Genomic DNA, 114449 nt, shown 5'->3' on the forward strand with positions numbered 1-114449 from the left:
GTAGCTGGCGGAGTTATACCCTGCTCTGGTGGCTTAACAGCATCTTTTGCTTTAGGTTTTGGACCTGGTTTTTTACGTTCTGTTTGTGTAGATGTTTTAGTCTCATCAATAACTTGGGTTTGATCTTGTTCTTGAGTCATTTTGTTCACCAGTATGAATAGAAGAAATAACGAAATGATTAAGGCGCATGAGAGCGCCTTAATCATTGTTGGATTAGTTTTTAAGTTTTGGCATATTGATAGCGTTGATCACTGCAAACTGGTCTGCGTAGCGATCAAGTGGATTCAATTCAGCAGCCTGTGAACCTATCAATGCAATTAAGGTTTCGCGTGGCTCTGGGGTCGCTTCTTTTACTGTCAGAGGCATTTCAATGAAACCTACCAATGGATTACGCACTGGTTCATTACCACGGCCAACAAGTAACATTTCAAAGGTCTGGTCAGCTTCAGTCAGAACACCAGATGAACTTGGGACATGATAGACATTGGTTCCGTCTGACAAAGTGCCGATACGGACAATTTGACCATGACCAGCAGTAGCGCCTGTTTTCACTGGCATCTTGTCAGAAGATAACTGGGCAAAGAAGATTTTGGCAGTGTCCCCGACATACAGGTCAAAACCAACCGTAGCACCGCCCGTATCCTGAACGATACCTAGTTTAGCGGCTTCAATATACTTCATTAATTCGCCAAACAAGTCGCCTGACGTGTTATATGCAGCAGCTAAATTACCAGTAACACCACGGCTTGCATCGAATGTAAATTCACGCCCATTATATAGGGCACGTTCTTTACCCTCGCCCAACAAACGTACTGTCTGTTCAAGGAAAATCTTACCTTGCATTAGAGATAAAGCTGTACCTACAAATCCAAGGTTCAATTCATTGGTCAATTGGTTTACCACCAAGCTGGAAGCTCGAATCTGGGTCACGATTGGTGAGCTAACCATATTTTCGTATTCAGGAATCAGGCTTACACCAACTGGATTTAATTTAAATGCATTTGAGTTATCCCGCGCCTCAAAGTCAGCAATCAGAAACACTTCAAGTTTTGCACCATTTGGTAATGCCTGGTTCAACGTGACAGAAATCGCACTGGTATCAATATTGATACTACTTGCAGTAACTGAATATTCAACACCATTCAGTTTTGCTTTCTTTTCAGCAATTGCAGAAATCACACCTGTTAATTTCGATTTGCTACGGTTACGGGTATGGGCCACCTCTTTACCGTTGATGCGGATAGAGATATTACCACCAATGAAAGGTAACAACGGCGCAGTTGCATCAGGCGTTTTTGCATCAAAGTCAGCATATGCAGTACGTGCAGTGACCGTATATGTTGCACCAGCCCCACCATTACTTAGAGCAAAACGGAAGCGTCCCTCGGAATAAGGCTTAGATGCATTAGTACCATCTAAATAATCACCTTTTACCATCGCACCAAAAGTAACGTCAGTTGTAAATCGTACAGCCACAATCGGCACTTCATTTGAACCATTACTGTTTGGAATATATGCAATGATTGGAGTTGCATAACCAATGACTGTAGCAATGGTTGCAACCGTCATTGCTGGCACAATACTGACTGATTCCTGATGTGTATTGCTCACATCATCAAAACCAGGTTCAAGTTTTGCATATGCATTCAACGCATTTGTACTTAATTTTTTTACTGCATTGGCAATCGCACGACCAGCATCCAATGCAGTTGCAATAACAGATGGATGTGGTAGATCACCGCCATGGCAGTATTGATATTGTTGAATACCCACCTTGATTGCATTATCGACACTTGAGGCACTATCAAGCCCAATTACATCAAGGATTCCGTTCAAGGCTGCTGGTCGAATCTCTGCCATGCCATTCGCCGAATCAAAACCAGATTCTTCACCATTCTTATAAAAATAGTTTTGGCATTCTTGAATGGCCGTCAATTGAGCTTGGTATGGTGTTCGTAGTTGTTCAGGTAATGTTAAGGACATCTCTGCACCCATGTTCAGGTTAAAAAATTTGATAACCAAGATTCGCATGGGTGCAAAATCGCTAAGGTGCCCTGTTCCAATAGTGCATTAACTCGAAATACGATTTTCTACAAGTTGAAATGTCAGAAAAAATGTCGCCACATTTCATTTTAATGTCAGAAACATATAAGAAAAATAAGTCGAATTATGTCGATAAATATGTCAAAAAAAATGCGCTCAAACTTGAGCGCATCTCATTAGATTTTCTTTGTCTAATTGAATCTAAGTTAAGGGAAACGTATTTGCCTTAACTTAGTGCTTATCTAAGTTAAACTTAGCCAACCCTGCTTTACCCACTCACACCGCTTGACACATAAATCTCAACAGCTGAGCCTGCTGTAACCACATACCTAAGTTTATCCCAAGCGTGTTGTCGATATGGTTCAGTGTCTGGTGTGCCCGCCGTAATTGTCACAATTGGCGACCAGTGATCCTCATTATCAATATCAGGATTGGGGTGATTGCTTCCAAAGAAATCAACCACTGCACCAGCGCCGATCACCTGATAATTGAAAATTGCAGACGTGCACTGGGCAATCTTGCCTTTATCACCTGTGGCCTTGTCAACTTCATTAAAAACTAAAAAAGTCATTTCGCTTACTTCTCAAAAATCTTTAGAACATTATTGAAAATTTATTACTGAAATGTAGTATCAGTTCCAATGTTAATACACCAAAAAGTTTTACAAGTTAGTTTAATTTACGATTAATCCCAAGATTAAACTTGATTATTTTTAATGTAAATGCACTAAATTTTGCTTGCTTCTTGCCACATTGCTTTCAACTGCTCAACATTAGAATCCATATTTCAACTATGTTTTCGCCTTACCGATACATACTTCGGGTATATGCCATACGGTTCCAGATGCAACAACAATACCGCTAGACTTAATAAGATGTGTACCGATATTATCTGAGCTAATGGTCGTTGCGTTGTTCAGTGTACTACCACTACAAATATTAAAAATTGCCATCGTGTAGCCAATGTTAATTGCATAGCTTGTATCAAGCGCATAATCCTGACTTGTGTATCTGAGATACTCAATACCTGATCCACTGGCCTGCTGTGCCAGGCGAATATATCCCCTCATATAGATATTGCCGTTTCTCTTTTGTAATTCAATTTTAGACTCAGATTGATTTACATAACTAGAAAACACGACACCCAATGTTGTGACATTCACCCAGATTGGCACACTAAAGTCATCAAGTTGACCTTGTATTTTCCCTATTGCTGTTTCAATTGAATCTGCTGCCGTAGCCTTATTTTTATTGGTAAAAACAATCCCAGTCAAAACAGTAGCACGAACAAGATTCTCTTTAAAAAACCGAACATTGTTAGTTTCTGTGATTTCACTTGTTGTGACATTGTGCGGATTACCTTGAGACAAGGCATGGTCATGTGCAGCTTTAACATAATCGCCACGTCCTGCTGTGCTGGCTGTCTCTCCCAGTGCAAGTGAGTCGCTGATAACAACATATTTGATCCCACTCCAGCGATAAGATTTATTTGTGTCTACATCAATATAAATCTTGCCTGACTCAGGGCTGTAAATATTTTCGTTTTCATCCTCAAAGATCACATCACAGATAAGTTTGCCATTCAAAACATCGTCTACAAAAGCAGGAAGCTGGGATGCTGGGACCACACCATTTACAAGATCAGCCTTGGTACTTAAAGCCTGTATTACCGAAGCAGCACTGGCCTTGGAACCAATTTCATCAGACAGATTTTCAAGTGAATCCAGAATATTATCCAAGGCTTGATTCAATTCATCAATATCATCATTACTTGCCTTTGATGAAAGCAACTGAACTAGATCAACCTGGTCCTGAATATTGCCAGATAGATAACCCCATCTGTTGGGACGGTCCCCTGACAAACTGATATGTGCTGCGGTTTTCATCGTTCCACCACCTTAAATGCCAGTATATGTTCACCAATAACAATATCGTTCTGCTTCAGTGTTATTTCCAACTGTGCGTAGCCAAGTTGCCAGAGGCTTGTGTCAGAGCCTGATTCCACCCATACCCGTCCCACCTGATCAATATCCCGCTGTACATCAAGACTTGCAATCAGTTGATTGGAATTACTTTTAACAACCGCCACAATTTCCATATCATCCGTCAGTTCAAGACTTTGATTAGTATCTTTATCGGTAAAGCTAACAGATGTGTTAAAAACCTCACCGCGGTTAAAATCAATTAAATCTCTTAGCACCTTGATTGCCACCCTTAGTTCAACTTCCGATTTCACTGGATCAATACCCAATTCATCACGGCGGTTTAATACATACTTTTTACCAAAGTCTGACATCATGGTTTGCCCAGTGATTCCAACGATTTCAAACCAGACAATAAACCCGTCATAGATCATTAAGCCCAGCAAATCCCCCTCTTGAAACTGTGTGTCAGGAATCTGAAAAATTTGCTCTGATAATGTGGGTAAATCTGCGTCATAGGCTTCAATTTGAGCAATGATCACAAGATCACTTGGGTTGTTCATGCTGTTATTTTTATGAATCACACCACCATTAAATTTATCTGGCAGTACGAAAGCAAAGCCTAGAGGGTCATATTTATAGTTTGGTTCATCCTGAATTGAGAGCGCATTTGCCTCAAATGACAACGGATCAACTGGTTTAGTCTCATCCGCTGGATTGCTATAGACAATTTGCTTACGCCACACCTGGGCAGGAATTGTGCCTAACGTGTTCATCACAATACGGCGGGCTGCAAGGTGTCGGCCATTTGCCACTCGATTGACTGCATTATTTAACATTGAGCCCTCGCATAAATATGTCAAAACTAAAATCAGACATTTTGCCTTTCACCCATGAATCAACAGTCTTATTGATTTCACGCTGCTGGTCCTTGTTGAATGTGTGTAATACAGCATTCAACTGTGCCTGTATTGATGCCTTTCTTAAATCAAGTTCAGCCTGTTTCATCTGCTTAAGCTGATCGGCAAAGTATTTCTTGGCGACTTTATTGGCACGGCGTATCATTTCCTGCTCTGCCTTTTGAATATTCGGTGTGATGGGCTTTGCCTTTCCGCTTTCAAGGTCTGCCATCTGCTGATTCAACTGGTCCTTGACCTTGGCATCCGACTGTTTGTACCGCGCTCCCACCTGTTTAGTGCGCTCGACTTCAACCTGTTTTTTTAAGTATTGAATGCCTGCTGGCGATAAAATCCAGTGGACCACACGTAAAACATGCTTACAGGCCACACCAGATAAATGCGGGTTTCTGACTTTGGGAAAACCACCCTCTTGACGACCCAGACCATATCCGCCAATTGTCGCCATATACCTAAACCAGAATGTGTGGCGTTCGCAATCACACTCAAACTTGATCTTTCCGTTTGCTATACGATTCTTTACTGTAGCAATGGCTTCTTTTTTAATATCAAAAACGACTGAATTGAAGTTTGAAAATTCAACCTCAACATGATGGTTCTGGGCCTTACTGTTAGGTCCAGCATTAGTAAGAAAATGGACTAAACCACTTTTACGACTCAATGGTACGGCCAAATAAATTTGTTCATTCGCTCGGTCAATATCATCTTGCAAACTCAGGTTTACAATATTCTGAATCGTAATCCCTTTTTTATATTGATCTTTAAGCAGTAAGATATTGTCTTGAAATGCTAAAATGTCATCACGGGTAATACGCCGTGGCCTGTCCCCTTTTTGCTGCCCCAGAGTGGTAAAAAGAACCTTTTCAACATCGTAGTCTTTACCCTTGGCAATATCTTCAGGACGTAAAAACATGGGACGTGGAATTTTACGCCCCTGATCATCATATTCAATTTCACGCTCTGCAAACTTACGCTGTTGATTATCAGCACCTCTACGGCCCTGCAAATCCCGACGCAAACTGCCCTTTTTTAGGGATTCCTGCATCTGCTGGTAGGCCTGTTGGAAAGAATCATTACTCGACATAATTCCCCCTTATACCTGGTATTCAGTGCGTAACCGCATAACATCAGCAATTTTTGGTACCGCAATGCGCTTTTCTGGCAACATCTCCCAGATACCACTGACACCACAAGCCACTTGAATAACATCCGTATGCTTGCGTGAACCATAGATTCGCAAACTTAATAAAGTTGGGTCCTGCGCCTCATCTGAGCGCACATCCCATACAATAAGATTATTCAAAGTCCCCTGCTGAATGTTCTTATTGATCAGGTCGCGTATGGCATTGCGGTACTCATTGATCATAAGCGCATACCGTATTCCCAGAGTTCATTCACCCTGGTTTCTTCAAGCCCAACCAAATTGCACATGAACAGAACAGAATCACTGAATCGTTCAAAAGTTTGCGAATTGTTAAATTCAATATTGATAATCTTGCGCTGTTTCTCATCCTCAATCGTATTGATCGCAGCCGCAATATCATCATCTAGCCCATATTCAACCAGTGTGAGCATGAACTGACGGCGTGTAAGAGGTCTTAGTGTTTTTAAATAGTCAGAATACTTTACTTCTTCCGTACGCGGATCAATCCAACCCTCATTTACTTTGTCAAAAATGTGAAATCGGGAGGGTTTCTTCTGTTCGGAATGTGTGAGATCACTAAATAGGTAATATCCAGCATTAATTACCTCCAATAATTCAGTGTGCTTTGAATCTTCAACATCAACTAAATCGCTGGGTAAATTTGGATATGTTAAAAGCGAATTGTAGAAAGCTTGATTTTCCTGACTAAACTTGATCATCTTAACGCCCTATTGCAAAATAAGTAAAACCACGAGAGTCTCCACTTGCCCCACCATAAAAAGTAGATAAATGGACAGATAGTTGTGTTGGTGTATAGCCATAGATGGACAGGCCTGCATCACTGTTATCGCCACTTGGAGATGCTGTTAAACGGGTCGCCACAGCGCCAAAACAGTAGTTGGGAAAGGTAATCGGAAAGGTTATTTCGACATTATCTTCTCCGCCATTATCCAATCTGTCATGTCGTCCCCATTGCAGGATGTAACCATTTGGCAAAACGGTATATCCGTTTTCAGACATGACAAAACCACCAAAATAAATCGGCTTACTGAACCAGAAATTGTCCCTATCGGTTAGAAATATGAGCTGGTTTAACAGGTGATAGATTTCTGTGCTACCGTCATTATTTAAAGTAAGCTTTCCATCAATTTGAACAGGTCCACTAATTTGACCACCTGTTTTGTCATATTTTCCACTTAAATCCAGTGGAGGCGCATTTTCCAATATCGTTATGCGGTCACTTAAAACGCCATCGTCATATTCTCTGGATGTTCTTTCATTATCAATATTAAATTGCAATGCATCATCCGCCGCCTCCCTTTGGTTGATCTCATAATCAATCTTGTTGTTAAGTAAATTATCAGCACTAATCCGATTTTCTTCTTCTGTATTAATATTTTGCTGTAAAACACTATCAGCATGCTGGAGCGCATTTACTCCAATATTAAAATCAGTTTTTAATAAATACTGTGTATGCGGATCAGGATGGTCAAGATGCTGATTCATCAATGCAACACAAATAGGCGTATTTGGATCAACAGTTATAATTAAATTGGTCAAATTGATCGTGGACAGGATCATGCCAAAAGATGAAATTGCAACAATATTTGCAACAAGGCGAATCAAGGGATCATTGTCCGTGGTTGATGCAATCGCAAAAAGTGCCCCTGTATCGGTGAAAATACCGATTTCAAAGCCATCAACAGTTATTGTCGGCTCAATACTTGTGACAAATCGTAGCGTGTGTGAATTCGGTTCCACTCCGCCACCGTTTAGTGGATAACGTTCAACTTCCGCCACTAACGCCGTTCTGTCCAATTCAGTCAAAGGGTCATATTTCGCTGTACCAACGCCAATATGAGACAGTGATACATCCAATCCCAGACTTGTTGCATTCAGGGCTATATCTCGCCCGACATCTGTTAAATAATATTGAATAGCCATAGTTCACCCTTAGTTCTATGGCTAATTTAGAGGGTTACATGAACCTAAAAAGTGATGTGTTCCAAATCATTCAATAAAATAGGCTGCAAGGGCACTACATAAAGTCAAGGGTTGCAATTTCAAAGTACGCATTTCTTCAAGAGTTGGAGTTTTATATTTCCAGGCACCATCAAAAGCATGTGGAATATGCACCACTTCCTTGAGAAACCGCTTATTCTTTTTCTTGGTGTTTATCGTCAATTTACCTTTTGAAATCGCGCCCTGTAACTTACCAAATGCCATGGAGCGTTTGTTATTGTACTGGTCTCGATGCGATTCTTTAAAACATGGCCCGCCCCAAAGCATATATTCAAACTCAATTTCGTTTCTTTCCAGAAGTTTTTTAAGCAACATGCCTTGTCCTGAACAATTTAAAAGAATTCTAAGTTTAGGGAAAGAATCTTTAAAACTGGTGATTAAAAAGAACATCTCATTTAAACCAAAGTCTTTAAAATAAGGTATGGCAAACACTTCTACACGGCCTTTTGAATCAACCCGTGACAGCAACATAACAGCCTTTTCATAGTCATCTGCCAGTATTGAAAGTACCACTTGATCCCCACTTTCAAACGAAAGTTTATGAGACTTCAATGAGGCTAAAGCCTTTGCATAGCTGGTTGAATATGAAAAGGCAAAACATGGTTGATGAAAATTACCATCAATAATGCAAGACTTTAACCCAACATCAACAGTGAGCTGATCGACACTACTCAATTCATACTGTGGATTTTCAGCAGCACTAAAAGTTAATGATTTCCACCTGTTATCATGATGGGTTTGATAGAAAAAGCAATCAGTAGAAATATCTGTATCCATTTTCTGAGATAGCACACAGCGATTATCTTTATGCGCCATGTTTGCATAGCCCACTTCCAGCCATTCTTTTTTAATTCGGGCTGCATCAAAAGCAATAAACAGATGGTTTTCATTGAGTATTCCAGCAATACTTGCTGGTCCTACACTCGAATGATCTTTAACAATTTTTAAGGTTGTAAAATGCTCATAACCCTTGATATGGAATGAGTAATATTTCTGTATAATATTTTTTGACAAATAAGATAATTTATTGCCATCTAAAAGTTTAATAAAGTGGCATATGCGACCATACAAAATAGCATGTGAGTTATTCTGTCCAGAAGTCAATATAACCGTATATGAATCAGGCTTATAAAGTAAATTATGGAGAGCTATTATTGCATAGGCATCAATCAGGCTTTCATTACATCCCCAGCCATATTTAACAGAAACACGACTTCCAGCAATTTCTACATTTTCAAATAGAAGTTCATGTTGCCATGTCGATTGAAATCCAAAGGCATCCACGGCGAATTTTAAAATATCATTTTGATAAATCTGTGAATCTTTTGTCCATTGAGGATGATCGTATAAATTCATAACTCAGGCCTTAAAACGATTGAGCTTGAATATTAAGATCAGCAAGTGTTTACTGCGCCCTTGAGTTCCAGTCACTTATCCAATGCCTGCGCTGCTTTCCGCAACCGATCAAAACGTGCTTTCTTCTCTGCCCGTTCCTGAGCCTCTGGACTATCATCTGCCACAACAACACTTTCAAATGCTTCTGTGTAGAACACATTTTCAAGGAAAATAAAGGCAAAAACGTCCCCTAGATCGGGAGACTTAATCCCTTGACGTTTCATCTCATCTTTGCTCAAAATCTTGTATCGGCTGTGCTCATCAAATGTGTAAGGAATTTTGATAATCTGGTCCTGAATCTTGACCTTATACTTGCGGGTTTTAACCTTGAACCGTCCTGATTCAATGGCACGTTTTAAACAAACATATGCCAGAGCACGCTTATTTACATACTCTTTTCGGTTGTCATTATTAAAGCAGGCACCACCCCAATAAACAGGCATATACCAAATGCCGTGTTTTTTAAGCAACTGCCCCAAGCCTTTACCAGCGCCATTGTCATCAACAACCAAAGTTGCATTAGGATATTTCAAAATGCATTCATTGATCTTTCCTAGCAGCTCAGTAATATCATCCTTGTTCTTACAAAGCGGTATATCAACGACTTCGACTCGCCTTGCCCGATCACCCCACTGTGCCTCACCCCAGACCTTTGACACGGCGATAACTGAGTCATCTCGACCTACACCACCGCCGACATCGACGGTAATCACATAACCGAAAACATGATCTTCAAATATGGATGCACCGACATACATATCGTCAGCTTGCCGTTTGGTGATCAGGAATTCATCCGCACGGTCAGGGAATTGTCCCAACACACGAATCTGGTATTGTGGATCGTCACGGCTACCGTATTTTTGTCGTTGTTCTTCTAATGATTGCTTACTGACAAGTGGTGATTCCTCACCATTAAACGTTAGCGCAATCCAAACGCCGCCCGCCCTATGACTCAGCTTGTGATGGGTCTCATAAAACATACCTGCGTTACGGGTCGGCTGGGATGTCATAATGGCGCGGTTATCTTCGTGCGTTAATGCCCCGAAAGCCACATCAAGGATTGCATCATCTACACCGCTGGCTTCATCCACCCAAACTGCATAGTTATCGCCATGGTTCCCTGCAATTGTTGTAGGCTGATGCTTGGCTGCGGTTTTGGCAAAGACGTACCATTTTTCTTTATAGCCCTTGATATAGACTAGTTCAGATTGATAACCGACATAATCCGCAAGCCACCCCAACGGTCCAGCTTTAAGACGTGACAGGTTGATACTGATTTCTTTCCAGACCTGTTTCTTTAACTGCCCAATTTGCGGAGCAGTAAACATCATGAGGGATTCTTCAAAGAACAACAGGTGCCAGAGTGCAACGATACCAGCCGATGCAGTCTTACCTGTATTGTGATGGACCATATTGTCAGCAGTCAGGAACGTTGAGTCCCCGTCCAGCACAAAGCCGTAGTAGTCACCCTCACCCAAAGCTGTGACATTATTGATCTTTACTGGCTGGAATTTTCTGTGCTTGAGTTCGTATGCTGCAAATTGGCGCTTAGTTTCTTCAGGCCATTCAAGATATTTCGATACCAAAACTTCCATGGTATCGCCAACTTTCCACCCGTTTTTTGTCTCCAATGAAACCAGACAAAGGATATGTGACTTGTTATAGACGTGCTTTGAGCCGTTGGCGTACTCAAATTGATAAAGTTCCTGGTATCCCTTTACAACCTGAATGACTTCCCGTGGTGAGAAACCATCAGTGCCCATTACCGCGTCATTTATTGTTATTTTTTCGACACGTTTCCACTTGCCGTTTGCCAAGCGAATTTTGGTCCCTTTGCCAAAACAACCATGGCCCGATGCAACAGATGTACGGCTACCGTCAAACTGGATTGACTCGAACAATAGTTCTTGTTGCCATGTGGGTGTAACACCTAATGCCTCTACTGCAAAGGCATAAATGTCATAGCGATAGCGTGCGCAGAGCTCCCACCATTCTGGGATGTCTTTAAGTGGTTTTAGGGCCATACATCACCGTTAGATACTAAACGGCAGCATGGTTTTATCTATATATTCCTCTTTTACGGTCTCCCTTGATGTAACTGCATGAGCCACTGAAATTTTATGCGTTGCCCAAATTGAAATGAGCGCAGCAATATGCCCATTGCTTAATGAACTACTGTCAAACTCTTGCTGTAATCCATTTTTATCAATCTTACGAACCTGCAAGATATTCATCGGATTGTAGCGTTCAAGAGATGTTTCAAACTCAACAAGGCCAGCGCGGTAACTTGCCTGGTAAACCCGAATCACTTCTTCAAGATGCTCTTTGGCATCAAATTTCAACTGCCAGTTCTGGATCAGATTAGGTGAATCAGTCACAACTATTGTGTCGGCTTGTTGATCACCCCTTACAGGTAAGGTGGTAAAAATTTCAAGTTTCTGTACCAATATTTCCCCTGTGTCAGGAAAGCAAAGACTGATCAAACGGGTTTGGTCATTTGAAAAACCAGTCACCCGCGCATCAATTTTTATAATCGTTTCGGTTTTTTCGGCATTCTCAGTCATCTATTTGCTCCACAGTTATATCACCAGTGTCGCGGTCAGCCAGCACACGGGTATGTCCATCTTCAGAGAACTGATCCGCCTGAACGACCACAAGATCATTTAATGGTTTGTCTACTGCTGAACCATCAGGGTTATAACCATTGCCTGTGGTTGTATCGTGTGAACCACCAAAGCCAATAATCTGAGGTAAATACCCTACGAGCTGTGCATCAATAGTGAATATGGATAGGTTGATGGCTTCACTTGGTACTGGGGCTGGGAACAACTGGTTCTCAACGATTGTGAATGTGCTGTTTTGAATGTTGTTGTTGCCCATATCAAACGGCACAGCAAAACGGCGTTTGCTTTCATCCATGACATAGGCACAGAACTGGTCACATACCGAACGAGCATCATGCGCATTGGTTGCGTAAAATGCGATTTGAGCCCTGACCGTCTTTGCAATCAAGCGTATCTGGACCTGTTCATCACCAATAACAACAGGCACGAAATAAGGCATCGGAATTAATTGCATAACATCTGGTGGCTGGTCCACCAATGCAGTGGCTGTCAGCATGATCGGCATAAACGCCGTTGCACCTCCAGTTACATCGGCATTTTGGCTTTTTCGGTATTCTGAAAGCATTGATTCCGAGTCATCCATCATTCGTGATGGGCATGACTTGATCGCTATTCGAATATCCCGTTTTTTCCACTCATCCGTCTGACTGGTTTCGGGCATATACCATGCGCGAAAATCTACTAAAAGCTTGTACCAGGCATCCTGAATGCATTTCAGTGAATCCTTGGGCAATGTCATTGTCATTCCCCTTAGAAACTAAAAATGCTTTTAAAAATACGTGGTTTTGGCTTCTTGTCTTTTGGTGTTTCTCCGTTGATTCGCATACGTGCCAAGTCACTTTCGGTAAGCAATGCATCCGCTTCCTCACATACCGAGTCAAACGAACGCACTTCACCAACCATTCCAGAATATAGATCATGCTGGCGCTGCGCCTGAAGTGCTTCCCTTTTCTCTTTACGTGCTACCTGAGTTGACAAAACATCAATCTGGTCCAGTGCCTGACCGTGCATATTCAGCAGCTCTGTTTGAGTGTGAATATTGTCATAGTCACGTACAATTTGCTGCTCAAGTAAATGGGCAATCATGGCTTCAGATGCGGATAGCTGGGTAAGGTCAGTTGCACTGTCAAAACAGGCAACCAATCCGTCCTGTTCTACAGGAATAGCCAAGCCATCAAATAGCTGTCCATCACCAACGTTGGTTGTGTAATTTGGCTGTGTGACATAATCAAAGCCATAAAAGCCTACGGGAATAAGCCCCAAGCCAGCTCGCTTATAGTTCTGTGCCGAACTAAATCCACCCACCCGTGCCTGATACTGTTTACGTGCATATTCGCCAGATGGGTTATCAAGAAACTCCGTTACATGAGAGACATTACCCTCTTTATCGGCATAAACCTCAAGTGTTCTAAATGCACGTTCCAGGTAAACAACCTTGCCATCGACAATCACGGAATCAGGCGGATTCATGCCGTAACGCTTGCGGATTTCATGCCCGTTATAGCCATACAGCGTGCCCGTCTTTACCATTTCCTGAACCTGCGGGCTGTTGATCTGTTTGATCATTTCACTCATATCAACATTGCTGCGGTCCTTACCCAGAAACTGGCGACCACGTTCATGTAAATTGAATGTAATTCTTTTCGTTTTTCGACCTTTATCAGACATTTAAAAAGCCCCAATATTGACTATTAGGGCTATTTTTTCACTTCACCAGCTATTTAATTTTGGGCTGTTCCAATTTGAATTTCAGATTGATCACCCGTTCCACATCCCACCTTGTCACCAGTCCGTTTCGCCGAATCATAAATTGCAGTATTTGGCCTATCACCACTAAATACCTTGATTGCTTCATTGAGTTGCCGTTTTAGTTCCTCAACCTCATCAACCACTGTGATGTGTTTATTTGTTGCCACGCCATGCAAAATATTTAGATAATTTGCAAATTCAGCTTTTCGCATGTGATCTGCGAACTGGATCTGCTCAACCTTTTTCTGTTGAAGAATTAAACCAATAAAAATTGCCATGACAAACCCAAGAATGATGCCCAGCAATAATGAATTTACATCAAACATCTTAAACTCCAAAAAAATAAACCTGCGCATATGCACAGGTTGATTCTTGCAATCCGAATATGGTCAACTTTTATCTTGTTCCAATCCTGCAAGTTCAGGAATACTTGAATTTTTAATGGTCAGATGAAGTGTATGTCCACTTTTTAGACCCACTGAAACATTGGAATACTCACTTTTTCCATAAGTATAGCCCCCGCGGCCATACTCCGAATCTGAAACTTCGATGGAGTCAACCTGTGATAAATCTAAATACTGCGATTGCTGATGTTGATAACAATAGATTTTAGTCAGCATTTCTTGAACTCCTTAATTTCGTAAAGCCAGAATGATGCAATGATGGCAATAAGCCAGACTGCACAATTAATTAGGCCCACAATAATCAGGAAAAATAGTGCGAGTAACTTCATAGGTATACTCCACATGATTAGTGACCTAAACGGCGTGCCTTAAGGCGGCGTTTCTTTTGGCTGACCTTATTCGGTTTTTTATCGACCTTGGATGGTGTAAATCCAGCAAAAGGAAATGCTTCCGTGGGATCAGCCCAGCCATTAGGTTCAACCCATTCCACATGCCCATCTGGTTTGGATTTTCTCGTTATAGCAACACCCATTGCACAAATCGCATGTAATAAGGCAACTTTACTCATTCGCATTTTATAATTCCTCAGAAAAAAGAACCCTATGCAACTGTGCATAGGGTGAATTGAAACGATTACTCGACCTGCTGGCCCTCAACACCACGGGCTTGGCGTTCAGCCGTACGCGCATCAAAAGCGGCTAAGGCCGTTTCCAGTGCAGCAATGGCCTCTTTGTTCTTGTCTGATGGGAACTTACTATCAAGGTACTTGGTATGATGAATCAGGATTTTTAACAGTGATTCATTGGTGGCCCCATTTACGCCATCAATGACCGTTGGCCCATCCTGAAAATGGATATGAATATCGAATGGATTGGTATAGTCAATTGATTCAGGATTCGCCGAAATCTGGTAAAACGTGGCGGGCTTATAGGCTGTAACACCCTCTACAGCCTGACCAGCAAGCAACTGGTCAAAAGCTTCATCACTTAAATCATGGTTATTGGTAAAACCTAAAAATTGCTCTACCAACAGATCGCCATCACTACCTACATCGGTTGTGAGTGCAATCTGGTTTTCATTTTGATCATTGTTTTCTGACATAAAAAAGTCCTGGTAAATGGTTAATTTTTTCTCTGCATAAAGCAGTTAAATAAAACCATTCCCAGAACCAACGGGATTTAATCAGTTCCAATTAAACCAGAACCAAACTACCCACATTGGTCAGACTGTTATAACTCAATGTTGCAACATCTTCCCCATCAACATCAGAATTGACATTTAGTTGGACGTTTGTATTGAGTGTAATGTTTTGAACCAGTGTTCCACCCACATTAATAAAGTCAAAACCGCTTGCCTGCATGGTACCACCCTTGTACGACTCAAACTGAATCTGAAAGTTGCCTGAAACCTTGGTTGCAAACCAATATGACCGCAGGAAAAGCTCAAAGTTATATTGACCAGCATAGTCCTCAGTCAATTTTTTCAGGTTCAGCAAAACAGATTCAACACCACTTCCTGTATTGTCCCCGTTCCAATGCAAATAGTCTCCATCCGTAGCACCACGACTCCAACCTACATCATCGTTACGCGCTGGATTGGTAATTCTTGTTCTGGTATCAAGGTCGGTACCGCCGTTACTGTCCCAGATATAGCGAATTACCGCATAGTCAAAATCCTGTAACGGCGTTTCATTTGGGTTCCCAGGTTCGTCAGGTGGCCTATTGTCTGTAATGCCAACACTAAAATCCTGAACGATATAGGATTGACTGACAATGCCAACCCCTATGGGTAAATCCCCATCTACATCCAGCTCCTTTGCATTGACCTTAACCACAATGTTTGCAGGTACAAGACGGCGGATAATTGGCGAAAGCTCTACAATTTCAGCCAGATCAACCGATTCATCAATCGTGATCCGAATGCGGCTTGTCAGGAAATGGTCAGGGCGTTCCTCATCAATCAAATATTGAGGATAACTGGTATAGCTGCTGATCGGGTGCCACATCCGCTTAATCTGCCACTGGTCAGTCCACAGCATACGCAAAACAAACTCAAGAAAGCCCAGACCGCGCTCACTTGCAATGCTGGACCAGTTGGCATAGATCACCCGCATCAGGGTGTCAGAAGTCACAGGTCGGCGTAGCACCACCAAACCATCCTGTTTTGAGAAACGCTCAACGACAGTTGGACTACCAATATGCGGAGCACCATAATCCAGTAGGTCCTGTACCTGTTCCTGAAACACATCTGCAAAAACCTGTTTAAAGGCCTTTGCCATGGCTGTTTCAAGCCCAGAACTCCGACGATTATTTCGCTGTTCATCAATCGGACGGGTAAAGTTTATATCCATGCCGCCCCCGATGTTTCCGCTGTACGCTCAATATTCAGGGTAATGCTTGGCTCTGAGATATACACCCATTCATGCGGTTTATTGAGCACGACAGGTACATTTAAGGAGAAGTCACTAATATTGTCCTGAAACGCGACAATATTTGTTCTAAGCTGTGTTGAGATGCCTTGAGTATTAAACCCATTCACCAGCCAACGGCTTGCGCTTAACTTGGTTCGCCCATAGCGGTCCACCAATAACCCTTTAATCTGGGCTTTCACGCCGTCAAGATCATGTACAGCAGCCAAACGCCCAGTTAATGTGATATTGAATGGCTTTTCTACTACTGCATGGACCCGCACCCGATCTTTATACAGACTATCCAGCAGACCAATGTATTGAATAATTTCAGCTTCAAGGTTTGCCTGTTCTGCATTGTTTTTGGCGACCACAGCAATGTGCAAGTGGTTAATGTCCTGGTACGTCACGCCGTAGTACCTGTCCTGCTCATTCTCATTCCATACCGCGATATAGTGACAACGGGCCATAAACTTTTGGCGAACTGAATAATCAAAATTCCCAAGGAACACGGCGTTTTCATCATAGAGTGCTGGATATGTGGCAAGCACCCGTAACTGGGAAATATTCAAGGGATCAGCACCCTGCCGAACAATCCCGCCTTGCTTGAATCTGACAGATACCTTGGTTTCATCGGTTGTGAGCACATCGAGCAAGGATGCATCTTTCAACCGTGATACATCAACATCCCCATAGGTTTCCAGAATACCGAACGTGAATACCTGGTTTGCCTGTGCTGTACGGCCTGCACGCTCATCATCACCAAACTCAATGAAAATACGGCGTAGGCTGTCCGTTGTGAGGTTAAAGGCATATTCCAGAGGCTCGACATTCATCCAGCGTTTTTTTAATTGATATGCCTGATTTGAGTTATCCCGAACTGTAATTCCCGCCAGTGATAAATCATCTCTCAACTGCAACTCAACACGGTGAAAGTTTTCAGTGTTTTGAACTGTATATTGGACTTCACGGTATTCGCTCTGTTCCCCCAGCACTTCGCCCGTTTCACCTGGATTAACAGTCACTGACTGAAGCAAGCGCCATGGCCTGCTGCCACTGTTATCTTCAATCATTCTTCCCTGACTTAAAGTAATGCTGTTTGATGAACGGTTCAGCACTTCCAGAACATGCTGTGTCGGCATCCCAATGGGCAAAATACCCTTGTTGGTGGCATCCGCAATAATCGAACGGTCACGGGTCTTTATAAATGGCTCAACCTCTGATACATCCACTTCCTGACTAAATAAAGCCAAAAACGCTGCAATTGAGCGTAGAAACCTAAGTACAATCGGGTCCTGTGCGTTATATTGTTCCAGAATCTCGTAGTCATCCAGTGCCGCAACAATACGTGCCTCAAAATCAGCTTGCGTCAACATCGTATGTCTCCCCGTTACGTGATAGTTGCATGTCCCGTACCTGGTTCAAATTAATTGCGATTTGATTGCCAACACGTAGATAAATGACCTTTCTTTCGAATCCCTCATCCTGTGACCACAATTGGAGTTGATCTGCGCCTAGCTGTTTCAGGATTGGGATGTCAGATTTCATTTTTTCAATGAAGTTGTTGGCAACTGGGGCACTCAACGGCGCAAGCAAAAGACTGTTAAAGTCTGGTCCATAGTCAGAACCGAAATAGCCATTGATTTCTGATTCAAGCCAATGTCCTATCATTGCCATGATCTTGTTGTAATCGATCATATGCCCGCCCTTTGCGCTGCAACGAGCATCAACCTACAAAGGATAAATGCCCCAAGGAATGTGAATGAATACAGGGCAAAGGCAATCAAAAGGATATACAAGCCATATCCTGAAACATCGAGAAATGTGAGCAATGCATAGAAGCGCCAGGTAATAATGCAAGTAATGAACAGGACCAGCATCAGCACCAAACAGAGCGTCCATTTTATTTTCTTGAAAATGAGCTCTGTAACCCCCTTGTTTAAAAGGGCATTCATTGGCATTGCCAATCGCCTTGTACTATTAAACGCAAGCGCAACGTGCAGGATATAACTCACGATCAAAAACACATCAACAATCACTGATTGATACGTCAGGTACATAGGTCCACTCCATAACTATTTTGAATAGGTTATGGCTTTGGGGATGTTGAAAATTCCTGTTGTTCCAATGAAAAAGGCTACCTGAGTAGCCCATTTCTGGTATTGGCAATCATGCCGCCGATGTCTGCGACTGCTTTAGTTGCTCAAGCAATTGGTCCCGTTGTGAAGTCAATCCATCGATTTCCTGATCGAGTTGACTTTCTTCTTCCCGCTTGTCATTCAGCTGCTGGTTGATACTACGATTATTTCGTGGTGGCAATTTAACCTTGTCTTTTTGGTTCTGTTGTTCGATTTTCGGTTGTGTTTCCCGAATCAATTTTGCAAGACCAGAAACGGCGTTATCAAATGTCGGCTGATAGTCATCGCTGAAATCACCTGATAACACTATTTCCTTGCCATTCAGTTCTGCCTTGATGACATCGGCACTCGCCCGTGCATAGAGCGTGAGCTCTTGCCCACCCGCAAACACGAAAAAGGCTGGTACCACACTAACACCCGCTTTACGCTGTACCTTTTTTACTTCAACAACAGGAATGCTTTGTCCTGCTGCCTTTTCCAGTGCTGCCTTGATTTTTTTGATATACGGCGTATCTGGTGTAACCGCCGTGAGGTTTAAACTGCCCATAATAAAATAGCCCTATTGGTGTATAGAGCTATTTTGGCAATTCCTGAAGCTATGAATTATGCCTGTTCCATTCAATAGGATTGTTTAAGAATCAAATCCATTTTTACTTTTGACTAGTTGAAACAAATTATCGCAAGCTTCACTAAAAGGGTAATTTGTCTCAATCCAACAGTAGTATTTATTTTTACTACCACTCTGCATGATTAGCTGCTTATAGTATTCAGATGTAAAATCAGGATTTATTTCACTCGCCTTGAGTGTCATACCCTCTTTTTTAATCACTTGTCCATCCAGATCACCGCCATAACAAATATACATTACATTTCCACTTTTCAATTATGGATTGATCTTACCACGGCCAGCCATCCACAAACCTGAAAATACAAAAAAAGCCCACAATGTGAGCTTTCTTTTTTAACTGATTATCTGAAATTAGATAACAGTAATGGTCATTGCCTGTGGTCCTTTTTTACCTTGGCCCAAAACGAATTTCACGCGTTGGCCCTCTTGTAAAACCTTGAAACCATTGCTTTGAATTTCACTAAAGTGAGCAAAAACATCTTGACCAGAATCAGCTTGGATAAAACCAAAACCTTTAGTCTCGTTAAACCACTTTACTGTTCCGTTTACTGTTTCAGACATAAAATCTAAACCTTTTAAATCTTTGTTAATTAAGAGAGTTGAAAATAAATGATTTACTTTTAACTCTATCTACTCATGTTCGAATAGATACTACAAGTGTATTTCATTATGAAGTCAAACGATACAGCTGATTTACTGCTGTATAGAAGCTCTTACCGTCCAGGTTGAATTCAACTTCCTGTCCAGACTGTAAAAGTACCTTTTTACCGACTTCAACCCATTTAAAGCCATTCAAGGTGCTTTGCTGACGTTTAACGGGAATAATCTTTACACTAATTTCGTTGCCATTACAGGCTTTGGCTAAATGCCATTCATTAATAATATTCAATTCAATATCACTCATTTCTGAGCTCAAGTGATGGTTTGGATTTACTACAATTCTAGGACTGACGAGAGGAGGAACAGCATTTATAGAATCTAATAATTGTTAGCTTTTTTAGGGTTATTTAAGCTAATTTAATTGCTGCCTATATATTTGAAACAGCAATTTAAAATATCACAGAGCGTATTAATTGGTAGCGGGAGCTGGATTTGAACCAACGACCTTTGGGTTATGAGCCCAACGAGCTACCAGACTGCTCCATCCCGCAACGGATTGAAGCTTTATACGCCCTTAAATGTGAATAAGCAAGTAAATTAAAAATAAATACTAAATTAAGTACATTTAATATCCAATTTCTTTAAATATGAGTCAAACACTATTTTAAAATCCTTTTGCAGCCCCTCTTTGGTGTAATTGCCTGGTTCAAGCTTTAGCAATGCAGGTACATAGTCTTTTTCATAGGTGCTTGGGTATTCTTCACACAACACTTCTTTCTGTTCATCCTTACTGGCATTAGGATTATCCAGTAGGTCCAGATACTCACCTATCTTTTTGTCAGCAGCTTCAAACTGCGCCGTGGCTTTAGGATCGGGTACGTGTGATTGTTTTTGGCATCCGATTGTTAGTAGAGAAAGAGTTATTAAGGCTAGAGTTTTGGTTTTCATGAATTTAATTATGCAAAATAAGTAGTTATATATGAATTGCCTATGGTACTACGAATAAGAGCAATTTATAATCGAAAAATTATAAAATTGTTAATGGATTACAATGTGACACACCCACCTAGCTTTTCTCAATTATTTACTATCGCATTAACAAAGTCCCTCAACACAGATAGTCAGCACTACTATCTTACGGAAATTGCAGAGGTTCTAGGTGATCGTAAGTTAATAGAAGTTAAAAAAGGAAAGCTACCTAAGTACAGTAAAAAAACCTATCATGTATTAACTGCTATTGATGAAATATTTAGTCAATGGATGCATTATTTAGATTTAGTCACCCATTCAAAAGGGGATTCCCGTACCGTAAATAGAGAGTGGATTAATTTTTTAATTAAAGAGGGTGTCTCTTTTAACAATATTAAAAAACTACCCAATTATAATATTTTTATCAATTTCTTTAGTTTTCACTATGCACTTAATCAATTCAGCCATGATAGAAATTCATTCAATAATGGTGAATACATTGAGTTAGAACAAGGCCTAAACAAAGCATTATATGGTGAAGTTGGGGATGCAACTTTAAATGAATATATTAATGAACTCCAAGCTAGATTTGACTTTAATCTAAACCACTATAATCGTTTTTCCTATATCCCAGAACTTGTCAAAAATAATCTATCGCCTCTAAATAAAGTGAAAGTTTCAATGGAGGTTAGAAGATTAGTTGAATTGCTTGAAGAACCAAAGACAACAATCCTTGAAGAATTGGACTATGACTTTCAACTAACTAGACAAGATGCACCTTATCATCTAAACAGCGTCAAGCTTAATAACAACCCCATCTCTGATGAACCAATCCACGTATCAGTACCTACAGTTGAGACTTTAGAAGATCGTATTTTATCGAGATTGAAATCATTAACACCAACTCAATTTGAGCATCTATCGCTTCATATTATTGCCCATATGGAAAAAGAAAAATATGATGATATAAAAGATATGATTACACACAGTGGAAAGGTCGCTGATGGCGGAATAGATGGAATTATTAAAACCAAGAATAAAAGAGGTAAAGTTAAAGAGGTTTATATACAATGTAAAAGGTATGCTAATACATCTATTAGCAGTACTGAGCTACAGAGTTTTGCTGGTGCTATGGATTCATATAATCCAATTTACGGTATATTTATTACCACATCGACATTTTCAAAACCAGCGATAGATTATATTGAAACAACAAGAACAAAAAAGATTGACTTAATAGATGGTCATGAATTAGTTGACTATATTATTGAACACAAAATAGGAATTAAAGAACTCCCCCAAACTCCTATTTATGAAATTGATGAAGATTATTTTAATAATTTTCCTAAGAAATAAAAATCTAGCCTTATAAGCTCATAAGACTAGATTTAGCTCATCATATCTTCTATTGAGTGTAGTAAAAATACGGATTTAATTGGAATTTTTACCAACAATCATTTGTTTTGCAGATTGCGTAATATTCTTCATTAATTCCTTAGCTTGATCAGAATTTTGAAAACTATCCCAATCAGCATCTTTTTTCGCTAAAATCCCTCCAAGCTCTCTAAAAAGAGGTTCACATTTCTCATTTTTTGGCACTAAGTATGAAACTGTAAACTTATAAATTTCATTTCGACTTCCGTTACTAATATATTTTAGCGAGTCTTGCTTTATTTTTTGCTGGTGAACTTTATAACTACTTAAAGCATATTCAGGTGATGTCAAGTAACCAGCATACAGCGCCATCCCCGCTCCTCCATAAATAAGAGCTTGAGATTCACGATCACTTTGCTGATTAAAAGCTGTCTTAATAAACCCAGTTGTTAATGCACTAGAAGCGCACTTTGTGTACTGGTTTGCTTTATCCTCATTTCCTGTTGTTTTTATATCTGCTGCATAAACACTATGCACCACCCCTAGACCAATAATAAAACCAACTTTCTTTAAAATTTTACTCATTACCTTACCCCTTTAAAATATAAAAAGCCCCTAGTCCACGTTTATTTAAATTCTTTTTTTAAATCAACATAAGGCTGCATATTTTCTTCACAAAAGGTATGTTTACTATAGGCATCTATTCTCTTTTTAGTATCCATTACAACGTCTTTAGCAAGTTTATCTACCGTTTTCTGAGGAATTATTTTTCGGCATTGGCCTTGATCATACATAGCCATTAAATTTGCTTTAACATTTCCCTCAAAACCACAAACATCTTCCAAGAGACCGTTAAACATACCCGCAGCTAAGGTTTGTTCACATGCTTTTACTTTCTCTTGATTTGAGGCAGCAAAAGTTGAATTTAGGGCAATACCCAAACCTAGAAATAAAATAATTTTTCTCATCTTAACCATTCCACTTAATCCCCATCCCCAATCCACCTGTTATTGCGTGAGCTAATATACGATTGCTCACATTTTGGCTAATATTACCACTACTTGAGTTCACTACATGAACTTTTTGCGGATCGGGCGATGTAAGGTACTCTTTTGCTGGCTCAATTTTAGTTTCAAGTTTTGGCGGAGTATAACTTGCTGCAATAGATTGGGATCGAGTTGCCATTGGTGTCACGGCGGGTATAGAGCTCAAAGTTGAAGTTTGCTGCTTAACTTTTTGCATTATAGTTTCAGCATCTTTAGCTATAGGTGATTTAGTATTACTTAGGGTTTGGCTACTTTGTGTGGCTGGCTGGATATTAGGTTTTGTTTTAGCAGAATCAAGTGCCGTACCAACTCGATTAACAGATTGTGGTGACGCTTTATTTATTCCGTCCTGATGACTCGTTTTCCCTGTATTTGGGTTTGCTACAGATGACCAAACACTTGATATATCAGAAATAGCTCGATTTTTATTATCACTTTTCCCCTCTACATAATTCTTTGCAGATTGTGGTAATAAATGCATGAACATTTTATCTTGTAATTCGGGAGTAAATTTTTCTTTACCTGTAAGCCCCATATCTTTCTTAACATTCTTCAAAGTTGAAGCAATAATCTGATATTTACCAGCAGCATTAATTCTATTTGAATCGCCAAATGGCTTTTCATTCGCCTTTAGAATTTCATCTATGGACATATTTGTTAGCTGAGGAATATCTTTAGACTGGAAATCCCCTTTAACACGCTTATTTGGATTTCCACCAGTATTAACTGAAGTATATGTACCCTCACCTTTAGCAATGGCATCTGCCAATGGTTGGTATTTTCCTAACTTTCCAGAATTAGCAGCATCCCCAAACTGAGCAACTTTTTTCTCACCGCTAACCGTATCATTCCAAGCCTGAGAGATTGTATCGCCAACTGTCTTGGCTGCACCTTTCCCCCAGTCAACAAACGTCTTGGTACCTTTTACCGCAGCGCCAGCAGGGGTTAAATTAAATGCATTTGATACCAGGTCAATAAACCCATCCCAGCCTTTTTTTATTACTGATGGAATATCTGCATTAATAAGCGAATCGGTCCATTCTTTGACATACGGCGCAACAACACCGCCAAGCTTGTCACCAATCCAAGAACCTATAGCAGCACCAGCCAACGTACCTACAGGACCTAATAAGCTACCAACGGCACCACCTAGCACCCCACCAGCAAGCGAACCAACCGTACCGCCTTTTTCTTTTGTTGACTGACTCCCCCAATCCGAAAAAGACATAGCAGTGAGCAAAGCACCAATAACAGGCAAACCTTTACCAAACTTTAAAATCTTGCCTAGGCCTTTGGCACCTTTGCCCAATAGCCCGCCAAGCAATCCACCAAGTAGACCACCACCCGCACCGATCAGCTTACCAATACCGCCTAATAACCCGCCTTTAGATTGCAGATTGTCAGCGATACGCTGGAGCAGCTTTACTTGCTTTCTATTGTGGTCGGCTTGCTCTTTTGGCAATGGTTCATTGCGCTTACGGTTTTTCATTAATCCTGTAAGTGGACGGAGCATAAACCCAGCAGCACGCTTTACTGGAGACAGTACCGTAGCAACTTCATTAATTGCATCAACTGTTGGATCAACACCTTGCGGAGTGCCTGTAATAGTTCCCTTAATCGCCGTGCCAATCGTTTGAGCGATTTTACCCAGTGTCGATTTAGATTCACTCTCCCCACCAATAAAACGCCCTCTTGAATCACGTTCGCGCTGTACTGGAATCGGATCAATTTGTTCAGCAGATACACCTGGTTTAGGTCCTGATTGCCCCACGGCGCGTGTGGTCTCTGTCTGTTGATTTACAGCAGTTGAATTGTCTCTACTTGGCTCATTCCCCCTATTGGAAAATTCACGTAGTACACTCTCAGGCGAATCCAACTCAACGGCATGACGTTGTAATAGATTTTGTGAACGGTTCCTTTTTAATTCAGGGATGGATTCCTCAATTAAATCCTCAATGGACTGTGCAACCTTATCTAATGCTAATGCTGCCTGCACCATAGGATTCGCCGTCTCTCTGATAAGATCGGTAAAATCAACTGGTTTAATTTGTGCATCAATTAAGGCCTGCTCTAATGCACTCAGCTTAGGCTTTGGCGCTGAATATTTTGATAGTAATGATTGTTCCAGGTTCTTCTGAAAACCCAGCAAAATGTCTCGGATTTCTTCTGTTGTTTTATCAATCTTTGATATGTCACGGCCTGTTTGCTTCAGACCGATAATAAAGCCCAATTCGTCATATTGGAGAATTGTCTTTTCTTTTTCATCATCATTAAACATAAAAATCACCCTATTTTTACATACAGTGATTGTGGACTACTGAAATTAACCAAATTAAAGAAGTTCCAAAATTATCATCAAATTACATATAGTATTTTTTCTGCACTTTATTTTTCTGCTGATATAGATGTTCAAAACTGGTTGTTATATTCTTTGGCTAAAAATTAGCTAGGAATTACAATGCTGACAGTAACTCTGACACCACTATCGTTAGGTGCAAAAATTTCAGGTACCGAAGATGATCTAATGGAGTTATATGAGGCTATTAGTGACATCCTCCCAGAAGATGAGGAATGGGACGATGTACTGTTTACTCTAGGCTTAAATTACGATTTAAGAAAGGCATGGAGTGGCGAAAGAAAAGTTGAAACAATCAACATGCCAATTGTTGAAAATAGCACAGTACATTTACCACAAAAAATATATTCAGTTGATGTATTGCTTCCCATACTAATTTGTCAGATTCACATCCTTTTCAGCTATGTTGAACACTTTTACTTAAAGTACGAAAAATCCTTAAGATTGATTGAGCATCTGAATCAAGAACTTATTTATAAAATTGAAGAAAAATCTTTGGATGCTGCCTTGTTCTATGTAAATTGGTCAGAAAATAATGTCCCTTTTAGTCGGAACTATAATTTTTCCCATATTGATCTAATCACCAGCGAATATATAAAACTAAGTGGTGATAGGATTCACCAACTTATAGATGTCATAAAAGACTTAACGGAAAATAGTGAATCATACTGTGCCACGGCGACACTTATAGATAAAGCCGTTTTAAAACTGAATTGCCTACCCTCTAATGTTATTTTTGATGAACCCTTAGAAACTTATGAACAATTGGATAAAGGGCAATATCTATGGTAATGAGGGCAAACTATTTGCCCTTTTCTTCATGTAAATCACATAACAAACCTTGGCTTTTTACCCATTCCTCAACTGAGACATGAAGCCCACCTGTTATGACTTTTTTGCAGCGTTTACCTTTGACTGTTGTCGCACAGCATTGGACAGACATATCTTGATCTAGCCAGGTAACATATTCAGATTTTGATACCCCATAACATTTTGCCAAAACAGAATATTTATCTGCCAGATATTCCAGTACATGATCCTTTTTTAATAAGACTTGCTGATAACCCAATGGCACTGGCACAGTAATAATAAAACTTATTCCTTTTTCATCCAGCTTATTTAAAAACTGTTCTTCATTCATTTATTAATATCTCCCATAGCACAATTCAATCCAAATGCATCCCTTAAACTCTCAACTTTCCACTTGGGCCAACGCTTTACCTGATCCTCACATTTCTCTAAATATTCAAGCAATGGTCTCGGTTTAGTTTGCTTGATAGAAAAATTGCTTTGGCTATCTTCTACAGGATTATTTAAGACATTACATACACTTATTACTTGACCGTTGTTTGATATAAGCCGATGCCCCACTATCACTTCCCCAAGAGTGGCAAGGCGATAGTTTATACCGTACTGGCTTACCACCTCCCCAGATGCAGAGTCTTTAATGAGATATTTAACCCGATCAAGGTATTCATCAACCTCAATGCCCACAACCTCATCAACCAGGTTGAATTCATTCCCGAATAAACCTAAATAGAGGACCTTATCACCGACTTTATACTCATGCATGGTCCACCTCAGATTCTTCATTTTGCACTTCGAATAATGGCTTGAGTTCAGGAATTCGATATTCGAAAATGCTGGATGACCAGTATTCCCAATGATGATCCCAAACAAACCACAAATTAACTTCTTTTGAATAAAAGTGATAACCCACGATCCACTGATTTTGATAATAGTGCGTTGCCCCTTTAGGGGCATTATTCTGAATCACGGCGAGGGTACATTGACCTGATTTCATTGTTCGCATTCCCCATTGTCCCAGTCATCACCTATCAAAGCTTCAATAATGTCGTTTCTGCTTACTTTTTCTTGGCAACCGAACAAGCTCATTACAATGTTAATTCGTTCCTGTAATTCCTCAGTCTTTGCACACTGCTTTAAATAGAGTTCATCAAGTGATTTTATCTCCTCGTTTAAAAACTGTACCAGGTATAGTTCTTGACCATTTCGGTAAGTATGAGCAATGTAATTTTCATCAAGGTACTTATTTTTACGTTTGCAGAATGCTACGAATTTTTTCTCATTCATTTTCACATTCCTCTACATAGCAATTCTTTTTAGTGCATTTCATTGTTTTTACCCTCTTTACTCTTAAGCGCATCATTAATGCGCCCAAGTGCAGCAACCACCGTGCTGGTACTGACATCAGCAAAACCTTTTTCACATGGAATGTTTATGCAGTTAAGGCCCTCTTTTAATGCTCTATCAGCTTTTTCTTTTGCTATAGCCAATCCTCCACAGCTATTGATAAGTCCAAAATCTTTTGTCGCTGTAAACAACTCATTCCAGGTGAACCCGTCAGAAGTTTTATTCCACATCCCATTTACAATACCGAATCTATCTTCATCACCAACACCAAGCTCGGTTAATCTAATAAGAAGTCTATGTGCTTCATTTAGGTCATAGTGCAGGTGGATCAACATATATGGATTCATAAAACTGTTTCCTTTTTAATATTTAAATTTTCAATCACACCACCCAAAGCATTTTTTAGATCATGAGTAGACTTATAGGCCTGTAGACTGTTTACTTCCTGTTCAAGATCAAAATTTCTTTGTTTCAACTTTGAAAATTCACGTTGCATATAAAGAATTTGTTCTGGGTCTCTTAATCGGGCCAATGCCAAAGCCAGTAAATTAAATTCGTTTTCAACATTACGGTTATGGAAAGCGAATTCACTAAAACTGATTTCTAACTTTCCGCCGTGCCGATACTTACCGCTATAGCCACACTCTTTAGGTACTGCCATTGCGCCTTTAATGTATTTGCAGCGCTTACCTGGTGATACATAGATAAGCCCCCAGCGTTCAGGCAATTCATCAGGCTTAATCAGATCAGTAGGGCAAATGAAATAACGCCATTTACCAATACCTCTCTCTGGAGAAATACGATGTGGTTTCTTTCGGTCAGCCAGAAAGTCAGCACGGCTTGTTTTAGCTTCAAGTAGAATTGTGCCCACGTCATATCCATTACCGTGGCGAATGCCGAACACATCTGGATTCTCTCCATAGCATGACGGTTCAACAATAGAGAAATGACAACCATGTCCGTTTGCAGACTCAGGCTTTCGTAGAAGCGCTGCGCCAATCTCACATAATTCGCGGTGTGTTAAAGTATTTTGAATCATGCTTCCACCTGTTGTTCGTCATCTTGTTCAGGATCACCCGCTTCTATTAATGCAAGTTTGCGGGCAAAGGCTGCTTTCTTATCAGTTGCCATTTTCTCTTTGGCAATTCGCATACGTTCTTCAGCATCAGATATAGTTGCAGACCGTTTTGCCTGAACCTCAGACTGGTCTTTTAATTCCTCTAACTCAAAGCCCCAGAACAAGGCCTCTGACTTAGCGATATTGGATAAAGTGATACTTTGCTTAATATTCAGGTCTACAATCTGACTGATCAAACCCATCTTGAATTTCAGACCATTTACAATTTTTTGGGATTCCGCATTGTCCTCGTCCAAATTGTTTATATCGAGCTGTAAGACTTCATCTCTGATATGAATCACACTGGTAATTGTGTCACCCGCCAACTGACCCAAATCGGCTAATCTGCGGCGGTTCAATTGCATAATTTTGGCAGACGTAAGTCGATTCAAATCCGCCGTGGTAAAACCTTTATCCGACTTCGATTTTTGACCCCAAAAATCAGCAATATTTGACGGCTTTTTGACATTATTTTGACTATCATTTTCTCCTTTACTATCAGCAGATTGTGTGTTTTCTTGACTGGTCTTTTTGCTAGTCAATTTTTTAATTTCATTATTGAGTTCACGGGCAGTCTTTTTGACTAGGTTTTTAGTACACTTTTTCCATTTTTCAGTGATTGCTTTTCTGCGTACCACTGACGGAGATGGCATATCACAGCCCATCTCCCCAGCTACCTGATCAACCAGTTTTTGCCAGGTGATCTTTGGGGATGACTCATAAACCTCTTTGAGACGATCCCAGATTTCCTGTGAATATGATTGCACTGCCATATTTAACCGCCCAGTACATCACCAGTGAAAAAATCAAATTGCGCTTCTTCTTTCTCCTCTGTCATTAATGATGTTTGAGTGAACCTTGTCTTACGCTGGCTCTTTAAGTCTTGAAGTATTTTTTCTTGAATTTCATCCTCATCACGATCAGTTATATCTTCCAGCCCTTTTGCCAAGTTCGTGAATTGAACCGCACGGTTCTTTTCACATTCCTGAACTGTTTTGATCAGTTCAATCATTTCAGGCTGTAGCTTTTCCTGTTGCTCCCGATCAAGCGTAATAAATTTTTTAGCCAAGGCTTTTGCTTGCTCAAGCAACTGAATCTGCAATGCTGGTGGAAATGAAGCGATATGACGTGCACATAACAAAGATATTTGTGACGTTACTGCATTTAAATTCTCTGCAAGCAAGTCACCGATACCATTGAACAGTAAGCCTGCAACCGATTCTGTTTCATTAAGCTCTGGATTGATTGTAAAACCCAGCACCCAGTCCACTGAAACACGGTACATACTGCACATCACTTGAAGTAATTCCGCATCAGGCAATGTTTTACCGTGCTCCATTTCACTGATACGGTTCTTTTGCTCCACACCAAACAATTCAAGGGCCACTTCATGCTGTAATAAACCACGGCGTTCTCTTGCCATTGCGAGCTTACGTCCGATCAGGACGCGCTTTTCTAAATCTGTTCTTTTAGCCATTTTATGCAACTCTCCCAGCAAGCCAGTCGATGTCTACTTTTTTATCAAGCCAGTTTGTTTCACTGATAAATACACATGAAAGCCATACACACCCATTTTCAGCAGGTTCAGCAAATTCGATTTTTTCTTTTACAAAGATGTTGTCATCCTTATAAAGCAGCTCTGAACCCTTTAATGAATCGATCAAAAGTTTTGGATAGTTATCAATGTCAAAGCGTGGATAGGTGCTGGCACTGTAACTACGAACTTTTCGTGGTGGCTGAACAATCAACCGAATTTCGCAATGCTTTGATAAAGCTTTCCACTCCATAGCCTTGAAAATTGGCGCATAGATTTCAAATACACGACGTTTGAATTTTTTTGCACTCAATGACAGACTATTACGTTGTTTCCCTGTTTCTTCATCAATGGTGGCACGCCAAATATCATTGGCACTGATGCCATAAGGTAGTTTGACGGCAATAAAACCATCACCAGTTATTACCAACCCACCTGTACTTCCCTGGTGCAATTGGTCTCCATTCACTTCCTGAGTAGTTACAGAGCACGGCAAAATTACTTTTTTATCAAGGGCACGGCGAACACGGCTCTGACGATTGCTTTTACTTTCAGCAAATGGATTCATTGAAAAGAAATCAACTTTGCCCTTAGACCATTTTTCCCAGCTTTTTCTGTTATTGCCCATTGTCGCCACCTCGTGTCTGAGTTGACGATGCGGCATGTGCCAAGGCTAAACCTTGTAAAGTCCAGTTTGCCTGTTTGGATTTATCCAGTTCTTTCCATACCTCGAATGCCAGTGCAACGGCTAAGATTTTGTAACCGTCAATGTCATCATAGATAAGGACATCAGGACCATACTGATATACAAGTATAGAAAATAGCGCTTGACCCTTTAACCAACTTTCGAATGCAATCCGCATTTGCTTCATGTGATCATATTGAATTGGCTGGACATGAGCTTCAGGACACATAAATGGGGTGCCTTGTTCCAATCGTCCGTAGACATATCCATCCTCATGGCGGTCTACAGTTCCAATACCTTTTATGTGTTTGCCTGAAAACTCAGTTCTTGAATCACTGATGAAGTCAACATTGACTCTTGAATCTTGTAAACAGTGCTGTGATTCTGTGTTGTTTTGCTCATATGCTTGAGCGTGTGCTTGATTCATGCTGTACCACCAATATGTTTTTTAACAGTTGTGGGAACGTTCACACCATCACGCGCACATGCATCTAAATACTCATCAGGCTGATCAAATGGGTCAGGCCAAGGCTCTTTAACATCATCTTGTTCAACCTTTTTAGATTCCAGCTTTTGGGGCTGGGAAACCTTGCGATTATTGATATTTAGCGTTTTCATCAGTGCGTTGAGATGCTTCTGAGCTTCATCATTAGACACAGCAACATGCTCTTTTTTTGTCTGTTCCAATTGTTTTGGCGGCTGGTACATTTGCTGCACCCGACCAAAGTATTGGGCTTTTGCAACCATTGCGACATACGTGGTTAGGAATTGGGCACGGGCTTCTTTTACAAGGTCCTCAGCCATTAGATACATCACTTCATCCAATGCATATTTTGTCAATTCAGTAATGGGTGTGTTCTTATCTTTGGTGAATTTACAGGCACGGGACCATGCTTCATCGGCTGACATCCAAGACTGACCAATACACCATTCCCGAAATTCTGAAAATGACGGCATGAATCTACTACCAGATGTTTTTAACCGCGCAATAGCTTTATCAAACTGATCTTTGCTAACTCCAATCAAGGCGTTTAATGCGATTTTCTCGACCTCCTCCATTGGTATGGCTGCTGGTCCAGTCAAAGGAAAATTTTTATTGAACTGAACCGCATGAAGTACACGTAAATCTAAAATTAATTGCTGTATATCTTTAACCGTTACGTTGTTATGCATGACCGTACTCCTCAACCACCATCGGCTTTTTTACTGGAGTGACATCCCGTATAGAACTTTCGTTTGCTTCCTCAGCAATACGCTCAAAATAACTTTTTTGTGGTTGGGCTGAACCTGCGGGCTGTTTCGATTGGTGTTCAAGCACCTGCTGTTTTTCACGGCGGTTGATCACGTCCTGCAAATTGTTTTGAATCCACGAAAGCCACTTCACAAACCAGATTGACGGCGTATTTTTCCCATTTTTCGCTGCAAAGTGATCACAGTAACCCTGCATCAAGGCTTGGAAATCAACAGACAAAACATCTGGATAGCGTTGAAATGCAAGATCAACAAAATCGCTCTGGAATTGTGAATACTGGTTCACGAATTCAAGAAGTGAATATTTCCTGTGATCCTGAACGTGATACGTTGCAAATTGGATTGGAGGTAATTCAGTTTTTTCTTCGTGCGCGTTATTACCACTACCATCTATAATCTGGTTATCGGTTATAGGTTTAGGGTTATCGGTTATAGGTTTATGGTTGCCTTTTTCTTCGGTTTCATCTGGAAACCCATCATTATCCGAATCAGAACCATCATGGTTTTCTAAGCCGTTGTTTTTATTAGGTCTACCACCTAATTTTCCATTTTCACGATTAGTACTACTTTTGTCTTTGTATTTGGTGATTTCTTTTTCACAGCGAGAATTTTTTAGAAAATTATTTTCTTCATAAAAAAAATCTTTAAAAATTGTCTCAACCGCTTTTACCTGGACTTTGCCCTTTGCACGTAACAAACGGCACACTTCACCAATATCGTTTGGAAACGGCTTTTCATTTAAGTAGTACCAATCAATTGCACGACGATAAAAACATTCTTCAATTGGTGACAAATGAGATGTATCACGCATGAAATCGCCGATATGATGGATATATTTATGCATTAGATCACCTCACTAAATAAGTCTTGTTGGCTAGGTAACTTCCTTTCCAATCTTTCGTTTTGTAATGGTTTATATTGAGGGTTTAGTTCACAACCAAGATACTTGCGACCATGTTTAATTGATGCCTCACCTGTAGTTCCACTCCCCATAAATGGGTCAAGCACCACGTCACCAACTCGAGATCCTGAAAGGATGCATGGTTCTATTAAATCCACAGGATATGTTGCGAAATGAGCGCCTTTATATGGCTTAGATGAGACCGTCCAAACACTTCGTCTATTCCTTTTGGTTCCCTCCCATGGAATAGAACCGCAAACATTACTACCTGTTCCCTGCGGACAGCCCCTTTCTATTCCACTTTTGCGCGCCTTATTGCCACTGCGCCCCACAACGGCTTTCATTGGACCATTAGTTTTGCCAATAGCCCTGTCACTACCTTTTTGTGAATCAATATTTTGAGCCAACCGTTTAATTGAACTTTCTGCCAAAGGTTCCTGAATGGCTTCATAATCAAAATAATATTTACGTGATTTACTGAATAAGAAAATGTACTCATGAGCCTTTGTGCATCTATCCCTAATACTTTCAGGCATAGGATTCGGTTTGTGCCAGATAATATCCTGACGCAAATACCAACCATCAGCCTGTAGAGCAAATGCTACCCGCCAAGGAATACCAATTAAGTCTTTAGGCTTGAGGTTCAATTGCTTGGTATTAGGTTTAGGTAAAATCTGCCCTTTACATTTGGGTTGTTTAGGATCATCTGTACCAGTTGCATATTGCCCCCGCCCTGAACCTGCATAGGAATCCCCTAGATTTAACCAAAGTGTCCCATCATCCTTAAGTAAATCCCTTACCAAGCGAAAAACATCAACCATATTTTCAATATACTCAGAAACTGTATTTTCCAAGCCAAGCTGACCATCTACCCCGTAATCACGCAAACCGAAATAAGGCGGTGAAGTTACGCACATCTGTACTTTTACCCCCTCATCTTTCATCTGTTGCATTATTTGACGGCAATCACCAAAAAAGATTTTATTAATGTGATTCATAAAGCCACCACACTGTCAAAGAAACCTGGTTGTAAACTTTCTTCATGGATTTTTTTGGCGATATAAAGACATCGAGCCGTGGCAAGGTTGTAATATTTAAATTCACGCTCAATGCCAATGAATCGGAATTTCTCAAGTAATGCAGCTTTACCAGTGCTTCCGCTTCCCATAAAAGGGTCAAGAACCACGCCACCTTTCGGCGTGATTAATCGGCATAAATAGCGCATTAATTGAGTTGGTTTGACCGTTGGGTGAGGATTGCCATTGCGTTCGGACCAATCAGCTTTTTCACAGTCCCTCATTGTTGAATTAGCTTTAAGCAAAGGCTTTTCATTTGAATCAAGCCCCTCGTTACGATCCTTTCTATTGGCTTTGGCACAATAGAAAAACCGTGCTGCCGAACCAGTGTCACCGTATGAAATCATTTCCGTGCCTGATGGACGGCTTTCCGCACCATACGCAGCGCTGGTATTCCCACGCTTATCTTTGCCTGATGCCTTTATGATGTTGTTGCTACCGCTGGTTGTGATAGGAAATATGGCAAGCACTTCCTCACTGCCATCATGGATAAGATTGGCAGGGAATCTGCCATCGACAGCAGGTTTGTCTATTGGCACTCGGCATTCATCAATGTTGATTGCACCAGTGCCAAAGGATTTAACATTTTCAGCCACAGTACCGTTAAATGGTTTCCGAGCAAACGTGATAGGTTCAAGGGCTGGCTTTAGTGCTGTGCCCCATCCTTTCCATTCACCTTTCAAATTATGAGATTTAGGAAAACCAGAACCATAAAGCCATGCAATCATGTCCCGAATTTCAAAGCCTGCATCTTCAATATTGCAAGCCATCCTATGCTGTGTACGGGTACCAGCAAAAGAAAGTAAATGTCCACCTGGTTTGAGAACACGCAAGCACTCACGCCAGATTTCAACACTCGGAACATCGTAATCCCACTTTTGCCCCATAAATTTAAGACCGTATGGTGGGTCTGTAACGATGCTATCAATAGAATTGTCTTGTAAGCCTTTCAAGACATCCAAGCAATCACCATGGAATAATTCAAAAGGCTGATTCATTCTGGACAGCCTCCATCATTTATAAATGGATTGTTCACACGAGCAATTGCAGCCATAGGTTCAGGTGACACACTATTACCTACCATATGGACCTGTTCAGTTTTGGTCAGTGCCTTTCCGTCATGACCATGCTCAATAATGTAAGAACCTGGGAAACCTTGTGCCTTGAATAATTCAGTAGGCTTGAGCATTCTTATGCAAATATCAACGATGACCCAAGGTTCACCCTTAATCCAAACCGTAACCAGTGCCAGCCTGTCTTTTGTCGTGATCGTATCTAAAGGATTGGTAATATCTCGCGCATCACCATTTCCGTAATAGTTGATTAAGAAAGTGGCGACACGTAAAGCACCATTTAGATTTGCTTGGCTTAAAGTTGCAGTGATTAATTGCTGTTGACTGCCTGTATTTGTAATAGTTGATACAGGTTCATCAAGGCTTCGACCATCTGTTTTATTAAAACCGCCATTGGCCTGCATCATGTATGCAGTAACAAGTCTGCGACTGCCTGATGTAGTGATGGTGCCTAATGGTTCAAGAATGTTGTCACAACCATCGCTCCAGCGTGGCTTATCTGGTGTGCCCTCCCCATGACCCGCATGGATCAGAATGGGAGCCACCAAACCATGATGCCCACCCTTTACTTGTGCGCAAATTGTGGATAGAGGCTGCTCAATAGACCAATTTCGTTGCTGGGAAGCATTAGCAAACTCAGTTAAAAATGGTGCAATGATTGGATCAACCTGTTTATCTGGCCCATTACAAGTTTTTAATGACCCCTGATTTAAACTCCCTGCTGAATTAACAAAAAATGGGCTTAGGTTATCAATGACAAACTTCTTTAATCCGCGAGCAATTCTTTTCAAAGTTGCATTTGCATACTTCTTATCAAAGATAGATTTCCCAAGATCAGAGAAGTCAATACATTCAGCCGCTGAACGCCATTTCTTTTGACCCAGTACAGGATTTTTAAAATGTGTAGGTTTAGGCCATACGATAGGTTTTCCATCACAACGAGCAATCATAAATAATCGTTCGCGTGTTGTTGGAGCACCAAAATCAGCCGCAACCAATTTTTTCCACTCGACCACATAACCTAAACACTCAAGATGACGAACAAATTGTCTCCACGTTCTGCCGATTCGTTTTGGATCAGGCACTAAAAATTGGTTGTGACGTGGCACATATTCACCAGGTTCGGCAACTCGATAAACCATTTTTCCGTTCACTTCAATTTTTTCTAAAGTGATTACGCGACCTGTAGCTTTGTCACGTTTTGCAATCAATGGCCCCCAATTCAGCATTTGCTTAACGTTTTCCATGCTGATAACGTCTGGTTTAACTTTCCCAGCAAATTTGGGAATAACCCAAGCTAAATCCCGAATCTCTTTTTTCCGTGGCTGTCCACCTGCGGCTTGTGAATGATGGGTACAGTCAGGGCTTGCATGAAACCACCCAACTGGGTAACCATCACAAATTGCAACTGGATCAACAACAAACACGTCTTGAACGTAATGTTTTGCTTGCGGATGGTTAGCCTCATGCATTGAAAGTGCTTTAGGGTTATGGTTTACCGCTGCATATACAGAAATATTTAAACCAAGCTCAAGGCCAGTACTTGCACCACCACCACCTGCAAAGAAATCTACAATAATTTTTTTAGCGAAATTTAATTCAAATTGGGTTTTAAATGTCTTTGAATAATCAACAAAACTGCTCATATCAACTCCCCATTTAAATTGAGGATAGTTAATGTTCCAAAATGAACAGCACCTGTATCGATGTAATAACAATTGTCGCGTTTACTGGGCTTTTGAATCAATGTATGGCCCATGATCACTGCATCAACACCTGTGACATGAGTGTATTGTTTGTTGTCAAAATCAAGACGTTCACGACCCCACATTGCCAATTCAGATGGATCTCGAAAGGTGGTTGGATTTTCATTAAATGATTGTTTAAACTCTTCCCAGTTGTTCTGCTCAATATGCCCATGAACAAAGCCAAACTTTTTGCCCTTATGACTTACTTCTAAAACAACAGGAAGCTCAGCAAATACTTTTGCAATGTTGTACATTGCCTGCCCATCTAATTGATAAAACCACTCTCCACCATTGACCACATGGCAGCGCTTATAAGATTCATTGTGCAGACCACCAATGCATAAATCTTCGTGATTACCACGAACTGACGTAAACCATGGCTTACCAAGAAGCTCAACACACTGGATGTTTTGTGTTCCACGATCCACCAAGTCACCAACCGCAACTAATAGGTCATTATCAAAATCAAAGCCAATTTCATTAAGTCGAGTCATGAGCAAGTTGTAACAGCCGTGAATATCTCCAACTGTGTAAAGATTGCCTTTGATTTCCTTATCCCAAATTTTTACTAAAGTCATACTGCACCGCCTTGAACCACTTTGAATTCAACTACCCACACCCAAGGGTTTTTATTCCACTCGTTTTGTCCGTAGATTTGTTCCCATGTGATACGAAAGTTTGTCTTTGCGCCAATGGCATAACCCATTTGAATTGCAGATGGGTGTGTTGAATAATCAAAACCCTCCGCTTTGGCATCCTCAGTAGTAATGTCTTGAACTCGCTCAACACGAATGTTTGTGATTTCAAGTAAAATACGAGAAGCCCAGCGTGGCATGTGAATTGATGGTTTCCACTTTTCCCCATCTCCACAATCATGAGATGCTTTATATAAAGGTGTACCATGTCGAGGACAGCCACATGGAAAATCAGCATGTGGACATTCATCTGAATCATATAGACGAAATGTTTCCCGAACCCAAAGCCGATCACCGATCTGACCATATGGGCACCAGTTATCAACTCTATATTGTAGATTTGGCTCACTTAGTGTGACATTGGGTCTGTTTCCGCACTCGAATTCTGCCTGATCAATAATCAGTTCATTTTTTACCACACGACGAGTCTGAGTTTTTTGTCCAGATAAAATTGCCTGAACCATTGCTGTGTTGAATAAAATCGGACGCTCAATCATGACTGCACCTCATTTAATTTCTTAAATTCGGCAATGACATCTTTCAGCATTCCTAATAAATATGTGTAATCTGAATTAGGTTTACTTGGTGGGGAATCCCACCACCAATCCTCACCTAGAATTTTATTTAAGACTTCCAAGGTGACTTTAGACAGCAAATCATAAAGATGCCCAGCATCACTAAAATTCAAATCACTGATAATCTGATAAGCATCTCGTAGTGCTTTTTTGCTGACCTCTCCACTCTGTCGTGCTTCTTTTAATTGGCTTAATCGACAACGCCCCACCCATTCAAAAAATTCTTCACCACTCTGGGCAGGGCTGGTCTCTGAAATTTTCGGAAAAAGCTTACGAAACAAATAATATTCATCACACTGAGCAATAAACTCTTTAAACGTACCTTGGCCTACATGACTGAAAAAAGCACTACCAGCAAAAAAATCAAGAACTATAGTAATTCGACCACCACCAGGGCTATATGTCGAATTCGGATCAACATAAATGAGTGCAAAATGTTCTTGATATGGTCCAATTTTTGTTAAGACAATTTTTTCAAGAACTGGGCTTTTTTCTTTAGGCAAACGCTTATTGGCAACCAATTCATTTGAGGTTGCCACACGCTCTATTTCTGATTCCCTATGTGCGCTTTCAGATAATCGTTTTAAATTCAGCAGGCGATATTTAAATGTTTTTCCAGCAATATTAAAAACCTTAACAACTTGAAAAATCTGGTTTGACTGTTTTTTAAAGACATAATCATTTACTTGATATTTCTGAACTTGACTCATGCTACACCATCCTGAATCACTACAAATTTGATTACCCACATAAATGGATTTGGCTTGTTTGTGGGAGTTGGATATTTGGGAACGACACTTATTTCCTGTATTTCAAGAAATAAGCGTGCGGCTTTGCGTGGCATTTTTGGTGCTGCTTTCCACTTAATCGGGCGACCTTGCCCGTTGCAGTCAAAGAATTTAACTTCGTTTGGATTGTCTGCCTTATATGCATATTGCTCATGCGGCGTACCACCAACATTCCTGATTTTTGTGCCAAATGCTTCACGGACAAACAGACGATCACCTACCTGACCATATGGACAGAGCACCGTTCTAACGTGCTGGGTATCAGGTTCATCACATGGAATTTCTTCCATAGCAATTGCAGGACCGCCCCAGCCAATAATTTCACCACCGCTTTTAGGCTTAACCTTTCTTCGAATCTGGAGGTTCTCACCACTTTGGATCACCTGTACTTCTTTAGGGGTTAAATCAATAGGACGTAAGCTCATGCAGCACCTACCTGTGTGCACCAGCAACTACAAAGATTTTTTCATCAGCAACAATACTGACCAATTGGGATGCAATTAGAGATGCCTCAAGCTGTTCGCAAAGTTCATCACTTAATTGTTGTTCAAAGCCTAAACGGGCTTTCCAATCTTCACGCCAGACCAGGTTATCTGGAGACTCAGCATCCAAGGCCTCTTGCTGCATGGTGAGCAAAAGTGCGATAGCTTCTTGATGGTAATAATGGATATTGGCAGTATCAGCACTGCTCTTTTGATGACGATTTTTCATGCTTTAGCACCTACTAAAGCTTGAAAATGTTCGTTATCAGCTTGTTTACGGCAACCTTTGGTTAAACGTAACCAGAGCAAATAGGCACCATCGGCCTGATGATCAAATGAAATGGCTTCGTGTTGATCCTCTCCATCTTCAGCAATTTTCTTTTGCTCATTGAAAAACTTGATCTGTTCTTCTGTACTTTTTGTAATCTGTGAATAAGAAAATGAATGTTCGCCAGAAATGGTACTTTCTGAAAACTCCACAGATTTATAGTGCTCCAATACAATTTGTAAATCTGAAATTGATACACTTTCGGCTGTGGTTTTTTTATAAGTGAAAATCCCTATAGCTTGTAATACCCATTTACCACCAACCCATAATGACAAGCTTTCTTCACGCGGATTCAGCTTCTCATAAGCATAATTAAAATGTGTTGCCTCTTTGGGTGCCTGATCAACAATGTATTGAATGGCCTGAATACTACCAAAACGCTCAATAAAGTATTGGCAAACAGCTACTTCAAGTGCCTCAATAGAAATTAGATTTCCGATGGTTACTGAATGGCAATAATATCTTTGCTCTAAAGAATAAAAACTAAAATCATCAGAGTTACCATACAGAATATTTAAAGCATGTTGAATTCCACCAACCTTACTTAAAAGTTGATGATGCGCATCCAATTCAACCTGGGTAGCCAATTTTTCAGTTTTAAGGAGTTCAGCTTTTTGCTGTTGTCTATACAACTCTGTTTCTGCAAGCTGAATATGCTTTTTTGTGTTCCCTTGTGGTAATTCCAGTTGAAGAATAAGTCCCGCTAAAGCAACATTAAATGAACCATGTATTGCAGCTATTTCCTGTCTTTTTTCACTCATATACTTAAGAATTAAGCGGTCATTTGCTGCGGTCATTTCAGCAATGATCTGCTTAAGCTCACTAAGCTTAAAGCTTGGGTTGCTCAAAGCCACCGCACTACCATCAGCAAAACCCAAACTGTTCGGAATTTCCGAATTGCTCACCAAACAGTGATTGCACTGCTCTCCAGTAGCCTTAAAATCCGTGCATTTGTCTGCACAACGATGTTCTGATAAAGTATTTATGTTCATTTGTACCTCGAAAAATAAATGAATAAACTCTTAACCGCTTCTTGCTCCAACAAGAGGCGGTTAAACCAAGCCCTCGCCTGTCAATTTCTCTATTACCCAAGCCTCTCCTTTTGTTGTGAACATCGGCTGTGAAAAGCCTAGTTCAGTCTGTTTTACTTCTCCTAAACCCTTGTCAATGAACCACTGTTGAAATAAGCGAGCACGCTTAACCCCTTTGTGGTAAACATCGAATTTGTCTAAAAGCTGGTTCATTTTTACTGCTGAAATTTTGATTTTTTGTGCTACTTGCGAAGCATTCAAAAGTGTTGAACGCTCAACAATCTTGTCGTAATACTCAACTTTCGGCGCTGCGAGCTCTAACTGACGTGCCTGGTTTGCTGCCAATTGCAATGCTTCAGAAAATGATTGAGGAATAACTGGTGTTTTTAATGCTTCCTCTAAAGCTGTCATGCGATCAAACACGGCAGCTTGTAATTCATAGCTATATGACATAGCCATCAAACAGGCTTCACGTTTTGGGAGGTTGTAGATGTACCGAGTGTTGTTATTGCCGTAATTTTGCGTTCCCAAAAATTTGGGAGCGTACATTTCTCCTAATACTTTCGGTACTTTCGCCATGAAGTGATCATGACGCAATATAGAGTCATCACCCGCTTCTTTACGAAATGTATTGATGAAATCAACAATCTCTATCGAACTCATTGTGACTTGATTAGAACCACCTAAGTTTTGCGCTAAATTATTCATAGCTAATACACCTCACCTACCCAATTCGAGCATTAAGTATTTTTTGAATACGTTGTATTCGTTGTATTCGTGGCACCACCAAAAGCTTTCGATAGATAATCATGCTGTCTTTTTAATCGAACTAATTTTTCTATGACTGCATCCCGAATCCATTCAGAGCGTTTTATGTCATCCATTGCCGCTAGCGCATCAATTGCGCACAGCGCCTCATACGGTAAGCGCGTTGATACTGAATCAGAGCGTTTTCCATCCAAGTCTAAAAATCCAAGCTCTGCTGCCTCTTGCATTTCTTCATTTCTCACAGTTATGCACTCCATTGCAGGGTTGATGGTTAGGCAAAAATATCTGGGCGCAACTCTTCTAATGGCACTTCACCATTACTTTCATTGCAGATTTTTTTTGATAATCTTGCTGATACGCTCCCGCCATAGGCGATTTGCAGTAAATTACCCTTGGTGGTTCCGCATTTTTTTGCAAATTTCTCAGTGGCATCATCTGAACCAAGTTTTTTTAAATAAGACAGCAAACTCGTAACTTGGGTCTTTGCTTGTTCAGTCTTTTGTATTGATGTCATAAATTACACCTAAATTCAGTTTCATATAATTTAGTATTATACTAATTTTTTTGCAAGCTCAGTTTATGTTTTTATACATTTATCTTTTTAGTTTTTTACTATTAAATCTAATTATGGATATCTCAAACATACGCAAAACCAATTTGATTAATTTGATTAACAAATTTGGTTCACAGAAACAGTTCTCAATCGCTGTAGATACGGCTGCTTCCTATTTCAGTCAAATTATTACTGGCACGATTGGTAAAAACGGCAAACCTGTAAATTTAGGCGCAGTTGTAGCTAGAAAAATAGAAAAAAAACTAAATTTAGAACATGGCTATATGGATAGCCTGCATGATGATTCAATTCGAGATGAGTTTTTAATTAATAATCAACCCCAACCAGCCTATAACGACAATTCAAGTCGCACCTCTAGCTCTAATCAGTTGAGCTCTGGATCACGTCTTGATAATAATGTGGCTCCAATAACAACAAGATTATTGCCTGTCCTATCTTGGGTGCAGGCGGGTATGATGACGGCAATGGAACCAGTAGATTTAACAGATGTCTTGGATTGGCAGCCCCCTTTAAGCTTAGATGATCCAGAGGGTTGTTATTACTTAAAAGTAGTCGGTGTTAGCAATTCGCCAGATTATATTGAGGGTGACTATATACTTGTTGACCCAAATATTTATGTATCGGATTTGATTTCAGGTGATCTAATTGTTGTTCGCGACAATACAAATGCAACTTTTAAAAAGTTGATCATAGAAAGTGATCAGCGAAAATATTTACAAGCATTAAACCCTGACTGGAAACCAAATATTATTGAATTTGAAGATGACATGGTGTTAGTGGGGCTAGTTATTGATGCTTCAAGGCCTCTAGGTGGATCAAGGCGAAAAAGGATAAGAAAAATTTAACCCTGATCCAACACACTGCATTGAGTAGAGAATGGAATGATTGATAAATTACTTACAAATGATGATATTAAAATCTTTGATTTATTGGGTAAAAACCATATTTTAATGATGTTTGCTGATCAAATTATTCAACATCATCCTTATGTTGCAGCATCAATTTTGCTTGGCATTAGTGAGGTATCTGATCAACATAATCCCATGATTAAGCAACTGATTACTTCAGACCACTTTGAAACTCCAGAAGTAGCATCTGAAGCCATAGGTATAGTGCTGAAAGGTTTTAATAGTGAACTTAAAAGGCTTGCCAAGTTAACTAGAAGCAACATGAAGAAATAGCGATTTAAGTTTTATTGGATAAATTCTCTATTAATTTATCTAGCTTTTTCATAAGGTATTCTCGGTTCACATTCCCTTTTATTTTAGTTTTAGCAAGTTGATCTAGTTGTTTTTGAAGCAGATCATCTATTTTTTGAAAAAGATCATCAGCCTTTTGATGACTACTATCCATATAAGATGTATCAAAACTATAAAAATCTTTCTGATGCTTAAGGATGTAATCAAGGTTAGCTTGATCTGCCTCAACCTTACTGTCTTGTAGCAAGATAAAGCGGCAACCCATGATACCAACATAGCTGCCTGCTGGAATAATGGCAACTTCACTTTCTTGTTCTTCACTCATCTCAATAAACTCCATTCAACCGAGACCAAGAGGGCTTTCTTTGTCTATTAAAGCATAAAATTAGTAATACTATAAAAAATAATTTAGTATAAAACTAAATTTAATATTGCTTTGAATTTAGTTTTATACTAAATTAACTTCACCAACAACAAAAACCTAAAAATTAGGTGGTGAAAAATGTCAAAGAAACCAACCGATGCACAACAGTTCATTGAAGATATTGGCGCTGGTGTTTTCGCTAAGCAGCTTGGTGTTTCAGTAACTGAAGTTGCGAACAGCGTCATCCGCACAGGCAAAGCTGGTGAAATCAATATCAAGCTTAAAGTCACCAAGCTTACGGACTCCCAGGTTCAGATTGAAAGCAAACTGCAATTCAACGAACCACTTGCAAAAGGTAAGCGTGTCGAAGAACACAACGAACAAACACCGATGCATGTCAATTTAACTGGTGATGTAACCCTGTTTGCAAACCATACAGGTCAACTTTTCCACGAAAAGAACGAAAAAGCTTAAAGCTTTTTCTTCACTGCCCCCAACCTTAATTAACTAGGATTATTAAATCTCATGTCATTAGAAAATAACGAAGCACCCGCAGTTGTTAAACATTGTCAGCCAGTGGTCAACATAATTCGAGGTGAACTTGTCGCAGTTCAAGATAAGTACAAACTTGAAGATACTGAAAAGTACCAATTTGGCCGTAGCCGCATTCGTGGCACATTTAGCACCCCTATTTTTGCAGACTTTGCAGATTACATTAAATCATCAGCAACTCCTGTGGATGCTAAACCATCTGATACTGAAACAGAAGTTGTTGATTCAGTACCTGTATTCGTATCACGCGACAATGTAAAAGCAGTTGCTGTATTGAATTACAACCAAGCGGGATTCGACCAAGGCCATTGTGACCATATTGCGACTTTACAGCTTGATCCAACAGTTGCGTGGAAAAAAATCAACGAGCTTAAAGGTCAAAAGCTGAACCAGAAAGCCTTTGCCACAACACTTGAAGATTGGGCATCTGTATTCCGTGCCACGACTGAAACTGGTGTGTTGATTCCCATCAATGAAGCAATCCATGCTGTCCGCAACATGAAGATTGATTCGACAGCAAAATCAGAATCATCTGTCTCAAATGTGAGTGAATCCCGTTCAACACTAGAGCGCATTGAGGCTGAAACTACAGCGGGTAAACTGCCTGCCTATTTTGAAATTGATGATACAGCCTACATTGGGCTTGATGTGAAGTTCATCAAACTCCGTTTGATTGTTAATGCCAATGATGGCAATCCAGTTTTTCAGCTTCAGATTGTCAAAGAAGAATTACTGACTAATGAAATCATTCAGGAATTCAAAGAAAAGGTTGCAGAGTTGTTACCTGATCAACAGGTCTTAATCGGTACTTTCCAAGCATAAACCCTAATTTAAAGGCATAAAAAAGCCCTGCTTTCTTGGCGGATTCAGGGCTTTTTTAAAAATCAGTATTCATTGCTGAACACTATGGAACGAGGTCATTATGGAACAAAAGCTCGCTCAAAGCAATATTACATTTAGTGTCCCAAATGTAATTCTCATTACTGCAATTATTACTGTCTTGGTTCTATTGGGAATTGGGATGGCAGAATTTCAGCCTGTTAGTTATCAGCCTGAGAAAAAGGAATTTGTTGCAGACACTAACCGTTCAACCGACGGCATCGTACAGCTTTCAATTACTTCAAAAAATACAGGGACTGGAATAGTCAATCTGGGCGGTTATTTCGTGTCCTTTGACTTTAAATTTGAAGCCCAGTTGAGGGATTACGGCCTAACTGAAAGTCATGATGCCGATGTCACAATTATCCGCCTGGATATTGGCAAAATCAAAAACACTGCAAACGGCGAATTTGTGGATGATTTCACAAATGATCAAGACCACAGGCAAATCAATGAAGCCATTAAAAACTTTATTGAAGTGCATCAATTGGTGGAGGTTCGCTAATGGCTACTTTGCAAGAACGAATCAGCGAACCGTTGCAAGCCTTTTCGCAACACCTTAGTCCAGAACAGGTTTTAGAGGCTCTCAGTAAAAACATTGGTATCGAATATACCGAAGTGGATACATCTGACTGGACTTTTATTGAGAAGAATTGCCCAGTATCAATTGCTGATATTTATAGCGGTTTCCTGAAATTCCGCTTCTCAATGAAAACTTTTGAAACCCAGCGTTTCAAAGAAAAATCTGCCAAATTCTTTTGTGAATATTTAAACAATGATGGTGATGGAAATGAACGCTATCGCCTGGGTTTTGAGAATCCCACAATCATTGTCCTTAAACGCAATGAAGATAGCAAACTGCACCACGGCCTGAAGAAAAGTTTTACCTGGGGTTTTTACCTCAATGGTTTTGACTTTTATCGTGAGCAAAACGGTCAGCTGGTGGATATTACTCCATCAGAAAAACAGTTTGAGAACTTGTATAAAGCAAGACAGGCCAAGGAAAGAAGCCGCAAAGCTGCCCACCTGGACAAAAAGGGTTTTTTTAAGGACCTGCCTCCTCATCAACGCAAAATTTTGGGTTAAGGAGATCGTCATGGGTAATGCAAACAACCAAGATAATTCGAATATGGCGTTATGGCATTCGGTCTGTATAACTGATCCTACGCAAACCACAGAAATTAAGGGTAAACCTTATAAAGGTACTTCACCTAAAGCTTACTGGTTGATTCAAAGGGCCACTGAAACTTTTGGTCCAATTGGTCAAGGCTGGGGTGTGGACATCAAAGATCATGGCTTCCAGAAACTTGATGATGTGACTATTTGCCATTGGATAATTATTGTTCTTTGGTACATGAAAAATGGTCAGAAATGCTGTGTGGAACAATCTGGCGGGTCTAAGGCTATGTACAAAGCAAGTACAGGTATGGTTTATGACGAAGATGCTATTAAAAAGTCTAAAACCAATGCAACTGTTAAGGCCTTAAGTCTTTTAGGTTTTGCTGGTGATATTCATGCGGGCTACTGGAATGCACCTGGTTATCAACAACGTGCACGCGAATATTACTATGGTCCGATTAACAATGCTGCCAATGATACTCAAGCGCAGACCAAGCAACAGCCACCAGTAAATCAAGCACAAAATGTTCCTGATGGTGGACAGCAAAATGAAGTTGTTAGTAAGCCAAAACGTACTGAACAACAAATTTTTAACGATGCACTAAAAGCGATCTGCCATGCACCAGACACATCAATACTGGACGCAGCACTCAATCATTTCAAAGGCACTCAATACGAAAAGCCAATTGTAGATGCCTGTAAGAACAAAAAAGCACATGCAGGATGGGGTTGCGCCTAAAAATCCGCTGGCCTCCCCTTGTCTTTAATTTAAATAAATTTGGAAAGTTTAATGAACGCTAAAACTGATGTAACACCGACTTTTGTCACCCCTGCCCATATTCGGGCTGTTGTTAAGCATATGGTCGATACCACTGAAGAAAATCTTTTTGACGAGGTATCGGCATTGTTTGAAAAGCCATTGCTTGAAGAAATTCTTGAAAAGGTGCGCGGTAATCAAACCAGGGCTGCTGCAATCTTAGGCCTTAACCGTGGAACCCTACGCAAAAAATTGAAAGCCCACGGCTTAATGAAGTGAGTATATGACCATGGAAAATTTCAAAACACGCGTGAACAACAAAGAAGAAGAAAATATTGTGGTGAATGCTGCAAAAGCTTTGGGTTTTTACGCTAACGATAATTGGGACGTTAAAAACAGTGTTGGAGTATTCTTTAACTTCGATAATAAAGTTCTTAGCTTCACTTTGGATATGACATTCTATGAACTAAGTAATGTCCCAGAACTAACACCTGATCAACTCCAAGACAAAGTGATACTTCATCGTAATGATGTGAGTGATGCAACGCACTCAGATGGCTCTGGTAAAGCGCTTTATCTACGTGATGGATGGTATTTCTGGAACTTTAATAATGATCAATGGGATAGCTCAAAAAAATATCCTCATCTTTTGGGACGAATCTCCGATTTAAAACCAATCCAGAAACCACAACCTCAGACTGTTGCAGATATGAAAGAATGGCTCATTCCTGATGATGGCTATAAATATCACAAATGTGTCGAATCTCTATCTGGTTCAAGCTGGATTGAGATTCCAACAGGAAGTGAAGCGGCTGTTTTACTAAATCAAAGATTATTTTTTTGGAAAGATTCAGGAAATACCCATTGGACAAACTCCATTTGGAATAGTTGTGAATATACATTATCACCAAGTTACATGACACTGAATGAATTCATGGAAGAATGGGAGGATGCTCAAGTCGTTTGGGGAGTATTGCCAAAAATAGATAAAGAAAAAGCCAAACAAACTCCTAAAAGTGAAAATCCTACTATTGATACAACCTATACCCTTTTGGATGGTGAATCCGCAAGAAAAGCATGGGCTAATGGTTCAAAAATTCAAATCTCCCCTATTCAAGATATTCCTGAATGGGAAGATTTAAACGAAAAGACAGCTCCTTTAGATTGTTTTCAAAAAAAATGGCTTTTCCGTTGTAAGCCTCCCACCATAATGATCAATGGTACAGAACTCAAACCTTGGAATTCGATTCAAGTTAATTATGAAAATTTCCAGATCAAAATTGATTGTATAGACGGCGAATCAGCCGAACAGTCTTACAAGGCACTTCAGAAAGTTTTTTGTAACAAATCGGTCAATTGGAGCAATAATTAATGAACCATACTATTCTTGTTCCGCTTGGCTTATTCCGTGCAGCATGTATTGCGGCAAAAGATGATGGTGACTGGAATGATACCCGCAACATTGATGCTGTAGCAATTGTTAGAAGTCACATTCTAGGCACTGATGGGCGCATCCTGTTTTATTCCAAACTAAAGAATGTAGCCGATGATGTTTTCTTCATTATTCCGAAAGCCTATGCAGAAAGCTTTATAAAAAAAACAGAGTGTAATTCTGGCCTCAAACATTGCCAAATTACCTATGATACAGAATCGCAGACTGGACTAATTGAGATACCACACCATCATAATGCTTATGAAGCATTCAAGGTATTCTTAAAAGTTTCATATCCAGACTGGGAAAAAGTCATACCTAAGCAAACCGACTTTGCTGGCTTTGTACGTTTTGGTGCTGAATATCTAGCAAAAGTTGAGGATATTTGCAGTAAATTAGGTACTATCTGCTCCCCAGTAATTAAGCCAACTGGAATTGACAAAGCAGCATCGATTGAATTTTTATACAGTGATTTTGAGCATGCCAAGGCAGTTCTGATGCCTAGAAGTACTGATCCAGACTCATTACTTTTTTGTGTCGTGGTTGGTGATGGTGATCCCGATGATGAGGATGCTGAACAAATCCCTGCTGCATCGGCAGAACTGGCTTTCCGAGCTAGCCAGCGTTTGCGTAAAGACTTTATCTTTAATCCACGTTTTAAAAATGACCATGATGAGTTTAATGATGGGGCAAACTGGATTTATCCAACGGTCTGGAATGGTTCAAAACGAGATCATGCTGATCAAATGGAAATTACTGAAGAATGGTTTTCAAAACCATTAAAACGTTATGACAATCCAGAATTAGCAATCGAATATATAAATGCAGTCAATGACTGTGTTGAGTGTTATAACGGTGATACATCAATTACAGCAAACACTCCAGATGAAGTGACTAAATTCTTCACTGAAAATGAGGCATTGCTTAACAAAAAATTATGGTGCGTCAACATTCCTGAAGAACCAGATTCAGCAGCAATCCTTTTTCCTGTACCTACCCTAAAAATAGCGAAGCAACTTGTCTTTAGACTGAAAAAGGAAGCCAAACAACGATTCCCAAAAGTGGGTGAGGCTATTGCAGATAGTATCGAATATCAAGCATGGGACGGTACTGAGGCTGCACATGCTGAATATTTAAAACAACACCCCAATTGGTGGATTCAAGAAACTTTTTTGGAGGGTGGACAAAAATGATTAGCAATCAATATGAATCTAAAGGTTCAGGTTTCATTCAATGTGGACAGGAATTACCAATAAATGGTGAATTTTACGAAGTTCGCTACTTAAGTGATTTAACTGAAAAAGCCACAGAACATTTTGAAATTGCCATGTGTGTTGGTTCACTCTTTATAACTATAGAACCTGATCATCTCACAGGGCTTTGTTCTAAAACCCGCTTGCTGGACAAGTTTATAACTCATTTTAGGCATATTCCTAAATGTGGCACATTGGTGCCGCATTCAGAAACTGTTCAATCGGATTTTTCAGAAATCGTTGAGAACATCATCCGTGATGTGGCGGAATTGCCTGATCGTACCAGCCCTGAAGATTGGCCTGATGCCATGCTCGTAACAGCTGATGAGTTAGATGAAATTTTACAACGACATTTGAACATCAATCTGGAAATTGATGAGTGTAATCCCTACCCTTTCATTATCAAGGCTGCCCAAGAAATATGGTATGACAATGGAATGGTGAACCGACTTGAACCAGAAAGCGAAAAGTTAGAATTTTTGAATATCTGGTTAAAGAAATTAGACCAAAACCATTTAGCCAATATTGAGAAAATCCTTTCAAATCTTACAGAAAAAGAACTGGATACTTTATGTTGTGGTGAGGAAACTGAAGCTGAAAAGCTTGCTCCAACGGAGGTACATGAATTTTTGGATCAAATTTTCGATAGAGAATACGAGCCTAAACTCAGCCAGCCATTAAGTGAACTACCAGCAGATGTAGTATTACGTGACTCACCAGAGGCAGCAACTGAAATAACTATAACGGCTTGGCAATCAAGAAAAGGATTAATTTATCTTGATCAAAACATTGCTCGTTGGGATGGTTCAACTCACCGCCTTTGCAAACGGGGTCATCTAACTCCTAAACAGGGTTATTGTGAAATATGTGTTCCTCTTGATAACCAGGAAGAATATGCAACCTATCCAACCCAACAATGGAATGGTGAAATTCTATATTCCATGGCAAATGACGAGTGGCTGCATGACTCGGCAAGCGTATTCGCATTACTCAAAGAAAGTGGAAAATCAGCACAGGAATTAATGCTTGTCCTCACTGAACCTACTTTCGCCCAAGAAATTGATCCTGATGATTATTATGAGGGTGATTTACCTGACGGAATAACTGTGCCCGATGAAATTGAAACCGCCTTTGATGCCCTGAATGAAGCAATAAAAAACTGTAATAACCCTCTGTGCTATTACCCGTCAAAAATTGCTGCAATCATTGATATGGATGCGGTGAAATGAATATCGATGAGTTATATCCCAAAAGCCGACGATTTCAAGCTTTTCAATTGGTTCATAACTTCGTTAAAAAGCATGACACAACTAAACGTGATCTATCTCGTGCATTGGGGAATAACCCTAAGAACTTTGAACGAACGCTGGTTAAAAATTACTTACTCCACCATGGGGACTTAACAAATGAAAACTTCAACAAGCTTAAAAATTCTCTACAAGAGTTTGATAAGTTTATTGAAAACCATTATGACAAGTACCCCCATGACTGTATTGATGAAGTGATTGAAGCTTATATCGTGAAAAACAAGGCCCATAACACCCAGTCATTCACCAAAGATCAGGTAGCAGATTTAATTCAGAAGAAATTTAAGTACAAATCAGCTCGCTGGATCGGTGAATGCCTGGTTGTTGAGTCCATTAGGTGAATAAATGTTCATTGGTATTTACATAATTTCCCTCAAAAGCATTTTCTATAATGTCTGTAAATTAATTTTGCCAAAGATTGAGGAGCAATGTCATGGATACTGAAGTAGTAGAAGCACTATTAGAACTCGGACTAACTCCACTTGACTGGGTTGATGGGAGTCAATTCTCAAAACTCACAGGTATTAAAGAACAGAAACTGGACCATAGAAGACTAAAATGGCCCGAAAATCGCGTGTGGACTAAACAAGATGGCAACATTTATTTCTCGCTTAAAGGCTATAACTCATGGCTGACAGAGCAAGCAAGCGGACGTTACCTAGAGGAGTGCGCCTCAGAAATGGAGCAGTCCAAATCTACTTCGAGCGAAACAAAAAAACGTACAACATCACCGTCTCATTCCCTGCGAACAAGGAAGGTATCAAAGCAGCTTCTAAACTTAGAAGTGAACTGATTCGCAAGGCCGAATGGAATTTATTAACTGAAAAAGATATTGCTGAAGCACGCGGCATTGTTGAGGATGAAGATACTGTTATTGTGGGTGATGGTACTCTTTTTCAGGATTTAGCTCAGAAATACCTGGACTTTAATGAAACAGGTTTTCATACACGAAAAGGCTATAAAAGCATTTTGAAAAAACACTGGATGCGTCATTTTGCTTTAAAGCCTATCCATACAATTACCGAAGATGATATTAAAAACGCCATACTTAAGGAGGATTTTAAGACTGTAAAGACACTTAATAATTGCCTTACACCACTAAGAGGTATTTTTGAAATAGCCAAAAAAGGCAATTTGATAAAAGAAAATCCAATGCTGGATATTGAAAATCGAAAGTTGCAAATTGGCATACCTGATCCGTTCAGCCGTGCAGAAATGAATGCATTATTAACCTGGTTAAGTGAAAATCTAAAGGGAGATGAAATCTTTTATTATTATTACTTTGAAGTGGCATTTTGGACAGGATGTAGACCTAGTGAGTTAATCGCTTTACGCTGGAGTGATATTGACTGGTTTAATAGTACAGTCAGAATATCTAAAGCGCGTGTTCGTGGTATTGAGAAATCATCAACTAAAACCCATGTGGCCCGTGATGTTGTTTTAAATACTCGATCTGAAAATGCCTTTAAAAACATTTTAGCTCTGGGTCTCAATCAAGATTATGTAATGATCTGCCCAAATACCAAAGTGCCATTTAATAATGAAAAGGCACCACGAGTCAGACTACAAGCTGCAATGAAAGCATGTATGATTCGTCAGCGTCCAGCGTATAATGCCAGACACACATACGCTACAATGATGCTAATGGATGGACTGGTACCGATGTTTGTAGCCAATCAGTTAGGCCATAGTTTAGAGATGTTGGTCAAGCGATATGCAAAATGGATGAATGGCGAAAAGAACAAATTAGAGATTGCAAAGCTCAATACAAATTAGTTGAAATTGAAAATTTATAAACCCATGAGTTAATGCTTGTGGGTTTCTTTTTTTATGACAGGTTTTTTGACAGGCTTTAATTCAAAACTATGATATTCTATTCGATTATAAAATAACAAAACATTGATATTTATACATATTAATCGAATAGAGTCTTATAGAGTAGAGTTGTTTTAGGTTATGAGCCCGACGAGCTACCAGACTGCTCCACCCCGCATTAGGGAGTTAGCGTTATACGCCCATAGGCTGGATAATGCAAACTATTTTTAGAAATTTCACTTAATTATTAAAATAATGCTTATTTTAAGTACAAATTCAACAATAAATCAGCTTTTCTAGCCAGTTCAATGTACTTCAGCCAGAATTTACATAAATGATTGTGTGCTCAATAAAACAACTATTTTCTTATAATTCAAAATACTACAAAAATATTATGCAGTAAAAAAACTATTATGTAACAATATTGGAAGTTTTTTGATTTCTTTAGTGCCTCATGTCGCTCATTATTGGTATTGATCCTGGTTCACGTTTAACAGGTTATGGAATTATCGAAAAAGATGGTAATAAATTGCGTTTTGTTGATGCAGGAACCATTCGTACAGAAACACAAACCATGCCTGAGCGTTTAAAACGCATTTTTGCTGGTGTTGAGCGGATTGTTAAATTTCACGGTCCAACTGAAGCTGCGGTCGAACAAGTGTTTATGGCACAAAATCCTGACTCTGCCTTAAAACTTGGTCAAGCACGTGGCGCTGCGATTGCAGCACTGGTGAATTTGGATTTAAATGTAGCGGAATATACTGCCCGTCAAATTAAACAGTCTGTGGTGGGCTATGGAGCTGCTGAAAAAGAACAGGTACAAATGATGGTAATGAAATTACTCAATCTCAGCATTCAACCACAAGCCGATGCTGCTGATGCGCTTGCTGCCGCCATTTGCCATGCCCATGCTTCAGGAAGCATGAGTAAAATGGCAGTATTGAATGCTTTAGGCGGAATGGCGCGAGGGCGGAGTCGTTCTAGTAGTCGAAGACGCTAGCTTATTGATTTACGACTTTATAAATCATTTCCCCCATTTCATGTGCCTGTAAACCTCTCATGCCATTCTCAGCGAGTAAGTCTCCTGCCTGTGCATGTAGACTCACAATTTCATGCAATGCGATCTGTTGATGAAACTGGGCCTTTAAACTGGCAATCATCCCTGCCAATACATCACCCATACCCCCTGTTCCCATCCCAGGATTACCCTGTGTACAGATAAATAGTTCATCTTCTAAAATCAGGCTACCTGCACCTTTCAATACCCATTGTCCTGCATATTTTTGTTGCAGTTGTTGAATTGCAGTGATTCGATCTTGTTCAATATCAGCAGGCTTGCAACCTAACAAAGTCGCAGCTTCACCTGAATGTGGTGTTGCATAGACATGCTGATTCAATTTTTGTGGATGCTTTGCCAGAAACCAAAGTCCATCCGCATCAAGCACGACCTCTAAGTGTGAACCTTGATTGAGTAAATCAAACCATTGCTGATAAATCTGTTTTGCCCATTGATCTCGCCCCAACCCCATACCAAAACAGACAGCATCCACATGGTTTAATAAGGTTTGGATTGCATCTTGATCCAGTACATTAATATCCCGCACCATAATGTTTGGTGAACGCGACAGAATCGCTTGATGGTGTTTGGCATGACAGACCACGCTGACTTTTCCAGCACCTGCATGAAAAGCGGCTTCGGCTGACATGATCACAGCTCCACCCATATCAGCATGACCACCCACCACCACCACATGCCCATAACTGCCTTTATGGCCAAAAGCCTGACGTTTTGGTAAAGCGATTTTTTCAGGGGAAAGATAGGCGATTGGTTTTAATTCTACATCAGTTGGAATCAGGCTGACTAAATGTAATTGCCCGACATATTCCTTGCCTTGTCCAGTAAACAGCCCTGCCTTATAACCTAAAATGGTAAAGGTTTGATCTGCTTGAATTGCACAGGGTACAGCCTGACCTGTATTGGCATGCAATCCACTAGGGATATCGATTGAAACTTTTAAACCAGTTTGTGCATTAAAACATGCAATAACAGTTTGCCAATGCTGATCAAGTACTCGGTTTAAACCAATGCCAAATAGGGCATCAATATGACAATCAACCTCTCCTAACCTCTCCTTAAAAAGGAGAGGAACTTTAGGGATTATATAAGGTATTGAATACGTGGAAGTCTCCACCCTATCAGGGGGGAGATTTAGAGGGGGGTATGGAAATCGTTGAATATTGACTTGATGCGCTTGTGCATATTCATAGGCTTGTTTTAAATCAGGTGATTGACCAAGTTCTGTTGCATAAACAGTCACCTTAAAGCCATGCTGTTTGAGAAAAGCCGCAATATAATAGCCATCACCCGCGTTATTGCCCTGTCCGCACCATACCGCAATTGTTTTAATATTTTTTTGTTGAAACTGTTCAATCAGTTGTTGGGATATTGCCCACGCCACTTGCTGCATCAAGCCAAGTGATGAGTTTTGCTGAGCAAACCAGCGTTGCTCCCATGCTTGTATACTTTGACTATCATAAACTGGGCTATGGTAAACTACACCTTGCATCTTTTCCCCCTAATATTGGTTTATGGCTTCAACCACTTCATCTCACAGCCCCGCTCAAAAAACACTTGATAAAATCAGGCTACAACAGCTTGATCCTCAAGAACTTAAAGACTGGATAAAAGCACAGGCTTTGGCGTTGGGTTTTTCTGATTGTGTCATTGCCAAACCAGATGCTCAAGATCAAATGCCGCGTTTTAAAGAATATTTAAAGCGTGGCTATCATGCAGATATGCACTATTTGGAAGAAAATCTGGAAAAACGTGCTGATCCCACTTTACTGGTGCCAGGTACAAAAAGCATTATTTGTGTGCGAATGAACTATCTTGTGGCATCACCCAAGCCCCGTTATGTACCATTTGAACCAAATTCAGCCATTATTGCGCGTTATGCACGTGGGCGTGATTATCATAAAATCATGCGTGGACGGCTTAAAACCTTAGCCACCCAAATCAGGGAAAAAGTGGGCGATTTTGAATCACGTCCTTTTGCCGACTCAGCTCCTATTTTTGAGAAATCTCTGGCTGAAAGTGCAGGTATGGGCTGGACAGGCAAACATACCTTGCTCATCCATAAAAAATCAGGTTCCTTTTTTGTTTTAGGTGAATTATTCACCTCGCTTGAATTGCCTTTTGATCAGCCTGCGACTGCACATTGCGGTTCATGTAACGCCTGTATCGACATTTGCCCAACCCAAGCGATTGTTGAACCTTATATGCTGGATGCCAGAAAATGTATTGCCTACTTAACCATTGAATATAAAGGCATCATTCCAGAAGAATTACGTTCAAGCATAGGCAACCGTATTTTTGGCTGCGATGATTGTCAACTGATTTGCCCGTGGAATAGTTTTGCCAAAACTGCATCCATTCCTGATTTTAATCCCCGTCATGGTCTAGATCACATCAGCCTACTGGATATCTGGCAATGGGATGAAGCGACTTTTCTTGCCAATACTGAGGGCAGCCCAATACGCCGTACAGGCTACCAATCCTTTAAGCGTAATATTGCAATCGGTTTAGGAAATGCGCCATACTCGGCTGAAATCATAAGCCAATTGCACGATGCAAAAATGTGGCACGATGAGATCGTCAATGTACATATTGACTGGGCAATCCAACAGCAATTGCAACAGGCGACAATACATGGCATGGAAAAATGATGCTTTTTGCCCTTTGGCTTTGGCACGATTTCTGTATGATGAATCTCAGTGTTTGTAATCAATCATCATGGATATAACAATGACCTTACGTAATGACTGGACTCGTGATGAAATCCAAGCTTTATATAATCAACCCTTTCTAGACTTAGTATTTGAGGCGCAAGGCGTTCATCGTCAGCATTTTCAGGCAAATACTATACAGGTCAGCACCCTGCTTTCAATCAAGACAGGTAAATGTCCAGAAGACTGTAAGTATTGCTCGCAATCAGCCCATTATGATTCAAAACTAGAAGCGGAAAAACGGATTGCGGTGGATAAAGTCATTCGTGAAGCACAGGCGGCAAAAGAGTCTGGTTCTTCCCGTTTCTGTATGGGTGCAGCATGGCGCAATCCACATGAGCGTGACATGCCTTATGTATTGGAAATGGTCCGTGAGGTGAAAGCGTTAGGCCTAGAAACCTGTATGACTTTGGGGATGCTAAACCAGTCTCAGGCAGAGCGTTTAAAAGATGCAGGCTTGGATTATTACAACCATAACCTCGATACTTCCCGCGAATATTATTCACATATTATCAGCACCCGTACCTTTGATGACCGTTTGAATACGCTTGACCATGTGCGTCAGGCAGGTATGAAAGTCTGTAGTGGCGGGATTGTCGGTTTAGGCGAAAGCCGTAATGACCGTATTGGTTTACTGCATGAGCTTGCAACCATGCCTGTTCACCCTGAATCTGTGCCAATCAACATGCTAGTCCCGATTGAAGGCACACCACTTGCCGATGTTGAAAAGCTGGATGTAACCGAATGGATTCGTACCATTGCGGTTGCGCGTATCATTATGCCGCACAGTTACATTCGTTTATCTGCGGGCCGTGAGTCACTCAGCGACTCTGATCAGGCATTGGCATTTATGGCTGGGGCAAATTCACTGTTCTCTGGCGATAAACTTCTGACCACCCCAAATGCGGGTGAAGATAAAGATCAAGTCTTGTTTGCCAAACTGGGTTTAACCGCAGAAAAGCCGAAACCAACTGTTGCAGAACTTTCCATTGATGCCATGAGTGCATAGATGAAAAAGCTGTTTCATGAAAGTGGAACAGCTTTTTTAAATTTTATTCAGCATTTATAAGTTGTATAAATTCATGATAATAAGGGCTATTTTTTAAATGCTGGTGTCCTGCTTGTTCTGCATGACATTTGATACACAACACACGCAAATTTTCAGGACGATTATCAGTTTTATTACAATTAAGATGATGCACATGCAAAAAACGCTTTAGACTGGATTGTTTAAGTTGTAACTGGCATTCAGCACACACCCAGTCTTGTTCTTCCCGAATATTTCGACTGATATTGTCCCATTCTGCAACATAATCATTTTGAATTGTGGTCGAAAGTAACTCATTGGCAGACACATCCTGCATCGGACTCAATAAATCTGTAGCAAGCTGACGCTTATTCTGTAATAAACGGTCGAGTTTAATTTCAAAGGTTTCAAATTCTGCACTATAAATTGAGGGATAATACACAAAAACTTCTTTTTCCTGACCAATACGATAGGCTCGGTCAGTGGCTTGATCTTCTTTGGCTGGATTCCAACAGCGAGTATAATGAATTACATGATTCGCTTTTTGCACATTGACCCCAAAACCCACCGCCACAGGTGACATAATAATCACATTAAAACCAATAGATTTTTGAAACGCATCTATTAAATGCTGTCGGGTTAAACCTGTCCCACTACTTGCAGTATCACCATTAACCACTGAAACATCCAGACCAAAATATTCTTTTAAATAACGCTGTAAATAAATTTGAATGGCACGTAATTCAGTAAAGATAATTACTTTTTCATCACGAGATTTAATTTGTTCTAAAGTTTGTTTTAACCATGCCAGTTTTGGTGACTCACTACTCGGCTGTTTTGGATCAATTTGCAATGGGTCAGCGCAAATTTTCCGCATTTCATGTAAAGCACTCAACATAGCTTGTCCACGATTTTCATCTCCTATATTTTCATATTCACTGGTCATATTTTCATATAATCGTCGCTGCAAAATTGAAATTGGAATTCGTTTACAATCTTCCATTTCAATTTTGGCAGGTAAATCTGCCACATCAGATTTCATCCGCCTTAATGTCTGTGGCTCAATCAGTTGTAATAATGCTTTACGTTTCTTTTCATCCCCCTCACCAATCGGCGTAGCATACACTTTATTAAAGGTTTTTAATGAATCCAATAAACCTGCCTGAATAAAATCAAATAAACACCATATATCCCTTAACGAGTTTTCTACTGGCGTACCCGTACAAGCAATTTTAAAATCTACTTTCATGGCTTTAGCTGCGGATGTCACTAAAGCATTTGGGGTTTTAATCTTTTGGGCTTCATCACAGATCATCATACCCCAATGTTGTTGCCCTAAAGAAAATTGTAAATCCCTTAATGTTTCATAAGTCGTTAAAACCACATCAGCATCATCACACCAGTTTTTTTCTAAAATATGTTTAATACCCTTTTCCTGAATTAAATCTAAAGGAATATTTTTCATTTTTCTAGATTTTACTTCATTACCATATAAACTAAGTATTCGCCCAAAATCCCGACTAAAGAAGCGTTCTGCCTCATTTCTCCAGTTTTGCAATAAAGCAACAGGTGCAACAATCATGACAGGTTTTTTATATTGTCTATATTGTTCAGATTGTAAATATTCACCAATAAAACATAATAGCTGTAAAGTTTTACCTAATCCCATATCATCAGCAAGTAGACATCCATTAATCACAGGTACAAACTGATGCAAATGCTGTAACCATGCAATACCTTTTTCCTGATGTGGTTTTAATTTAAACTCGCGTTGTCTAAAACTATCAGGTAATCGTGGCAAAGGTGAATTTTTAAAGTCAAATTTTAGGACTTTCTCTCGTTCCTGAATATACTCCTCATCTTCAAGATTACTTTTAATTAAAAGAATAGAGGGTTTTTCTCTTTTCTCAGGGGGTTCTACAGGCATTTGTTCTTGTTTTTCTGTTGGGCTTTTCTGCTTTGCTAGATAATCCTGTACCCGAATTTCAATATCCTTAGCATCAGCCAAACTAATCGCCTCATCCAAATAAGGTAATTTGACCTGATTTTGTTTTTGTTCAATCGCTATTTTTAATTCTGTTTGTATTTCCGTCAGAATGGTTTCACTAATATGTGGCTTCAATGATTCAAACTGTTGTATTTGTCGTGATATTGGTAACCATATTTCACCACTAGCACTATTGACAATACTATCTGTAGGTGCAATACCAATGCCCTGTACACGATCAGAATATGCTGATAAATCCAGAATTGCATTTACAATTTCTGCATCCTGTTGTTTATGAATACTATCTAAATCGGCTTTTAATTGTTCTAATTGTTGTTTAGCATTTTGAGTTAATCGAATGTGATAACCCACCCAGTCAAAAGTTAAACTATCCTGTTGTGTTGCATCTATATATTTAGAAATAAAATCATTGGCATGGTCTACATGATATAAATCTGAATAAATATCTGAAACATCCTGCTCCGTATTGGCTTGTAAGACTATTTTTGCTGATTGAAAGTAACCTTGTTCATTATATTGGCTATTTAAAGTTAAATCATAATCAAGAAATTCTGTTTGCTGGCTAATCTGTTGCTCTAAATCTGCTTCATCAATCACCTTAGCAATATCTTCATCACTGAATATTGCTTGTGGATTTTTAATAAATTGTCTAGCTCGCTCACCTTTTAATTGTCGTTTTGGAATCTGTTTAATTTCATTCAGTGCCTGTTTTACTGTATCCTCAACCACAATATGTACTTGTCCACCATTGGATAAAGATACTGCATAACGCCCCTGCACCTGATGATATTTGTCAAATTCTTTAAGCCAGTTTTCAGGTACATCTTCAAATATTGGTTGAATTTCAATTCCTTTTTCTTCTACTCCCTGCTGATCATCAAGTTGAATTGGACTGAGATTCAATTGTAGTTTTTCAGGACTAAGGACAATGGTTTTATCTAGAAAATCATCCATTTTTGCCTGACTTTGTATAGCTAGTTTACGAATTTTCCCCCAATAACGTTCATTTTCCTGTCTGGTTTTATCCGAAAGCTGGGAAAATGCTTTAATTTCCTCTACCAATTGCCATGTTTTTTCCGCCAGTAAATATTTTTGTCCATTAACGGTTAAAATCGCCCCCTGACGCTGGATATTGGCTTGTAATGCTCCCCCCTGTTGATTATTCCAACCTGAAATAAAAATAGAAAAATCGCGGTCGGAAATACTATTTTTACTTTGAATACTCGGTGAGAAATTACAATTTTGTGGCAATTGTAATAAAGGTAAAATATCCTGATAGTCTTCATCCTGTTGCAAATCAAAGATATTTTCCCACGTTAAAATATAACTTTGACTATTTTCATCCAAATAAGCCAAACCTTCCTGATTTAGCCCTTGCCACAAATAATCACTTGTATTCTGTGGGCTATTTTTAGGATAAAATAAACCTATTTCATTATATTGTAATGGAATTGATACAGATTCTACTTGATCCTGACAAGGATAATCTTGTTTTGATTGTCCAAGTAATTTTTTTAAAAATTCAAATGCCATACAATATTCCTTAATTTTTTATCTTGCCAATTGATTTATTCGATCAGTATAAATACCTAAATAACGTAATTTTCGGTCAAAGTTTCTTTCCCAATCCCCTCGATGAGTGAGTTTGAAAGGACATTTCACATAGTCATCATTGCTATAAGCAGATTCAACACTACCTTGTTTTAAATCATTTAAAGTAATCGGTAACCTTTCTCTTCCTGCAACTGGATTTTTATTATAGAAATAGCAGGCATTACCAGTCTTAGAAAACTCAACAATAAAAATATTCTCTATTTGTAGAATAAATGCATTGGTCGGTGGTGAACCACCATTAATTAGTCCATAGCGCCCCTTATTATTCCGTAAAAACTCCTGTTTCTTCGCTTGTTTAGAGCTATAATCATCTTTATATAAGAATATCTTAGAACTACGAATTTGTTTAACAAATTTTAACCAATATTTAAAACGCTCTTCATCTGCATTTTCTGCAAATGTCACAAAAAATGCTTCTAAATCTGCATGAATAAACCATTGTATCACCATTTGTTTAGTATCATCTTTAACGAGATTCCAACCTAAGTTATTTTTATTTTGAGGGTCATCCCAAATTTGTAAAGCCTTTGCTTTTAATCTATTATTTACTTCATAAGATTCTTGAGTTTTTGCATAACGGTCTAATAGTTTAACCAGAATATCTGTTTGATAACGCTGAAAACGTTGTTCTGCCATATCTAATAATAAATCAATTTTTTGCTTAAACTGTTTATCATTAAATTGACACATTTGATCTAGTGCTTGAGTAATCAAGTTATGCCAAAACCAACCATATTCAGGTATTTTCAAACTTTCAGCAATATTTTCAATTTCTCTACTATCAGAAAGAAACAGTCCTATTAGACTTTTCATATTATCATTATTTGAATAATTTTTAATCAACAAATTTAGGGAAATTATATTTTTCTTATTAAAATTTAGTTCCAAACTTAATAAAATATCAAAAATATTTTTACTAACAATGATTTTAACAATTCCTGAATTATCACAATTAAAATTCATTATTTTTTTCAGATTATCTGGTTTTGGGAAATTAATAAACTCATTAAACAAAACTGCTATATCATATAAATAATCTTTACTCAATACTTTTTTAAACTTTGCCATTCTATTTTTTATCTGTGTTTCTGTACCTTCAAAGTTTAACTGTGAGTTAAAATTATACCCAAGGTTTGTTAGCAAATTTAACAGTTCATTCTCCTTACATAATATAAAATCTTTAAATATTTTAGCATTTTTCCCCATATCATGTATCTCATTGAAAAACTCTATATAATTATCCATATTATGTTTTTTAGTACACCCTAATTCTTGGCTTAAAACATCATGATTATTGTTTTTTATTATAGATAATTCTAAATTCTCATCCATCATCTTATCACCTAACAATTCAGGATAATGATTTAATATTTTCATCCAAGGTTTAATATTTTGCATATTAAGCTGTGTTTTTTGTTTATTATTCAGCAAAATATCTCTTAAAACTAGCCAATTTTGACCAATTAGTGTTGTTTTTTTTGTTTCTTGAGCATCTAAAGAAAAATAACTATATAATAAAGGATAATATAAACTGGGCTGACTGACATCAATCTGACCTTGAGTCATATAGTGCAAAATCTGTGTCCCTCGTTCTAACCCAAGTAATTTATTTGGTCGTGTTGGATAAACTTGACATAGACCCCATGTAATATTTCGCCAATCTCGTTTTGTTAAATCTTCAAGATTCTGTTTTTCCAATTTTTCAATGGCTGTTAAGATTGCATCTGAACGAGGTAGTGCAGCTTTAGCAGGATCAAACCTCTCCTCTATTTTTTCTTTCACTTTGAATAAATGTATTGGTCGAGGTAATTCCCTTTGTTGTTGCTGCTCTAAGATGTGACTTAATGCCAATTGCAAATCAAAAATATAGCTCATAAATTTTACCTCGCAAGTTGGCAATTTTCGATCACATTACTAATAAAATGTGGTTGTGGTTCAGCATCTTCTTTTTCCTTTAAACCATAAAACTGTAACCGCAACTCGACACGCCTAGACTGTTCTTTAGTTTCTTTGGCATTATTAAAGGCAACACCACCTGCAAGAAATAATTGTTTGACTTGTTGTTGTTGCTCATTTTGTAAAGTTGAATTGAATAATTTTGGGTCTAATAACAGACACATCACCCATTCCGAACGGCGTAAGCTTAGATTTAGATTATATAAATATGAACCATCTGTATCAGTAAACCCTTCAATCACCACTTGTTTAAACCATTTTTTCCCCGTTTCACTATTGGCAACATCTAAAATAATTGGAGTAAGTTGTCTTAGTGCATTTTCGCCTTCAATATTTAAGCGATAATCATTATAAGCAAAACGCCCTGCTTCACCAAAATTAATCCGATTATCTTTACAATTGACATTTACTGATAAATCTTTTCCTTTTACTTCGGCTTTAATAGATTCACAAATTTCTAATATTTCATCTTTTCTCCGATCTTCAGCATACATAGCTTCATTGACTTTTTGGGTAACTACCATCAATGATACTGCCATGACCACTAAAAATAAGGTCATTAATGCCGTCATTAAATCAGCAAAGGAAATCCAAAATGGTTTTTCCCCCTCTTCTTTATGTTTTTGTGGCTTAGAGCGATGACCAAACATAATGTATCATCCTCATATACGTCTTTTAAGCTGACTAACCGTAGAATCTATGTCCTCAATCACATCAGTTAAACCGCTGGTTGCCTCTTTTAATCTATCTATACTTCCAGATAATGCCTTATCATATTCACCTAATGTCTTATTTAATGAGGTACTTGATGCATCACTAAATGTCGTAAAGTTATTGGTTAATACTTGATTCACATGCTGCAAATAATGCTGTACATCTTGATTAATCTGTTCAAATTTACCCATTAATATTTGCATGGTTTCAAGTGATTTTTGGCGGTATTCACCTTCTTGTTGTGTTTGACCCATTAAGGTACTAATAGTTTGCATAGCAAGATTCATTTTATTTTGCGTATCAAGAATTGCTTGACTACTTAGATTAAGTAAAGTTGTGGTATCATTTGCTTTACTAATTAAGGTTGTAATGGCTTCCTGACCTTGCATTAATGTTTGTCCTGCTGTACTAAACCGTTGTGCAGCACTATCCATTTTGTCCGCACCTAAATTCATTTGTCTAATGTTATCAGTAGTCGTATGACTTAACTCAGTAATATTTTTACCTAGCTGATCGAGTAAGATTTCCATCGTAGCATTGACTTTACTGACACTAGAAGAAATTCCTGTAGTTGCCTGTGTTCCTGCATCACCAATATTTGTAACACTGCTTTGCATCGTATCTAAAGCATCTTGTATTGCCCTAGTCATTGAAGATTGTTTACGTTCTATACTATCCAGAATTTCAACCATTTTTTCCTGCAATTTTTGACTAGATGCTTCATTTGTTACTTGCATCTGTTCAATAAAACCACTAAAAGCTGTTTGTACATTATCATTGGTTGTAGTCATATTCGATAACATACGTTCTGTTGAATTTACACCAACTTCACTAATATTTTTGACACTACTTTGCATCGCATCTAAAGCATCTTGGATGGCATCAGTCATTACAGATTGTTTCTGTTCAATACTGCCTAGAATATCAACCATTTTTTCTTGTAACCTTTGGCTAGATTCTTCACTAATACTACCCATTTTTTCAACTAACTGGCTAAAGACAGTTTGTACATTATCATTGGCAGAGGTCATACTCGATAACATTTCTCGAGTAGAATTTACCCCAACATCACTAATACCTTTTATACTGTGCTGCATTTCTGACAAAGCCTTTTCTATTACCCTTGTCATATCAGTTTGTCTTTCTTCAATACTGCCTAGAATCTCAACCATTTTTTCCTGTAATCTTTGACCTGATTCTTCGCTTGTGGTTTGCATTTGCCGAATTAAACTTGCAAATCCTGTTCGCATATCCGAGATAGTCGTAACCGATTGTTCCATCATCTCAGCTAGACCTTGCATCTGCCCACCAACTGTACTTTGCAACTGATTTGTAAAGGTTTTTAATACTTCGGACAACATACTATGTACAGCTTGACCTTGATCTTGTGATGCACCTTTGACCACTTCTGCAATTTGTTGTAAGGGTTGTTGCAGTGCCATCTGAATGGATTGACCAAAAGCATCTGCCATTTGCTGATTTGATTCAGCTTGTATAGCTCGATTTTCAGCAATTAATTTATCTGCCATCGCCCCCAAACCATTAATAATGGCAGGCTTTAAGTCATCAATTAAACTGTCTTTAATATTTTTAATGGCCGTTTCAGTGGATTCTACCCGATGCACCAAACGATCTAAATATTCTTCACCAATGTCATCCGCATCAAATAACTTGTCTATTTCTGTAGTGAGTTGTTCTAAAGTCGCGTAACATTCACGTAACCACGCTTTTTCTTTCCATGTAATTAACATCGCAATAAAAATTGCCAATCCAGAAGCAATAAATGCAGCCATTACACTTTGCAATAAAGCTTTTAAACTTGCCTGAATATTCGCTGGGTCACCTGCTGGGTCAAATGACCATAAACCAATAAATAAACCTGAAAATGTCGCAACAATTGCCAGCCCTGTAATAATCCCAGGTAAATGTTTATAAAAATCGACTTTTAAAGGGGTATCAACCAGGGTGGACTGTTCAAAGAAATAACCACTCGGTACAGTTGAACGTGTACTCACCAATTGATTTTCACCATCTATTTGCTTATAACTATCGTGTAAAGTCTGGTGATACATCTGCCAAGCATGGGTAAATGGCGTATCCTTAAAATATTCAGTTAGATTCTGCTTAAGTGTTGATGCTAAATATTGATGTTGAGTATTACTTTTCACTTCATTTAAAGCAGCGTCAAGCAATGCTTTTAAATTTTTTGCAGGTTTCCAATATTTTTTAAAGAATCCAACAAATAGGCATCCTACAATAAATAGCATGACTACAACAGGAATCCAGTGTAATATTTCCATCACATTCATCAGCAAATATGCCCCATAAAATAAAAATCAATGCGGCTAAGTGTAGCAAAAAGTGATTATCTTGACATTTTTTATCAATAGAAAAATATTTCAAACGTCAATATACGTCGTCTTATTATTCCAAATAGACTATCTTTATAACAAAGTAGATTCAACTTAACATCTTGTTATAAAGCGAATTTACAAGGTATCAAGTTTTTGCGTAATACGAATACGCCGATTTTTTAGATGCTTGGCGAGGGTATATAGAATTGCACTCAAAACCGCAACCAAAAGGATCATACCCCATAGAACCACATTTACGATTTGTGAAACACGCTCTGCCTGTTGCGCACGTAAATCCAGTGGTTGTGTCAAAGCGGTGATACTTTTGCCATAAAGTTGCTGCTGCATGACCCATAACTGCTCAGGTTTAAAATCATATTCTTTAAACTGAACTGGGTTATTTTTTTCAGCATCAATCAGTTGATTAACATAAAAATTTGCTGTCTTTCGATCAATGGGCTGATGTAGTAAAGCGACTTGGGCCAACACATACGCCTTTTCAGTCGATGAAATATTAGCTTGCTGCAAATCCTGCGCAATCTGGCTTTCAACGATATTGTTCTCATAGCTCATCCATTGCTGATAAGCCTGCTTGGTTTCATCTTTCCAGTCATATTGCAAATAACTCAAACCTGACCACAGCAGAATAAAGGCAATGACCCATGCTAAAATTCGCTGGGTCCATGCCTGAAAGCGACGCTGAAAGAATCTAAGCTTTTTCGCCCAACTGACTAGTAAAAATGCGCCAATAAATGAGACAAATATTTTAAGGAACAGCCAGCCAAACCAAGACAACAAATTGAAAAAATAATCAACAGGCTGTTTAAAGGGAACGAGTTCCTGCACATGATAGGGCAAATCCAGCGCCTGAACATGCACGGAAAGATCAAAGAAACGATAGATAAACTCTTTTTGCAAAAACAGGGATGCAATGATGACAACCGCCAATGTGCTGGTCAGGAAAAACCAGATCATCAGGTGACGTTGGCGTTTCTTTAAAATATCTAAACGCTGATCAATCGGCTGTACACTCAAATCGTCTATGGGCGACAATGATCTTTCCTCTCAATATTACTAATTCAGGTTTTTCGGGGGATTCTGCCCGCTATTTTCAAGAACCAAATGATTCAAACTATCCTGTAATGCACGCAAACGTGTGGTTGCTTCAGCACGTTTCTGCATCCCTTCTTTCTGGATTTGAATCACGTCGTTTACTGTTTTAATGAGGGTGTTTTGTACGTGTTCAAGGGTTTCCACATCAATGACTGAACGTTGATTCGCTTTGGCCGTATCGACTGAGTTCTGATGCAATAGTTCAGCATTACGGCGCAGTAATTCATTGGTGGTATCATCAATGGCCTTGGCAAGTTGTACACTATTCTTCTGCTCCTGCAATGAAATCGCCAAACTAATCTGGTTTTTCCATGCAGGCAAGGTAATGTTTTTGATGGCGTAAAACTTATCGACCAGCATTAAATTATTCGATTGAATAATCCGAATCATCGGCAAAGTTTGCATTGCCGACTGTTGTAAAACTTGTAAATCACTGACTCTTTTCTCAAGGTTATTGCCCAAATGATTCAGGTCATAAATCTGCTGTGTGGTTTGCTGATCCTGTTCTTGCGTGGTTAAGCTTGAAATTTGCTGCTGGATGTCCTGCTGTTTCAACTGCCCCGCAGCAATATAAACACCAAGTTGTTTATATTCATCCTGAACCGCATCAAACATCTTGTCGAGTGTTCCCACCCGCGCCTTAAGGCCTGATTGTGAGCTTTCAATCTCTTTCACCAAGACATCAATCTGTTCTTTGGTGGTATTAAAATGCTGGTCAAAACTTTGCTTGGCATTCTTAAACCTGCTCAACAATCCACCAAAGAAACCTGAGCTTTTTGACTTGTTTAAAATACTGGTAGTATTCAACTGCTGCGCGACCTGAACCACTTCATTGAGCTTTTGGCCTGTTGTATCAAGGTCTTTGTTTTGAACCAGACCCAACAACTCATCTGTATAGGTTGCTGTTTTATTGGCAATGTTTTTACCGTATTCAGCCACCACAGTGGTACTGATGTCTGCAAGTTCTTTATGCGCATCCATAACCTCGGCAAAGTCCTGTGGCTGCAAGCCCAACTCTTTTAAGTTAAGTTGTTCAAAACGCTGTTCCTGCCTAATTTCAAGTTCGCTGGATGATTTTATAAGTTCTGAATCTGACATGATATTCCCCTCTTATTTCTGTAATGATTTTTTCAGATTTTGGATTAAATCTTCTCGGCTTTTGTCTAACTGCTCAATGGTCTTTGATGAGTTGGACTCACGACTTTGCTCTAGATGATAACGCCACGCTGGAATCAACACCTGCTGCGCCTCTTTAAAACGGTCTAAAAGGCTAAAAGATAAATGCTGTGACAACTGCATCTGTTTCATTGCAATGTCATTGCTGGTCTGTAAAGTTTGTAATGTATTGATCTTTTTAGATAGACGTTCAACAAAATGATCAAGTACCTGCTGTTTACTAAACTGGGGATATTCTTTTAAAAATTCATCGGCAGCCTGTATATACGCCGCCATCTGTTCCCTTAAACCCAGAGCCTGCTGCAAACGTGACTGCGATTTCTGAATCTCAACCTGTAGCTTTTGGCTTAAGTAGTTTGCCTCACTGATTAAACGATCCAGGTCTTTGACATATTTGACCTGTCCAGCATCATATTCAACATCAATCCCCAGCCATTTTTGCAGTGCATTAAATTTTCGCCCGCCCACATAATTTTTTGAGCGTGACAGTTGCTGAACAATCTGGGTAATCACTTCACTGAGCTGCTGGTTTAGCTTTGGATCGACACCATTCAACAGGACACTTTGCGCCTGCACCAAATGATCTGCATAATGATTTAAACGATGGGGATCACTGATTAAAGGCAATAGATCATTACGCTTAATCGCCAAGATATGTTCTTGATTCAGTTCAAGTTGCGATAAAGGGGTCAAGTCGAGCGGTATCGTCATATCAATAGAAAATAGTAAGAACAAATAACTTTGAACATTTCTAGTTGTAGCATGTTCTTACTATTTCGCATACTTAAATGTTGTTATGATTTTTAAGCATTTCACTTTATCATTTTTAAAAACTTATGATTTTTGCGGAAGCGCATAGGTCCCAATCACATGCGCCACTGGTTCCTCATCACCTACAGAATATAACCATACTTCCCCTGTCACCAAGGTTCTGCCAACTTTAATCAACTTGCAGACTGCCCTGATATCCCGTGTCCCATCTGGCCTGCGAAAGAAATTGATATTCATGTTGGTGGTGACCGCCATTTTAACCAATCCCAAATGTCCAATAATTGCCACATACAGCACAAAGTCTGCCACCAGCATCAGGGTTGGCCCAGACACAGTCTGACCAGGACGCAGGTCATCCTGATCCACCCGATACAACAATTGCGCCCCTTTAGGGGTAATCTCTTCAATCGTGTTCTTTCTAAGTGCCTGTGAAAATTCCTGAGCCAGAAACTCAATGATTTCCTGTTTATTCGCTGCCATATCTCTCAAAACCTATAATGCTACAACCTATCATCCATTTCAGTATTTATACTCAAGGAACAGAAAGTAACCTACTTCTCTTGAACAAAAACAAGGATCATCAAGTTTTAATCTGCTTTTGCTGAAAGCTCATTCAACACTTGCCAATAAGTTGGTGGTTCAGCAACATGACCACGCTCACGTAACATCTGGTGCATTCTTGGCAACTTAAAATAAGGCACTGCCGCCATCAAATGATGCTCTTTATGATAGTTGACATGAATCGGCGCAACCAAGGCACGCGCAATGTAACCTGCCTTAGTGGTACGTGTATTGGTTAAGGCACTATTACTGGTTTCCATTCCTGCATGTTCCGCCATGGAACGAACACGTAGCAACAGTGGGAACGGCGTTACATAGGCCAATACCCAAAGCGCATAGAGTTTGGGATGTCCTGCTGCCCAAAGTGCCGAAAATAAAGCGGCATTGGTGGCAATGGCCCCACCGCTGTTTTTTATAAATGCCTTTGGATAATCAAACCAGTGTCGTCCCTCTTGAGAAATCCAGCGACGGTCATTGGAAACCGTCCATTCCATTTTCTCAACGTCCATCAACACACGCCCAAGCGCAAATTTAAAACCAGTCACGCCCGATAAATCACGCATGAATTTACGCATGAGTGATTTTTTAGTGGTTGGAAACCCTGTGACAAGTGATAAATCTGGATCATCCACTGTTGATGTTTTACTGTGATGGCGGAGATGATGCTTACGGTACTTACGCAGGTCATTCCAGACTGGGCGGGCACACAACCAGTCGGTTAAGGTATCGTTGAGCCATTTGGTTTTAAACAGGCTTTGATGTGAAGCATCATGCGTAAGGATAGCCAATGCCAATTGACGGCCAGCCAAAATAACTAGGGCTACAATACACATTAGCAACTTGCCCCAGTTTGGCAAATATTCCCAAAAGCCAGCAACAGTGGCAAAGGTTCCACCAATCACCGCCCAGGTTGATAAAACAGCCCAGCTACCATGCAGATCCGATTTGGCAGTCAATTCCGTGATTTCTTCGCGTGTGAACAAATCACTAATAGCCGTACGTGTGTTCATATCCTATCCTGAAATTTTTGTATTTTTATAAAACTACATAACTATTCACTTTATTCTAAATCAAGTAATATTTCTGTCAATAAATTAAAATTAAATTTTTAGTAATATTTGTAATTGGTATTTACACGACACTAAGTTCATAAAACTTGCGCCACAGTTCCAAACCTGTTTGATCCAGTTGTTGCACACTCAGGGCAAATTGCTCCCTGAGCTGCACATCAACAAAATCCTCAGGTAATAAAGGATCATTCATGAGCAGAGAAATTGTCTGGCGACCCAATAATAGCGATTCCCGCGCGGCATCCTCCAATGAGATTCGGTCAACCGTAGCCAACCATTTCTGAATCATTTGGCTATATTTCTCATAGTTCTGGTTGAGTGTTTGTGTTGACCATAAAGTGAGAATCGTTGCCAAAGTCGTTTCATCAAAATGACTAATCTGGCAAATCTTGGCGGTCATTTCCAAACCTGAAGCTTTCAACTCGGAAAAAAGATGATCAAATGTAATCGCCAAATTGTCGGGACGAATATAAATCCCCTGCTCCAATTCCTTAAAGCCAAAACGTTTTAATGCCCGTTCACGACGGTTCAACGCAGTACGGTCAACTCGTCCCAGCTCACCTGTAAAAACCGCAAGATATTGATGCGTCCATTTCTTGGTCTGCTTAATCCCGTTCTTACGGTTCAGCATCACATTGGCCCATTCATGCGACTGGACTGTGAATTGATAGACCCCGCGCTCAATCGCCTCGATCACGCCATCACCCGATAGACGGGTTACGGCAACACGGATACTGTTTTCACTAATCTCAAAAAGCTTGGCAGCAATAATAATTTGTTTAATTGAGATCTCTCGACCTTGTAGCCCTAAAAGTAGATCAATAATCAAGTCTCGGGCATTCATTTTAGCTATTGTCATCTTATGCTAGAACCAGTTTTAAAATATGAAATATTGGAAAAATAAAGAAAGGAAATTTTACCCGAATCCGCCTCTTTTAACATCTCTGCAAAAGAGACGGGTTTCAATTTTAAAGGAAAATGAATAATAAAATCACGCCAAGCACGATACGGTACCAGGCAAATACACGTAAGGTATGACGCTCAACAAATTTCACCAAGGCACTCACCACCAGTAATGCGGCAATAAAGGCAGCAACAAATCCCACCGCGATATTCAGCATATTGTCCTGTGTCAGTACATTGGCATTACGAATAAGGTCAAAGGTTGCCGCACCCAGCATGGTTGGCATGGCCAGAAAGAAAGAAAACTCCGTCGCAGCTTTACGTGATAGGCCTGAAAACATTCCTCCCACAATAGTGGCACCTGAACGTGATGTCCCTGGAATCATCGCCACACACTGCGCGCACCCCACAAGAAAAGCCTGTTTATAGGTGATCCTGGTTGCCTCTGTGGTCTTATGCTCAAACTTGATTGATTCCACCCAGAAAATGATAAGGCCACCGACAATCAAGGCAACTGCCACCACAAGTGGGCTAAACAAAACACTCTTAATGAAATCAACAGCAAACACCCCAATCATCACGGCTGGGAAAAATGCAATCAAAACACTAAAAGCAAAGTGTCGTGCCTCTGAATCACCACTAAAAAAACCTTTTAATAGATCAACAATTTTTTGGCGATATAACCAGCAGACTGCCAGAATTGCCCCAAGTTGGATCACGACTTCAAAGACACGGCCATCGTCTGAATGGAAGTCGATCATATGACCAAATAAAATCAGGTGCCCTGTACTTGAAATGGGTAAGAACTCTGTCAGCCCCTCAATAAACCCTAAAAACAACGCCTTTAAAATTTCAATGTGTTCCATAACTTACTCGAAAGCACCCATATAAAATTCAATAAAAAAATTAACGGCAAGCTTACCTTGAAATAGGCATTTTTTATGTGATTGTCACGTAACGTTTTTAAAAATATGGGGACTTTTAAAATTCTAGCCTGACATGCTGTTAGATATAAAAATTTGGGAATTTATCTTAAATAATCATCAAGCTATTTTTTTTCTGCATTTGCTCAACAACTTCACGGGTATCAAAGCCCAGACGCCAGTACAGTAGTTCTAAAACGTCCAGCTCATCCTGGGTAATGATTCGGTCACTCCATAGGCATCGTTCGGCAATCGCTAAAATATTGAGGCGATCACGCAACAATAAACCTGAAACATCATTCAGGATTTCAGCCAGATCTAGTGGCTCATCCGAAATATCAGCATAGGTTTGCAACTCTTCCTGTGTAAGAAGTTCCTGCAAAATCCGTTCACGGACCTCAAGCTGATTTGGACTGTTAATTTGCTGTACATGCAGCAATGCATCAATCAAATGCACAATTTGCGATTTCACATCCTCAAAAGCTGTGGGCAAATGTGCTGGCATCAGGTTCAATTCATATTTTACGCGTTCCAGCAATAGTGCATCCAGTAAGCCAACCTCACCATCCTCCTGAATAATACAGGCCAGTTTGGTTAAAAACTGACGTGCAATACTGGTGGGCATATGGCCAATGTTCTTGCAGGCATCATGGAAAATCTGCACATGAATCCGTCCATCCAGATTTAACAATGCATCCACAATCGCATGACTCACCGCTGCATCCTGTGGAATAAACTCACGGTACTGGCGGATCATCAAAATCGCCACCATCACTTCCCTTGAACCTGTCGCGGTCTGCATTGCACGCTGAATCAGTTCAGGACGCTTTTTATTTTTCCGCATCTCTGGATTGAGTGGCTTGATCGCATCATTCAAGGCAAAGCTAATCGGTGATAAGCGTAACAACGGCAAAGGTTGTGGAGAACTCCAAGCCATAGTGATATCAGTAGCTTCCTCTTCTAAAGAACGAAATAAGCTAAATAAAGGTCGATTGCGTATTTTTCTTAAATTTTCTAATTGCAAATCCTGTAATAAACTTGGATTTAACTCATAAATTCGATCTTTAATACTTGGATGAATATTCAGCCAGCTTTGCGGACTCAGTGAGTTGGCAAAGCACATATGCGAAATTGACTCAGAGTATGCGCTGTGGATTTGGGAACCTGAATGATGCACATAAATTCGTAGCAAGGTTTGAATATTGGCGTTGTTGTTCATCAAACGCATGGTTTTCAGGTCATTGCGAAAGGTTCGTCCACTTAAGGTGAGATACTTGATTAAACGGGTGATCAGGATACCCAGACTACCAATCAACCAAATCACTCCACCGATTGCCACAAAAATGGTCTCAAATTTATTACGGTACGAGGTTGCATAGGGATTGTAACCTGCCTGTGCGAGCTTGCTGCCCCATTGGCTAAATGTGGTCAAACCACTATATAGAATTTTAAGTTTGGTATTCTCAACTGCTTCACCTGATAGAATCTGGTTAAACTCATAACTCAACAGTCCATAAAGCTCAAGTTCATCCAGATTCTGCAAGGCACCCCAGGTCAAGATAATCACGATATCCTGTGACCTGAAACCAGCGGTTAACGCATTTACCCCCACCTCATCAGGCAATACATACACTGCGGGGGTATCAATCACAAAGCTGCGTGCAACCTGTTCCACAACTTTTAAAGCGGTACTTTCTTCAGGAGTACTTTCATCAAACACCAAACGGCGTGCTTTTAGCTGTTTTGCCAGAGAATGTCCGCCCTCGCGCAGCACATATAGTTCAGCACTGACAGACCAAATCAAGACAAAGAATAATAGGCAGATAAAATAAGGACTTAAAACATGCCACCAAATTGGCTGGGTATAATCAAAGAAATGTACCACCAAACCCAAAATTAAATTGAGAATAAAGACAGTCAATGCCATGGCAAGCAGGCAAAAGCTGACTGACCATGCAATATTCTTATTTTCAATTAAATAATGGCTCATTTCTTTCAATGTAAATTTTCCTTATTACATTGTTTCTGTCAGAGGCTCCAGCGCCTCCAGTATCATAAAATAAAAAAGCGGGAAATTCCCGCTTTTCTAGAGATTAAAATGCTTACTCTTCCTTAATCCCTGTTAAGTCCACTGAAGCGGCATCAATATTTACATCAATGTAGCCATCGGCTTTCTTTTTTGCTGTGTCATTACGTTTTTGCTCAAGTTCAGCAAGGTATTCCTTGTCAATACCACCCGCCACATAAACACCATCAAAAACAGAGCAGTCAAACTCTCTTAAATCAGGCACCTTGCTGGTGCGAACCGCATTTTTCAAATCTTCCAGGTCCTGGAAAATCAAACGGTCTGCACCAATAATTTCACGGATTTCCTCAACAGTACGCTCAGACGCAATCAATTCAGACTTTGCTGGCATATCAATGCCGTACACGTTTGGATATTTCACCATGGGCGCAGCGGAAGCAAAGAATACTTTTTTTGCTCCTGAATCACGCGCCATCTGAATGATTTCATTACAAGTGGTACCACGTACAATCGAGTCATCCACCAATAGAACATTTTTGTCCTTGAATTCAAGTTCCACAGGGTTCAGTTTCTGACGAACTGACTTTTTACGCTGCTGTTGACCAGGCATAATAAAGGTACGTCCGATATAACGGTTTTTCATAAACCCTTCACGAAACTTCACACCCAGAATATTCGCCAACTCCAAGGCAGAGGTACGGCTGGTATCAGGAATTGGAATCACCACATCAATATCGTGTTGCTCACCCCATTCTTGCAGGATTTTATGGGCAAGTTTCTCACCCATTTTCAAGCGTGCTTTATATACCGAGATTCCATCAATCGTGGCATCTGGACGGGCAAAATAAACGTATTCAAAAATACAAGGACGATATTCAGGATCAACTGCACACTGTTTTGAGAATAACTGGCCTTTGCTGTCAATGAAAATCGCTTCACCTGGCGCAATATCACGCTCAATCTTAAAGCCAAGCGCGGTAATCGCAACCGATTCAGAGGCAATAATATATTCAGTGCCCTGTTCCGTTTCGCGTGAACCATAAATCAATGGGCGAATCCCATTTGGGTCGCGGAAACCCACCAGACCATGACCTGTAATCATTGCCACAACGCCATAGGCACCCTTACAGCGCTCATGTACACGGGAAACAGTATGAAAAATGTCTGCTGGTGTCGGGTTTAATGTGCCAATTTTCTGTAATTCATGTGCAAACACATTCAACAGAACTTCCGAATCGGAGTCGGTATTCATGTGACGCAAATCTGTCTTAAACAGATCTTCATGAATTTCTTCGGCGTTGGTCAGGTTACCATTGTGTGCAAGGGTAATACCGTATGGAGAGTTCACATAAAATGGCTGCGCCTCCGCACTACTGGATGAACCCGCGGTTGGATAACGAACGTGTCCAATCCCATAGTTACCCAGCAATGCACGCATATGACGGGTATGGAACACATCACGCACCATGCCATTATCCTTGCGGAGAAATAAACGCCCTTGATGACAAGTGACGATTCCCGCTGCATCCTGTCCCCGATGTTGCAACATCGTCAAAGCATCAAATAACATTTGGTTCACTGGCGATTTACCGGCTATCCCAACAACTCCACACATAGCAACCTCGCGACAAGCTAGGAACGGGGTTTAACCCCAATTAATAAAAAGGATTTTTCGTCGAATGATCAGAACGCTGATCGACCGCAGCACGTTCTGACTCGTCCATTTCGGTTGAAGGGCGATGTAACAAGGCACCTTCAGATGTCATTTGATGTAAAGCTTGATTTGCAGCATCTTTAGAGATTTCTGTTGCTAAAGGTGCATAGGGTAATAGGATTTGTACAAATTTGGACTGTTTCCAGTGTGGCGAGCTTTCCACCCACGGACCAACACCCTGCATGGTGACCAAAACAATCAGTAAACCTTTCAGGGAACCAAATGCGCCACCTGCTAAACGATTTAATGGGCCCAGTTTCAAACTTTTCAAGAGGCCATTCAGCAATGCGGAAACAATCCAGGTACACACCACAATGATCAATACGATAAAAGCGAAAGCTGCAATTTTTTGCACGACAGGGTCTTGGCTTAGGCTGCTCATTGCAGGCGCCAATATAACGGCGTATTTGGCCCCCACGATCAATGCGAATATCCATCCGACCAAGTTCGCAAAGGCTTTGATAAATCCTTGACGCAAACCGTTCAGCCCTCCAATGAGCAAGATGATCAGAATAATGATATCAAGCGTGTTCATTTCACACTGTCATCGCATTAACACACTCTTTAACCAATGTTGGGCCAGCATAAATCAGCCCACTATACACCTGAACCAAGCTCGCGCCTGCCTGTTGCTTTGCCACAGCCTGCTCACCCGATAGAATGCCACCCACCCCAATCAGTGGAATCTGGCCATCCAGCACTTCGGCAAACTGGCTTAAACATTCGGTACTTTTCTCAAATACTGGCGCACCCGACAAACCGCCCGCCTCATTGCCATTCGGCAGGTTTTCCACACCATCACGACCAAGTGTGGTGTTGGTGACAATCAGGCCATCAATCTTGAACTTCAGTAATTGCACTGCAATAAAATTAATGTCTTCAGGTGTTAAATCTGGCGCAACCTTAAGTACCAAAGGAACATAATGCTGATATTGTTCCGCAAGTTCCAGTTGGCGACCTTTCAAGGTTTGTAGCAACTCTGTAAGTGCATCACCACTTTGTAAACTGCGCAGGTTCTTGGTGTTTGGAGATGAAATATTGACAGTGATATAGGATGCGTAGTTATAGACCTTTTCCAGACAGATCAAATAGTCGGAAACAGCATCCTCAACAGGTGTATCGGCATTTTTACCAATGTTGATGCCTAGCACACCCTTGAATTTTGAGGCTTTTACATTTTCAATCAGTTGCTCCACCCCGTCATTGTTAAAGCCCATGCGGTTAATAATCGCCTTTGCTTCAGGAATGCGGAATAAACGGGGCTGGGGATTGCCTGCCTGTGGGCGTGGGGTAATGGTACCAATCTCAATAAAGCCAAAACCCAATGCAGCCAATGCATCAATGTGGGCACCATTTTTATCCAGACCAGCGGCAAGACCAACGGGGTTTGGAAATTCAATGCCCATACATTTTACAGGTTTAGCGGCAACTTTCTGGTGCATAAAGCCAAGTTTATGCGCTTTATCAAGCATGGAGAGTGTGAGTTCATGTGCACGCTCTGGTGCCAAAGTAAACAACAAAGGGCGGGCCAATGAATATAACATACCAATCACAGTCTACTGATTTTTCAAGTAAGCGTATTATAGGCATAGGCTCCACAAAACGCCATGCTTGGCAGAGAGTTATTTTCAGCGTCTACTGAACTGTTGCCGTTAATTTAATCTGCCCCGCATTGGAAACCATGTCCATTTTTTCAATGCTCAACCCCATCTGCGACAGTTGCATTAAAAAGTTGGCCAGTACCGCATAATTCTGATGTTCCGCAACAATTTGGATCTGCTCCCCATTTTGCTGCGAGGAAACCGCCAACCCTTGCTGCTGTGCTGTACGCTGGATTTTATCCGCCGCGGAAAGCCCAAGATCATTGGCAGGCTTCATGGTGGCCGCATTACTCTGCATCCAGACCGTTAAATCCTTGAGCTCATTTAGACGCTTTTGTTGCTGGTTTGCCAAGGCATGCATTTTCCACAAAGCGGAACCAACAATCACAACGATTAAAAAAACGGTTGTGAAAACCACCATCACGCGCTCGCGCACTGACAGGCTCTGTAAATATTGATTCAGCGCCTCAGCTTTCTGATCAAGACTATTTTGTAATTGTGTAAACGCTTTCATTATTTTACTTTGACCATCCCAATCGCACCGACACTATCCGCCTGTACATTTCCGAGTTCCGCCTGAAAACCCTGCTGATTCAACTGCTGTGCCAATGCCTGCAAGTCATTTGCCGATTTTGCCTTTAACGACATTGCCAATGTTGAAGCATCATAACTGACCTGCTGGGCGACAATTTGTTTCTGCATCAGGATTGGCCCTACCCGACTGAGCAAAGACAATGCCTGAGTATCTCCAAGCTGGCTCATGCGTAACTGGCTTTCAAACTGGCTTTTAATATTCTGCTCAGTCACACGGGTATTTTCGCCAAACCAATGTTTATATTGATCGATCGCCTGTACAGCAGTTTGATCTGCTACCTTTCTCAGCTTTGACCAGCGCAAGGCATCATAACCCAACTGCACCAGAATCACTGCCAATAGAATAGCTGCTGCGGCTTTCCAGTAGCCTGACCATTGTACATCGGCATTTTTTGCCTTTGGCAACACATTAAATGGATGTTGCTTTGGTCTTTGAAGCTGCTCAAACTGGTAGCTAAACTCGGTACGTTGATCTTTATCAGATGCTGTTGCCAAAACATCCAGTTGGCCTGCACTGAGATTGGCAAATTTATATTGCGTTTCTGGGGTCTGGAATTCCAGAAATAACCCTAAATCATCAACCGAGTTACCTGACCAGACATTTTCCCTCACCAGTAAATGGTCATACAGATTCACCAGCACCACTTCATTCTGTTCTGGCTCAGGCAGAATCAGAAAATCAGGCAAGAAAGCGACAATCTGGATCGGTAAAAGGCTGAGTGCCTGCTGCCAAGTTTCAATGGTAAATTGCGCAACACCTAAAATATTGAGTTGATCATGCTGAAAATGATGCACCACTTTCATCTGGTCAATCGGCAAGCTCACAAACTCTTCTAACAGATATTTAATGCCCTCCTGCCCCAATTGCTTGTAATGCGCCTTTGTCATGGGTTGCTGCAACATTTGGGCATTGCGGCTTGGAAAATAGACCACCGCCTCTTTTCCACTATGCGCTTGCAGGTCCTGAATGAGTTGTTCAAGACTGTTTGCCTGCAACCAGTTTTCCCCAGCCGACCAATACCATGTTCCATTGGTTTCGGGCATCCATATATACAGCATCGGTGTTCAGTACCTTTATCCTGTTCAGGATAGATAAAATTTATATTGTTGGTGTAAAACGGTTCTTTTGTGTTGATAAACCATTCGCAATCACTGCCTGATCATAAATACGTGCTTCGGCCAATGCAAATGGATTAAAACTTTCATGGGTCAATTGTTCCGCAATATGTGCTACTACATTCATGTGGCACACCACCGCAATCGACTCGTATGGAAGTTTCGATAACCATTCTATGGCATCTTTGGCGTTATCATCGGGTTTAATTTTATCGCAGATTAAAACAGGAATTCCCTGAAAATGTGCCTTGATATGTTCTAGCGTTTCCTGCGCGCGCAGTAATGGACTGACAATAAAAACCTCAGGCTGAATCACATCTTTGAGAAAATCCCCTGTTTGCTCAGCCTGTTGATGCCCACGCGCTGTGAGTGGGCGCTGCATATCATTTCCATTCACTGCTGGAGACGCTTCACCGTGACGAACTAAAGTGAGTTGCATAATCATTCTCTAATTTTTTTCTTGATTCAAAGCATAACAACTTTGGATGACAATTTTTTGATTAAACCTCATGATGAGGTAAAACAAATTCAACATCGCTACGATGGCCATTTTTCATTAACGACAAGGCAATAGTCATTGGCGGTGCATTTTCAAAAATCACCTCATACAAGGCATTGGTGATTGGCATATATACATCCAGTTCCTGTGCCTTGGTACGCACCTGCACAATGGTGTTGATGCCCTCGGCGGTTTGTCCCAGTTCTTTAGTTGCCTGATCCAGTGTTTTACCTGAACCCAGTGCAAAACCAATCTGATAGTTACGGCTTAATGGGCTGTTACAGGTGGCAAATAAATCACCCACACCTGACAACCCTAGAAATGTCAATGGATTGGCACCCTGCTTCACCGCAAATCGGCTCATTTCAGCCAAGGCACGGGTTAAGATCATACTTTTGGTGTTTTCACCAATGTTATAGGCAGCACCCATCCCCATTGCAACCGCATAGATATTTTTTAACGCACCGCCCAGTTCCACACCATGCACATCATCACTGCCAAAAACACGGAACAATGCACTATGCAAGGCATGTTGCACTGCATAGCGAACCAGTTCAGATTCACTGGCAATCACTGTACCCGATGGCATACCCGCCATAATTTCTTTTGCCAGATTTGGCCCTGATAGAACCCCATAAGGCACTTCAGGTAATTCTGCGCGGATAATATCACTCATGAAACTAAAGGTTTTAGCTTCAATCCCTTTGGTCAGTGAAACGACTGCCTGCGCACTAATAAACGGTGCAATTTTCTTCAATACATCACGGAATGAATGACTTGGAATCGCCACCAAAATAATGTCACGATCACGTACAGCCAATTCCAGATCAGAAACCGCACGCAAACCTGTTTCCAGTGTGTAATCAGGCAAATAGCGCTTGTTGATATGCGTTTGATTGATTTCCTCAGCAACAGCCTCATCACGAATCCAGATCATGGTGTCGCAGCCATTACGCACAGCCAGATTCGCCATCGCCGTACCAAAACTCCCCCCACCCAGCACTGTAATTCTTAATGCTGTTTTCTGGTCTACAGCTACGGGTTCAACCAAATCACTAAACTTCAACTCTGTCATTTTTTATCCTGAAACAAATTTCTAATCATTCACAAATAAGATTTAGGTGGCCTGCCATACTTTTAAAAAGTCCTGACTCTCTATTTCGGCACGCGGTGCAATCGCTTTGGCCGCAGTTCCCACATAGATAATACCTGAGATCAAGTCCTGCTCCTTTAGGCCCAATTGCTGTTTTAGCCAGTTAGACTCAACCACAGCACCTGAACGCCACATACTGGCAAAACCTTGTGCCTGCAAAGAAAGCAGGAAATTTTGAATGGCAGCGCCTGTACTTAAAATCTGTTCAAAATGTGGGACTTTTGGGTGATCCTGAATGGTGGTTAAGGCCAGAACCAGCAAAGGCGCACGAAATGGATGTTGCTTGACGCGATCCAACTGTGCTGGCTCGGTCTCACCCAAATCGGCCAAAGCCTTTGCCAAGTGCTCACCAAAAGCGGCACGCTGTTCAGGCGTCACAACCACAAAACGTGTTGGTTTTAAACGATGATGATCGGGTGCGGTAAGTGCGGCCTGTACCGCCTTTTCAAGTTGTTGTGTATTCGGCGCTGGTTCAATAAGTTGTCCAATCGATTGACGTTGATGAATATTATGATGAATGATTTCTATTTTTGAGTCCGTCATTGAAATAAATCTAACTAACACAAGGATTGCGCTAGATTAGCATAATCTGAATGATTTCCACCACGTCCAATCCCTGCTTAATCATTAATTTGAGAAATTTAACAGAGCATCAGCACAAACTGTACATAACCTGCAAAAGCATTCAAAAATTCTATGTTCAAATAATACAATTCTGTCGTAACTTGAGAACAAGCAATGAAAAAAACTTTTATTATGTCTTTACTTGGCGGTTTGGCACTTGGATTAACTGCATGTGCATCCACCCCAACCAATACCTTGGCGATTCAAAAAGAAAACAATCAATATGAAGTCACAGGCATTGGTAAAACCAGCCTGATTGCCAAAAACAATGCGGTCAGTGCAGCACAAAAAACCTGTACCCGCAATACCTCGCCTGTCGTGGTTGATGAAAAAACCGCATACCAAGGAGTTTTAAAAGGCGTGGTGGATGAGCAAACAGGAAAAATGGTTGAGGCTGCCGCAGGGGTCATTGGTACACTGACTGGTAAAAACGCTTCTCTGGCAAAAGATGATGACTATCAAACAACCTTGACATTCTACTGCAAAGCCAATGGATAAATATAAAAAAGCCGATGTTTAAACATCGGCTTTTTTATTTTCGTCACTTATTGAACTTCGCTCACAGCCACTTCTGAAGCTGCACCCTGTTCCGTAACATCAGTATGGTTTTCATCTAAATTCGGTTTATCAATGGCATCAATCGCAGCCTGTTGTTCTGGACTCGTTTGTGTGACTGAAGTTGTCTGCTCTTGCTGTTCAGCATTTTTCGCTTCTTCTTTCTTTGCACATGCAGTCAACATGATCGGAGCAATGATTAAAGCGGCAAGGGTTAATTTAAATTTCATCACAGCTTTCCACAGTTAATGGTTGAAGTTGTGACAAGCATATTTCAGATATGTGACATTTTTATGACCACAATACTCGCCAAAAACAAAAGAGCCGATTTTCATCGACTCTTCTTTCTAAAACATGCTTATAAATCAGATATTAAATACTGATTACGCACGCTCAAGCAAAACTGCAACCGCTGGTAGTGTTTTACCCTCAACAAACTCAAGGAAAGCACCACCACCTGTTGAGATATAACCAATTTGATCAGCCACGGCATATTTATCAATTGCAGCAAGCGTATCACCACCACCCGCAATCGAGAAACCAGCAGATTCAGCAATTGCCAATGAAAGTGCCTTGGTACCTTCACCAAATTGATCAACCTCAAATACACCCACTGGACCATTCCAAAGAATCGTTTTTGAAGTTTTTAGGATCTCGGCAAATGCTTTCGCTGTTTCAGGACCTACATCCAGAATCATGTCAGTGTCAGTCACATCTGCAACATTTTTCACTACGGCTTGTGCATTTGCCGCAGAGTTTAAGAAATCATCAAAATTGATTTGGCTGGCATCAGCAACCACAACATCAGTTGGCAATGGTACGCTCACTTTTGCAGCGATTTGTTTTGCAGTATCGACCAAGTCAGCTTCATAAAGTGACTTGCCTACATTGAATCCAGCAGCAGCCAGGAATGTATTGGCAATACCACCACCGACAATCAACTGATCACAAATCGTAGAAAGCGAATTTAACACATCAAGCTTGGTTGATACCTTAGAACCTGCAACAATGGCCACCATTGGTTTTTCAGGAGTTTGCATTGCACGACCAAGCGCATCTAACTCAGCCGCCAATAATGGGCCTGCCGCAGCAACCTGAGCAAAACGGGCTGCACCCTCAGTAGAAGCTTCGGCGCGGTGGGCTGTACCAAATGCATCCATCACAAACACATCACAAAGTGCCGCATATTTCTTTGCAAGCTCTTCGTTATTTTTCTTTTCGCCATGGTTGAAACGAACGTTTTCAAGCAATACAACCTGACCTGCTGCAACTTCAACGCCATCTAAATAATCAGTAAATAACTGAACATCCTGACCCAATGCCTGACTTAAATAAGCTGCAACAGGTGCAAGTGATTGTTCTGGTTTTGGCTCACCCTCTACAGGACGACCAAGATGAGAAAACACCATCACAGCTGCACCTTTATCCAAAGCGGCTTTAATGGTTGGTAGTGCAGCGCGTAAACGTGCGTCGCTGGTAATTTTCCCATTTTTTACAGGAACATTTAAGTCTTCACGAATAAGAACTCGTTTACCTGCTAAATCAAGATCAGTCATGCGCTGAAAATTCATGGATGGCTCTCTAATTGATTTTAAAAACGGCGTAATTTTAAATGATTCTTAAAAATAAAGGTGAGTTTTTTTGCAGAAAAGCTGTTGAAAGCTGCTATTTTGGTGATAATACTTGGCATTATTTAACTGCAAAATGTTTTATGTCTATTCATCCAGATCCGAAGATTAATCGTTTAAACGTACTTGGCGAACCTTTAGCCAGTTGTTGTTATGATCCCATTACAGGTTATTTTCGTAATGGCTTTTGCCATACTTCGGTTACAGATTTAGGTCAGCACACCATGTGTGCCCAAATGACTTCTGATTTCCTGAATTTTTCACAAAAAGTCGGGAACGATTTAATCACGCCATTACCTGAAGTCGGTTTTCCTGGACTAAAACCAGGGGATTTCTGGTGTATCTGTGTGACCCGTTGGGTGGAAGCCTATCAGGCTGGTCAAGCTCCACCGATCAAGCTCAATGCCTGCCATAATGCAGTATTGCATTATGTTCCCCTAAATATTCTTGTGGAATATGCGGTTTAATGAGCCAATTTGAACTGATTCTGGCTTCAAGTAGCCAAACCCGTAAAGATTTGATGGATCGTTTAGGGCTAGACTATCATTGTATTTCACCTGATATTGATGAATCAGTACAAGGTGAAACACATGCCGATGACTTAGCCAAACGCTTGGCTTATGAAAAAGCCCATGTCATTTCCAAACAATATCCAAACGCGATTGTGATTGGTTCTGATCAGGTGGCTTGGCGTGAACATGCACCTAATGACTTTATTGGTAAACCGTTAACGGTTGAAAATGCGATTCAGCAGTTACAGGCAAATTCAGGCAATACCGTATTTTTTAGTACAGCCCTCAGTGTTCAACATGCAGCTTCTGATTTTGAAATCACTTTGGTTGAGCATTATCAGGTTAAATTCCGTCAACTGAGTCTTGCAGAAATTAAACGTTATATTGCAGTTGATCAGCCTTTACATTGTGCAGGTAGTTTTAAATGTGAGCGTTTAGGTATTAGTTTATTTGAAAAAATGATTGGTAATGACCAAACCACACTCATGGGTTTGCCTATGATTCAACTGTGTAAAATTTTACGGCAGTTTGGAATAAATGTGCCTTAATTTCGATAATCAACAAATTCTACTTTTTCCACCTTGCCATTTTTAAGATTCATACGACATATAGGCGTTTCAGGTAAAGATTTTTTAGTATAAAACATCATACTGTCTTTATCTGACTGATACATTTTAAAATCTGGATAAGATAAAACTAAATCAACCAGGTCATTTTTAGACATATTTTTTTCGATTTTCCTACATACTTCTTTGAGTCTTTTTTCAGATTGAATCCTCACCACAACCCATTGACTACAGGAAAATAAAATATAGCCCAAGCAAATTATTGTACCCATCTTAAAATATTTACTTATCTGATTTTTATTTTCCATGATTCTCCCACCACTTAATTTTCTTAATATTAGGATTCTGATACAGGATACGATCAATAATATTTGCAAGTTCAATCAATTGATCTGAAATATTAGTTTTCTTAAAAAACTATTGACGTATAATCGGCTGAGATGGATTAAGAAAAATCAAGAAACCATTGTGATATTCTTCATAATAACCACAACCAATCCAAATCGGCTGATATTTTTCATTTTCAATATAAATGATATATCCCCAATCTTCTGCAACATAGCCATTCGTTACGACTCCAAATTGTTTGAGTTGTTTTATCAAATATTTTGCTAAATTTTCACCCCAAATTTGCCCGCCCCATTTTTCCATTTCACTTTGAGTCTGTGGGAACAAATCGCTGCAAAACTCAACATGAGTTTTTAAGATTTGCATAAAATTCCATACCCTTAAAGAAAGAAAAAACCCACTTTACGCTTTTAAGAGTCCGTTCACGGTGCAATTTTCTCTTATTTCATTATACTATCGTAACAAAATATTTATTTTATAAATTAACCACTTAAAACTAAAAATATGATTGACCACCTCATATTCCCATTGCTATAACTTGTTCACTTTCTCCTTATCAGGGCTCACCATGACTGATCTCTATTATGAAATGCAGGCTTTAACATGGCGAGCAAAACCACCCATTCAACAAGATGCGATTTTAATTGATGGCAAAGTAATTCAACATGATGGCTTTATCAGTAAACGCTATCTTTACCAAAAAGATAATGATTGGTGTGCTGCTGTTTCAGATGGTGTCAGCAGTAGTCCTAAAGCAGAACAAGCCTCCAAAGCGGTTTTAAAAAGTGTTTTGACACAAGCACAAACAAAAAATCGGATTCATTTGCAAAAAGTACAAGATGATTTAAGTGCTGATTTTGCCAGCAATCCAAAAACGTATAGTGCCAGTGCCACTTTGGCAGTCGTTACACCGTCTAGCCCATTTGGTTTTGTCAATATTCAACATTTGGGGGACAGTCGAGTCTATTTATTTAGCAGCCATAATCAACACTGGTATGCACTGACCCAAGACCATAATTTCCTTACAGAAATGCAGCAAAATGGTGAAGCAGAAATTAAAGAAAATAAACAATATGCCAGTTTCTATTACATGCTGAACCATTGTTTTTGTGCTGACTCTTTACATGAAGTTCCTGAATTTTCACCCAAAGAAGAATATTTGGTTGAGGGAGATGCTCTCTTGATTTGTAGCGATGGTGTGCATGATGTATTGGAATGCAATCACTGGCAGCCTTTAATGCCTGAAACTTCATTAAAAATATGGTTATTAGAGATGAAAACTACCCTCCATCAAAACCATGCTTTTGATAATGTCAGCATGATTTTGATTCGTTTAACACAGGAAAATCAATATGCAAAATAATGAGGATTTATTACAACAGGCAATTTTATTTGTTCAAGAAGTCGAACACATTTCTGTTTCAAGCTTACAAAGAAAATTTTTAATCGGTTATCAACAAGCGAATAAGTTACTCGAGTGTTTGATTGAAACTAAAATTTGTGCAGTAGATTTTACACCTCATTATGGTCATTTAGTTTACAAGTAAGGAGTTTCTGATGCCAAGAATACTTAAAAATATAGATCAAATTGCGCTTGAGAAACAACGTGATGTGTTATATGTACTTTTTCATAGTAGTTATAATGATATTTTCAACAATGAAGATCTCACACTTAAGTTTCACTATGAAACCTGTATTGCTCGTCAGCAATTGATTGAATGGTTAGAAAAACATGAAATTGATTTTTCCGAATGTTTTGGCTGGTCATCTCGAAGTGGAATTATGTCAATGCCTTATCTGGGTGAGATTTACCTTGATGTACCCTTTGATGAAGCTAACCCAAAATATCAACTGTTATATAACCACCTAGAAAATTCTGATGGCAGTATGAAAGTTCAAGGAATTGAATGGTTTTATTACCCTTTAGAGAAAGCGATTGAAAACCATAACCTAAATCTAAAAGATGATTTAGATGAAGATTTTATCTAAATCATCTTTTAGAGAACAAGGCTGAATTTATAGGTGATCTATAAGGTTTATATCAAACAACACGAAATTTAAAGGACAACTGATGCACCTCACAACTTTAATGCCAGACTTAAATGATGACTCACTTTATCGTTTTCACTTAGCCAAACCCAATTGGGATGGCGATAGTCCATTAGATGCTTTAGCCAAATCAGATGATAGTTGGTTAGGATGGCAAACTTATTGTGGAGATAAAGAACGCTTTGTCACTGAATATATTGTTAGTTTTGCTCAAATATCTGGAAACCGTTATTTATTTGGAGGTATATTCAGAATTATAAGTCGGAACCCTACAGCATCCCCACTTGATCGCTATAAAGTTGAATATATTAATAAATATACAGATCTCATTGGAAGATTAATTATCTACTTTACTGGTAGCAATCAACGAGGCACTAGCTTTAAACCAAGTTACATTTTTGATAATACAACTATTCATGGTATTTATGAATCAAAATATCGTGGTGAAAAATTTATTTCTTTTGAAAATATTAATCATAGTTTTGATGCAATTGATGTCATTGTAAAAAATGAATTGGCGGATTGGAAAGCTGCTTTAAGTAGTGTATTTGGAATATATCTACTCACAGATATAGCAACTGGAAAACACTATATTGGTTCTGCTTATGGAGAATATGGAATTTGGGGGCGTTGGGTTAATTATATCTATAGCTTTCATGGCAATAATATGGATTTATTGGAACTTTTTGGTGAAAAAGGTGAAACCTATATTAAAAGTAATTTTAAGTTTACAATATTAGAGATTATCCCTCCAACAAAATCATCAACAGAGATTATACATAAAGAATGCTTATGGAAAGAAAAATTGATGACTAGAGCATTTGGCTTTAATAAAAACTAAACCCGAATTCACGTTAAATATCTTTCAGATTCAAGGGTAGTATAATTTAGCTACCCTATTTCTTATATAAAAACTATTACTCTACTTTTACCACTTTCTTCGGCAATGCAGACCAAATAAACTCCGCTAAAACCAGCCTTTTCTTCCCTCTAACACCGCATCAGCACAACGCAAGGCTTCCTGACTCAAGCCCCATAAACGATAATCACCTGTTGCGGAAGTGGTACTAAAATTATGCGTATAAGCGAAACTGAGTGCACGGTCAGGATCACACCACGCACCTGAACCATTAAAACCCATGTGTCCAAAACCATGCGGTGCGCGTTTACCCATCGTTAAAATACGGTGATAACCCAAACGCCAGTGCATCGGAATCGGCATCACACGGTCACGGGCTTTCGATTGTACTGTACTTAACTGCTTAAACACTTCTGGACGAATCAATTGCCGTCCATTCCACTGCCCTTGATTGGCAAGCATTGCATAAACTCTGGCAAGACTATCCGCAGTAAACACCCCATTGGCGGCAGGAATCACTGCTTGCAGGCCTGCATCACTATAAAAGCTAAAGTTACGCATGCCTTTCGGGATCATAGCATCCTGAAAATCTTGCGGGCTTTGCCCAGAAATTTCCAATAGTTTTTCTGACAATGAAACCTTACGTGGTTGATTGCTTTTCTTGGTTTGTGGTTTAGGTGTAACTACTGATTTTGGTTTTTCCAGCAAACGAGCAACCCGATCCAGCTCAGAAGCAGGCACGCCAAAATAAGCACCATTCAATTCAAGTGGTTGAACCAAATAACGTTGCATTAACCAGCTCAGCGGTTGCTTGGCAGCTTTTTCAATCACACCACCGACAATCCATCCATAAGTAAGCGGCTGATACGCAAAACTCTGCCCTGCTGCAAAACGAGGTGTCGCTTTGGCAATGACATCCAGCATATGCGGCCAATCCAGCATTTCCGTTGCTGTATCAATCACATTGCGAATATCAAACAAACCACTTTGATGGGACAGGACATGACGCAAGGTGATGTTGGCTTTGCCATTTTGAGCAAACTCAGGCCAGTACTGTGCAATTGGCGTATCGTAATCAAGCAAACGTTCACTCACCAAGATATGTGCAAGTGTTGCCAGTATGCCCTTACCTGTCGAATAGCACATCGACAATGTATCTGCTTGCCAATCTTGATCTTGAGATTTCTTACCCGTAAAAATATCGACAACTTTCTGGCCTTGAAAATAGACCACCAGTGCCGCGCCACCCTGATGGCTGCGTGCATCCTGAAAACGGCTAAACTGTGTAGCCAGATCAGTGAAACGCTCATCAACCTTGCCATGATAATTATGTGTATCGGCAAATAAAATCTCTTTAATCACAGCCCACATCCTTATGATCGTTATGTTTTTAGAATACCCCTCTTGCGAACAAAAGGGATAATTTAAAATACGATTTCGTATTAAAGTGCTTTTACTGTACCTGCAACGTGAGGTTTCTGAGATTTCACATTACGAATCAAGAAATCAGTTTCCTTGCCTTGAGTTGCAGTTAAAAACTCAACTTTTGATGGAAGATACATGGGTAATTTAAACCATACATCGGCTTCATAGGCATCTGCCAGATCAAGGCTTGCCAATGCTTTTGCCTTACTCCACATACCATGTGCAATCGCATGTTTAAAACCAAACGCTTTTGCAGTGACTGCATGAATATGGATCAGGTTAAAGTCGCCTGAAATCGCTGCATAACGGCGACCCGTATTTTCAGCAACATTCCACTCTGCTTTTGGCTGATAAGCTGGTTCTTTGGTATCTTTGGCTTTCTCGCCTGCTTTTTTCTCAGTTTTTTGACGTGACAAATACGTGGTTAAACTTTCTGCCACTACTTCATTGCCCACTTTGGCAGTGGTAATGAAGTCAAATTGCAAGCCTTTGTCATGTGGCTTTAGCTCACCAAATTTACAAGACAGAGTGATTTGCTCATTTACAGCAATTTTACGTGTTTGCTTGATCTGGTTACGAATATGTACCAAACCTAAAATCGCAAATGGAAATGCTTCGCTGGTCATCATGTGCATTTGCAGGCTTTGAGACAATACAGCCAAATACATAGCTGGTACAAAACCATCATTTTTAAAACCGCAAATCTCGTTATAGCTTTCTAAATGCTTTGTATCAATCTTTAGGGTATCCACCACATATTCTACCTGCGGCAATACTTTCTCACCTTTTGGCTTTTTAAAAATTAAACCCTGAATGACTTTTGGATAAGCTAAATAAGGTTTTGGCAATTGACTAAAATGACGTGTATTCATAATGGACCTTTCAATAATTTTTATAAAAAAGGGATGCAAAAGCACCCCTCTTCAAAACGTTAATGCTTACGCACCCAACAAACTTTGACCACATACGCGAACAACGTTACCAGTCACACCTGTTGAACCTGTAGATGCAAACCATGCAATCGCCTCTGCCACATCGACAGGTTGACCACCCTGGTTCATCGAGTTCATACGGCGACCAGCCTCACGAATCGCGAATGGAATCGCAGCAGTCATTTGAGTTTCAATGAAACCAGGCGCAACAGCATTGATCGTAATACCATTCTTTAATGTAGGGGCAGTAAATTTCACCAAACCAATCACGCCTGCTTTAGAAACAGCGTAGTTTGTTTGGCCCAGGTTACCCGCAATACCACTGATTGATGATACACAAACGATACGACCATTTGCATTTAAACCATCATTTGAAAGTAAGTAATCGTTAACACGCTCAATTGCAGACAAGTTGATGTTGATTACCAAATCCCAAAGCTCTGGCTTCATGTTTGCCAAAGTTTTGTCACGGGTAATACCAGCATTGTGAACAATCACATCCAAACCGCCTTGTTTAGCAGCGGCAGTTTTGATTTTCTCACCAGCATCGGCAGCAGTAATGTCGATTGCCAATACTGAACCACCAATTTCACCCGCAACGCGCTCAAGATCAGCTTGTTGTTGTGGAACATCCAGACAAATCACGTGTGCGCCATCACGAGCAAGAACGTGTGCAATCGCTTCACCAATACCACGGCTTGCACCAGTCACCAACGCTGTTTTACCAGCAAGTGGTTTTGCCCAGTCTAATTTCACTGTTTCTGCTTTAGAAACACGGATCACTTGACCAGAAACGTAAGCTGAACGTGGAGAAATCAAGAAACGTAAAGTTGACTCAAGGTTTGCTTCTGCACCTTGATCTACATAAACCACTTGAGCAGTGATACCTTTCTTGAACTCTTTACCAGCAGATTTAACAAAACCTTCAAGCGCGCGCTGAGCAATTGCCTGTTTTACAGTTTTCGCTGTTTCAGGAGTCGTACCGATCACAATCACACGACCTGAACTTGAAATCTGACGTGCGATTGGGTTGAAGAAGTTGTACAACTCTTTTAACTGTTCAGAATCCTTGATACCAGAAGCATCAAATACCACTGCCTTGAACTTAGATTCTTTGTCATCTGCATTCAAAGGACGAAGATTTAAACCTACTTTTGCAGCAGTTTGTTGTAATTCAACGTTGTTGCCCACGTAGCTATCTGCGTGGATGTTGCTAAGAACTTGAGCAATCGCAGCAGAAATTGTGCTTGATGGCGCTGCGCCAAGCAATACTGCACCATTCACAACAGGTTGAGCACTCTCGAAACGATCTAGCGTAACTGGTGATGGTAAACCTAAATTTTTTACAACAAATTTACCCAAAGGTGATTGTGTAAATGCCTGGTATTGATCGGTCATGGTTATTATCTCTCATACAAATGAATTTTTTACAGATACATGAATCATGTTGGCAAAATAACATGGAATCAGGGTCTGATTGACTCACAGCAAATCATACTTGAGTTCATGTCTGGATGTCTTGACCTGAATGCGGTCTCCAACGTCATTCTAGTCAATACAGCTGCATTGTAAATATGCTATGGTTATAATAAGAATATCGCAATTATGCTTGGAAAAGCCTTATGAGCAAAACAACTCAAGAAAATCCAGCAGTCGAGAATTCTGCTCAGGAAACTGTGTCAAATACATCAAAAGCTACTTCTACCACAGGTAAAAGTGCTGGCACAACTTCTAAAGCAGCAAGTACGACACCAAAAACGACGCGTACTCGTTCTACAAGTCGTAGTACCAAAAGCACTGCTTCTTCTACTTCTACAAAAGCAGCAACAGCTAAAACAACCAAACCTTCTGTTCAACAGGATAAAAGCATGAGCCAAAACACTGTTCGCCGTGTTGCCATTATTGGCGGTAACCGTATTCCATTCGCTCGTTCAAACGGCGCATATTTCACTGCTTCAAACATGGATATGTTCACCGCGGCATTAAACGGCTTAGTTGAGCGTTTTAACCTACAAGGCCAACGTTTAGGTGAAGTGGTTGCAGGTGCGGTATTAAAACACAGCCGTGACTTCAACATGACTCGTGAGTGTGTTTTAAACACTCAGCTTGCACCAGAAACTCCAGCTTATGACATTCAGCAAGCATGTGGTACTGGTTTACAGGCAGCTTTCCTTGTTGCAAACAAAATCGCTTTGGGTCAAATCGAAGTGGGTATCGCAGGTGGTGTAGATACAACTTCTGATGCACCGATCGCTTTTGGTGACGGTTTACGTAAAGCTTTGCTTGAGTTAAACATTGCTAAAACAGGTAAAGACCGCTTAAAGGCATTGAAAAAAATCAACCTTAAAGACTTGATGGATGCGCCTAAGAATGGTGAACCACGTACAGGTCTTGCAATGGGTGACCACGCTGCCATTACAGCGTTAGAATGGGGCATTACCCGTGAAGATCAAGATGCCTTAGCCGCTTCTTCTCACCAGAAAATGGCAAAAGCATACGAAGAAGGTTTCTTTGATGACCTCATCACACCGTTCCTGGGTTTAAGCCGTGACAACAACTTACGTGCTGACTCTAGTGTTGAGAAATTGGCAAAATTAAAACCAGTTTTTGGCAAGGGTGAAGCTGCAACAATGACAGCTGGTAACTCTACTCCATTAACTGATGGTGCTTCTTGTGTACTGTTGGCTTCTGAAGAATGGGCTAAGGCAAATGGCCACGAAGTTCTTGCTTACCTAACTTTCTCTGAAACTGCTGCGGTTGACTTCGTTGGCAAGAAAGAAGGTTTATTGATGGCTCCTGCTTATGCAGTTCCACGTATGCTTGAGCGTGCTGGTCTTAAACTTCAAGATTTCGACTACTATGAAATCCATGAAGCATTTGCATCACAAGTTCTTTCTACCCTAAAAGCTTGGGAAGATGAGAAATTCTGTAAAGAGCGTTTAGGCTTGGATGCACCTTTAGGTTCTATTGATCGTAGCAAACTTAACGTGAATGGCTCTTCTTTAGCTGCGGGTCACCCATTTGCTGCAACAGGTGGTCGTATCATCGCGACTGCTGCGAAATTACTTAACCAAAAAGGTTCAGGTCGTGTTTTAGTTTCGATCTGTGCTGCTGGTGGTCAAGGTGTTGTTGCAATTATTGAAAAATAATCGCTAACCTGATCAATAAGGGGCTGGGTCTTTGGATTTAGTCCCTTTTTTATTATAATGATGGTTAAGTAAACAAATACCAATAAGAACATTTATCCTATGCAGTCTTTTTTATTTGATCAGCTTTTTTATATAGGTGCCTGGCATCCAGTTTTATTGGTTCTATTATTTTTCTTTGGGTTTTATCTTGCGGAATTATCTTTTAAAAAGGCTTTAACCAAATATCCCGTTGAAAGCCTACAAGGCTATAGAAGAGTATTGAATAGCGTCCTTTGTAGTATTTCATTTTTTACGATGAGCTATTTATTTAACTTTAATTTTATCTATTTTCTTTCGTCTTGTATTGCTCTACCTTACATGATAACTCGAAAAATAAATTATCAAATTACCAACGGGTACTAAACATGTGGTTATTTATTATAAATATTTTCCTATTTTTAGGGCTATGTTTTGTTCTATTGCATTTCTTCGCAGGTGAAGAAGAACATTTATCAATTATTATATTTTTCGCTATTTGTCTTTGGTTCATAAGCTTTATTGTTTGGATGTTACATTTTAAAGATCATGTTCCTGCTTAGGCTATTTTGCTCGTTGAAACTTCACATAATAATCATTCAAGATTTTAATTACTTGCTTTAACTCTCTCAAATTTTCTTCTGTATTTCCTAATCGCTCAACAAAACGTTGTGAATGAATTTCCAGATCAATTTTTTCATTAATCTGTGGTGTAATTTCAAAAAGTTTCGCCAAGTTATTAAAATTATCTAGCTTACGGTTTGAAAAAAACTTTAAACGTAAACCCAATTCATTGAGCACCTGTCCATTTAGAATAGGACCTTTCTCTGGGTTAAATTCTAAATCATACTCTTTTAAGAACAACTGTTCAGGTGATTCCTTATTGCTTTTAAATAAGCTTGTAAACTGGCTTAACATCTATTAATTCCATTACCTTGAGGGCATTATTAAACCGTTAAACACTTATCATAAGCAACTGACATCATCATTTCCATATAAAAAAGCATCCTGAACAGATGCTTTCTTATCATTTATTTTCCGTACTGCTTTTTCAGGTACTCAACAATCTTGGCTGACTCAAACATCTTCACGCCTGTATTTGGATCAACCAGATATGGCACCTGAATATCACGCCCCATGACTTCAACCACTTTTTCACGCTTACCATCAGGCAGTGGAACATAGTGGCCTGGCTTTAAACGTAAAACCGCAGGCCCCATATCTTGCCAGCGTTCTTTTGGTACATTATGTAGTATATAAGGCAGTTCTAACTCCGTTAACACTTCACGAACCAGACGTGTATAAGGACTTGCCTCAAAGCTCCACAACTCTAATAACTTTTCTGGTGCAGGACGATCTATAATCTGCTGGTCAATCCAGATACCACGACCCACATTGGCAACTGAAGCCAAAGTCGAAATATACGGAAGTTTTGGATAGTGGCTGAATTTCCTTGGGGTTTGCCCTGTTTTACCATAATGCTTGAACAGGTAATGAATAATCTCTTGTGACTCATAAAGTTGAGTCCCTGTATTTTCATCAATTAAAAATGGAAACTGTTTTTTTCCACCCTTATCTTTTACGATTTGGCGATACTTCTTCCCACCTTTAGGACATGGATAAATTTCCACATCCAGATTCAGCAAGGTAATGACCTCACGAACACGGCGGCAAAATGGTGAACCCTCAAATTCATACAACTTTAAAGGTTTTGCTGGCTGCTTAGGCTGTGGTGTCCCCATCACACCCCGCCCACCTTCAATCAGGCTTGCGGCAACAGATTGTAAAACCTTAATTTGATGATTCACCATTTTCAGCATATCGCGATCCTTTTAACAGTCGACTAACTTTTCTTTAGCAATCACAATTCCGTTATTATCTGCATAGATATAATCACCAGAACTGATTGTTACACCACCAAAATACAATGTGATATCGACTTCACCTATGCCTTTACGATTACTTTTTTGTGGAATTGCAGCCAATGCATGCACACCTAAATCAAGTTCAGCAATTGCATCCACATCACGCACACAGCCATAAATCACCACACCATTCCATTGGTTCTTCACCGCCGATTCTGCAATCAAGTCACCCATCAGGGCGCAACGCATGGAAGCCCCACCATCTACAACCAGCACCTTACCTGCACCGTCAGTTGCCAATAGCTCTTTTACACGTGAGTTATCTTCAAAACACTTGACTGTTACAACCTGCCCACCAAAGGTTTTACGCGCACCATAACTTTTAAAGAATTTTCCATCTAGGCTTGGCGTGACGACTTGTAGGTCTTTCTCAGGATTATCATCTAACAAATCACAGGTTACAAAAGGGATTGTTGCCACTGAAGTTCTCCATTATTGGGTTTGTTGTATACTCAAATTATCATACAGCTTAAATGCAGCTGTTTGGGTCTGGGCTGCGACCAGCATAGTATGCGCCAATTGTTCGGCTGATACAGGCTTAACTTTAAACGGCTTGGTCCACGCTTTTTCGACCAGTTTATATACGGTCTGAACCATATCTTCCAACACCCTTACTTCACTGCGCTTACCAATCAACAATGAAGGCTGGAAAATTGAAAGTTTATAAATTGAGAGGCTTTTGAGATATTCTTCCAGTTCACCCTTTACCTTATTGTAGAAAATTGGCGATTTAGCATTCGCTCCCAAGGCGCTGACAACCAATAAATGAATATTTTTATCCTGAACCAGATCAGCAAAGTGTGCATTGATTTCATAATCAATTGCATAAAATTTTTCTTTTGAACCCGCCTGTTTAATGGTGCTTCCCAAGCAGCTAAACGCATGGGTATGTGAACTGACATCCTCATCATTCAACAAAAGAAAATCTTCCAGAATAAGCTGTGTTACTTTACTATAAGATTTTAATATATCTGAATTTTTTCTCACCACAACAGTGATTGAACTAAAATCATCTGATTGTTGCAACCGCTCCACCAAGGCCTGGCCAACCAGACCCGTTGCACCAATCACGATTGCTTTTTTATCACCTCTTTTCATTTTTATATCACTCAAGTTATAACTAGGGTTAATGTAACGTTTTCTTGCAAGATTATCACCTGTTAAATGTAGTTAAAGACATTACAAGGCTTGACTTCACGGCGTAGTTTCCTCAAAATATGGCACTTGTTTACGGGCTGGTGAATGTTTCCAATTTTGTTGGTTTAAACTTCAGCCCGCCCAGACCAACTTATTTTCAAGGAGTGCACGAGTGGCAAACTCTGCTCAAGCTAAAAAACGTGCTCGTCAAAACGTTAAAGCACGCAAACACAACGCAAGCTTGCGTTCTATGGTTCGTACTTACATCAAACGCACAGTAAATGCGATCGCTGCTGGTGATTATTCAGTTGCTACAGAAGCTTACAAAAAAGCTGTTCCTGTAATTGACCGCATGGCTGATAAAGGCATTATCCACAAAAATAAAGCTGCTCGTCATAAGAGCCGCTTAAATGCTCAAGTTAAAGCACTAGCTAACTAATTTGTTGCATGTAAAAAAGCCCGTTTTTCGGGCTTTTTTATTGTCCTAACTTTTAGCTGCATAGGGCTGTAAAGCTGTTCCCCCATCCTTAACGATCTTGATCAGCTTTTGGCAAAACTTGTAGCTGTCTTCCAATAGCCCCAGATCATGAACCCGAGCCTTATTCAGGGTTAACAATGTTTTATGATGCTGGTAACGTTCACCCAGATAATCTTCGTCCTGACTCAAGGCGATCATCATCAACTCAAAGCGAAAGTCCAGGTCAATCTTAATATCTGCTGGCATATCGCCATAGGCCCAGGCCTGTAAAGTTTCCAGCCTGCCCTGTCCTAAATTTGAGAAGATAAAATTAATATAGCCATCAAGGTTTTGGAAAAATTCCTGAATATCGTCCTGTGTATCCCAGCGTCCTGTTAATGCAAAACACGGTTCAGTACTATTTTTTAATCCTGTGTTTTTATGCACATCCATAGAACGCAAGCGGAAAATCAAACGCTCAGGCAACTGTTCCTGTAAATGTTGGGGAATGAAATGGTTGGTAAAATCCATTGCAAATGACAACATCGGACTAATGGTCAGTTTTCTAAGCACCATTTTTAATTGATAGAAAATTCCTACCTGTTCTTGAGTAAGCAAAAAGCAGCGATACCCTGTATCTTTAGCTAATTGTGGTTTTCCCAGATTTCCCCAATTGGAAATAAAGTCATGTGCGACATTAAAAACACTCAATTCAAGGTTTTTGGTGTAACTTTGCTGTTCAAACCATTGACTAATGAGCTGTTCAGCTTCTGGCATATTTTGTGGAATGGGGAATTGGCTTAATTCAACAACAGCTTCAACTTGAGGTTGAGGCTCAGATGATACAGATGCAGGTTCCTGTTTGATCTCCAAAGGTTTTAGCAAATAAGGCTGTAGCATCATCACAACTGCATTTTCTGGCGACTGTAGCTCACCAATTGCCCAGACATTGTAATTTGGTTCATAAAAGCCCACGCCTGTTTCATGCACCGCCTCATAAAAGACCCGATACATGGCATCATTTTGCTCAACCTGCTCCAAGGCATCGAGCTGGACGATGGCACACGTTTCGTGGTCAAATTTATGCCTGATCTGTTGCACCCATTTCTGGGTATGTTCTGAAAAATAGGCTTGATACAAGGGATCACAAACTTTATTTGCAAATGAAGTCAGCCAAGCCTTTAGAGTTCTGCCATGACTTGGTATATGGCTATATTGTTGATGTAATTCAAATGCCACCTGATATGAGTCATCTTCGCTGGGAACCTTGCCTGTAAAGATTTCTGGCTCCCATAAATAAATTGTGTTTAATGACATATTTTTATCCGATTATGCGTCAATCTTATCTTTTTATCTGCCTATAATGACGAAAGAAACAACTTTTTAAAAGTAAACTTTTTATTATTTTTTGAGTGTTGTAAGTAATTTATTATGCTTTAGAAATTATTAATCCCGCTGATAATAATGAATGTATATTGCTTATTCTCTTTCATACTTATTAGGCTTATTGATTCTGAAAATCCTTAATGGTGAGCTCCTGTCTTTCACCACGCCAAATCCATTTCAACTTGCTGTTGACAAAGTCCTCTCCCTCAAACCAGACAAACAGCCCCTCCATCATGTCAGGCCAATCGGACTGTTCAATTTGTTTGTTACCTGAAATGACCGCAACAATCGCAGCCAGAATGGTGTCATGACTCACAGCCAGACTTAATCCATTCTGTCGAGTGGGATGGGTATGATAAAGCAGTTCAAGGACATCAAATACGCCTGTAATGGGGTGTTTCATCCCTGGCAAGGCATTATTGACAAAACTATTGATAAACCCCAAGGCACCCTGTTTACGGAAATAAGGCGCAGCCTGTTGAATGTCCAGCACAAAGCTGCCTGGTTCAACCAGCAAGCGCTGTTCAACAATTTCAATGGTATGGGTATTGACCACTTTATGGGTGCGATCAGCACCCTCTATCATCAATGCGGCGGTATCCACGCAACGCTGGATTGGGCTTGAAATACAGTGCTGAATGGCCCGATCTGTATTCTGAATTAAATACTGTCCCCATGCATAGGCAAGCTCCCGACCCTGTTCAGTCAACTGTAGATCATAGCCCGCCAAGCCCTGACCATTTACCAGCTCACGCAACGAGTGGCGGGTAAATAGAGTCACAGGGGTTGAAGCATCGGGAAGTAAATCAATTGCTTCAAACATGCTTTTTGGCAATAAATGCAGGGCCATATCACAATTTATAAAAGATGAGAATTTAGCCCACTATACCATGAGCTGCTCAACTCTCAATCTAAAATGCCTGAATGACTCAAGGCATCATAAGCAATTTTTTTGCAATCCTGATCTCTAAAGGCGATAAAACCCTTGTTTAGCACAGTCTCACGCTGGTTGTACTGAAATGGCTTGCCATCCAGTGTCATCAAGCCACCACCAATACTTTCCAGAAAAGCCTGTCCCGAACTGGTGTCCCATTCAGAGGTTGGATGAAAGCGTGGATAGATATCAATCTCTCCCTCCAGCATCATACAGAATTTATAGGCACTGCCCGCCTCACGACGAATGACCTCACGATACTGCAAAATCGGTTCAATAAAATTTTTGTACTTTGGATTCTTACTATTATGGCTCAGGCCAATTTGAATCGCTGCTTCGACCGCATGTTCTTCAATCTGGTACTGCGACCATTGCTGGCGGCTAAAACTATATTTATAAGGCTGCTGTGAGGTATAACCGATATACATGACCTGTTCACACGGCACCGCAATAATCGCGAAAGTGGTTTGACTGTTTTCAATCAGGCTCAGATTGATGGTAAATTCATCACGTTCATGGATAAACTCCTTGGTTCCATCAAGGGGATCAAGCATCCAGCAACGTTGCCATGCAGCTCGGGCAGAATAATCACTTTCTTCTGACAACACAGGCAAATCGGGAGTTATTTCAGCCAGGTGCTTTAATAGAAAACGGTTTATCTTGAGGTCAGCCTGTGTCACAGGTGAATCATCACTTTTTTCCTGAATATTAAACTCGCAACCCGCACAATAACTTTGGTATTCTTCCAGCAATATTTGACTTGCCTGCGCCATGATTGGCACAAGTTGCGAAATCAACTGATCCTGTGGGGCAAGCGTTTTAATAAACATAGATCAACCTTATGTCATATTCAGATTTACAGCAGCCTATTGTCATGTTTGACATGGATGGGACATTACTCGACCTGGCCTTTGACGATTTCATCTGGAATCATTGTTTGCCAGAGCGACATGCCCAGGTCCATCAGTGCAGTCTGCAACAGAGTCAACAAACCCTGTTTCAGTTCTACCAACAGCATAAGCATACACTATCTTGGTATTCTTCGGCGTACTGGACGGCGAAAGTTGGTGTTGATGTATTACAACTCCAATACGAACATCGGGAAAAAATTCGTGCCCGTATAGGCTGTCATCAACTTTTGCAAAAACTCAAGAATCGGGGCTATCGCTGCTGGTTACTGACCAATGCTGACCGCGCAGGGCTACAGCTTAAACTTGAAAATATCGAGTTAAGTCCCTATTTTGAAGTAATGGTCAGCAGTGAGGAACTGGGACATGCCAAGGAGGAAGTTGCATTTTGGCAAAAGCTGCAACAACTGCATCCCTTTAATCCAGCCCAGGCTGTTTTTGTGGATGACACCGTTGCGGTACTCAAAGGCGCAGAAGACTTTGGCATCGCGCAACTATTCAGTATTCTACAACCCTCAAGCGCAAAGCCCGCAAGAGTGGCAACAGAACTCCCTTACCCTGCACTCGACCATCTAACCGAACTTGTCGATTATCTTGACATTAAACTACAGGATACAGATGCCAAAACAGCATGAGCAAGCAAGCATGGATGCCATGCGTATTGATAAATGGCTTTGGGCAGCGCGTTTTTTTAAGACACGCTCCATTGCCAAGGCTGCCATAGAGGGCGGTAAGGTCCATCACCAGAATGAACGCGTTAAGGTGTCCAAAGATGTGCGTATTGGCATGGAACTCACCATCCAGCAGGGTTTTGAGAAAAAAACCGTGATCATCAAGGCTCTTTCTGCGGTACGTGGTGGCGCACCAATTGCCCAGCAGCTTTATGAAGAAACAGCAGAAAGTATTGAACGTCGGGAGTTGCATGCCTCACAGCGAAAAATGCATAATCTAGCCCGACCAGATCACCGACCAAGTAAAAAAGACCGTCGTGATATCAATCGTTTTAAACATGAAAATGCTCAATCATGGTCTTACCATGACGAGTAATTTTTACAATAATGGACGCGTCATCTTGTGTCGTACAGACACAGGTCAGATGTAGAATAAACAATGAGAATCTGCCACTATACCCAAGTCCCAACAAGTTGAGATTCAATACATCCACTTGGGTTAGTCGTTAAGAAGATAAAGTTTTGAGGTTTTGAGATGGATGATAATAAAAGTAAGGCGTTACAAGCTGCATTAAGCCAGATTGAGAAACAGTTTGGTAAAAATACGGTGATGCGCCTCGGTGACAATACCGTACAGGCAGTTGAGGCTGTTTCCACAGGTTCTTTAACACTGGATATCGCACTCGGCATTGGCGGATTACCAAAAGGCCGTATCATTGAGATTTATGGTCCTGAATCTTCAGGTAAAACCACCATGACACTACAGGCGATTGCACAGTGTCAAAAAAATGGTGGCACCTGTGCCTTTATTGATGCGGAACATGCCCTAGACCCACAGTATGCGCGTAAATTAGGTGTTGATATTGACAACCTGCTGGTATCACAGCCAGACCATGGTGAACAGGCGCTGGAAATTGCCGACATGCTGGTTCGTTCAGGTGCAATTGACTTAATCGTTGTCGACTCTGTTGCGGCGTTAACCCCTAAAGCTGAAATTGAAGGCGAGATGGGTGACTCACATATGGGCTTGCAGGCACGCTTGATGAGTCAGGCATTACGTAAAATCACGGGTAATGCAAAACGTTCCAACTGCATGGTGATCTTCATTAACCAGATTCGTATGAAGATTGGTGTAATGTTCGGTAGCCCTGAAACCACAACAGGTGGTAACGCACTAAAATTCTACGCATCTGTACGTCTGGACATTCGCCGTATTGGCCAGGTTAAGGAAGGTGATGAAATTGTGGGTTCTGAAACCAGGGTTAAGGTCGTGAAGAACAAAATGGCGCCTCCTTTCCGTGAAGCAGTGTTCCAGATTATGTATGGCAAAGGCACCAATCAACTCGGTGAACTTGTAGACCTTGCGGTACAGCAGGAAATCGTACAAAAAGCGGGTGCATGGTACTCTTATCAAGGCAATAAAATTGGTCAGGGTAAAAATAACGTGATTCGCCATTTTGAAGAAAACCCACAAATGGCTCAGGAAATTGAAAAGCTTATTCGTGAGCAACTTCTCACCAAAAACAATACTGAAGCCGCACAAACTGAAGATGCAGAAGAACCAGACTTGTTAGAAAGCTAAGCTAGAACGCCCTACGGGGCGTTTTTCTTTCATGAGGAAAATATGTTGAATTCGGAAAAAACTGAAAAGCCCAAAACATTAACAGGTCAGAGACTACGCTCCTATGCCTTTGCCCTACTGACCCGCCGTGACTACTCACAAGCGGAGTTAATCACAAAACTCAATCAATATGCAGCTCATCCTGATGAGGTGGCAAATCTGGTGGAGGAATTAGCTGAGCAAAACTATCAGAGTGACCAACGCGTTGCCGAACAGACTTTGGCCAGCCAAATTCGCAAGGGAAAAGGCTTACAACGCATCAAACAGACATTAAAGGCCAAGCAGCTCGATACTGAATTGATTACCGAAGAACTTCAAGATATTGACTGGTATGAACAAGCGTATCAGCTCAAGGTTAAAAAATTTGGAGAGGCTGTAACCAAGGATCCAAAAATAAAGGCAAAACAAATTCGGTTTTTACAATACCGTGGTTTCGATATGGATGTAATTATGAAAGCGGTTGCCCGAACGAGCGAAGAAGAGTGATTGGTGGCAACCCTACCAGCATGACTTCGGCACATCATAGTTCTACTACCGTTGCTACCTTCCGGTCCTGGCGGGGTTCGTAGAGTACAATTGCGAAGCTACCAGCAGGGCTACCATTGCCTGACAAAGTATAGAGATTTTTACCTGAGTTGCAAGACTTGTCTCTGTTTTTCAGTAAGTTTTTAATTCAACTGCCTAATTCATCATCAATACTGCCACTATATCTTTATAACTGACTTAAGAGCTGTATAAACATTAAACAACAGCCCTCTAATTCTCTTCAAAAGTGCTTGAAGATTGTAAATGCTTATTGCATTTACACGAGTTGCTGTTTTAATGGCTAAATCAAAAACGTGTATTCGGTGTGTTGCAAGTAAAAAATGAAGACTTGTTCGCCCACAGCTTTGTTTTTCAACTTTATGGATGAATTTTCATGCTAAAAAAGCATTCTATACTTTTTATTGCGCTACTCAGCAGTACGCATTTATATGCCAACGTCCCGATTGAATCTCGTGCCCTAAGCCAACAGCAAGCCAATAACGTCGTTGCAGGTTCTCCAAGTTTAAACTGGGAAATCATGCAAAAGAATCAAAAACTTGAAGAAGAAATTCGTAAATTACGCGGCCAGTTAGAAGAACATGACAATGCAATTGAACAACTCAAGAAAGAGCTTGCCAATCGCTATACAGATTTAGACCAGCGTCTGGAGCTACTTTCACAGAAAATTGATCCACCAGAAGAAAACACCGAAGAAAATGGTGCTACAGATACCGCTCAGACTGGAACAGAGGGGACAGCAACCGCAATAGCACCCACCCCGCCTCCAGTAGCAGCTGTGACACCTAAACCTCAAGCCCAGACACAGGCCCCTGCTGTTGTACAGCCACAGACAAATACAGCAACAACAAACACCACCAATAACCAGATTGAACTCGAAAAGGCGGCTTATACGGTTGCATTAGATGCATATAAACAAGGTGGCGCTAAAAAGGCAATTCAGCCAATGCAAAACTTTATTAAAAACCACCCGAATGGTATTTATGTGGGCAATGCCTATTTTTGGTTGGCTGAGTTCTATTTAGCTGTTGAACCTGTGGACTACAAGGCAGCCAAGCAGAATTACAATATTGTTGCCACACGCTATCCTAACTCGGCAAAAGCTTCACGTGCAGTTTATCAACTGTATAGCATTGCAAAAGATGTAGATAAAAATACAGCCTTGGCAAACCAGTATAAGGCCAAGTTGCTTAGCCAGTATCCTCAATCTGAGGAAGCGAAATTTATTCAGAAAAAATAACCAACTTCCTCCAATAAAAAAGCCAGTTTATGAAAACTGGCTTTTTTATGCTTAGAACAAACTTATTTGATCTTTGCCTTGGATTTTAAATATTCAGTATAGTCTTCCAGAATTTGTTGACCACGGAACTGTTGATAGAGTTTGCTCAACTCATGCATTTGTTCTGGTGGTAACTCACTCGCAATACTGGTGTTCACATTGGAAACAGCAACGATCACCAGTTCATTTGGCAGTTTAGCTGTTGTAGCAGACCACATACCCTCTTTGCCTGGTGCTGGGATACTAAATGCCGCGCGCTCAATCGCACGCTTTAAGCCTTGTGAACGTGCATATGTACCTGCATCTTCAAAGGTTACCTGTGATTTCGCAACCACCTGTGCAGCAGGTTGCGTTTTAAAATCAGCAAGGATGCTGGCAATTTTTGCCTGAGCAGCTTTATAGGCTTTCTCTTCAACCACTTTCGCCTTTACTTCTGCTGTGGCCTGTGCCAATGGCTTGATCCCTGCTGGATGATAGTCACGGACTTTAATCCAGATTGTATCGCCATTTGCCAACTGAATATTTGAAGATGCGTTACGATCACCATTCTTCACATCATCATTAAACAATTTGGCTTTAACATTCAAATCGCTTAAATATGGGTTCTCAGTGGTTAAGGTTACACCTTTAACAGATTCAACACGGGCACCTTTTACTTCCTGTGCAACTGCATCCAGAGAATCACTACCAACTACCATTTCATTTAGGCTATTGACCGTATCACTGAATAAATTCGCCAGTTTGGCTTTCTCAACTTCAGCAGTTAAACGTACCTTTTCTGATTCAAACGATGGCAATTTCACCATTGGAGAATTTGCTTCAATAATGTGATAACCATATTGGGTTTTAACAGGCTTTGAAATTTCGCCATTCTTTAATGCATTGACTGCATTGTCAAAATCAGCAGAGAAAACACCTGGCGCATAGGTCGCCACCAAACCGCCCTGAGTTTTAGAGCCTGGATCATCAGAAAACTGAGCAGCGGCATCAGCAAATGTCATGCCCGCCTGAATTTTTGCATAGACTTCATTGGCAAGCTTTTGAGCCGCAGCATCATCACGGGCATCCGTGGTGATCAAAATATGTTTAACTTCACGTTTTACATCTTTTTGCTGTTTTTCAACAAATGCCTTATAAGCTTGCTGTAAATCGGCATCTGTTACTGCAAGATTGGTCGCAGGAAGTAATGCTGGGCTTAAAACCACATAATCCACATCAACACTTGCAACCTGCTTGAATTCATTTTTATGCTTGTTGTAGTAATCCGTGATTTCCTGACTGGAAGCAGTTACACCCTTTTTATAATCATCCAGCTTGATGCTTGCCAAATGCAGGGTACGCTGTTCTGTCTGCAAGTTAGCCAATTGCTGTAGGTCTAACTGACTCACCAATGCATAATCCATCAAGGTGGTTGAAATCATTTTCAAGGCATGGTCCTGACGCAGGCTGGCAATCAGCCCCTGATTGGTCATGCCCACTGAACGCAGGTAATTTTCATAGAGCTGCTGGGAAAACTTGCCATTTTCCTGAAAACTCGGCTGTTGAGCCAACATTTGCTCAAGCTGTACATCGCTTAAAGAAATGCCGAGTTTTTCAGCCTGCTGCAAAAGCAAGCTACGCGCAACCAGCGCATCCAGTGCCTTTTGCTGAATCACAGGCAGGTTGAGCAGTGATTCATCACCCTTAACCAATGATAAATATTGATCTTTATAATTTTTGGTTGCACTTTCTAATTCTTTATTAGAAATATCCTGACCGTTAACCGATTTCGCAACGTCTGCCTTATTGCTACCACTAAAATATCCTTCAATACCTACAAGTGCCAAAGGGGTCAAAAACAAAACTAACAGGACTTTGCCAAGCCAACCCTTAATGACTGTACGAAACGATTCCATAAGAATTCCAATATTTTATTTCGGGGCAATTTTAACTGAAAAAACAAAGCGAATGAATGCAGAATAAGGCTCAAAGCAAATTTTTCATTCAATAAATAAAAAACGCACCCGAAACGGTGCGTTTATTGATTTAAAAAGATTACGCAACTGAATCTTTTAAACCCTTACCTGGTTTAAAGCTAGGCACTTTGCTTGCTTTAATTTGAAGCTCTTCACCCGTTTTAGGATTGCGGCCAGTACGTGCAGCACGTTCTTTAACGCTAAAAGTACCAAAACCAACTAAAGTAACCGTGTCACCGTTTTTAAGTGCTTCAGTGATTGACGCAATTGTTGCATCGAGTGCCTTACCAGCATCCGACTTAGATACTCCCCCTTTTTCAGCAATCGCATCAATTAATTCTGATTTATTCATGATAAAAAATATCCTCTTAATATCGTTTGTTAAGATCCAAGGCTATAGTTTAAAAGGCCATGCCGCCTTTATAGCAATGCTTTAGGGGAGAACGCAATACTAGAAAGACCTTTTAGCCAAAATAAATACTGAAATACGACATAAACAGATGAGTATCTGCGCTTTTTTTTACTTTTTATTCAATTTGGCCTTAAGTTGATTATTTTCTTCGATTAAGGCATCCACCTTGATATGAAGCTGAACCAGAAGCTGTTCAATATGCTGGAGGTCTTTTGGGGTCACCAAACCAATCCGATTTAAAGAATGGTTGACACCAGTGTCCAGGATTTTTTCCACCTTGTCCTTGGTGTCGGTCACTGACTCTTTGGCTTTCTCTGTGACCTTGCCTACGGTATTGTCTGCAAAGTCCACCGTCTTGGATTCCAGTTCCTCACCGACTTTGACTAGGGAGTCAAATAATTTATTTCCCTCTTCCTCAGCTCGTGAAAAAGCACCTAAACCCGCCAGCCAGATTTGTTGTGTATACTTTTTGAAATCGAGTGCAGATTTCTTCGAACTCCTTGATTTTGGCTTAGTTTTTACCTCAGCTTCTTCATTCGGATTTTCTATGTTCGAGTTATCCATTGACCATTGCTCCCAAGCACTTTACAAACAGTATGTCGTATTTAACCATAAAAATGTTTTTATAATATCAAAATTAAGACTTGATCGTTTTATAAAACTGTTCTACAAAGCAACAAAGACCTGTAAATTATTTTTAATAATTGAGTAAGGATGCTCAGGCTTACAAGTCTTGTTGTTTTATAGCGATATTGGTAAGGAAAAATCAATGAATGAAAGCTCAAAATCCAAACATTTATGGCTAAATGTGACATTGATTGCTTTAGAGACTTTTTTTTCCTTTATTTTAACCCACGATGCCACCCTGCGCTTACAGGCACAAAAACTGATCCAGAAAAAAACCACGATCAGGATAAACAGCTACATCCCTTTCTTTGATTTTTACATTCAGTTCACTGAAAAAGGCATTTTATTCGACCTTGCCGCCAATGACCGTACAATTGATATCGAGATCAATACCACACTGATTGACTTAATTAAAATCTTCATCTTTAGCAATCAGCAAAGTCTATACAATATGCGGATTATGGGTAAGGCCGAATTTACCGCAGACCTGACCGATGTGTTGCAGCACCTCACCCTGTCCAGAATTTTGGTCAACTGGCGTGAATGGTTCAACCACTTTGAGAATGATGCCGAAGCCGTTGCTTCCCAACAGCGCATTGCCCCACTACTTGATAAAATTGACCAGCAACGTTCTGAAATCAACACTTTACTGGTTGAGGCAAAACAATACCAGAACCGTATTCACCGCATGCAAAAACGCCAGCGCCTGATCAATATTGGCTTTGCTGTATTGAGCTTTATTTTTATTGCCTTTTTTGTTTATAATATGTGGATACAATAATTTCATAATATTTTACTTTTCACGCTGATAATGACAATTTAAAACTTGACTATTTTAGTCGGAATTCATAGAATTTAATCATCTAGTCTAACCATGTGTACCGAATCATGCGTCTTACAACTCGCGGTCGTTACGCAGTGACTGCTCTACTTGATTTAGCTTTGCAGCCAACTGAACAAACGATCACGCTTGCGGAAATAGCAGCTCGCCAATCCATCTCAGTCGCTTATCTAGAACAGTTATTCGCAAAACTTAAGCGTCATGGGTTAGTTTCAAGCGTTCGTGGTGCAAATGGTGGATATCACCTTGCTCGACATGCAAGTGAAATCACGGTGCTAGAAATTATTGAAGCTGTAAATGAAACTGTCGATGCGACCCGTTGTGACCATAAAGGCAACTGCCAAAACGGTGCAATGTGTTTAACACACGACTTATGGCAAGAACTCTCCCACCATATTGCCGATTATCTTGCGAAAATCACCCTTGCCGACCTAATTTCACGTGACAATGTTCAAACCGTTGCCCTGCGTCAAAATTCAGCAAGTTTAGATTCAGCCCTTCTATCGGTTACAGGTATTTGACATGAAACGTCCAATTTATCTTGATTACGCAGCAACCACACCTGTGCTCCCTGAAGTTGCAGAACGTATGATGGAATGTTTAACGTTCGAAGGGACATTCGGTAATCCAGCATCACGTTCGCATGCTTATGGTTGGCAGGCTGAAGAAAAGGTTGAGTATGCTCGTGAGCAGGTTGCAAACCTAGTTAAAGCTGATCCCCGTGAAATTGTCTGGACTTCTGGTGCAACTGAGTCTGACAACTTGGCACTTAAAGGAATTGCCCAGTTCTATGGTTCAAAGGGCAAACACATTATTACCAGTAAAATCGAACACAAAGCAGTGTTGGATACTTGCCGCGAGCTTGAAGAACAAGGTTTCGAAATTACCTATTTGGAACCAGAACCACGTACAGGTTTAATTACACCTGAGATGGTGAAAGCAGCATTACGTCCAGATACAATTCTTGTGTCACTGATGATGGTCAACAACGAAATTGGTACTGTAACTGATGTTGCTGCAATTGGTGAACTCACCCGTGCCAACAAGACATTCTTGCACGTTGATGCGGCACAAGCTGCTGGTAAAGTTGAAATTGATCTTTCAACCATGAAAGTGGATTTAATGAGTTTTTCTGGTCATAAAGCTTATGGTCCTAAAGGCATCGGTGCTCTTTTTGTTCGCCGTAGCCCACGTGTTCGCCTAAAAGCGCAAATGCATGGTGGCGGTCATGAACGTGGCATGCGTTCTGGTACTTTAGCGACTCACCAGATTGTAGGCATGGGTGAAGCGTTTGAAATTGCAGGCAAGACCATGCAGGCAGAACAGGAACGCATTCGCAAATTACGTGACAAACTCTGGAATGGCTTTCAAGACCTTGAACAAGTGTTCTTAAATGGTCATCCAACACAAAACGTTGCAAATTACCTCAATGTCAGCTTTAACTTCGTTGAAGGTGAATCGTTGATGATGGCACTGAAAGACCTCGCTGTTTCAAGTGGTTCTGCATGTACCTCTGCAACCTTAGAACCATCATACGTATTGCGTGCTTTAGGTTTGTCTGATGAGTTGGCGCACAGCTCAATCCGTTTCAGTTTTGGTAAATATACCACTGAAGCAGATATTGACCACGTATTGACCCTTACCAAGGCTGCTGTAGAGAAATTGCGTGAACTTTCTCCGCTTTGGGATATGTACAAAGAAGGTATCGACCTTTCAACAGTTGAATGGGCTGAACACTAATTCATTGAGCTTTTAATTGAACTCTTCATTGAAAACAGTGTTTTAACCCTCATATTAATATTAGGCTGACCCCGAGGTTTGGAGAAGCGACATGGCTTATAGCGAAAAGGTAATTGATCATTACGAAAATCCTCGTAATGTTGGTGTTTTAGACAAAAATGCGGAAAACGTGGGCACGGGTATGGTCGGTGCGCCTGCCTGTGGTGACGTGATGCGTTTACAAATTCAAGTCGATGACAATGGCGTAATTGAAGAAGCTCGCTTCAAAACCTACGGTTGTGGTTCTGCAATCGCATCAAGCTCACTTGTAACCGAATGGTTAAAGGGCAAAACCCTTGATGAAGCTCAGGCAATCAAGAACATTGACATTGCAACTGAACTTGCACTTCCACCAGTCAAGGTACACTGCTCTGTATTGGCTGAAGATGCGATTAAAGCTGCGATTGAAGACTATCGCGGTAAGAAAGCCAAAGTTTAAATTGACCATTGATCAAACATTGGAGTTTTCATGATCCATTTAACTGAAAATGCTGCGACTCACATCAGCAATTACCTGCAAAACCGTGGTAAGGGTGAAGGCATTCGTATTGGTGTGAAAACTTCGGGTTGTTCTGGGTTGGCTTATGTGCTTGAGTTTGTCGATGATGTCGATACACATGATCAAGTCTTTGAACAACTCGGTGTTAAAGTTTTTGTTGATCCTAAAAGTCTGGTTTATCTCAATGGTTTAGAGATGGACTATGTCAAAAATGGTCTAAACGAAGGCTTTGAGTTTAACAACCCAAATCAAAAAGGTGAATGTGGTTGCGGTGAATCATTTACTGTTTAACTTCATACACCCTCTTTATTTTTCGTCAAAACAGTGTGTTCCGCACTGTTTTAACGTATTTATCAATAGCGGAATTCATCTCCCATGAATCATTTTGAGTTGTTCCAATTACCAGAAGCACTCGATATAGATTTAGCAGCTTTAAAAAAACAGTTTTTAAGTTTGCAACAGCAATATCATCCAGACAAAGCCACTGACAAAGATCAGGCATTGATCAAGTCAAGTGAAATCAACCAAGCCTATAAAGTGCTCTCACAAGTGGATAGCCGTGCTGCGTATTTGCTTGCCTTAAAAAAACAAGACCACCATCTTGACCAATCCATTAATGATTTTGAGTTTCTGCAATCCGCACTTGAAATGCGTGAGCAGCTTGACGAAGCCACATCAGCAGATCAGCTACGCACATTAAAAGTTGATGTGCAACAATGGATTGATGGCCTAGTCCGAGAGTTCAAGATTGATTATGCGGATGAAGACTGGGCTGAGGCACGTGATACCGTTCGTAAGCTGCGTTTTTTCCAACGTGTGATGAATGATATTGATAAAGCTGAAGATCGTATGCTGGACGAAGAAGATAGCTTCGATCTGGACGATGATTTTTAGACGTCCTTTGCGGAACTTCAATCGTTCCTCAAGGACGTTATTACCGATTATTTAAGGGATACCGCACGCATGGCACTTTTGCAAATTGCTGAACCTGGTCAATCGACTGCCCCGCATCAACATCGTATTGCGATTGGCATTGACCTAGGGACAACCCACTCTTTAGTGGCGACAGTGCTATCGGGAAAACCGAAAGTTCTACAGGATGACAAAGGTCGGGTTCTGCTCCCCTCTATTGTTCATTATGCAAAGGATGCAACCACATTTGGCTATGAAGCCAAACCATTTATGTTGACTGACCCGAAAAACACCATCGTTTCAGTAAAACGTTTTATGGGCCGCTCACAGGCAGATATCAAATTCCAGCATCCATACACACTTGTTGGTGCAGAAAATGAAATGCCAGCATTTGAAACGGTTGCTGGCCGTAAAACACCTGTTGAAATTTCTGCTGAAATTCTAAAACAGTTAAAGGACCGTGCAGAAGCAAGCCTGAACAACCCTGTGAATGGTGCAGTGATTACCGTTCCTGCTTATTTTGATGAAGCACAGCGTCAGGCAACTCGTGATGCAGCCCAGCTTGCGGGTTTAAATGTTTTGCGCTTACTGAATGAACCAACGGCTGCCGCGGTTGCCTATGGCTTGGATCAGGACACCAACCTCAGTACAGACCGTAATTATGTGATTTACGATTTGGGTGGCGGTACTTTTGACGTCTCCATCCTGCGTTTTTCACAAGGTGTGTTTGAAGTTCTGGCAACAGGTGGACATACCGCACTGGGTGGTGATGACCTTGATCGCTTAATCGTAAAATGGGCAAAAAAACAGCTCAATATTGATACCTTAAGCGATGAAGAATATGCTGTTTTTGTAATTGCGGCACGTCAGGCTAAAGAACATTTAACAGATCACGAAACTGCTGAATTAAAATTATTGGATGATCGTCTGATTTTAGATCGCCCAACCTTTGAATCAATCATTCAGGTTGCACTCGATAAAACTATGAGTGTGTGTAAGCGTGTATTACGTGATGCCAAACTTGAATTGGATGAGATTGAGCATGTGGTACTTGTTGGTGGTTCAACTCGTTCATATGCTGTTCAACAAGCAGTACGTAAGTTATTTAAACGTGAGCCACTCTGTACCATCAACCCAGATGAAGTGGTTGCCATTGGCGCTGCAATTACTGCGAATCAGCTCATTGGGAATAGCCAAGATGGTTCATTACTGCTTGATGTCACTCCACTCTCCCTCGGCTTGGAGACGATGGGCGGCTTGGTTGAACGCTTGATCTCACGTAATACAGCAATTCCTGTCGCGCGCCGTCAAGAATTCACCACCTATCAAGATGGACAAACCGCCATGTTGATTCATGTGGTACAGGGTGAACGTGATCTGGTTGAGCATTGCCGTTCATTGGGCCGTTTTGTGTTGCACGGCATTCCGCCAATGACTGCGGGTCAGGCACGCATTGAAGTGACATTCCAGGTAGATGCAGATGGCCTACTCACTGTATCAGCAAAAGAAACCACTTCTGGCGTACAGGCTCAGATTGATATCAAGCCATCCTATGGTCTATCCGCAGCGGATACAGAACGTTTACTGGTAGAGGGTTTCCAACATGCAGAGGAAGATAAAAATCTTCGCCACTTGCAGGAAACCAAGGTTGAAGCCCAACGTGAGCTGGAAGCTTTGGAACAGGCGTTAAAAGCGGATACCGATCTACTCACCCAACAGCAGGCTCGTGATCTCATTCTTGCAGCAGAAGCCCTAAAGGCACGTCTCAAGACCAATGATCTTGCAGCAATTGAACAGGCTGTTCAACAGCTTAAAATTCACAGTGATGCCTTTGCCGCACTTCGTATGAACCGACATATTGACCATGCCTTAAAAGGTACAAAACTTGAAGATTGGTCAAACTCAAATTAAAGGTATAGGTGATCAATATGCCACGTATTAAAGTTCTTCCACACCCTCAAATTTGCCCTGAAGGTGCAGAATTTGAAGTAGAGCCGAATGCCAATTTATGCCAAAGCTTACTTAAGC

Annotated in this window: 130 protein-coding genes, 1 tRNA gene, 1 other RNA gene and 2 pseudogenes (1 of these 134 running past the window's edge); 40 read left to right on the forward strand and 94 right to left on the reverse strand. The window is 40.3% G+C overall.

All coding sequences use genetic code 11. From position 1 onward, the window contains the following. Positions 1-213: 213 nt before the first annotated feature. The 27 genes and pseudogenes from N5J47_RS00005 to N5J47_RS00135 form a co-directional block, all read right to left on the reverse strand. On the reverse strand, positions 214-1983 hold the full coding sequence (locus N5J47_RS00005; RefSeq protein ID WP_279960999.1) for a hypothetical protein: 1770 nt from the start codon (positions 1981-1983) through the stop codon (positions 214-216). Between the two features lie 328 nt (positions 1984-2311). After that, complete coding sequence (locus N5J47_RS00010) at positions 2312-2614, reverse strand: hypothetical protein (protein ID WP_279960998.1); 303 nt, start codon at positions 2612-2614, stop codon at positions 2312-2314. A gap of 219 nt (positions 2615-2833) precedes the next feature. Beyond that, on the reverse strand, positions 2834-3928 hold the full coding sequence (locus N5J47_RS00015) for a hypothetical protein (protein WP_279960997.1): 1095 nt from the start codon (positions 3926-3928) through the stop codon (positions 2834-2836). A 347-nt stretch (positions 3929-4275) separates the two neighbouring features. Next, a pseudogene (locus N5J47_RS00020) lies at positions 4276-4803 on the reverse strand (hypothetical protein); the annotation flags it as partial. Beyond that, on the reverse strand, positions 4793-5965 hold the full coding sequence (locus tag N5J47_RS00025; protein WP_279960996.1) for a hypothetical protein: 1173 nt from the start codon (positions 5963-5965) through the stop codon (positions 4793-4795). The pseudogene N5J47_RS00020 and the gene N5J47_RS00025, both read right to left, overlap by 11 nt. Positions 5966-5974: 9 nt before the next feature. After that, entirely contained in the window at positions 5975-6247 is a 273-nt protein-coding gene (locus tag N5J47_RS00030; RefSeq protein WP_279960995.1) for a hypothetical protein, read from the reverse strand. Next, on the reverse strand, positions 6244-6744 hold the full coding sequence (locus N5J47_RS00035) for a hypothetical protein (RefSeq protein WP_279960993.1): 501 nt from the start codon (positions 6742-6744) through the stop codon (positions 6244-6246). Before N5J47_RS00035 ends, N5J47_RS00030 begins: the two co-directional genes overlap by 4 nt. A gap of 1 nt (position 6745) precedes the next feature. Beyond that, positions 6746-7969, reverse strand: coding sequence for a phage tail protein (locus tag N5J47_RS00040; protein ID WP_279960991.1), 1224 nt, complete (start codon positions 7967-7969; stop codon positions 6746-6748). A gap of 66 nt (positions 7970-8035) precedes the next feature. Next, positions 8036-9331, reverse strand: coding sequence for a hypothetical protein (locus N5J47_RS00045; protein ID WP_279960989.1), 1296 nt, complete (start codon positions 9329-9331; stop codon positions 8036-8038). 143 nt (positions 9332-9474) lie between these two features. Beyond that, positions 9475-11466 (reverse strand): Hint domain-containing homing endonuclease, encoded by a 1992-nt coding sequence (locus N5J47_RS00050; protein WP_279960988.1) that lies wholly within the window; start codon positions 11464-11466, stop codon positions 9475-9477. Positions 11467-11475: 9 nt separating this feature from the next. Continuing rightward, positions 11476-12006 carry a hypothetical protein gene (locus N5J47_RS00055; protein ID WP_279960987.1) on the reverse strand — a complete coding sequence of 177 codons (531 nt, stop codon included), beginning with the start codon at positions 12004-12006 and terminating at the stop codon, positions 11476-11478. Then, a complete protein-coding gene (locus N5J47_RS00060) occupies positions 11999-12805 on the reverse strand; it encodes a hypothetical protein (protein WP_279960986.1) in 807 nt (268 codons plus the stop codon). Before N5J47_RS00060 ends, N5J47_RS00055 begins: the two co-directional genes overlap by 8 nt. 11 nt (positions 12806-12816) lie before the next feature. Next, positions 12817-13734, reverse strand: coding sequence for a hypothetical protein (locus tag N5J47_RS00065; protein ID WP_279960985.1), 918 nt, complete (start codon positions 13732-13734; stop codon positions 12817-12819). A gap of 53 nt (positions 13735-13787) precedes the next feature. Then, positions 13788-14141 (reverse strand): hypothetical protein, encoded by a 354-nt coding sequence (locus tag N5J47_RS00070; RefSeq protein WP_279960984.1) that lies wholly within the window; start codon positions 14139-14141, stop codon positions 13788-13790. 63 nt (positions 14142-14204) lie between these two features. Further along, positions 14205-14435: a hypothetical protein gene (locus N5J47_RS00075; RefSeq protein ID WP_279960983.1), complete on the reverse strand. Its 231-nt coding sequence runs from the start codon at positions 14433-14435 to the stop codon at positions 14205-14207. A gap of 130 nt (positions 14436-14565) precedes the next feature. Then, positions 14566-14793 carry a hypothetical protein gene (locus tag N5J47_RS00080; RefSeq protein ID WP_279960982.1) on the reverse strand — a complete coding sequence of 76 codons (228 nt, stop codon included), beginning with the start codon at positions 14791-14793 and terminating at the stop codon, positions 14566-14568. A gap of 59 nt (positions 14794-14852) precedes the next feature. After that, entirely contained in the window at positions 14853-15320 is a 468-nt protein-coding gene (locus tag N5J47_RS00085; RefSeq protein ID WP_279960980.1) for a hypothetical protein, read from the reverse strand. A gap of 715 nt (positions 15321-16035) precedes the next feature. Then, a pseudogene (locus tag N5J47_RS00090) lies at positions 16036-16569 on the reverse strand (hypothetical protein); the annotation flags it as partial. Next, the gene (locus tag N5J47_RS00095; protein ID WP_279960979.1) at positions 16560-18002 is read right to left on the reverse strand and encodes a hypothetical protein; all 1443 of its coding nucleotides are present in this window, start codon (positions 18000-18002) and stop codon (positions 16560-16562) included. The pseudogene N5J47_RS00090 and the gene N5J47_RS00095, both read right to left, overlap by 10 nt. Next, on the reverse strand, positions 17986-18324 hold the full coding sequence (locus N5J47_RS00100; RefSeq protein ID WP_279960978.1) for a hypothetical protein: 339 nt from the start codon (positions 18322-18324) through the stop codon (positions 17986-17988). Before N5J47_RS00100 ends, N5J47_RS00095 begins: the two co-directional genes overlap by 17 nt. Further along, entirely contained in the window at positions 18321-18686 is a 366-nt protein-coding gene (locus N5J47_RS00105; protein ID WP_279960977.1) for a hypothetical protein, read from the reverse strand. Before N5J47_RS00105 ends, N5J47_RS00100 begins: the two co-directional genes overlap by 4 nt. A gap of 109 nt (positions 18687-18795) precedes the next feature. Beyond that, the gene (locus N5J47_RS00110; RefSeq protein WP_279960976.1) at positions 18796-19311 is read right to left on the reverse strand and encodes a hypothetical protein; all 516 of its coding nucleotides are present in this window, start codon (positions 19309-19311) and stop codon (positions 18796-18798) included. Positions 19312-19395: 84 nt separating this feature from the next. Then, entirely contained in the window at positions 19396-19629 is a 234-nt protein-coding gene (locus N5J47_RS00115; protein WP_279960975.1) for a hypothetical protein, read from the reverse strand. 114 nt (positions 19630-19743) lie between these two features. After that, positions 19744-19953 (reverse strand): cold-shock protein, encoded by a 210-nt coding sequence (locus N5J47_RS00120; protein ID WP_279679816.1) that lies wholly within the window; start codon positions 19951-19953, stop codon positions 19744-19746. A gap of 106 nt (positions 19954-20059) precedes the next feature. Continuing rightward, positions 20060-20296, reverse strand: coding sequence for a transposase (locus N5J47_RS00125; protein WP_279960974.1), 237 nt, complete (start codon positions 20294-20296; stop codon positions 20060-20062). 170 nt (positions 20297-20466) lie between these two features. Next, positions 20467-20543 (reverse strand) — tRNA-Met (locus tag N5J47_RS00130). 64 nt (positions 20544-20607) lie between these two features. Beyond that, entirely contained in the window at positions 20608-20940 is a 333-nt protein-coding gene (locus N5J47_RS00135; RefSeq protein WP_279960973.1) for a hypothetical protein, read from the reverse strand. 105 nt (positions 20941-21045) lie between these two features. Between N5J47_RS00135 and N5J47_RS00140 the strand changes: the two genes are divergently transcribed. Next, a complete protein-coding gene (locus tag N5J47_RS00140) occupies positions 21046-22317 on the forward strand; it encodes a restriction endonuclease (RefSeq protein ID WP_279960971.1) in 1272 nt (423 codons plus the stop codon). A gap of 75 nt (positions 22318-22392) precedes the next feature. On the opposite strand, the gene N5J47_RS00145 is transcribed toward N5J47_RS00140, so the two are convergent. The 3 genes from N5J47_RS00145 to N5J47_RS00155 are packed head-to-tail and all read right to left on the reverse strand — an operon-like array spanning position 22393 to position 25659. Next, the gene (locus tag N5J47_RS00145) at positions 22393-22920 is read right to left on the reverse strand and encodes a hypothetical protein (RefSeq protein WP_279960970.1); all 528 of its coding nucleotides are present in this window, start codon (positions 22918-22920) and stop codon (positions 22393-22395) included. A gap of 41 nt (positions 22921-22961) precedes the next feature. Then, a complete protein-coding gene (locus N5J47_RS00150) occupies positions 22962-23303 on the reverse strand; it encodes a hypothetical protein (RefSeq protein WP_279960969.1) in 342 nt (113 codons plus the stop codon). A 1-nt stretch (position 23304) separates the two neighbouring features. After that, positions 23305-25659: a hypothetical protein gene (locus N5J47_RS00155; RefSeq protein WP_279960968.1), complete on the reverse strand. Its 2355-nt coding sequence runs from the start codon at positions 25657-25659 to the stop codon at positions 23305-23307. A gap of 180 nt (positions 25660-25839) precedes the next feature. Here N5J47_RS00155 and N5J47_RS00160 point away from each other — a divergent pair, with 180 nt between their 5' ends. Beyond that, positions 25840-26529: a hypothetical protein gene (locus N5J47_RS00160; protein ID WP_279960967.1), complete on the forward strand. Its 690-nt coding sequence runs from the start codon at positions 25840-25842 to the stop codon at positions 26527-26529. Positions 26530-26539: 10 nt separating this feature from the next. Here N5J47_RS00160 and N5J47_RS00165 read toward each other — a convergent pair whose 3' ends face one another. The 24 genes from N5J47_RS00165 to N5J47_RS00280 are packed head-to-tail and all read right to left on the reverse strand — an operon-like array spanning position 26540 to position 42457. Further along, positions 26540-26878 carry a hypothetical protein gene (locus N5J47_RS00165; RefSeq protein ID WP_279960966.1) on the reverse strand — a complete coding sequence of 113 codons (339 nt, stop codon included), beginning with the start codon at positions 26876-26878 and terminating at the stop codon, positions 26540-26542. Continuing rightward, entirely contained in the window at positions 26875-27309 is a 435-nt protein-coding gene (locus tag N5J47_RS00170) for a hypothetical protein (RefSeq protein ID WP_279960965.1), read from the reverse strand. The genes N5J47_RS00165 and N5J47_RS00170 overlap by 4 nt, the downstream gene beginning before the upstream one ends. Then, a complete protein-coding gene (locus N5J47_RS00175; protein WP_279960964.1) occupies positions 27302-27541 on the reverse strand; it encodes a hypothetical protein in 240 nt (79 codons plus the stop codon). The genes N5J47_RS00170 and N5J47_RS00175 overlap by 8 nt, the downstream gene beginning before the upstream one ends. Next, a complete protein-coding gene (locus tag N5J47_RS00180; protein ID WP_279960963.1) occupies positions 27538-27831 on the reverse strand; it encodes a hypothetical protein in 294 nt (97 codons plus the stop codon). The genes N5J47_RS00175 and N5J47_RS00180 overlap by 4 nt, the downstream gene beginning before the upstream one ends. Positions 27832-27860: 29 nt before the next feature. Next, a complete protein-coding gene (locus tag N5J47_RS00185) occupies positions 27861-28238 on the reverse strand; it encodes a hypothetical protein (protein ID WP_279960962.1) in 378 nt (125 codons plus the stop codon). Next, positions 28235-28930, reverse strand: coding sequence for an adenylosuccinate synthase (locus N5J47_RS00190; protein ID WP_279960960.1), 696 nt, complete (start codon positions 28928-28930; stop codon positions 28235-28237). The genes N5J47_RS00185 and N5J47_RS00190 overlap by 4 nt, the downstream gene beginning before the upstream one ends. Beyond that, positions 28927-29781: a hypothetical protein gene (locus N5J47_RS00195; RefSeq protein WP_279960958.1), complete on the reverse strand. Its 855-nt coding sequence runs from the start codon at positions 29779-29781 to the stop codon at positions 28927-28929. Before N5J47_RS00195 ends, N5J47_RS00190 begins: the two co-directional genes overlap by 4 nt. Positions 29782-29783: 2 nt before the next feature. Continuing rightward, a complete protein-coding gene (locus N5J47_RS00200) occupies positions 29784-30485 on the reverse strand; it encodes a helix-turn-helix transcriptional regulator (protein WP_279960956.1) in 702 nt (233 codons plus the stop codon). 1 nt (position 30486) lies between these two features. Beyond that, on the reverse strand, positions 30487-31170 hold the full coding sequence (locus N5J47_RS00205) for a RusA family crossover junction endodeoxyribonuclease (protein ID WP_279960955.1): 684 nt from the start codon (positions 31168-31170) through the stop codon (positions 30487-30489). Beyond that, positions 31160-31654: a hypothetical protein gene (locus N5J47_RS00210; protein ID WP_279960954.1), complete on the reverse strand. Its 495-nt coding sequence runs from the start codon at positions 31652-31654 to the stop codon at positions 31160-31162. Before N5J47_RS00210 ends, N5J47_RS00205 begins: the two co-directional genes overlap by 11 nt. Continuing rightward, positions 31651-32400: a hypothetical protein gene (locus tag N5J47_RS00215; RefSeq protein WP_279960953.1), complete on the reverse strand. Its 750-nt coding sequence runs from the start codon at positions 32398-32400 to the stop codon at positions 31651-31653. Before N5J47_RS00215 ends, N5J47_RS00210 begins: the two co-directional genes overlap by 4 nt. Then, the gene (locus tag N5J47_RS00220; RefSeq protein WP_279960952.1) at positions 32393-33322 is read right to left on the reverse strand and encodes a YdaU family protein; all 930 of its coding nucleotides are present in this window, start codon (positions 33320-33322) and stop codon (positions 32393-32395) included. The genes N5J47_RS00215 and N5J47_RS00220 overlap by 8 nt, the downstream gene beginning before the upstream one ends. After that, the gene (locus N5J47_RS00225) at positions 33322-34368 is read right to left on the reverse strand and encodes a site-specific DNA-methyltransferase (RefSeq protein WP_347815015.1); all 1047 of its coding nucleotides are present in this window, start codon (positions 34366-34368) and stop codon (positions 33322-33324) included. The genes N5J47_RS00220 and N5J47_RS00225 overlap by 1 nt, the downstream gene beginning before the upstream one ends. A gap of 5 nt (positions 34369-34373) precedes the next feature. After that, positions 34374-35453 carry a site-specific DNA-methyltransferase gene (locus N5J47_RS00230; RefSeq protein WP_279960950.1) on the reverse strand — a complete coding sequence of 360 codons (1080 nt, stop codon included), beginning with the start codon at positions 35451-35453 and terminating at the stop codon, positions 34374-34376. Beyond that, complete coding sequence (locus N5J47_RS00235) at positions 35450-37174, reverse strand: DNA cytosine methyltransferase (RefSeq protein WP_279960949.1); 1725 nt, start codon at positions 37172-37174, stop codon at positions 35450-35452. The genes N5J47_RS00230 and N5J47_RS00235 overlap by 4 nt, the downstream gene beginning before the upstream one ends. After that, the gene (locus tag N5J47_RS00240; protein ID WP_279960948.1) at positions 37171-37854 is read right to left on the reverse strand and encodes a metallophosphoesterase; all 684 of its coding nucleotides are present in this window, start codon (positions 37852-37854) and stop codon (positions 37171-37173) included. Before N5J47_RS00240 ends, N5J47_RS00235 begins: the two co-directional genes overlap by 4 nt. Beyond that, entirely contained in the window at positions 37851-38468 is a 618-nt protein-coding gene (locus tag N5J47_RS00245) for a hypothetical protein (protein WP_279960947.1), read from the reverse strand. Before N5J47_RS00245 ends, N5J47_RS00240 begins: the two co-directional genes overlap by 4 nt. Continuing rightward, positions 38465-39256 carry a hypothetical protein gene (locus tag N5J47_RS00250; RefSeq protein ID WP_279960946.1) on the reverse strand — a complete coding sequence of 264 codons (792 nt, stop codon included), beginning with the start codon at positions 39254-39256 and terminating at the stop codon, positions 38465-38467. The genes N5J47_RS00245 and N5J47_RS00250 overlap by 4 nt, the downstream gene beginning before the upstream one ends. After that, positions 39253-39759 carry a hypothetical protein gene (locus N5J47_RS00255; protein WP_279960945.1) on the reverse strand — a complete coding sequence of 169 codons (507 nt, stop codon included), beginning with the start codon at positions 39757-39759 and terminating at the stop codon, positions 39253-39255. The genes N5J47_RS00250 and N5J47_RS00255 overlap by 4 nt, the downstream gene beginning before the upstream one ends. A 7-nt stretch (positions 39760-39766) precedes the next feature. Next, a complete protein-coding gene (locus N5J47_RS00260; protein ID WP_279960944.1) occupies positions 39767-40045 on the reverse strand; it encodes a hypothetical protein in 279 nt (92 codons plus the stop codon). Further along, a complete protein-coding gene (locus tag N5J47_RS00265; RefSeq protein ID WP_279960943.1) occupies positions 40042-41136 on the reverse strand; it encodes a hypothetical protein in 1095 nt (364 codons plus the stop codon). Before N5J47_RS00265 ends, N5J47_RS00260 begins: the two co-directional genes overlap by 4 nt. Before the next feature lie 60 nt (positions 41137-41196). Beyond that, positions 41197-41883: a phage antirepressor KilAC domain-containing protein gene (locus N5J47_RS00270; RefSeq protein WP_279960942.1), complete on the reverse strand. Its 687-nt coding sequence runs from the start codon at positions 41881-41883 to the stop codon at positions 41197-41199. Positions 41884-41915: 32 nt separating this feature from the next. Next, positions 41916-42185: a hypothetical protein gene (locus N5J47_RS00275; protein WP_279960941.1), complete on the reverse strand. Its 270-nt coding sequence runs from the start codon at positions 42183-42185 to the stop codon at positions 41916-41918. 29 nt (positions 42186-42214) lie between these two features. After that, entirely contained in the window at positions 42215-42457 is a 243-nt protein-coding gene (locus N5J47_RS00280; RefSeq protein ID WP_279960940.1) for a YdaS family helix-turn-helix protein, read from the reverse strand. Between the two features lie 65 nt (positions 42458-42522). Here N5J47_RS00280 and N5J47_RS00285 point away from each other — a divergent pair, with 65 nt between their 5' ends. Next, on the forward strand, positions 42523-43362 hold the full coding sequence (locus N5J47_RS00285; RefSeq protein ID WP_279960938.1) for a S24 family peptidase: 840 nt from the start codon (positions 42523-42525) through the stop codon (positions 43360-43362). Positions 43363-43398: 36 nt separating this feature from the next. Further along, the gene (locus tag N5J47_RS00290) at positions 43399-43698 is read left to right on the forward strand and encodes a hypothetical protein (RefSeq protein WP_279960937.1); all 300 of its coding nucleotides are present in this window, start codon (positions 43399-43401) and stop codon (positions 43696-43698) included. Between the two features lie 4 nt (positions 43699-43702). Here the strand turns inward: N5J47_RS00290 and N5J47_RS00295 are convergent, their stop codons facing one another. Continuing rightward, the gene (locus tag N5J47_RS00295) at positions 43703-44041 is read right to left on the reverse strand and encodes a hypothetical protein (RefSeq protein WP_279960936.1); all 339 of its coding nucleotides are present in this window, start codon (positions 44039-44041) and stop codon (positions 43703-43705) included. A gap of 177 nt (positions 44042-44218) precedes the next feature. Here N5J47_RS00295 and N5J47_RS00300 point away from each other — a divergent pair, with 177 nt between their 5' ends. From N5J47_RS00300 to ruvC, 12 genes are all read left to right on the forward strand, one after another. Continuing rightward, entirely contained in the window at positions 44219-44554 is a 336-nt protein-coding gene (locus N5J47_RS00300; protein ID WP_279960935.1) for a hypothetical protein, read from the forward strand. Between the two features lie 51 nt (positions 44555-44605). Next, positions 44606-45454 (forward strand): DUF2303 family protein, encoded by an 849-nt coding sequence (locus N5J47_RS00305; protein ID WP_279960934.1) that lies wholly within the window; start codon positions 44606-44608, stop codon positions 45452-45454. Positions 45455-45554: 100 nt separating this feature from the next. Continuing rightward, positions 45555-46016: a hypothetical protein gene (locus tag N5J47_RS00310; RefSeq protein ID WP_279960932.1), complete on the forward strand. Its 462-nt coding sequence runs from the start codon at positions 45555-45557 to the stop codon at positions 46014-46016. Further along, entirely contained in the window at positions 46016-46597 is a 582-nt protein-coding gene (locus N5J47_RS00315) for a hypothetical protein (protein ID WP_279960931.1), read from the forward strand. The genes N5J47_RS00310 and N5J47_RS00315 overlap by 1 nt, the downstream gene beginning before the upstream one ends. Positions 46598-46607: 10 nt before the next feature. Beyond that, on the forward strand, positions 46608-47369 hold the full coding sequence (locus tag N5J47_RS00320) for a hypothetical protein (RefSeq protein ID WP_279960930.1): 762 nt from the start codon (positions 46608-46610) through the stop codon (positions 47367-47369). A 33-nt stretch (positions 47370-47402) separates the two neighbouring features. After that, the gene (locus N5J47_RS00325; RefSeq protein WP_279961000.1) at positions 47403-47666 is read left to right on the forward strand and encodes a helix-turn-helix domain-containing protein; all 264 of its coding nucleotides are present in this window, start codon (positions 47403-47405) and stop codon (positions 47664-47666) included. A gap of 4 nt (positions 47667-47670) precedes the next feature. After that, entirely contained in the window at positions 47671-48759 is a 1089-nt protein-coding gene (locus N5J47_RS00330; RefSeq protein WP_279960929.1) for a hypothetical protein, read from the forward strand. Beyond that, the gene (locus N5J47_RS00335; RefSeq protein WP_279960928.1) at positions 48759-50012 is read left to right on the forward strand and encodes a hypothetical protein; all 1254 of its coding nucleotides are present in this window, start codon (positions 48759-48761) and stop codon (positions 50010-50012) included. The genes N5J47_RS00330 and N5J47_RS00335 overlap by 1 nt, the downstream gene beginning before the upstream one ends. Beyond that, the gene (locus N5J47_RS00340) at positions 49973-51301 is read left to right on the forward strand and encodes a hypothetical protein (RefSeq protein ID WP_279960927.1); all 1329 of its coding nucleotides are present in this window, start codon (positions 49973-49975) and stop codon (positions 51299-51301) included. The genes N5J47_RS00335 and N5J47_RS00340 overlap by 40 nt, the downstream gene beginning before the upstream one ends. Next, on the forward strand, positions 51298-51720 hold the full coding sequence (locus tag N5J47_RS00345; RefSeq protein ID WP_279960926.1) for a hypothetical protein: 423 nt from the start codon (positions 51298-51300) through the stop codon (positions 51718-51720). Before N5J47_RS00340 ends, N5J47_RS00345 begins: the two co-directional genes overlap by 4 nt. A gap of 286 nt (positions 51721-52006) precedes the next feature. After that, a complete protein-coding gene (locus N5J47_RS00350; protein WP_279960925.1) occupies positions 52007-53155 on the forward strand; it encodes a tyrosine-type recombinase/integrase in 1149 nt (382 codons plus the stop codon). 493 nt (positions 53156-53648) lie between these two features. Further along, positions 53649-54194, forward strand: a complete 546-nt coding sequence (ruvC, locus tag N5J47_RS00355) for a crossover junction endodeoxyribonuclease RuvC (protein WP_279958787.1) — start codon at positions 53649-53651, stop codon at positions 54192-54194. Between the two features lies 1 nt (position 54195). On the opposite strand, the gene N5J47_RS00360 is transcribed toward ruvC, so the two are convergent. Further along, entirely contained in the window at positions 54196-55761 is a 1566-nt protein-coding gene (locus N5J47_RS00360; protein WP_279958788.1) for an NAD(P)H-hydrate dehydratase, read from the reverse strand. 22 nt (positions 55762-55783) lie between these two features. Here N5J47_RS00360 and queG point away from each other — a divergent pair, with 22 nt between their 5' ends. Further along, complete coding sequence (gene queG / locus N5J47_RS00365) at positions 55784-56920, forward strand: tRNA epoxyqueuosine(34) reductase QueG (protein WP_279958789.1); 1137 nt, start codon at positions 55784-55786, stop codon at positions 56918-56920. A 79-nt stretch (positions 56921-56999) separates the two neighbouring features. Beyond that, positions 57000-57989 carry a biotin synthase BioB gene (bioB, locus tag N5J47_RS00370; protein WP_279958790.1) on the forward strand — a complete coding sequence of 330 codons (990 nt, stop codon included), beginning with the start codon at positions 57000-57002 and terminating at the stop codon, positions 57987-57989. A gap of 43 nt (positions 57990-58032) precedes the next feature. On the opposite strand, the gene N5J47_RS00375 is transcribed toward bioB, so the two are convergent. From N5J47_RS00375 to N5J47_RS00470, 20 genes are all read right to left on the reverse strand, one after another. Further along, entirely contained in the window at positions 58033-61548 is a 3516-nt protein-coding gene (locus N5J47_RS00375) for an SNF2-related protein (RefSeq protein WP_279958791.1), read from the reverse strand. Between the two features lie 18 nt (positions 61549-61566). After that, positions 61567-63504 (reverse strand): EH signature domain-containing protein, encoded by a 1938-nt coding sequence (locus N5J47_RS00380; RefSeq protein ID WP_279958792.1) that lies wholly within the window; start codon positions 63502-63504, stop codon positions 61567-61569. Positions 63505-63509: 5 nt separating this feature from the next. After that, a complete protein-coding gene (locus N5J47_RS00385; RefSeq protein ID WP_279958793.1) occupies positions 63510-64235 on the reverse strand; it encodes a flagellar motor protein MotB in 726 nt (241 codons plus the stop codon). Positions 64236-64247: 12 nt separating this feature from the next. Beyond that, positions 64248-66608, reverse strand: coding sequence for an anti-phage ZorAB system protein ZorA (gene zorA, locus N5J47_RS00390; protein ID WP_279958794.1), 2361 nt, complete (start codon positions 66606-66608; stop codon positions 64248-64250). 180 nt (positions 66609-66788) lie between these two features. Further along, complete coding sequence (locus N5J47_RS00395) at positions 66789-67706, reverse strand: hypothetical protein (RefSeq protein ID WP_279958795.1); 918 nt, start codon at positions 67704-67706, stop codon at positions 66789-66791. Positions 67707-67727: 21 nt separating this feature from the next. Further along, entirely contained in the window at positions 67728-68864 is a 1137-nt protein-coding gene (locus N5J47_RS00400) for a toxic anion resistance protein (RefSeq protein WP_279958796.1), read from the reverse strand. A gap of 12 nt (positions 68865-68876) precedes the next feature. After that, complete coding sequence (locus N5J47_RS00405; protein WP_279958797.1) at positions 68877-69653, reverse strand: tellurium resistance protein; 777 nt, start codon at positions 69651-69653, stop codon at positions 68877-68879. Between the two features lie 123 nt (positions 69654-69776). Then, positions 69777-70193 carry a PaaI family thioesterase gene (locus tag N5J47_RS00410; protein WP_279958798.1) on the reverse strand — a complete coding sequence of 139 codons (417 nt, stop codon included), beginning with the start codon at positions 70191-70193 and terminating at the stop codon, positions 69777-69779. A 107-nt stretch (positions 70194-70300) separates the two neighbouring features. After that, positions 70301-71284, reverse strand: a complete 984-nt coding sequence (locus N5J47_RS00415; protein WP_279958799.1) for a fatty acid desaturase family protein — start codon at positions 71282-71284, stop codon at positions 70301-70303. 121 nt (positions 71285-71405) lie between these two features. Beyond that, complete coding sequence (locus tag N5J47_RS00420; RefSeq protein ID WP_279958800.1) at positions 71406-72203, reverse strand: PaaX family transcriptional regulator C-terminal domain-containing protein; 798 nt, start codon at positions 72201-72203, stop codon at positions 71406-71408. Positions 72204-72312: 109 nt separating this feature from the next. After that, positions 72313-73113 carry an undecaprenyl-diphosphate phosphatase gene (locus N5J47_RS00425; protein WP_279958801.1) on the reverse strand — a complete coding sequence of 267 codons (801 nt, stop codon included), beginning with the start codon at positions 73111-73113 and terminating at the stop codon, positions 72313-72315. A 166-nt stretch (positions 73114-73279) separates the two neighbouring features. Further along, the gene (locus N5J47_RS00430; RefSeq protein WP_279958802.1) at positions 73280-75169 is read right to left on the reverse strand and encodes a M48 family metalloprotease; all 1890 of its coding nucleotides are present in this window, start codon (positions 75167-75169) and stop codon (positions 73280-73282) included. Positions 75170-75272: 103 nt separating this feature from the next. Further along, on the reverse strand, positions 75273-76811 hold the full coding sequence (purF, locus tag N5J47_RS00435; protein ID WP_004769304.1) for an amidophosphoribosyltransferase: 1539 nt from the start codon (positions 76809-76811) through the stop codon (positions 75273-75275). Between the two features lie 40 nt (positions 76812-76851). Further along, entirely contained in the window at positions 76852-77445 is a 594-nt protein-coding gene (locus tag N5J47_RS00440) for a CvpA family protein (protein WP_267979702.1), read from the reverse strand. Between the two features lies 1 nt (position 77446). Beyond that, positions 77447-78454 (reverse strand): quinone-dependent dihydroorotate dehydrogenase, encoded by a 1008-nt coding sequence (locus N5J47_RS00445; RefSeq protein ID WP_279958804.1) that lies wholly within the window; start codon positions 78452-78454, stop codon positions 77447-77449. A gap of 91 nt (positions 78455-78545) precedes the next feature. Then, complete coding sequence (gene gspM / locus N5J47_RS00450; protein ID WP_279958805.1) at positions 78546-79025, reverse strand: type II secretion system protein GspM; 480 nt, start codon at positions 79023-79025, stop codon at positions 78546-78548. Then, on the reverse strand, positions 79025-80164 hold the full coding sequence (gene gspL / locus N5J47_RS00455) for a type II secretion system protein GspL (protein ID WP_279958806.1): 1140 nt from the start codon (positions 80162-80164) through the stop codon (positions 79025-79027). The genes gspM and gspL overlap by 1 nt, the downstream gene beginning before the upstream one ends. A 40-nt stretch (positions 80165-80204) precedes the next feature. Beyond that, positions 80205-80660 carry a phosphohistidine phosphatase SixA gene (gene sixA / locus N5J47_RS00460; protein WP_279958807.1) on the reverse strand — a complete coding sequence of 152 codons (456 nt, stop codon included), beginning with the start codon at positions 80658-80660 and terminating at the stop codon, positions 80205-80207. A gap of 61 nt (positions 80661-80721) precedes the next feature. Continuing rightward, positions 80722-81795 (reverse strand): NAD(P)H-dependent glycerol-3-phosphate dehydrogenase, encoded by a 1074-nt coding sequence (locus N5J47_RS00465; protein WP_279958808.1) that lies wholly within the window; start codon positions 81793-81795, stop codon positions 80722-80724. A 42-nt stretch (positions 81796-81837) separates the two neighbouring features. After that, entirely contained in the window at positions 81838-82416 is a 579-nt protein-coding gene (locus tag N5J47_RS00470; protein ID WP_279958809.1) for a nitroreductase, read from the reverse strand. A 195-nt stretch (positions 82417-82611) separates the two neighbouring features. On the opposite strand from N5J47_RS00470, the gene N5J47_RS00475 reads away from it, so the two are divergent. Then, positions 82612-82995, forward strand: a complete 384-nt coding sequence (locus tag N5J47_RS00475; protein WP_279958810.1) for a hypothetical protein — start codon at positions 82612-82614, stop codon at positions 82993-82995. A 47-nt stretch (positions 82996-83042) separates the two neighbouring features. Here N5J47_RS00475 and N5J47_RS00480 read toward each other — a convergent pair whose 3' ends face one another. Together N5J47_RS00480 and N5J47_RS00485 are read right to left on the reverse strand one after the other, a co-directional pair. Next, the gene (locus N5J47_RS00480; RefSeq protein ID WP_267979710.1) at positions 83043-83282 is read right to left on the reverse strand and encodes a hypothetical protein; all 240 of its coding nucleotides are present in this window, start codon (positions 83280-83282) and stop codon (positions 83043-83045) included. 153 nt (positions 83283-83435) lie between these two features. Continuing rightward, positions 83436-84623 carry a phosphoglycerate kinase gene (locus tag N5J47_RS00485; RefSeq protein ID WP_279958811.1) on the reverse strand — a complete coding sequence of 396 codons (1188 nt, stop codon included), beginning with the start codon at positions 84621-84623 and terminating at the stop codon, positions 83436-83438. A gap of 140 nt (positions 84624-84763) precedes the next feature. On the opposite strand from N5J47_RS00485, the gene N5J47_RS00490 reads away from it, so the two are divergent. Together N5J47_RS00490 and N5J47_RS00495 are read left to right on the forward strand one after the other, a co-directional pair. Beyond that, positions 84764-85147, forward strand: a complete 384-nt coding sequence (locus tag N5J47_RS00490) for a DUF2237 domain-containing protein (protein ID WP_267979712.1) — start codon at positions 84764-84766, stop codon at positions 85145-85147. Beyond that, on the forward strand, positions 85147-85740 hold the full coding sequence (locus N5J47_RS00495; protein WP_279958812.1) for a Maf family protein: 594 nt from the start codon (positions 85147-85149) through the stop codon (positions 85738-85740). Before N5J47_RS00490 ends, N5J47_RS00495 begins: the two co-directional genes overlap by 1 nt. Here the strand turns inward: N5J47_RS00495 and N5J47_RS00500 are convergent. Then, a complete protein-coding gene (locus N5J47_RS00500) occupies positions 85737-86066 on the reverse strand; it encodes a hypothetical protein (RefSeq protein ID WP_279958813.1) in 330 nt (109 codons plus the stop codon). The genes N5J47_RS00495 and N5J47_RS00500 overlap by 4 nt on opposite strands. A 109-nt stretch (positions 86067-86175) precedes the next feature. Continuing rightward, entirely contained in the window at positions 86176-86472 is a 297-nt protein-coding gene (locus tag N5J47_RS00505) for a hypothetical protein (protein ID WP_279958814.1), read from the reverse strand. Positions 86473-86674: 202 nt separating this feature from the next. On the opposite strand from N5J47_RS00505, the gene N5J47_RS00510 reads away from it, so the two are divergent. The 4 genes from N5J47_RS00510 (at position 86675) to N5J47_RS00525 (ending at position 88996) form a co-directional block, all read left to right on the forward strand. After that, complete coding sequence (locus tag N5J47_RS00510; protein ID WP_279958815.1) at positions 86675-87469, forward strand: protein phosphatase 2C domain-containing protein; 795 nt, start codon at positions 86675-86677, stop codon at positions 87467-87469. Next, on the forward strand, positions 87459-87653 hold the full coding sequence (locus tag N5J47_RS00515; protein ID WP_279958816.1) for a DNA translocase FtsK: 195 nt from the start codon (positions 87459-87461) through the stop codon (positions 87651-87653). The genes N5J47_RS00510 and N5J47_RS00515 overlap by 11 nt, the downstream gene beginning before the upstream one ends. Before the next feature lie 10 nt (positions 87654-87663). Continuing rightward, positions 87664-88095, forward strand: coding sequence for a hypothetical protein (locus N5J47_RS00520; protein WP_279958817.1), 432 nt, complete (start codon positions 87664-87666; stop codon positions 88093-88095). An 82-nt stretch (positions 88096-88177) separates the two neighbouring features. Next, complete coding sequence (locus tag N5J47_RS00525) at positions 88178-88996, forward strand: GIY-YIG nuclease family protein (RefSeq protein WP_279680360.1); 819 nt, start codon at positions 88178-88180, stop codon at positions 88994-88996. Between the two features lie 126 nt (positions 88997-89122). On the opposite strand, the gene N5J47_RS00530 is transcribed toward N5J47_RS00525, so the two are convergent. The 3 genes from N5J47_RS00530 to N5J47_RS00540 form a co-directional block, all read right to left on the reverse strand. Next, on the reverse strand, positions 89123-90376 hold the full coding sequence (locus tag N5J47_RS00530; RefSeq protein WP_279958818.1) for a serine hydrolase: 1254 nt from the start codon (positions 90374-90376) through the stop codon (positions 89123-89125). An 80-nt stretch (positions 90377-90456) separates the two neighbouring features. Then, entirely contained in the window at positions 90457-91311 is an 855-nt protein-coding gene (locus N5J47_RS00535) for a MaoC/PaaZ C-terminal domain-containing protein (protein WP_279958819.1), read from the reverse strand. Positions 91312-91377: 66 nt separating this feature from the next. Further along, on the reverse strand, positions 91378-92769 hold the full coding sequence (locus tag N5J47_RS00540) for a 3-oxoacyl-ACP reductase (protein ID WP_279958820.1): 1392 nt from the start codon (positions 92767-92769) through the stop codon (positions 91378-91380). 224 nt (positions 92770-92993) lie between these two features. Here N5J47_RS00540 and N5J47_RS00545 point away from each other — a divergent pair, with 224 nt between their 5' ends. Next, the gene (locus tag N5J47_RS00545) at positions 92994-94520 is read left to right on the forward strand and encodes an acetyl-CoA C-acetyltransferase (protein ID WP_279958821.1); all 1527 of its coding nucleotides are present in this window, start codon (positions 92994-92996) and stop codon (positions 94518-94520) included. A 579-nt stretch (positions 94521-95099) separates the two neighbouring features. On the opposite strand, the gene N5J47_RS00550 is transcribed toward N5J47_RS00545, so the two are convergent. The 4 genes from N5J47_RS00550 to N5J47_RS00565 all read right to left on the reverse strand — a co-directional run bounded on the left by N5J47_RS00550 (position 95100) and on the right by N5J47_RS00565 (position 97558). Then, positions 95100-95453, reverse strand: coding sequence for a hypothetical protein (locus N5J47_RS00550; RefSeq protein ID WP_279958822.1), 354 nt, complete (start codon positions 95451-95453; stop codon positions 95100-95102). A 113-nt stretch (positions 95454-95566) separates the two neighbouring features. After that, complete coding sequence (locus tag N5J47_RS00555; protein ID WP_279958823.1) at positions 95567-96355, reverse strand: glutathione S-transferase N-terminal domain-containing protein; 789 nt, start codon at positions 96353-96355, stop codon at positions 95567-95569. A gap of 12 nt (positions 96356-96367) precedes the next feature. Continuing rightward, positions 96368-96880 carry a ribonuclease E activity regulator RraA gene (gene rraA, locus N5J47_RS00560; RefSeq protein WP_279958824.1) on the reverse strand — a complete coding sequence of 171 codons (513 nt, stop codon included), beginning with the start codon at positions 96878-96880 and terminating at the stop codon, positions 96368-96370. Between the two features lie 12 nt (positions 96881-96892). Then, the gene (locus tag N5J47_RS00565) at positions 96893-97558 is read right to left on the reverse strand and encodes an NAD(P)H-binding protein (protein WP_279958825.1); all 666 of its coding nucleotides are present in this window, start codon (positions 97556-97558) and stop codon (positions 96893-96895) included. A gap of 211 nt (positions 97559-97769) precedes the next feature. Here N5J47_RS00565 and rpsT point away from each other — a divergent pair, with 211 nt between their 5' ends. Then, positions 97770-98036: a 30S ribosomal protein S20 gene (rpsT, locus tag N5J47_RS00570; RefSeq protein WP_279958826.1), complete on the forward strand. Its 267-nt coding sequence runs from the start codon at positions 97770-97772 to the stop codon at positions 98034-98036. Between the two features lie 45 nt (positions 98037-98081). Here the strand turns inward: rpsT and N5J47_RS00575 are convergent, their stop codons facing one another. The 3 genes from N5J47_RS00575 to N5J47_RS00585 form a co-directional block, all read right to left on the reverse strand. Then, positions 98082-99371 (reverse strand): hypothetical protein, encoded by a 1290-nt coding sequence (locus N5J47_RS00575; protein WP_279958827.1) that lies wholly within the window; start codon positions 99369-99371, stop codon positions 98082-98084. Between the two features lie 187 nt (positions 99372-99558). Next, complete coding sequence (locus N5J47_RS00580; protein WP_279958828.1) at positions 99559-100290, reverse strand: phosphoglycerate mutase family protein; 732 nt, start codon at positions 100288-100290, stop codon at positions 99559-99561. Positions 100291-100346: 56 nt separating this feature from the next. After that, entirely contained in the window at positions 100347-101204 is an 858-nt protein-coding gene (locus tag N5J47_RS00585; RefSeq protein ID WP_279958829.1) for a 3'(2'),5'-bisphosphate nucleotidase CysQ, read from the reverse strand. An 11-nt stretch (positions 101205-101215) separates the two neighbouring features. Between N5J47_RS00585 and N5J47_RS00590 the strand changes: the two genes are divergently transcribed. From N5J47_RS00590 to N5J47_RS00605, 4 genes are all read left to right on the forward strand, one after another. Next, entirely contained in the window at positions 101216-101917 is a 702-nt protein-coding gene (locus tag N5J47_RS00590; protein ID WP_279958830.1) for an HAD-IA family hydrolase, read from the forward strand. Then, entirely contained in the window at positions 101901-102329 is a 429-nt protein-coding gene (locus N5J47_RS00595; RefSeq protein WP_279958831.1) for a S4 domain-containing protein, read from the forward strand. Before N5J47_RS00590 ends, N5J47_RS00595 begins: the two co-directional genes overlap by 17 nt. Positions 102330-102488: 159 nt before the next feature. Next, a complete protein-coding gene (gene recA, locus N5J47_RS00600; protein ID WP_267979733.1) occupies positions 102489-103535 on the forward strand; it encodes a recombinase RecA in 1047 nt (348 codons plus the stop codon). 42 nt (positions 103536-103577) lie between these two features. Further along, entirely contained in the window at positions 103578-104060 is a 483-nt protein-coding gene (locus N5J47_RS00605) for a regulatory protein RecX (RefSeq protein WP_279958832.1), read from the forward strand. A 10-nt stretch (positions 104061-104070) separates the two neighbouring features. On the opposite strand, the gene ffs is transcribed toward N5J47_RS00605, so the two are convergent. After that, positions 104071-104167, reverse strand: an RNA gene (gene ffs, locus N5J47_RS00610) — signal recognition particle sRNA small type. 326 nt (positions 104168-104493) lie between these two features. Between ffs and N5J47_RS00615 the strand changes: the two genes are divergently transcribed. Continuing rightward, complete coding sequence (locus N5J47_RS00615) at positions 104494-105357, forward strand: YbgF trimerization domain-containing protein (protein ID WP_279958833.1); 864 nt, start codon at positions 104494-104496, stop codon at positions 105355-105357. Positions 105358-105419: 62 nt separating this feature from the next. On the opposite strand, the gene N5J47_RS00620 is transcribed toward N5J47_RS00615, so the two are convergent. The 3 genes from N5J47_RS00620 to N5J47_RS00630 form a co-directional block, all read right to left on the reverse strand. Then, entirely contained in the window at positions 105420-107291 is a 1872-nt protein-coding gene (locus tag N5J47_RS00620) for a SurA N-terminal domain-containing protein (RefSeq protein ID WP_279958834.1), read from the reverse strand. 139 nt (positions 107292-107430) lie between these two features. Continuing rightward, the gene (locus tag N5J47_RS00625) at positions 107431-107703 is read right to left on the reverse strand and encodes an HU family DNA-binding protein (protein WP_004759870.1); all 273 of its coding nucleotides are present in this window, start codon (positions 107701-107703) and stop codon (positions 107431-107433) included. Positions 107704-107871: 168 nt separating this feature from the next. After that, complete coding sequence (locus N5J47_RS00630; protein ID WP_279958835.1) at positions 107872-108327, reverse strand: phasin family protein; 456 nt, start codon at positions 108325-108327, stop codon at positions 107872-107874. 205 nt (positions 108328-108532) lie between these two features. Between N5J47_RS00630 and N5J47_RS00635 the strand changes: the two genes are divergently transcribed. From N5J47_RS00635 to fdx, 8 genes are all read left to right on the forward strand, one after another. Continuing rightward, the gene (locus tag N5J47_RS00635; protein WP_279958836.1) at positions 108533-109171 is read left to right on the forward strand and encodes a hypothetical protein; all 639 of its coding nucleotides are present in this window, start codon (positions 108533-108535) and stop codon (positions 109169-109171) included. 107 nt (positions 109172-109278) lie between these two features. Beyond that, positions 109279-109752: an Rrf2 family transcriptional regulator gene (locus N5J47_RS00640; protein ID WP_267979738.1), complete on the forward strand. Its 474-nt coding sequence runs from the start codon at positions 109279-109281 to the stop codon at positions 109750-109752. Between the two features lies 1 nt (position 109753). After that, positions 109754-110971 carry an IscS subfamily cysteine desulfurase gene (locus N5J47_RS00645; RefSeq protein ID WP_267979739.1) on the forward strand — a complete coding sequence of 406 codons (1218 nt, stop codon included), beginning with the start codon at positions 109754-109756 and terminating at the stop codon, positions 110969-110971. A gap of 91 nt (positions 110972-111062) precedes the next feature. Next, positions 111063-111449 carry a Fe-S cluster assembly scaffold IscU gene (iscU, locus tag N5J47_RS00650; protein WP_279958837.1) on the forward strand — a complete coding sequence of 129 codons (387 nt, stop codon included), beginning with the start codon at positions 111063-111065 and terminating at the stop codon, positions 111447-111449. A 30-nt stretch (positions 111450-111479) separates the two neighbouring features. Beyond that, positions 111480-111800 carry an iron-sulfur cluster assembly protein IscA gene (gene iscA / locus N5J47_RS00655; protein WP_267979740.1) on the forward strand — a complete coding sequence of 107 codons (321 nt, stop codon included), beginning with the start codon at positions 111480-111482 and terminating at the stop codon, positions 111798-111800. An 84-nt stretch (positions 111801-111884) separates the two neighbouring features. Beyond that, entirely contained in the window at positions 111885-112403 is a 519-nt protein-coding gene (gene hscB, locus N5J47_RS00660; protein ID WP_279958838.1) for a Fe-S protein assembly co-chaperone HscB, read from the forward strand. 69 nt (positions 112404-112472) lie between these two features. After that, positions 112473-114332, forward strand: coding sequence for a Fe-S protein assembly chaperone HscA (hscA, locus tag N5J47_RS00665; protein WP_279958839.1), 1860 nt, complete (start codon positions 112473-112475; stop codon positions 114330-114332). 17 nt (positions 114333-114349) lie between these two features. Beyond that, positions 114350-114449, forward strand: the 5' end (the start) of a protein-coding gene (fdx, locus tag N5J47_RS00670) for an ISC system 2Fe-2S type ferredoxin (RefSeq protein WP_279958840.1). Its footprint extends 239 nt past the window's final position; only the first 100 of its 339 coding nucleotides appear in the window; it begins with the start codon at positions 114350-114352; its stop codon lies beyond the right edge, outside the window.

The organism is Acinetobacter sp. GD03645, from assembly GCF_029845285.1.
Lineage (GTDB): Bacteria > Pseudomonadota > Gammaproteobacteria > Pseudomonadales > Moraxellaceae > Acinetobacter > Acinetobacter corruptisaponis.

Excerpts from the sequence above, each read along its gene's own strand:
- N5J47_RS00005 (WP_279960999.1), bottom strand. The coding sequence starts at position 1,983 with ATGTCCTTAACATTACCTGAACAACTACGAACACCATACCAAGCTCAA.
- N5J47_RS00010 (WP_279960998.1), bottom strand. The coding sequence starts at position 2,614 with ATGACTTTTTTAGTTTTTAATGAAGTTGACAAGGCCACAGGTGATAAA.
- N5J47_RS00015 (WP_279960997.1), bottom strand. The coding sequence starts at position 3,928 with ATGAAAACCGCAGCACATATCAGTTTGTCAGGGGACCGTCCCAACAGA.
- N5J47_RS00025 (WP_279960996.1), bottom strand. The coding sequence starts at position 5,965 with ATGTCGAGTAATGATTCTTTCCAACAGGCCTACCAGCAGATGCAGGAA.
- N5J47_RS00030 (WP_279960995.1), bottom strand. The coding sequence starts at position 6,247 with ATGATCAATGAGTACCGCAATGCCATACGCGACCTGATCAATAAGAAC.
- N5J47_RS00035 (WP_279960993.1), bottom strand. The coding sequence starts at position 6,744 with ATGATCAAGTTTAGTCAGGAAAATCAAGCTTTCTACAATTCGCTTTTA.
- N5J47_RS00040 (WP_279960991.1), bottom strand. The coding sequence starts at position 7,969 with ATGGCTATTCAATATTATTTAACAGATGTCGGGCGAGATATAGCCCTG.
- N5J47_RS00050 (WP_279960988.1), bottom strand. The coding sequence starts at position 11,466 with ATGGCCCTAAAACCACTTAAAGACATCCCAGAATGGTGGGAGCTCTGC.
- N5J47_RS00055 (WP_279960987.1), bottom strand. The coding sequence starts at position 12,006 with ATGACTGAGAATGCCGAAAAAACCGAAACGATTATAAAAATTGATGCG.
- N5J47_RS00060 (WP_279960986.1), bottom strand. The coding sequence starts at position 12,805 with ATGACATTGCCCAAGGATTCACTGAAATGCATTCAGGATGCCTGGTAC.
- N5J47_RS00065 (WP_279960985.1), bottom strand. The coding sequence starts at position 13,734 with ATGTCTGATAAAGGTCGAAAAACGAAAAGAATTACATTCAATTTACAT.
- N5J47_RS00070 (WP_279960984.1), bottom strand. The coding sequence starts at position 14,141 with ATGTTTGATGTAAATTCATTATTGCTGGGCATCATTCTTGGGTTTGTC.
- N5J47_RS00075 (WP_279960983.1), bottom strand. The coding sequence starts at position 14,435 with ATGCTGACTAAAATCTATTGTTATCAACATCAGCAATCGCAGTATTTA.
- N5J47_RS00080 (WP_279960982.1), bottom strand. The coding sequence starts at position 14,793 with ATGCGAATGAGTAAAGTTGCCTTATTACATGCGATTTGTGCAATGGGT.
- N5J47_RS00085 (WP_279960980.1), bottom strand. The coding sequence starts at position 15,320 with ATGTCAGAAAACAATGATCAAAATGAAAACCAGATTGCACTCACAACC.
- N5J47_RS00095 (WP_279960979.1), bottom strand. The coding sequence starts at position 18,002 with ATGTTGACGCAAGCTGATTTTGAGGCACGTATTGTTGCGGCACTGGAT.
- N5J47_RS00100 (WP_279960978.1), bottom strand. The coding sequence starts at position 18,324 with ATGATCGATTACAACAAGATCATGGCAATGATAGGACATTGGCTTGAA.
- N5J47_RS00105 (WP_279960977.1), bottom strand. The coding sequence starts at position 18,686 with ATGTACCTGACGTATCAATCAGTGATTGTTGATGTGTTTTTGATCGTG.
- N5J47_RS00110 (WP_279960976.1), bottom strand. The coding sequence starts at position 19,311 with ATGGGCAGTTTAAACCTCACGGCGGTTACACCAGATACGCCGTATATC.
- N5J47_RS00115 (WP_279960975.1), bottom strand. The coding sequence starts at position 19,629 with ATGTATATTTGTTATGGCGGTGATCTGGATGGACAAGTGATTAAAAAA.
- N5J47_RS00120 (WP_279679816.1), bottom strand. The coding sequence starts at position 19,953 with ATGTCTGAAACAGTAAACGGAACAGTAAAGTGGTTTAACGAGACTAAA.
- N5J47_RS00125 (WP_279960974.1), bottom strand. The coding sequence starts at position 20,296 with ATGAGTGATATTGAATTGAATATTATTAATGAATGGCATTTAGCCAAA.
- N5J47_RS00135 (WP_279960973.1), bottom strand. The coding sequence starts at position 20,940 with ATGAAAACCAAAACTCTAGCCTTAATAACTCTTTCTCTACTAACAATC.
- N5J47_RS00145 (WP_279960970.1), bottom strand. The coding sequence starts at position 22,920 with ATGAGTAAAATTTTAAAGAAAGTTGGTTTTATTATTGGTCTAGGGGTG.
- N5J47_RS00150 (WP_279960969.1), bottom strand. The coding sequence starts at position 23,303 with ATGAGAAAAATTATTTTATTTCTAGGTTTGGGTATTGCCCTAAATTCA.
- N5J47_RS00155 (WP_279960968.1), bottom strand. The coding sequence starts at position 25,659 with ATGTTTAATGATGATGAAAAAGAAAAGACAATTCTCCAATATGACGAA.
- N5J47_RS00160 (WP_279960967.1), top strand. The coding sequence starts at position 25,840 with ATGCTGACAGTAACTCTGACACCACTATCGTTAGGTGCAAAAATTTCA.
- N5J47_RS00165 (WP_279960966.1), bottom strand. The coding sequence starts at position 26,878 with ATGAATGAAGAACAGTTTTTAAATAAGCTGGATGAAAAAGGAATAAGT.
- N5J47_RS00170 (WP_279960965.1), bottom strand. The coding sequence starts at position 27,309 with ATGCATGAGTATAAAGTCGGTGATAAGGTCCTCTATTTAGGTTTATTC.
- N5J47_RS00175 (WP_279960964.1), bottom strand. The coding sequence starts at position 27,541 with ATGAAATCAGGTCAATGTACCCTCGCCGTGATTCAGAATAATGCCCCT.
- N5J47_RS00180 (WP_279960963.1), bottom strand. The coding sequence starts at position 27,831 with ATGAATGAGAAAAAATTCGTAGCATTCTGCAAACGTAAAAATAAGTAC.
- N5J47_RS00185 (WP_279960962.1), bottom strand. The coding sequence starts at position 28,238 with ATGAATCCATATATGTTGATCCACCTGCACTATGACCTAAATGAAGCA.
- N5J47_RS00190 (WP_279960960.1), bottom strand. The coding sequence starts at position 28,930 with ATGATTCAAAATACTTTAACACACCGCGAATTATGTGAGATTGGCGCA.
- N5J47_RS00195 (WP_279960958.1), bottom strand. The coding sequence starts at position 29,781 with ATGGCAGTGCAATCATATTCACAGGAAATCTGGGATCGTCTCAAAGAG.
- N5J47_RS00200 (WP_279960956.1), bottom strand. The coding sequence starts at position 30,485 with ATGGCTAAAAGAACAGATTTAGAAAAGCGCGTCCTGATCGGACGTAAG.
- N5J47_RS00205 (WP_279960955.1), bottom strand. The coding sequence starts at position 31,170 with ATGGGCAATAACAGAAAAAGCTGGGAAAAATGGTCTAAGGGCAAAGTT.
- N5J47_RS00210 (WP_279960954.1), bottom strand. The coding sequence starts at position 31,654 with ATGAATCAAGCACACGCTCAAGCATATGAGCAAAACAACACAGAATCA.
- N5J47_RS00215 (WP_279960953.1), bottom strand. The coding sequence starts at position 32,400 with ATGCATAACAACGTAACGGTTAAAGATATACAGCAATTAATTTTAGAT.
- N5J47_RS00220 (WP_279960952.1), bottom strand. The coding sequence starts at position 33,322 with ATGCATAAATATATCCATCATATCGGCGATTTCATGCGTGATACATCT.
- N5J47_RS00230 (WP_279960950.1), bottom strand. The coding sequence starts at position 35,453 with ATGAATCAGCCTTTTGAATTATTCCATGGTGATTGCTTGGATGTCTTG.
- N5J47_RS00235 (WP_279960949.1), bottom strand. The coding sequence starts at position 37,174 with ATGAGCAGTTTTGTTGATTATTCAAAGACATTTAAAACCCAATTTGAA.
- N5J47_RS00240 (WP_279960948.1), bottom strand. The coding sequence starts at position 37,854 with ATGACTTTAGTAAAAATTTGGGATAAGGAAATCAAAGGCAATCTTTAC.
- N5J47_RS00245 (WP_279960947.1), bottom strand. The coding sequence starts at position 38,468 with ATGATTGAGCGTCCGATTTTATTCAACACAGCAATGGTTCAGGCAATT.
- N5J47_RS00250 (WP_279960946.1), bottom strand. The coding sequence starts at position 39,256 with ATGAGTCAAGTTCAGAAATATCAAGTAAATGATTATGTCTTTAAAAAA.
- N5J47_RS00255 (WP_279960945.1), bottom strand. The coding sequence starts at position 39,759 with ATGAGCTTACGTCCTATTGATTTAACCCCTAAAGAAGTACAGGTGATC.
- N5J47_RS00260 (WP_279960944.1), bottom strand. The coding sequence starts at position 40,045 with ATGAAAAATCGTCATCAAAAGAGCAGTGCTGATACTGCCAATATCCAT.
- N5J47_RS00265 (WP_279960943.1), bottom strand. The coding sequence starts at position 41,136 with ATGAACATAAATACTTTATCAGAACATCGTTGTGCAGACAAATGCACG.
- N5J47_RS00270 (WP_279960942.1), bottom strand. The coding sequence starts at position 41,883 with ATGAATAATTTAGCGCAAAACTTAGGTGGTTCTAATCAAGTCACAATG.
- N5J47_RS00280 (WP_279960940.1), bottom strand. The coding sequence starts at position 42,457 with ATGACATCAATACAAAAGACTGAACAAGCAAAGACCCAAGTTACGAGT.
- N5J47_RS00285 (WP_279960938.1), top strand. The coding sequence starts at position 42,523 with ATGTTTTTATACATTTATCTTTTTAGTTTTTTACTATTAAATCTAATT.
- N5J47_RS00290 (WP_279960937.1), top strand. The coding sequence starts at position 43,399 with ATGATTGATAAATTACTTACAAATGATGATATTAAAATCTTTGATTTA.
- N5J47_RS00295 (WP_279960936.1), bottom strand. The coding sequence starts at position 44,041 with ATGAGTGAAGAACAAGAAAGTGAAGTTGCCATTATTCCAGCAGGCAGC.
- N5J47_RS00300 (WP_279960935.1), top strand. The coding sequence starts at position 44,219 with ATGTCAAAGAAACCAACCGATGCACAACAGTTCATTGAAGATATTGGC.
- N5J47_RS00305 (WP_279960934.1), top strand. The coding sequence starts at position 44,606 with ATGTCATTAGAAAATAACGAAGCACCCGCAGTTGTTAAACATTGTCAG.
- N5J47_RS00310 (WP_279960932.1), top strand. The coding sequence starts at position 45,555 with ATGGAACAAAAGCTCGCTCAAAGCAATATTACATTTAGTGTCCCAAAT.
- N5J47_RS00315 (WP_279960931.1), top strand. The coding sequence starts at position 46,016 with ATGGCTACTTTGCAAGAACGAATCAGCGAACCGTTGCAAGCCTTTTCG.
- N5J47_RS00320 (WP_279960930.1), top strand. The coding sequence starts at position 46,608 with ATGGGTAATGCAAACAACCAAGATAATTCGAATATGGCGTTATGGCAT.
- N5J47_RS00330 (WP_279960929.1), top strand. The coding sequence starts at position 47,671 with ATGACCATGGAAAATTTCAAAACACGCGTGAACAACAAAGAAGAAGAA.
- N5J47_RS00335 (WP_279960928.1), top strand. The coding sequence starts at position 48,759 with ATGAACCATACTATTCTTGTTCCGCTTGGCTTATTCCGTGCAGCATGT.
- N5J47_RS00345 (WP_279960926.1), top strand. The coding sequence starts at position 51,298 with ATGAATATCGATGAGTTATATCCCAAAAGCCGACGATTTCAAGCTTTT.
- N5J47_RS00350 (WP_279960925.1), top strand. The coding sequence starts at position 52,007 with ATGGCTGACAGAGCAAGCAAGCGGACGTTACCTAGAGGAGTGCGCCTC.
- ruvC (WP_279958787.1), top strand. The coding sequence starts at position 53,649 with ATGTCGCTCATTATTGGTATTGATCCTGGTTCACGTTTAACAGGTTAT.
- N5J47_RS00360 (WP_279958788.1), bottom strand. The coding sequence starts at position 55,761 with ATGCAAGGTGTAGTTTACCATAGCCCAGTTTATGATAGTCAAAGTATA.
- queG (WP_279958789.1), top strand. The coding sequence starts at position 55,784 with ATGGCTTCAACCACTTCATCTCACAGCCCCGCTCAAAAAACACTTGAT.
- bioB (WP_279958790.1), top strand. The coding sequence starts at position 57,000 with ATGACCTTACGTAATGACTGGACTCGTGATGAAATCCAAGCTTTATAT.
- N5J47_RS00375 (WP_279958791.1), bottom strand. The coding sequence starts at position 61,548 with ATGGCATTTGAATTTTTAAAAAAATTACTTGGACAATCAAAACAAGAT.
- N5J47_RS00380 (WP_279958792.1), bottom strand. The coding sequence starts at position 63,504 with ATGAGCTATATTTTTGATTTGCAATTGGCATTAAGTCACATCTTAGAG.
- N5J47_RS00385 (WP_279958793.1), bottom strand. The coding sequence starts at position 64,235 with ATGTTTGGTCATCGCTCTAAGCCACAAAAACATAAAGAAGAGGGGGAA.
- zorA (WP_279958794.1), bottom strand. The coding sequence starts at position 66,608 with ATGAATGTGATGGAAATATTACACTGGATTCCTGTTGTAGTCATGCTA.
- N5J47_RS00400 (WP_279958796.1), bottom strand. The coding sequence starts at position 68,864 with ATGTCAGATTCAGAACTTATAAAATCATCCAGCGAACTTGAAATTAGG.
- N5J47_RS00405 (WP_279958797.1), bottom strand. The coding sequence starts at position 69,653 with ATGACGATACCGCTCGACTTGACCCCTTTATCGCAACTTGAACTGAAT.
- N5J47_RS00410 (WP_279958798.1), bottom strand. The coding sequence starts at position 70,193 with ATGGCAGCGAATAAACAGGAAATCATTGAGTTTCTGGCTCAGGAATTT.
- N5J47_RS00415 (WP_279958799.1), bottom strand. The coding sequence starts at position 71,284 with ATGAACACACGTACGGCTATTAGTGATTTGTTCACACGCGAAGAAATC.
- N5J47_RS00420 (WP_279958800.1), bottom strand. The coding sequence starts at position 72,203 with ATGACAATAGCTAAAATGAATGCCCGAGACTTGATTATTGATCTACTT.
- N5J47_RS00425 (WP_279958801.1), bottom strand. The coding sequence starts at position 73,113 with ATGGAACACATTGAAATTTTAAAGGCGTTGTTTTTAGGGTTTATTGAG.
- purF (WP_004769304.1), bottom strand. The coding sequence starts at position 76,811 with ATGTGTGGAGTTGTTGGGATAGCCGGTAAATCGCCAGTGAACCAAATG.
- N5J47_RS00440 (WP_267979702.1), bottom strand. The coding sequence starts at position 77,445 with ATGAACACGCTTGATATCATTATTCTGATCATCTTGCTCATTGGAGGG.
- N5J47_RS00445 (WP_279958804.1), bottom strand. The coding sequence starts at position 78,454 with ATGTTATATTCATTGGCCCGCCCTTTGTTGTTTACTTTGGCACCAGAG.
- gspM (WP_279958805.1), bottom strand. The coding sequence starts at position 79,025 with ATGAAAGCGTTTACACAATTACAAAATAGTCTTGATCAGAAAGCTGAG.
- gspL (WP_279958806.1), bottom strand. The coding sequence starts at position 80,164 with ATGCTGTATATATGGATGCCCGAAACCAATGGAACATGGTATTGGTCG.
- sixA (WP_279958807.1), bottom strand. The coding sequence starts at position 80,660 with ATGCAACTCACTTTAGTTCGTCACGGTGAAGCGTCTCCAGCAGTGAAT.
- N5J47_RS00465 (WP_279958808.1), bottom strand. The coding sequence starts at position 81,795 with ATGACAGAGTTGAAGTTTAGTGATTTGGTTGAACCCGTAGCTGTAGAC.
- N5J47_RS00470 (WP_279958809.1), bottom strand. The coding sequence starts at position 82,416 with ATGACGGACTCAAAAATAGAAATCATTCATCATAATATTCATCAACGT.
- N5J47_RS00475 (WP_279958810.1), top strand. The coding sequence starts at position 82,612 with ATGAAAAAAACTTTTATTATGTCTTTACTTGGCGGTTTGGCACTTGGA.
- N5J47_RS00480 (WP_267979710.1), bottom strand. The coding sequence starts at position 83,282 with ATGAAATTTAAATTAACCCTTGCCGCTTTAATCATTGCTCCGATCATG.
- N5J47_RS00485 (WP_279958811.1), bottom strand. The coding sequence starts at position 84,623 with ATGAATTTTCAGCGCATGACTGATCTTGATTTAGCAGGTAAACGAGTT.
- N5J47_RS00490 (WP_267979712.1), top strand. The coding sequence starts at position 84,764 with ATGTCTATTCATCCAGATCCGAAGATTAATCGTTTAAACGTACTTGGC.
- N5J47_RS00495 (WP_279958812.1), top strand. The coding sequence starts at position 85,147 with ATGAGCCAATTTGAACTGATTCTGGCTTCAAGTAGCCAAACCCGTAAA.
- N5J47_RS00500 (WP_279958813.1), bottom strand. The coding sequence starts at position 86,066 with ATGGAAAATAAAAATCAGATAAGTAAATATTTTAAGATGGGTACAATA.
- N5J47_RS00505 (WP_279958814.1), bottom strand. The coding sequence starts at position 86,472 with ATGCAAATCTTAAAAACTCATGTTGAGTTTTGCAGCGATTTGTTCCCA.
- N5J47_RS00510 (WP_279958815.1), top strand. The coding sequence starts at position 86,675 with ATGACTGATCTCTATTATGAAATGCAGGCTTTAACATGGCGAGCAAAA.
- N5J47_RS00515 (WP_279958816.1), top strand. The coding sequence starts at position 87,459 with ATGCAAAATAATGAGGATTTATTACAACAGGCAATTTTATTTGTTCAA.
- N5J47_RS00520 (WP_279958817.1), top strand. The coding sequence starts at position 87,664 with ATGCCAAGAATACTTAAAAATATAGATCAAATTGCGCTTGAGAAACAA.
- N5J47_RS00525 (WP_279680360.1), top strand. The coding sequence starts at position 88,178 with ATGCACCTCACAACTTTAATGCCAGACTTAAATGATGACTCACTTTAT.
- N5J47_RS00535 (WP_279958819.1), bottom strand. The coding sequence starts at position 91,311 with ATGAATACACGTCATTTTAGTCAATTGCCAAAACCTTATTTAGCTTAT.
- N5J47_RS00540 (WP_279958820.1), bottom strand. The coding sequence starts at position 92,769 with ATGACCGATCAATACCAGGCATTTACACAATCACCTTTGGGTAAATTT.
- N5J47_RS00545 (WP_279958821.1), top strand. The coding sequence starts at position 92,994 with ATGAGCAAAACAACTCAAGAAAATCCAGCAGTCGAGAATTCTGCTCAG.
- N5J47_RS00550 (WP_279958822.1), bottom strand. The coding sequence starts at position 95,453 with ATGTTAAGCCAGTTTACAAGCTTATTTAAAAGCAATAAGGAATCACCT.
- N5J47_RS00555 (WP_279958823.1), bottom strand. The coding sequence starts at position 96,355 with ATGCTGAAAATGGTGAATCATCAAATTAAGGTTTTACAATCTGTTGCC.
- N5J47_RS00565 (WP_279958825.1), bottom strand. The coding sequence starts at position 97,558 with ATGAAAAGAGGTGATAAAAAAGCAATCGTGATTGGTGCAACGGGTCTG.
- N5J47_RS00575 (WP_279958827.1), bottom strand. The coding sequence starts at position 99,371 with ATGTCATTAAACACAATTTATTTATGGGAGCCAGAAATCTTTACAGGC.
- N5J47_RS00580 (WP_279958828.1), bottom strand. The coding sequence starts at position 100,290 with ATGGCCCTGCATTTATTGCCAAAAAGCATGTTTGAAGCAATTGATTTA.
- N5J47_RS00585 (WP_279958829.1), bottom strand. The coding sequence starts at position 101,204 with ATGTTTATTAAAACGCTTGCCCCACAGGATCAGTTGATTTCGCAACTT.
- N5J47_RS00590 (WP_279958830.1), top strand. The coding sequence starts at position 101,216 with ATGTCATATTCAGATTTACAGCAGCCTATTGTCATGTTTGACATGGAT.
- N5J47_RS00595 (WP_279958831.1), top strand. The coding sequence starts at position 101,901 with ATGCCAAAACAGCATGAGCAAGCAAGCATGGATGCCATGCGTATTGAT.
- recA (WP_267979733.1), top strand. The coding sequence starts at position 102,489 with ATGGATGATAATAAAAGTAAGGCGTTACAAGCTGCATTAAGCCAGATT.
- N5J47_RS00605 (WP_279958832.1), top strand. The coding sequence starts at position 103,578 with ATGTTGAATTCGGAAAAAACTGAAAAGCCCAAAACATTAACAGGTCAG.
- N5J47_RS00615 (WP_279958833.1), top strand. The coding sequence starts at position 104,494 with ATGCTAAAAAAGCATTCTATACTTTTTATTGCGCTACTCAGCAGTACG.
- N5J47_RS00620 (WP_279958834.1), bottom strand. The coding sequence starts at position 107,291 with ATGGAATCGTTTCGTACAGTCATTAAGGGTTGGCTTGGCAAAGTCCTG.
- N5J47_RS00625 (WP_004759870.1), bottom strand. The coding sequence starts at position 107,703 with ATGAATAAATCAGAATTAATTGATGCGATTGCTGAAAAAGGGGGAGTA.
- N5J47_RS00630 (WP_279958835.1), bottom strand. The coding sequence starts at position 108,327 with ATGGATAACTCGAACATAGAAAATCCGAATGAAGAAGCTGAGGTAAAA.
- N5J47_RS00635 (WP_279958836.1), top strand. The coding sequence starts at position 108,533 with ATGAATGAAAGCTCAAAATCCAAACATTTATGGCTAAATGTGACATTG.
- N5J47_RS00640 (WP_267979738.1), top strand. The coding sequence starts at position 109,279 with ATGCGTCTTACAACTCGCGGTCGTTACGCAGTGACTGCTCTACTTGAT.
- N5J47_RS00645 (WP_267979739.1), top strand. The coding sequence starts at position 109,754 with ATGAAACGTCCAATTTATCTTGATTACGCAGCAACCACACCTGTGCTC.
- iscU (WP_279958837.1), top strand. The coding sequence starts at position 111,063 with ATGGCTTATAGCGAAAAGGTAATTGATCATTACGAAAATCCTCGTAAT.
- iscA (WP_267979740.1), top strand. The coding sequence starts at position 111,480 with ATGATCCATTTAACTGAAAATGCTGCGACTCACATCAGCAATTACCTG.
- hscB (WP_279958838.1), top strand. The coding sequence starts at position 111,885 with ATGAATCATTTTGAGTTGTTCCAATTACCAGAAGCACTCGATATAGAT.
- hscA (WP_279958839.1), top strand. The coding sequence starts at position 112,473 with ATGGCACTTTTGCAAATTGCTGAACCTGGTCAATCGACTGCCCCGCAT.